A 115,343-nucleotide genomic window follows, 5' to 3' on the forward strand; every position below is an offset into this window, starting at 1 on the left:
CCACACCCACGAATCATGTCAACCCGAGGCCACAACCAGACTCAAACCACCAACCCGACCAACCAAACAAACCCGCCGGCCGCGCTGACTCGCATCAATCTACACACACCCCACCACACACGCAAAACCCCAGGAAAAAGCCGCTTTACCGGAAACCGACGACGCCGCTTCACGTCTTTTTACTCAACCACCCGATCCGGGAAGCGGCGACCCGTCGGAAAAATGAAACCCGTGCCCCACCGGTTTCCGGTGCGGCACGGGAGTCGCGTGAGTGAGGTGAATGACCGGTTAAGCGGTGCCCGCGAAGTGGGCACCCGCGAAGTTCTTCTTTCCCCGGCGGAGGACGAGCCAGCTCCCGTGGAGGAGATCCTGCTCGGTGGGCTGCCACTCCTCGTCCGAAATCCGGACGTTGTTCGCGTAGGCCCCTCCTTCCTTGACGGCACGGCGGGCCGCTCCCCTGGACTCCGCGAGTCCGGTGGCGACGAGGAGATCGATGATCGTACGCGGTTCCCCCGCGGCAACTTCCGCGACCGCGGTCTCGGAGACCGCCCCCTCGAGCGTGCGCTCGTCGAGGTCGGCGAGTTCGGCGCGCCCGAACAATGCCCGCGCCGCCAGTTCGACGGCCTCGGTCGCGTCGGCTCCGTGGACGAGGGTCGTCATCTCGCGGGCGAGTCGGCGCTGGGCCTCGCGCTTGTGCGGACGTTCGCCCACCTCGACCTCGAGGGCGTCGAGTTCCTCCTTGTCGAGGAACGTGAACCAGCGAAGGAACTTGATCACATCGGCGTCATTGGTGTTGAAGAAGTACTGGTACCAGCTGTAGGGGCTGGTCATCTCGGGATCCAGCCACAGCTTCCCACCGCCGGTGGACTTACCGAACTTGTTGCCCTCGCTGTCGGTGACCAGGGGAACGGTCAACGCGTGGACGGTGACGCCGTTGACGCGACGGTTGAGGTCGACCCCGGAGACGATGTTTCCCCACTGGTCCCCGCCGCCGATCTGCAGGACACATCCGTGACTGCGGTTGAGCTGCACGTAGTCGTTGGCCTGCAGGAGCATGTAGGAGAACTCGGTGTAGGAGATGCCGTCCGAGTCGAGACGCCGCTTGACCGTGTCGCGGTTCAGCATGGTGTTCAGGGAGAAGTGCTTGCCCACGTCCCGGAGGAAATCGATGACGCTCAGGTTCTTGGTCCACTCGGAGTTGTTGACCATGACCGCGGCGTTGTCGCCCTCGAAGTCGACGAAACGGGCGAGCTGGTTCTGGATACGCCCGAGGTTTTCCGCCACCGCCTCCTCGGTGAGCATGGAGCGCTCTCCGACGTCGCGGGGATCGCCGATCATGCCCGTGGCACCACCTGCGAGGGCGACGGGACGGTGGCCGGCCCGCTGGAAACGGCGCAGGAGAAGAAGCGGGACGAGGTGACCGGCGTGGAGGGAGGGGCCGGTCGGATCGAAGCCACAGTAGAGGGAGATCGGGGAACGGGTTTCCTCGCGGAGTTTGTCGAGGTCGGTGGACTGGTTGATCAGGCCACGCCAACTCAGTTCGTCAATGATGTTCATCGTCAGTTCCTCATTCGTTGAAAGACTGCTCGGAAGGGTGTGGGGTCAGTCGGCGGACGGCCAGGAGACTGCCTCGTCGATCAGGAGCACGGGGATGTCGTCATCTATGCGATAGGCGAGACCGAGCCTCCGGTTGACGAGCACCTGGTCGTCCTCGAGATACTCCAGTGGCCCCTTGTCCCTCGGACACGCGAGCACATCAAGCAACTGTGGATCGATACTCATGCCCACCGATCTTACCCGGCGCACAACCGGCCGGCCCCTGCACCCCGGTGAGTTCTCCGGACCGGGCTGACCGGGCCGCGGTACCACACCACGGGCGACGACCAGACGGATGGGAACCGGCACCGGGTGAGGTCGATGAGGGTCGGGCGACCGAGAAACAGGCAGCTCCAAGGATGAGCGGCGACTTCCGGCAGGTCACCGTGTTCCCCGGGGGAGGTGAGACAATCGGCTCCACGACCGCGCCGATGCGACACCGGGACGGTCCCGCGGGCAATGCTCCGGGACCGACCCCACCGACAGTCAGCTGGGGACTAAACTCGGCGCTCATGTCACGCCTCGTATCCCGACTCGACCAGTTCCCCGAAACCATCTTCGCCACGATGACCAACCTCGCCGTCGAGAAGGACGCGGTGAATCTCGGTCAGGGTTTTCCGGATGAGGACGGGCCTCAGTCAATGCTCGACGAGGCCGTCCGCCAGATTCGCACCGGGAACAACCAGTATCCTCCCGGACGCGGTTTCGCCGGACTGCGCGCCGCGGTCGCCACGGACCGGAATGAGAGTTACGGCCACAGCCTTGACCCGGATACCGAGGTACTGATCACCGTCGGTGCCACGGAGGCCATTTCAGCGACGGTCCTCGCCCTGGTGGAGCCGGGAAGCGAGGTGATCGTCATCGAACCCTATTACGACGCATATGCCGCAGCGGTCGCGCTCGCGGGTGCGGAGCTCGTACCCGTCCCGCTGATCCTCGATTCCGCATCAGATTCGGGATGGAGCCTGGACCACGACGCATTGGGCGCAGCGGTGAGTTCCACTACCTCGATGATCATCATCAACACTCCGCACAATCCGACCGGGCACGTCTTCGGGGATCAGGATCTGGAGACCATCGCTGATCTGGCACGACGAAACGACCTGGTGGTTCTGTCCGACGAGGTCTACGAGAAGCTGCTCTACGACGGTCGCAGGCACTCCCCGATCGCACTGCTACCCGGGATGAGGGAACGCACCGTGACGGTCTCGTCCGCGGCCAAGTGCCTGAATATCACCGGGTGGAAGACCGGCTGGGCGATGTCCACACCAGAGCTTATCGACGCGGTGACGAAGGCGAAGCAGTTCCTGACCTTCGTCGGGGTCGGTCATGTCCAGCCGGCGGTGGCCCACGCTCTGGTCAACGAGCGAGCCTGGATCGCGGATCTCCGGGACGACATGCAGCGACGCCGGGATCTGCTCATGGACGGGCTCGACCGTGCCGGGTTCGATGTCAAGGCCTGCGCCGGGGGCTATTTCGTCATCGCGGACGCCACACCGTTCGGTGTCACCGATGCCGCGGAATTCTGCACGGGAGACCTCATCGACCGCGGCGTGGTGGGGATCCCGGTGTCCGCGTTCGCCACGAGCGGGAACGCCGGGCACCTAGAGCCACTGGTCCGCTTCGCGTTCTGCAAGCGTGAGGAGCTCATCCGGGACGCCATCGCACGCCTCGCCTGACGTGGACGACGATGCCCGGCTGGCTCCGTCCGCCCCGTCAACCTAGCCGCGGACCGGGGTCTGCGCCCAGGTGCGGAACTCCGCGGACCGGTCCGCGACCCGGCCGCGCTGTTCGGCGACGCGGACACCGGCGGTGCCGCCACGGGTCGCGCGCGAAGCGACGGCACCCTCCACGGTGAGAACCTCCCGGACCTCGGGGGTGAGACGCGGATCGACACCGGAGAGTTCGTCGTCGGTCAGTTCGTCCAGGCCGACACCGCGGGACTCGGCGATCCGGACGCAGGCTCCGGACGCCTCGTGGGCCTCACGGAACGGAACCCCTTGGCGGACCATCCACTCGGCCAGGTCGGTTGCGAGGGTGAACCCCGCGGGAGCCAGCTCCGCCATCCGCTCCGGGTGGAACGTGAGGGTGGAGACGAGACCCGTCATCGCCGGCAGCAGGAGATTGAGCTGCGCGACGGAGTCGACGATGGGCTCCTTGTCCTCCTGCAGGTCACGGTTGTAGGCGAGCGGCTGCGCCTTGAGCGTCGCCATCAGTCCGGTGAGGTTACCGATGAGACGACCGGTCTTGCCCCGGGTCAGCTCGGCGACGTCCGGGTTCTTCTTCTGCGGCATGATCGACGAGCCGGTGGACCAGGCGTCGTCGAGCGTGACGTAGCCGTACTCGGGGGTGCACCAGTAGATGATCTCCTCCGCCAACCGGGACATGTCGACGGAGATCTGCGCGAGCACGAACGCCGTCTCGGAGGCGAAATCGCGGGAGGAGGTGCCGTCGATGGAGTTGTCCGCCGCCGAGTCGAAGCCGAGTTCCTCGGCGATCACCTCGGGGTTGAGGGTGAGGGAGGACCCGGCGAGGGCACCGGAGCCGTAGGGCGAGACCGCGAGACGCTTGTCCAGGTCCCGGATGCGGTCGACGTCGCGGAGCAGGGGCTGCGCGTGGGCGAGCAGCTGGTGGGCGAGGAGCACGGGCTGTGCGGCCTGCGAGTGTGTCTTGCCCGGCATGATGGCGTCAGGGTGCACCTCGGCCTGGCCCACGAGAGCGTCGACGAGATCGGTGACGCCGAGGGCGATGTCCCGGACGGCGTCCCGGACCCACATGCGGAACAGCGTCGCAACCTGGTCGTTGCGCGAACGACCGGCACGGAGCCGTCCGCCGACCTCCGGGCCGACGATGTCGATGAGTCCCCGTTCCATGGCACCGTGAACGTCTTCGTCGGTGGGCTCGGGGCCGAACTCACCGGAGGCGACCTTCTCCCCCAGCTCGTCGAGGCCGACGAGCATCGTCTCCAGATCGGCGTCCGACAGGAGGCCCGCGGAGTTCAGGACCTTCGCGTGGGCCTTGCTGGCCAGCACGTCATAGGGGGCGAGCACCCAGTCGAAGTGGGTGGACACGCTCAGTGCGAACATCGCCTCGGACGGACCTCCGGAGAAACGGCCGCCCCAGAGGGCACCCTCGTTTGTCTTGTGCTGTTCCACGGTTATCGTCGGCTCCTTCGGGAGTGGCTTACTTCTTCGGTTCTCTTCTGGTGTGCTGCGTCGTCGCGCGGTGGCGCACGGAGTCATCGGTCACGGCGAAAACCCCTCCACCGATGGCGCCGTGCCCGGTTCGGGTGACGTCATCGGTGGAAGGGCGCGTGCATGACCGTGGATTCTACTTGCCGGCCTCACGGTCGCGGCGGCAGGCGATCTTCGAGGAAAGGCCGTGCAGCTCGACGAAGCCACGGGCGAGGGTCTGATCGAAGGTGTCGCCCGTGTCGTAGGTGGCGAGGTTGAAGTCGTAGAGGCTCGACTCGGAGCGGCGACCGTTGACGGTCACCCGGCCTCCGTGCAGGACCACCCGGATGTCACCGGTGACGTTCTCCTGGGTGGACTCGATGAAGGCGTCGAGAGAGCGCTTCAGCGGGGCGAACCAGAGACCGTCGTAGACCTCCTCGGACCAGCGGGCGTCGATGAGCCGCTTGTAGCGGGCGAGTTCCCGCTCGACGGTGACGTCCTCGAGGGCCTGGTGGGCGGTGATGAGGACCGTCGCACCGGGAGCCTCGTAGACCTCGCGGGACTTGATGCCGACGAGCCGGTCCTCCACCATGTCGAGCCGGCCGACGCCCTGGGCTCCACCACGGCGGTTCAGTTCCTCGATGGCCTCCAGGACGGAGATCTTCCTACCGTCGATGGCGACCGGGACACCGTTCTCGAAGGAGATGATGAGTTCGTCGGGCGCGTTGCCCATCGCCGGATCCTCGGTGTAGGCGTAGAGATCCTTCGTCGGCGGGTTCCAGAGATCCTCGAGGAAGCCGGTCTCGACGGCACGGCCCCAGACGTTCTGGTCGATGGAGAACGGCGACTTGGTGGACTGTTCGATCGGGAGGTTGATCTCCTCGGCGAAGGCGATCGCCTTGTCCCGGGTCCAGGCGAAGTCCCGTGCGGGGGCGATGATCTTCAGGTCGGGGTTCATGTCGGCGAAGCCGACCTCGAAACGGACCTGGTCGTTGCCCTTACCGGTGCAGCCGTGGGCGACGTGGGTTCCGCCGTGCTCCTCGGCGGCCTCGACGAGGTGCTTGACGATCAGCGGGCGGGAGATCGCGGAGACTAGCGGGTACTGCTTCATGTACATGCCGTTGGCCTTGATGGTCGGCAGGCAGTACTCCTCGGCGAACTCGTCCTTGGCGTCGACGACGACCGCCTCCACGGCGCCGCAGTCGAGGGCACGCTGACGCACGCTCTCCATGTCCTCGCCGCCCTGGCCGAGGTCGAGTGCCACGGCCACGACCTCACCGCCGGTCATCTTGGCCAGGTACGGGATGGCCACCGAGGTGTCGAGGCCGCCTGAATAGGCGAGAACTACGCGATCAGTCATGTCTTCTCCTTGAGAGGTGCTTCATCGTTCATATTTCGGGTTCTACCAGCGGCAATCACGATGCCTCCGGGTAACTCATGTGTGCACCACACACTAACAGTGCGGATGGTGCGGGTGCAGCAGGTGCCGGTGCGTGAAAACCGGACGCCGCTGCCCGACAACCGCAACTCTAGATGGTTTATTCATTCAAATGCAAATTATGCATACTCTGTCCGTTCCGTTGCCTTATGCGACGGGGCAACACGAGTTGTGGTGCACCGTCGGCGGACTGTCGGCCGGCGTACCCCACCCGCGGGGAACGCACCACGCGCGCCGCGGTGATGTCCGGGGCGTCTGCGGGAAACGGAGACCGGGGACTTCGCCGTCCACACACGGGATCGCCCGGAGGGACGGGCCGCCCTTCACCTATTCCGCACGGATCGACGTCCGCCGGAATGTCGGTTCCGAACCCCGGATCCCGCACCCGGGACACGCCGGCAGGGTCAGCGTCGCTCGAACATCTCGCCGAGCTGCTTGCCCGTGAGGGGTTCGCGGGCGATGACGAAGATCGTGTCGTCCCCCGCGATGCAGCCCACGACCTCGTCCATCTGGACGCGGTCGATGAAGCTCGCCAGGTACTGGGCGGCACCCGGCGGGGTGCGCAGCACGGCGGTGTTCCCAGAGGCGTCGACGCTCACGAGGAGATCATCGAGCATCCGGCGGAGCTTCTCCGCCGGCCCCCGCATCTGCTCCGTGAGCGGTGCCTCAGCGGGGCCGATGGTGTAGAACGCCCGTCCTCCGTCGGGCCGGACCTTCTTCGCACCGAGCTCATCGAGATCACGGGACAGTGTCGCCTGGGTGATGTCAATGCCCTCGTCGAGCAACAACTCGGAGAGCTGGACCTGGGAGGATACCCGGTACTTCTCCAGGATCTCCACGATCCGCCCCTGTCTCGCGGCGCGGGTCACCGGTGCGGGCCGACTCATCGTGCCGCACCGCCGGGCTGGTGCTCCAGCAGCCACACCATCAGGGCCTTCTGGGCGTGCAGGCGGTTCTCCGCCTCGTCGAACACCACGGACTGCGGTCCGTCGATGACCTCGGCGGTGACCTCATTTCCCCGGTAGGCGGGCAGACAGTGGAGGAAGATCGCGTCGGCGGCGGCCCGGGCCATCACGGCGTCATCGACCTGGTAGGGGCGGAACACCGCGACGCGGTCGATGCCGTCGTTCTCCTGCCCCATGGACACCCAGGTGTCCGTGATGACGATGTCCGCACCGTCCACCCCGTCGAGACTGTCGGTGACGGTGATCCGGGCACCGGTCTCCTCCCCGATGGCGCGTGCACGATCGACGAAGCACTCATCGGGCTGGAAGCCCTCGGGCGCGACGATCGTCATGTTCACCCCGGCCGTCGCGAAACCGATCAGGTAGGAGTTCGCCATGTTGTTGGCCCCGTCCCCGATGTACACGGCGCTCCTGCCGCGGATACCGGCGGGCCCCTGTTCGGGCGCGAGTTTCTCGATGCAGGTCTGGAGGTCCGCGAGGATCTGGCACGGGTGCAGGTCGTCGGAGAGCCCGTTGACGATCGGGACCGTCGCGGTCTCCGCCATGGCGAGCAGGCTGTCGTGGGCGTAGGTGCGCCACACGATCATGGAGACGAATCTGGAGAGCACCGCTCCGGTGTCCTGGTAGGTCTCCCCCTTCCCCATCTGCGTCTTGTCGGCCACGGCGACGATGGCGTTACCGCCGAGCGCGGCGATACCGGCGTCGAAGGAGAAGCGGGTGCGGGTCGAGGTCTTGTCGAAGAGCACGGCGACGGACTGCGGACCGGCCAGCGGCTTGCGTGAGTACGGGTCGGCCTTGAGCTCGGCGGCGAGGGTGAGGACCTCCGCCTGCTCGGCCGGGGTGAGGTCATCGTCGGCGAGGAAGTGCCGGACGTTCGGTGTGGTGGTCATGTGTCTCCTACCCTTCGTTGTTCTGCGTGGCTGTCCGGGCCTGTGCCCGGGTCTCGGCGAGAACGGCGCCGATGCGCCGTGCCGCGTCGTCGAGCTGCTCCGTGGTGATCACAAGCGGCGGGGTGATGCGGATGACGCTGTCCGACGGGGCGTTGAGGATCAGCCCGTGCCCGAGTCCGACCGTGACCGCCTTCTTCGCCACCGGTTCGTCGAGGACGAGGCCCAGCATGAGGCCGCGTCCCCGGACCTCGTCGACACCGTCGACGGCCTTCATCGCAGCCGTGAAGTGTTCCCCCTTGGCACGGACATCGGCGATGAAGTCCTCGTCGATCGTGTCCAGTACCGCTAGTGCCGCGGCACAGGCGACGGGGTTTCCACCGAAGGTCGTGCCGTGACTGCCCACGCCGAACAGGGATGCCGCACGGCCGTGGGCGAGGCAGGCCCCGATGGGCAGTCCCGCGCCCAGCCCCTTGGCCATGGTGACGACATCGGGCAGGATGCCCTCGTGGGCGTGGGCGAAGAAGTCCCCGGTCCGGCCGACACCCGTCTGCACCTCGTCGACGATGAACAGGATGCCGTGCTCGTCGCAGAGTTCCCGCACCGCGGCGAGATAGCCGTCCGGGGCGGGGATCACGCCCGTCTCGCCCTGGATCGGTTCGAGGATGATCGCCGCGGTGTCCGTCGGGTTAACGCCGACGAGCTTCCGCAGGTAGTCGATGTCCCCGTAGGGGAAGAACTCCACGCCTCCGGGAAGGGGTTCGAAGGCAGTGCGCTTGTCCGGCTGACCGGTCAGCGCCAGCGATCCCATGGTCCGGCCGTGGAATCCGTGCTCCGCCGCCAGCACCCGCCGCTTCCCGGTCAGTCGGGCGAGCTTGAAGGCGGCCTCGTTCGCCTCGGCGCCGGAGTTGCAGAAGAACACGCGGGTCGACTCCGCGACCACCGCGTCACCGTGTGCGAAACGTTCCTTGAGCTTCTCCGCCACCTCGACCACCGGCCGGGACGCGAAGAGGTTGGACACGTGGGCGAACCGGCGGATCTGCTGTTCGACGGCCCCGATCACGGCCGGGTGCGCGTGTCCGAGGGAGTTCACCGCGATACCGGCGAGCAGGTCGAGGTAGACGGTCCCGTCGGCGGCGGTGACCTCCGCACCGTCACCCGAGACGAGATCGAGCGCAGGGGCGTAGGTGTTCATCAGCGCACCGGGCCACCGGCCGAGGGCGTCGTAGTTGTCCGTCCGGGGTTGATTCATGGCTTGACCTTCTGGAATTCGGTGGGGGCTGGGTAGTCGTCGCGGTCGTAGGTGTCCGGCAGGACCATTGTGCCGATTCCGCCCTCGGTCAGCAGCTCGAGGAGCACGGAGTGCGCGACGCGACCGTCGATTACGTGGGCGGCGTGGACGCCCTGGCGGACCGCGTTGAGGCAGGACTCCATCTTGGGGATCATGCCGGCGTCGAGCGACGGGAGGAGGTCGGAGAGGTCGCCGACGGAGATCTTGCTGACCATCGATGAGGTGTCGGGCCAGTCGGTGTAGAGACCCGGGACGTTGGTCAGGATGATCAGGCGTTCCGCCCCGATGGCGCTGGCGAGCGCCCCCGCGGCGGTGTCTGCGTTGATGTTGTGGACCTGCCCCTCCTCGTCCGGGGCGATCGTGGAGACCACCGGGATCCGGCCGGCGTCGATGATGTCCATGAGTGAGGAGGCGTCGACGTGGGTGATGTCACCGACAAGACCGATGTCGGTGAGTTCGCCTCCGACCTCGACGAGGCGGCGCTCCGCGGTGAACAGTCCGGCGTCCTCACCCGAGCAGCCGACCGCGTAGGGGCCGTGGCAGTTGATCAGGCCGACGAGATCCCGGCCGACCTGACCGAACAGCACCATGCGGACGATCTCCATCACCTCGGGGGTGGTGACCCGGAATCCGCCGCGGAACTCCCCCTCCATACCGAGCTTCTGCAGCATGGCGTTGATCTGCGGGCCGCCACCGTGGACGACGACGGGTTTCGCGCCGACGGTCCGGAGAAAGACCATGTCGGCGGCGAAGGCCGCGCGGAGCTCCTCATCGACCATGGCGTTTCCGCCGTACTTGACCACGACGATCTTGTCGCGGAAGTGTTTGAGCCAGGGCAGCGCCTCGGCGAGCACGTTGGCCCGTACCTCGGGTGTGATGTCCTTCAGCATGTCGTTCATGTCTCGTCCCGGTTTCTGGGGTCTCGTGGAGGGGTCTCGGTGCCGGTGGGCGGAGACCTTCTAGGTGGAGTACGCGGAGTTGATCTCGACGTAGGCGTGGGACAGGTCGGTGGTGCGCAGTGTCGCGGTGCCGGGGCCGCCGGTCCCGAGATCCACGGTGACGTCGATGTCGCGACCGGAGAGATCGACGTCACGGGCGCCGGGCGCACCACACGAATCAAGGCAGACAGGTTGACCGTTGAAGTGGACGGAGATGTGTTCGGGGTCCATGTCGGCGTCCGCCATGCCGACGGCGGCGAGCACTCTGCCCCAGTTGGGATCCGAGCCGAACATCGCGCACTTGAACAGCGGATCGCGGCAGAGGGTGCGGGCCGCGTTGGCGGCCTGGGTGTCGTCCGTGGTGCCGGTGACGGTGACGGCGACGCGCTTGGTGACGCCCTCCGCATCCGACTGGAGCTGCTTGGACAGGTCCGTGCACACCCGCAGGACAACCTCGTTGAGATCCTCCTGCTCCGGCGTGACTCCGGAGGCCCCGGAAGCCAGGAGGATGACGGTGTCGTTGGTGGAGGTCGAGCCATCGATGTCCAGGCAGTCGAACGTCACCGCGGTCGCGGCGCGCAGTGCGGTGTCGGCCATCTCGGGGGTGACCGCCGCGTCGGTGGTCAGGCAGACGAGCATCGTCGCAAGAGAGGGAGCCATCATGCCCACACCCTTGGCCATTCCGCCGACCGTGTATCCGGCACCGTGGGCGACCGACTCCTTGACGATGGTGTCGGTGGTCATGATCGCCTCGGCGGCGGCCCGACCGTTGTCACCGTCGTTCACTGTGAGTCCATCGACGAGTTTGGCCACGCCGGCGAGCACGACGCCCATCGGCAGCGGTTCCCCGATGAGCCCGGTGGAGCAGGCCGCGACGTCCCCCGGTTCGACCCCCAGCGACTCCGCGACGCGTTCGATCGTCGCCGTCGCGTCGGCTTCTCCCCTGGATCCGTTGCAGGCGTTGGCGTTGCCGGAGTTGTAGACGACGGCCTTGAGGCGACCGTCGGCGATGTTGGCGCGGCTGATCTTCACCGGTGCGGCGACGATCCGGTTCCGGGTGAACAGGGCCGCCGCCGTGAGGTCGGGGCCCTCGTTGACGACGAGGGCCATGTCGGGTTTACCCGACGCCTTGATTCCGGCGGTCGTGGCGGCGGCTGCGAAGCCCTCGGGGGCGGTGATTCCGGTGTCAGACATTGGGTACTTCCTGGACGTTGGTGATCGGTGGGATGACGGTACGGCTGCGGCGGATCAGGGTGCCACCCCGCATCGGGACAGTCCCGCGGTCTCGTCCAGCCCGAGCGCGAGGTTCATGCACTGGACCGCGGCCCCGGCGGTGCCCTTGGTCAGGTTGTCGATGGCGCTGGTGACCAGCAGGCGACCCGCATCATCGTCGACCTCGACCTGGACCTGGCACATGTTCGAGCCCAGCACGTTCTGTGTCTGGGGCTGGGTCCCCTCCGGCAGCAGCTGGACGAAGGGCTCGTCGGCGTAGGCGTCCCGGTAGGCGGCACGTGCGTCCGCGGCCGTGCCCCCCTCGGCCAGCGGGGCTGACGCCGTGGTGAGGATACCGCGGGGAAGTGGTGCGAGGACCGGGGTGAAGGACACCGTGACCGGGGACTGACTGTGAAGGCGGAGATTCCGTGCGATCTCCGGGGTGTGCCGGTGCCTTCCGGCGGTGTTGTAGGCCTTCAGCGATCCCATGGTCTCGCTGCCGAGCAGTCCGACGGAGGCCTTCTTTCCGCCGCCGGAGACGCCGGTGACGGAGACGATCGCGACGTCTGGGATGATGAGGCCGGCGGCGACCGCCGGGAGCAGGGCCAGCGTGGCTCCGGTGGGGAAACAACCGGGCACGGCGACGCGCTTCGTTCCCCGCAACAGCTCCCTGTTCCCCGGCATCTCCGGGATACCGTAGGGCCAGGTGCCCGCATGTTTCGACCCGTACCACCGTTCCCAGTCGCCGGCGTCGTCGAGCCGGAAGTCGGCGGCGCAGTCGATCACCACGACGTCGGGACCGAGCTGGTCGGCGATCGCCGCGGAGTGTCCGTGGGGCAGGCCGAGGAACACGACGTCGTGTCCGGCCAGTTCGTCGGCGGTCGTCGGTGCGATGACCCGGTCCGCGAGCTCGGGAAGGTGGGGCATGAGCTCGCCGACGGTGCTCCCGGCGGTGGAGGCACCGGTCAACGCTCCGATCCGCAGCCCGCCGTTCCGGTATTCGGGATGTCCGAGGAGGATCCTCAGAATTTCTCCTCCGGCGTATCCGCTGGCACCTGCGACTGCAACTGTGACTGACATGGATGCCACAATATCATTTATGCGCTCTTATGCAAATTATGCATCGGCAGCGGTGTCCGTCACCTCCGTTCCCCCCGCATAGGACGGAGTCGCTCCCCTGCGGCGTGGCGAACCCTAGAATCGGCGGTAGCAGCTCCGCATAAGCTTCGGTATCAACCTGTACCACTCCGCACCGGCGATACCACTCACCCGGAGGAAACCATGTTCACTTCAAGACGCTCCACCGGCAGACTCCCCCGACTCGCACTGTCCGCCGTACTGGCTGCGGGAACCCTCACCGCGTGTGGGGGAGATCCGTCCCCCGAGCCGCCGGCCCGCACCGAAGTGTCACCGGCACCGAGCCACCGGGCCGCGGACACGATCGAGGCTCCGGTCCGCCAGCCGACCGAGGATGAACTCCGGTGGAGATCCCGGATTCCCGACGGTGAGTACGTCACCGCGGTCTGTCAGGGGTACGGCGACCTCCAGTTCACCAATTTCAAGGCCGAGGAAGGGATCGCCCCGGAAGTGATCGCGGGCGACCTCAGGCGGGCCATCGCATCATTCCGGACGGCCACCTCGACCCTGCCGGAACCGGCGAACGAGGTCATCGCCCGCTCCGGCGACGACCTCGCATCGAGATTCGACCGCATCGAGCCGATGGTCTCCCCGGACGCGTCTCCGGCACAGATGTCGGACGCCCTCCCACTCCTCACCGGCCACCCGGAGATAAAGGGCATCTACTACGACTTCAGCACGGAGGTGGGTAATCTGCCACCGGAACAGGACGCCGCAGCCAGACGGATCCCGGCCTGCTCCCACGTCTTCCGGGACTACGACAAGGTTCTGGACGACCGCGTCGTGCTGCCCCTCGCGGATGCCGCGGTGAGACTGCAACAAGCCAGGGACGGCTGGACCATCGCCATGGAGGAGGCCGGCATGCTGCCGAAAGATCTGTCGGCCGAACCCGTCACCGATTACCCGACAGCGGAAGGGGAACCGCTCATCCCCATCCTGCCGCCGAATCCCGACGAACTGGGGCCGCCCAAGGAGTACTTCTTCGCTCTCGCCGACAGGGACCCGGAGAAGTGGCGTGCGATATCCGATTCCATGATCGAGGGAGCGGACATCCTGGAAACCTGGGAGAACACCGCGACGGACCCGATCGAGTTCGACGCGGCACAGGAGGTGGTCGTCTACCGGGAGAACCTGAAGTACGCCCTCTACGACGCCGCTGCGGCGCTGAGCGAAGCCGCGGACCGGGCGGACGGGATCCTCGACGATACCGGCACGGATCTCTCCGGAAAGCTGGACGCGCTCACGGCGTTCGACGATGACGTCGACGCCCATATCAGGAACGTGGAACTGATGGCCAGGATGCTGCTCAAGCTGACGCTCGAAAAAGCCGGCCTCATGACACAGGAGGCGGTGGAAAGCGCGGTCCAGCTACAGAGCAGGGAGGACGTGGGGCAGAAGATTCTCGAGGATTTCGACGAGGACCTGAGGAAGATTCTCTGAATCGGTGCCCTGGCCGGCGACACCACAACCGGCGGCCGGGGCGTTCTCAGGAGGCCGGAACCCCCGCCGCGACGGCCTCCGAGTTCGCGGTTCCCCGTGTCTTCTCCGGTCGTTCGAGCGCCATGTCGCCGGGACGGATCCAGCCGGCCCGTCTCATTGCCTCGGAGATCAGGAGCGTCACCAGTGCGGGACCGACGATGTTCAGTCCGAGGATCATCAGCGTGAGGGACACCGCACCGTGGTCGGGTGACATGACGCTCCAGGTCATGAGCTGGCCGACGAGGCCCGAAGTCCCCATGCCCGACCCGGCCGGGTTGTTCTCCATCGCGAACACGGTCGTGGCGATCGGCCCCAGGATCGCAGAGGCGATGATGGGCGGCAGCCAGATCACCGGACGCCGGACGATGTTCGGCATCTGGAGCATCGAGGTGCCCAGCCCCTGGGACACCAGACCCGCCCAGCGGTTCTCCCGCCAGCTGGCGACAGCGAAGCCGACCATCTGGCAGCAGCAGCCCACGGTGGCGGCACCCGCCGCCAGCCCCGACAATCCGAGGATGATGCCGAGGGCCGCCGACGAGATCGGCAGGGTCAGGCAGATGCCCATTATCACGGCGACGAGGATGCCCATCAGGAACGGCTGCCGCTGGGCGGACCAGTTGATCATCTCCCCCAGCGCCGTCATGAACTCCGAGATCGTCGGGCCGATGAGCAGGCCGACCGCCGAACCCGAGCAGATGGTCACCAGCGGGGTGACGAGGATGTCGACGGGCGTCCGCCCGGACACGAACAACCCGCACTCGACCGCGATGAACGCGGCGATGAACGCTCCGAGGGGCTCTCCCGGTCCCAGGAGCTGGAACGACAGACCGTCGACGACCCCTCCCCCGAGAATCTTGCCGGCGTGGGCACCGACCATGCCCGCGACGCCGGTACCGGCGATGACGAAGGTCGACGCCGAGAGCCGGTGGGCGACACCGATGCCGATACCGAATCCGGTCAGCACCGAGGCCACGGAACCGGTGACGACGAGGAACTCGCCGATGGTCCCCGGAACGTAGCGGCCCAGCTGGACCATGATCGTTCCCACGATGAGGGTGGCGAACAACCCGAAGGCCATGCCGGTCAGTGCATCAATGAAGAACAGGGACGCCCATCTGCGTATCAGTCGGTTCACAGAAGGTGACTTTAGTGAGTTCGGTGTAAAACCGGAACTATCCGGACACCGGACAAGTTTGCCATCACCCCTGACACATACCCCCACACCGGTCGAGAAGGCGGCCCGGCCCCATCGCGGGGGCCGGGCCGTCGGAACAGGTGCGGATCAGGCGCGGATTGTGGCGCCGTGCTCCCGCCCCGCCGCGTCGGCCGCGGCGAGCCGCGCCGCCGAGCACTCGTCGTCGGTCAGCGTACGGTCGGTGGCCCGGAACCGTAGCGCGAACGCCAGCGACTTCCGGTTCTCGCCGAGGCTCTCCGAGCGGTAGACATCGAAGAGCTCGACGCTCTCGATCAGCTCTCCCGCAGCCGACAGCAGGGTCCGGCGCACATCCTCCGCCGGAACGTCCTCGTCGACGACGAGCGCGATGTCCTGCATCAGCGCCGGGAACGGGGACAGCACCGGCGCCGGTGTCGAGGGCGCGAACGGCAGTGCCGTGACGTCCAGCTCCATCGCGCACGTGCGCGCGGGCAGGCCCGCACGCTCCAGGATCTGCGGGTGCAGCTCCCCGGCGTACCCGACGACGGTACCGTCGACACTCAACGCGGCGCACCTACCGGGGTGCCACGGCAGCTGTTCGGCGGCCGAGACCTCGAGCTCGACATCGGCCGCTCGGGCGACAACCCGGGCGGACTCCACCGAGTCGGCCCACGTGTAGGCGCGGGCGGACCCCAGCGGGCCTGCGGCCTCGATGTCCCCGGCACCGACGGTGGCGACGTGCAGCGGCTGCGCGGGGAGCGAGGCGAGGAGTTCCCCGACAGCCTGATCCGACGGACGGCTCCGCACGTCGGGCATCGGTGACCGGTCGATCTCCCCCGCGACCGTGACCTGCTCGACCCCGTAGAGCGAGACGTCGCGCTGCCCCCTGGCGGCGTTGCGCCGGACGGCGTCCAGCATGTTCGGCAGCAGGGTCGTGCCGAGTACGGATCGGTCGGCCTCGAGCGGGTTGAGCACCGCGACGGTCCGCCGCCTGGGATCGTCCGCGTCGAGCCCCCAGACGTCGAAGACGTCGGCCTCGGTGAACGGACTCGGGAGGATCTCGGTGTAACCGTTGTACGCGAGGGCGTGACCGATCGCGCGGCGGCGCCGCTGTGCGGGTGTCAGGCCGCGGCCGGCCGGGGCGGTGGGGACGACGGAGGGAATGTCCTCCAGCCCCTCAAGGCGCAGCACCTCCTCCACCAGGTCCGCGTCCATCGTGATGTCGGGGCGCCACGTCGGGGGTGTGACCGTGAGGACGTCACCGTCACGGTCGACGACACATCCGACCTCCTCGAGACGGGAGATGACGGTGTCGTGGCTGATGTCCATCCCAGCGATACGCGCGGGGCGGTTGACGTCCATCCGTACCGTCGGCATGGCGGGGACGTCACCGACCAGGGTCCGCCGGGAGTCCACGGTGCCTCCGGCGATCCGGGCCAGCAGATGGGCCGCGACGTCGAGCGCGATCTCGACGAGAGCGGGATCGACCCCCCGCTCGAATCGGCGCGAGGCCTCACTGGACAACCGGTGTCTGCGGGAGGTCCGGGCGACGGTGATCGGATCCCAGTTCGCGGCCTCCAGGTAGACGTCGGAGGTGTCGTCGCTGATCTCGGAGGAGGCTCCGCCCATGACACCCGCCAGCGAGAGCACACCCGATCCGTCAGCGATGACGACATCCTCGGGGTCGAGGGTGCGCGTCACGTCATCGAGGGTGTCGAGCTTCTCCCCCTTCTCCGCGCGGCGCACGACGAGCGTGTCTCCGGTGATCCGGGCCACGTCGAAGGCGTGCATCGGCTGTCCGAACAGCATCATCACGTAGTTCGTGACATCGGTGGCGGCATTCACCGGACGCTGGCCGCAGAGCATCAGCTCCCGCTGCATCCACAGGGGCGACTCGGCTCCGGCAGCGGTTCCCGTCACCCGGCGGAGTCCGAACCGGACGGCCTTCGTCTCCGGACGCACATCGACGGTCAGTAGTTCACCGTCGGGCGTGGGCACCGAGACGTCGATGCCCGCCACACCCGGCTCGTGCGCCGGATCCTTGAACGTTAGGCCGAAGGCGCTCGCTATCTCGCGGGCCAACCCCCGCGCGGAAAGTGCGTAGCCACGGTCCGGCGTCACGTTGACGTCGAACACCGTGTCATCCAGTCCCATGACGGCGCGCGCATCGGAACCGAGCTCGTGGTCAACGTCGTCGGGGAGGGTGATGATGCCCTTGTTCTGCTGGGTGGTGAGCCCGAGTTCAGCGGCGGAACAGATCATGCCTGCGGACATCCGCCCGTAGGTCTCGCGCGCGGCGATCTCGAAGTTCCCCGGAAGCACGCATCCGGGAAGGGACACGACGACGTGGTCTCCCTCGCTGAAATTGCGGGCGCCGCAGACGATCGACTGCAGTTCCCCGGTCCCGTTGGCGTCGCCCACGTTGACGTGGCAGTGCCTGATCGGCTTCTTGAATCCGGTGAGCTCCTCGATCGACTCGACCCGTCCGATGACCAGTGGACCGGTGGTTTCCGGGATCGCGGAGAAGCCTTCGGTCTCGAAACCGACGCGGACGAAGCCGCTGTCGAGTTCGGTGTCGGTGACCGACCAGTCCGACCGGGTTCCGTCGGCGGAACGCAGCAGCCGGGTGACCCAGTTCTTGGCGATGAGCATGTGGGGGATTCTCCTGGGGTTGAAGACGATGGTGAGAGGGAACGGAAACGGTGACGCGGCTAGACCTGCACGCCGAACGGTTGGGTGAAGCGGATATCGCCCTCGACCATGTCACGCATGTCGGACAGTCCGTTGCGGAACTGGAGGGTGCGCTCGAGCCCCATTCCGAAGGCGAATCCGGTGAACTCGTCCGGATCGATACCGGCGGCGCGCAGAACGTTGGGGTTGACCATGCCGCAGCCACCCCACTCGATCCAGCCTGCGCCGCCCTTCTTGTTGGGGAACCAGACATCGACCTCGGCTGAAGGCTCCGTGAAGGGGAAGTAGTTCGCGCGCATCCGCGTGCGGGTGTCGGGACCGAAGAGGGTCCGGGCGAGGTGGTCGAGCGTCCCACGGAGGTGCGCCATGGTCAGGCCGCGATCGACGGCCAGTCCCTCGATCTGGTGGAACACGGGGGTGTGCGTCGCGTCGAGCTCATCGGTGCGGAACACTCGGCCCGGGCAGGCGATGTAGATCGGTACCTCGCGGGAAAGCATGGTCCGCATCTGCACCGGTGAGGTGTGCGTCCGCAGCACCCGGGAGGAGCCCTCGGGTGCGATGTGGAAGGTGTCCTGCAGGGTGCGGGCGGGATGGTCGGGCAGGAAATTCAGGGAGTCGAAATTGAAGTACTCGGCCTCCACCTCGGGGCCGTCCGCGATCTCCCAGCCCATGCCCACGAAGATGTCGGCGATCTGTTCGCTCAGGGTCGTGATCGGGTGCATCGCACCCGGCTGGGTCCGCCCGGTGGGAAGCGTCACGTCGACACGTTCGGCGACGAGCACCTCGGCGTTGCGCTTCTCCTCAAGTCGGGTCTTCGCTTCGGCGAACGCCTTCTCCACGCGCCCACGGGCCATGTTGACGAGCCGCCCCGCGTCCTTGCGCTGCTCCTTCGGAATCGATCCGAGTGAACGACGTGCCTGGGGAATGGGCGCGTCGTCACCGAGATGGGAGCGCCGGATGACGGCGAGTTCCTCGAGTGAGTCGGCCGCGGCGAAAGCCGCGAGTGCCTCCTCCGCCGCTTGATTGAGGCTGGCTTCGGTCAGCTGGCTGTCAGTCACCGGGGCTCTGACTCCTTCTGGGTCTCGGTTGGGTCGATCGGTTATTCGGTGGGTGGGATGCGGCCGCGGTGTTTCCGGCGCCGCCCACCCACGGGTCTCCCCGGATCATCCGGGTCACCGTGCTCTGCAGGATCTTACCCGTTCGAGTGACGGGGACCGTGTCACGGGGATCCGTGGTGCTTTTCTCAGGGGCGGTGCTGCGCCCGTGCCGACGCGTAGAGGCAGATCGCCGCCGCGGTCGCCAGGTTCAGCGACTCGGCTCGCCCCCGGATCGGGATGTGGATACGGTGATCGGCGTTCTCGAGCAGATCCTCGGGTAGTCCGTGTGCCTCGTTACCGAAGAGCCACGCGGTGGAACCAGCGAGGACCGGGTCCGCGTCGTCGAGGCTGAGTTCACCGTCCGCCGCTGTGGCGATGACCGTGAGACCGCGTTCCCGCAGCCTTCCGATGACATCGGTGTGCTCGTGGTGCCGCACCACGGGCAGGTGGAACAGTGATCCGGCTGAGGCCCGAGCGGATTTCCCGTTCTGTGGGTCGACGGTGTCCCCGGTGAAAATCACCGAATCGGCGCCGACGGCGTCGGCGACACGAATCACGGTTCCCGCATTGCCCGGCTCGGATGTCTCGACCGGGACGGCCACGAGACGGGGGTTCGCGGTGAGCGCCTCATCCAGTCCCGTCAGTACGGGCCGGCACACCGCCACGAGACCTGCCGGGGTGACGGTCTCCGACAACTGCCGTCCCGCCTTGTCCGTGACCGGATGGATGTAGACCCCGGCGGAGGCCGCGGTGTTGAGCAGCGCGGCGAACCGGCCCGCAGCGGACTCGGTGACGAAGATGTCGGTGGCCGTTCCGCGGCCGACGGCGGCCTCGACACAGTTGATCCCCTCGACGAGGAACAGCCCGGCCTTCCGCCGTCCGGCACTGCGGTGGAGTTTGACGGCCGAGACGACACGGGGGGTGCGTTCCGTCGCTGGTTCGGAGAAATCGAGGTGCATGGGATCCAACCTAGCAGCGGCACCGGCGTACTCCTGCCACCGGGGACGGGCCGAAACCACCTCCGAACGTGAAAAACCGCCCCTGCCTCCGTTTCGGGAGGAGGGACGGCTTGGGGAACAACCACTGAGTGTTCCGGTGAACAGACCTAGGCGGCCTTCGGGGCGTTGACGTCCTCGGGGAGGGCGGCCTTCGCGGCCTCGCAGATCGCGGAGAATGCACCAAAGTCGTTGACGGCGAGCTCGGCGAGGATCTTGCGGTCGACCTCGATCTCAGCGAGCCGCAGGCCCTGGATGAGGCGGTTGTAGGTGATGCCATTCATCCGGGCAGCGGCGTTGATGCGCTGGATCCACAGGCGGCGAAACTGGCCCTTGCGTGCGCGACGATCGCGGTACGCGTAGGTCATCGAGTGGAGCATCTGCTCCTTGGCCTTGCGGTACAGGCGCGAGCGCTGTCCACGGTAGCCCTTGGCGGAATTGAGGATGACGCGACGCTTCTTCTTGGCGTTCACTGACCGCTTGACACGTGCCACGGTAAAACTTCCTTACGAATCTTGGGGGTTAGTTACTTTGGAGGGGGACGCAGACCGCCGGTACCGGCGGCCCGACGTCACGCCCGGCCGAGGAGACGCTTGACGCGCTTGGTGTCGGCCTTCGAGACGTCCGTGGTGCCCTTCAGGCGACGGGTCCGGGTGGAGGGCTTTCCCTCGAGGAGGTGGCGACGGTTGGCCTTCTCGCGGCGCAGCTTGCCGGAGCCGGAGACCTTGATTCGCTTTGCGGTGCCCTTGTGGGTCTTCTGCTTCATGAGTGATGTCCTTAAAAAGCTAGTGTGTTTACTTCTTGCCCTTGCGGAGCGGCCCGATGACCATCGTCATGTTGCGGCCGTCCTGCTTCGGCTTGGTCTCGACGACACCGTACTCGGCGACGTCCTGTGCCAGTCGATCCAGCAGCCGGTAACCGAGCTCCGGCCGGGACTGCTCGCGGCCACGGAACATGATGGTCACCTTGACCTTGGAACCCTTTTCAAGGAACCGGACCACATTACCCTTCTTCGTCTCGTAATCGTGGTCGTCGATCTTGGGACGAAGCTTCTGCTCCTTGACAACAGTCTGCTGCTGGTTCTTCCGGGACTCGCGTGCCTTCTGCGCGGCCTCGTACTTGAACTTGCCGTAGTCCATGATCTTGCAGACCGGGGGCTTTGCGTTGGGCGCGACCTCGACCAGATCCAGGTCCGCGTCATACGCGAGCTTTCGGGCGTCGTCGATGCGGACGATGCCGACCTGCTCGCCACCGGGTCCGACAAGACGGACCTCAGGGACTCGAATTCGCTCATTGATGCGAGCTTCAGCGCTGATGTGTACTCCTAGGGTTGCAGTGAATAATGCGTGATACCGCACCGCAACCTGAATGTCCCCTTCCATCACGCCGAACCCGGAGAAACGAAAACCCGCTGCCGACACATTGAGTGACGACGGCGGGAGATCCGGGCACGAGTTCGACCAATCACGGAAACCACTCGGAACTGCAGCCGATGGAGACTGAGCTCCACGGCACGGCTGCACCGAATGGACCCGGAGGATCGAAACTACGCGGCAACCAATGTCCAACCTGACGGTGATGCCAGGCGGCGTATGGTGGGAGGGACCTCCACTTTGCGGCCCTGTGCACTTTCCGGCGAATCCGTCATTCCCTCCACACAAGCCGTGAAAAGAGCCATGAAATCATGGCTTCGGGGACTGGAACCGGACCGTCCCGGGACTGCATCCGCAGCTCCGACAGGCCCAGACCATCCCCGATCGTTACGGAGAATGTGTGAAAGTCCAACGGACACACTAGAGAAGCCCACACTGGGCGGTAGTGCCACGAACTTTATCACGGTCGGCGCGACACCTCAAATCATCCGAGCTCATGTCGCCCCGGTGTCCCCGGAGCGTGCTCGCTCAGGGGGCCACATAGACGACAGCGTTGTCCCCTCCCCGACATTCCCAGGCTCCCGCTCCCTTCGGGGTGCATCGCATCCGGTACTTCTGGCCGGTCACCGGGGATACCGCCGAGATTGTCCGGGACGCGTTTCCCCCCTGCCCGGCGATCTGACGCCCGACATTCATCGCGAAACCACAACTGGTCACGTCGGTTCCCGAATAGACCCCGAATTGACCTGATTCTCCACACCCCCGGGAACCATCCGGCACGGAGAACTCCGGTTTCGCTCGGGTCGTCTTGCTGGTGGCGCTCGTCGTCGATTCCGTGGTCCGGGTTTTCGTCTCCGATGTCGACGAGGTCGACTCCCGCGAACCGGTGGTGGTCGGCGTCCGAGTCGCCTCGGTGGCATCCGGTTCCGTCGTCAAGGTGACGACCGTGGTGTCGACCACGACCGGCTCCCCGCCGGGCGGGACGGTATCCGTGTTTCCGGACCTGCCCCACCCCAGGACGGTGAAACCGAGGGCGACCACCGACAGCACAGCAATGATGATCACGAGAAGAAAGCCGATCACCACCCCGGTCATCTTCCGGCGTCCACCGTTTTCCCCGGATCCCGGCTGCGTCGCGGTGATCCGCTGTGAGGTCCGTGCGGCCGACGCCGACGATCCGACGGGGGGCATCTGCTGGGTCGGGGTCGGATCCGAACTGGCGCTGGACCACCCGGCGCCTGCGGACGCATCATGCGCGAACACATCACTCTCCGGTGGAACATCCGTCCGCGGATCCTCCCGACCACGGCCCTGCCCGGACGCCGCGGATCCGTGGTCGTCGGGGGTATTCCGTCCGTTCGCTTCAGTCACCGGTGAACCTCATTCGTTGGATGCCGACGCGAGAAACCCGGAGGACCCGGGTTTCCGGAACGACGGCTCAATTCGTCACAGTGCCAAGAATAGTGCGAAACTGCCCGCATTCATCCCCCGCCCCGCCGCAACTCGGGTCCCGGACATGCACCCTCGTGCGGATTGCCTGGCCCGTTGTGTTCGGCCTACCCCGGGTGACGAAGTTGTTTACGGGGGTCACAAACCCACTCATTGGGCCTAAGATCTGGACTATGTCAACGGATCCGACCTCCCGCAAACAGCTAGAGGAAGCCCTCCACAGCCTCAATGCCCTGGAAAAGGCTGTGTCCGAAGCCCGATTGAAGGTCAATCGGGCTTTGGAGGACGACGCCGCCTCCGCTTCTGATGCCGTGCCGGCGGACACTCAGGCTCCGGATACCCGGGAAAGCGATCAGCACGACGACCATCCACCGGCTGCGGTGGAGATCACGCGGTCGCCGGATCCCGAGGAAGCTCCGGACGATATCAACCAGCCTCCTGCGCAATCCTCCGACTCCACGGACAGGCACGCGGCGTCAGATCACCCGACCCCGAAGCCGTCGCAGCCACCGGCACAACAGAGTTTCCGATCGTGGCCGCCGGTCCCCCCACGACCACAGGGCGCACAACCACAACCCGCCGGCGGGCCCCCACGCCAACGCCGACCACGACCGTTACCGCCCGGCACACCTCCACGCCCCCGCGGCGCACAACCGTGGCCCCCCAACCCCCAACGACCACAGGGCGCACAACCACAACCCACCGCCGCGCCCACACGCCCACGGGGACCACAACCACCGCTCCCCGGCACACCGCAACGACAACCGGGAGCCCCCGCAGGGCCCCATGTCGGATTCAACGGCGTTCCACTCCCGGGATCCGTACTCCTCGAACCGTGGTGGCGCTCCGAGAACGCGGTCATCCGTTTCCTGGCCATCGGCGGCGCGCTGATTACCCTGGCAGGTGTGGCGCTGCTGGTCGTTCTCGCGGTCCAGAGCGGGATCCTCGGACCGGTCGGCAGAGTGGCTCTCGCCTACATTCTGGCCGCACTGTTCGCCGCAGGCTCCGTCGTCGTCAACAACCGCTTCGACGAGCGGATCAGCAACACCACGACGGTCGTCAGCGCATTTCTGATCACGGCACTTCTCACGGCCATGACGACGACGGCATTCGTCGTGTTCCACTATTACTGGTTGCCGAATTGGGCCGGATCGATACTCTGCATGGTGTTCCTCGGATTCTCCCTCTATGCCCTCCGTCAGTGGCGGATGGTGCACACGGGGATCGCGGTCGGAATCCTCGGAACCGTGTTCATGGTTCTCTGGCATGCGTTTCAGATGACCCTGTATCTCGACCTCGGGACAACCGGGACGTCCGCGACGAGTTGGACCGTGCCCGCGGCGATGCCCGCGTTGATGCTGCTCATCTCCACTTTCGGTCGCGGCTGTCCCGGTTCCCGACAAACGGCGTCGTACCTGCTTATCACCGGCGCGGCCTCCGGCCGCATCCTGTTCAGCGGGAACAGCTTCGTATCGGACGTCGACTACGCACTGACTACGCTCATCGCTGTGCTGTTCGTGGTCGTGGTCGTGGTCGATCGTGTCCCGACTTCGGCCGGATCGGAAAAGCTGGCCGCTGTCTGGGCACCGATCGCCGCGCTGTTCATAGCAGCGTGCAGCCCGAGAATTCTGTTTGTGTCCGGCACGACGCCCTACATCCCCTGGATCCTCCTCATCGCACTCATCACGTTGGTCGTCATCGGATACACCATCAGGAGAAGGACGCAAGCGGACGATGGTCTTTCTCCGGCGGCATTCGTCGCTCCGACACTGGTCACGGTTGGTGCGACAACCATTCCACTGAGCTTCTTCCTGATCGACCTGACACTGTTGGCATCGGCGACATCCTGGTCGGCGGCTGGAATCGTGACATATGACCGGACTGTATTCCTCGCCGTCACCCTGGCTGCTGTCGTCGCTCTGCCCAGGCTGCAGTCCGGAAACACCCCCTGGATCACATGGATAGCGTCGACCCTCCTATTCACGGTGGCCACGGGCCAGGCCGTATTCGGCCGCAACGTCGATCTCCTTCTCCGTCCGGAACGGATGATCGAGGGACTCCTTCTCATCCTCATCGTCGTGACCGCCCTGTTGAGCCGGGCGAATTTCGACGATATGCCGCCCGCGGGCCGCGTTCTGATCGCTCTTTCGGGGCTCCACCTGTCGGCGGTGGGCGTGGTGTCGGTCGCCACGTACGTCGGGAAAATGGTGAACCAGGTTGATCTCGGTTTCTTCGTCGGGCATGCGGCGGTGTCGATCCTCTGGATCGGCCTCGCAGCCTACGTGCTCCTCGCTAATAACGGGCTCAGCGCACAGGCATCCCTGAGTTCCGGAGCCCTGCTCGCCGTAGCCGGAGTCGTCAAGCTCATTTTCATCGATCTCAGCACGATCGGCGGGATGATGCGGGTCGTGGCGTTCCTGGTCTCCGGCACGGCTCTCCTGGTGATAGCCGCTCTCCGCGCCAGACGAGACCAGTCCGCCGCGAAGCCCGCGGACAACGGTGAACCCTCCCCCTCACCCGTTACCGGGGACAGTTCCCCGGAATCGGAAGGACCCACACACGGGACGACCGCGAGCCCGCGGCCTCCGGACAACGGGGAGTGAGGGCCGGTCCCGCTGCCCGTCCGGGGTACCCGTTGCTCAGGTGAGCAACGGGCGGAGGAACTGACCGGTGTACGACGTCGACACCCGGGCGACCTCCTCCGGGGTGCCTTCAGCGACGACACGCCCACCGCCGGCACCTCCCTCGGGACCCATGTCAACGATCCAGTCCGCGGCCTTGATCACGTCAAGATTGTGCTCGATGATCAGGACACTGTTGCCCTTGTCCACGAGTCCCTGGATCACCAGCATGAGCTTGCGGATGTCCTCGAAGTGCAGGCCTGTGGTCGGTTCGTCGAGGATGTAGACCGTCCGGCCGTTGGAACGCTTCTGCAATTCACTGGCGAGCTTCACCCTCTGCGCCTCACCACCGGAAAGCGTCGTCGCGGACTGCCCGAGGCGCACGTATCCGAGCCCGACATCAACCAGTGTGTTCAGGTACCGGTGGATCGAGGTGATCGGCCGGAAGAACTCCGCGGCCTCACTGATCGGCATGTCGAGCACCTCGGCGATTGACTTGCCCTTGTACTTGACCTCCAGGGTCTCACGGTTGTACCGGGCTCCCTCACACACCTCGCACGGGACGTACACGTCCGGGAGGAAGTTCATCTCGATCTTCAGGGTTCCGTCACCACGACACGCCTCACAGCGTCCCCCCTTGACGTTGAAGGAGAAGCGGCCGGGCTTGTATCCGCGGACCTTGGCCTCGTTGGTTTCGGCGAACAGGGTGCGGATCTTGTCGAATACACCTGTGTAGGTAGCGGGATTCGATCGCGGGGTCCGGCCGATCGGCGACTGATCGACCTGCACGAGCTTGTCCAGGTGCTCGATCCCGTCGACCCGCCGGGCTTTGCCGGGTACCTGGCGTGCCTTGTTCAGCCGGTTCGCCAGAACCCTGGCGAGAATCTGGTTGATCAGGGTGGACTTGCCCGAACCCGACACACCGGTGACGCAGCACAGTACGCCGAGCGGCAGATTCACGTCGACGTTGTCGAGGTTGTTCTCCCGCGCGCCGACGACGGTGAGCATCCGGTCGCGGTCTATCGGTCGGCGTTCGTCCGGAACCCCGAGGACCCGTTCGCCGGAGAGGTACTGCCCGGTGAGGGAGTCGGGACAGTTCCGGATGCCGTCGGGTTCACCCTGGTAGACGATCTCGCCGCCGTACTCCCCCGCACGGGGACCGATGTCGACCAGCCAGTCCGCCGCATTGATCGTGTCCTCGTCGTGTTCGACGACGATGAGGGTGTTGCCGATGTCCCGGAGGTGTTCGAGCGTCGTGATCAACCGTTGGTTGTCCCGTTGATGGAGACCGATCGACGGTTCATCGAGGACGTAGAGGACGCCCGCAAGACCGGAACCAATCTGGGTGGCCAACCGGATCCGCTGCGCCTCGCCGCCGGAAAGCGTACCGGCCGCGCGGTTGAGCGACAGATAATTCAGGCCCACGTCCAGCAGGAACTTCAGGCGCGCCTGAATCTCCCTCAGCACGGCCCCGGCGATCATCTGCTCGCGCTTTCCGAGGGTGAGTGTGTCGAGGAACTCGGCCGCATCGGCGACCGACAGCTGGGTGAGTCCCGCGATGGACTGTTCGCCGTGGCTCTCCGACGCCAACCTGACCGCCAGGATCTCGGGCTTGAGGCGGGTCCCGGAGCACGTCGGGCACGGGACCTCGCGCATGTAGGAGAGGATCCGGTCCTTCTGGCTGTCGGAATCCGTCTGGTCCAGCTTGCGCTGGAGATACGGGAGCACGCCCTCGAAGGGGGCGGTGAAGTTGCGGATCCGGCCGTAGCGGTTCTTATAGCGGACGCTGACCTGGTGTTTGCTGCCGTGCAGGACGGCCCTGCGCTGTGCCGCGGTCAGTTCGTTGAACGGCGTGTTCTCGCTGAAGTCCATCGCCTGGGCGAGCCCGGTGAGGAGTTTTCCGAAGTACTTGGTGTTGAAGCCCGTGCTCCACGGCTGGATCGCCTCGATCAGGGGGGCGTCCCCGTCGGGTATGACGAGATCGATGTCGACCTCGAGCTTCGTGCCCAGTCCGTCACAGGCGGGGCAGGCACCGTACGGGGAGTTGAAGGAGAAACTGCGGGGTTCGAGTTCATCGACGCCGAGCGGATGTCCGTTGGGGCAGGCCATCTTCTCGGAGAATCGACGGGTCCGGTTCTCGTCCTCGTCGTCCAGTCCGACGAAGTCGAGGATGACGACCCCGTCGGCGAGGCCGAGGGCCGTCTCCACGGAGTCGGTGAGGCGCTGTTTCTGGCTCGACTTGACCTGCAGGCGGTCGACGACGACCTCGATATCGTGTTTGACCTGTTTCTCCAGCTTCGGAGGATCAGAGAGCTGGTGCACCTCACCGTCGACGCGGACCCGCGAATACCCCTGTGCCGCGAGGTCCGCGAACAGGTCGACGAACTCGCCCTTCCTGGTCCGGACGACCGGCGCGAGGACCTGGAACTTCAGGCCCTGCTCCATGTCGAGAACCTGATCGACGATCTGTTGCGGCGTCTGCCGCTCGATCACCGCGTCACATTCGGGACAGTGGGCGGTTCCGGCGCGGGCGTAGAGCAGACGGAGGTAGTCGTAGACCTCGGTGATCGTGCCGACGGTGGAGCGCGGGTTCCGGTTCGTCGACTTCTGATCGATGGACACGGCCGGGGAGAGACCTTCAATGAAGTCCACATCGGGTTTATCCATCTGCCCGAGGAACTGCCGGGCGTAACTGGACAGTGACTCCACGTAGCGCCGCTGGCCCTCGGCGAAGATGGTGTCGAAGGCCAGGGAGGATTTCCCGGAGCCCGACAGACCGGTGAACACGACCATGGTGTCCCGGGGAAGGTCGATGTCGACCCCTTTGAGATTGTGCTCGCGCGCTCCGCGCACGATGAGCCGATCAGCCACTGGCTTCGGTACCTTCCGTTGGACATGTTGAGGGCAAACAGTATCGAACATATCAACGACTGCATGGTTTAGCTACTCTGGTCAGCATGTCCCACGAAGTCACCTTGCGCTCCCTTTCCGTGTCCGAGATGGACAACAACTGCTACTTCCTCATCGCCGGCGACCGCGCCCTGCTCATCGACGCGGCGGATGACGCCGACCGCCTGATCGGATTCGCGGCCGAACACGGCGCGAAGATCACCGGAGTCGTGACCACCCACCGCCACTGGGACCATGTCCGGGCGCTACCCGACGTCATCGGGAAGACTGGTGCCACGCACTACTCGTCGTCACTCGATGCCCCGGCCCTTCCCGCCGATGTCGACGTCGAGCTCGAGAACGGAGGGACGCTCGAGTGGGAGGACATGAGCTTCCCGGTCGTGGTGCTCCGGGGCCACACCCCGGGTGGTCTCTGTGTGGAGGCGACCATCGACGGCACGACGCACCTGTTCGTCGGAGACAGTCTCTTCCCCGGTGGGGTAGGAAAGACGAACGGCGACGGCGACTTCCGCAGACTCCTGTGTGATGTCTCGAGCCGTGTCTTCGACGTCTACCCGGATGACACCGTCATCCATCCGGGCCACGGCAAGGGCACGACCGTCGGAGCCGAACGCCCGAAGCTGCGGGAGTGGAGCGAACGTGGCTGGTAATCGGCAATCTCGAAAAAAATTTGAAAATGCAAAAATCCATTTGGATAATCTCCAAGGGATTTGCTGGTGGTGCAAAAGTACCGCAGATTCACTTGAACATAGACACAAGAAAACTGATCTAAATCGCTTCACCCGAGATGGAATACAACCAGAATGGGTCGGCAACGGAAAATCTGAGATTATACGCGGACCCAACAGCAAATCAGAGGCCGTGCGGTTCGGCCGGGTGTTGTGTCAAACATGCAACAACAAACGAAGTCAAGATTTTGATAAGGCATACGATAAGTTCAGCAATGCGCTGGTTGAATCGATGGACAGTTGGTGGCATCGGGATTCGGTAGATTTAATTCATATCTACGGAACAACTTGGAAACAGGACTCACTCAATCTAGCGCGCTACTATATAAAGAATTTCGGCTGCTTAATGGCCGATCTCGGCATATCACCACCTCAAACGATGCGCGACTTCCTAAATGGTAGCGAAGCAATGGACAACGTCGCTTTACTGCTTGTTAAAAGTGAATCGCATTACCTAGCACACCGCTACCTACTTCAAACCTTAGGCGATAACTATTCGCTATTTAGGACACCTTCCACAGTTTGGACATCTTCTGAAGATAAGCGTGTGATAGGATACACAAGCAGCTCACTAATTGGATACGTCGGCGTGCAAATCTTATGGCACCCAGCATGCAACTACCCGAACTTCACAACATGCAGCTCGTCACCACCACTACATGTCTTGGAAACAACTAATAAGTCACGTATTTTGATTGCAAAAGCGGCGGTGAGGTCAAAATTTGCCAAATTTTCATCTTTTTTTAGTTCTTAATTCCACCATAGCCTCGACACCATGAAAACCTCTGGACAGGCCCTCAATTAACATCCGTAAACCCTAGCAGGGGTTGGCAAGTTTTCTATATAATTCTGGAATTAATAGGGTACTTGAGAGATTTTCACAAGTTTTTTACCATGCCCATACGCTCAAGGGCTTCACGATATTTTTCTGTTAGTTTCCCTCACCAAGGATGAGCACTACCGCTGCAACAAGGGTGCGGTCGAGTGGGGCTCTATACGCGAAAGCTGTACACTGGAGCACTCTGGGGCACACAGTCCTCAATCCTCCTGTGTGGTAAATAACCTCGGGACTATCCGAGAGCAAACACCAACCCTGTACGCAACCAAGGAGCCTAGTAACCCATGATCCGCAAGCTCGCCCGACCGATGCTCGCTTCCGTGTACATCGCGGACGGCGTCGACACCCTCGCCAACACCGAGGCACACGTGGAAGGCACCGAGTCGGTCATCGACCGGCTGCGTACCGTTCTGCCGCGGCAGTACGCCGCATTCGTGCCCACCGATCCCGAGCTCGTCGCCCGGGGACTCGGTGCCACCAAGGTCGGCGCAGGCAGCATGCTGGCGCTCGGCAAGTTCCCGCGCCTGTCCGCCCTGACCCTCGCGATCGCCTCCATCCCGACCATCCTCGCCCGCCACGCCTTCTGGGAAGCGGATGACAGCCAGGAGAAGAGCGCCCGACGTTCCGGTTTCCTCACCTCGATCGCCCTTCTCGGTGGGCTGTTCATCACCACCGCCGACACCCAGGGCAAGCCCGGCATCGCCTGGCGTACGAAGCACGCCGCCAAGGTGACCAACAAGAAGGTCCAGAAGGCGCTGCCGACGAAGTCCGAGACCGAGAAGTTCGCCGAGAGCGCCTCCGAGCAGGCCTCCGCACTCGCCGAGTCGACCCGTGGATTCTTCGGTGAAGCCACCGAGAAGGCTTCGGAGTACATCGAGGCCGCACAGGAGTACTTCGAGGACAACAAGGACGACTGGCTGAAGGCCGCGGAGTCCAACGCCGAGACCGCCAGGAAGCGGGCCGTCAAGCTCGCCAGCCAGGCACAGGAGCGAGCGGATGAGGCCCGGAAGAACGCCTCCAAGAATGCCGCGAAGTACCAGAAGCAGGCTGACAAGGCGGCCAAGAAGGCCAAGAAGAAGTGGGGCAAGAAGCTGGACATCTGATCCGGTTCCGAACCCGACGCCCCGCCCTCCGGAATTCCGGTCGGCGGGGCGTCGCATGTCCGCCGACCGGGAACGGAGATGGACCCTCCGGTCCCGCGTCACTAGAGTTGTCCCCTACCGTTCCTTGACCGGTTTGTTTTCATCCAGCGCCCCGAGCGGAGCCCCGCGACGGGACATCGAGAGCCTCCCCAGGAGTGTCAGTCGTGCAGAACCGCCCCCTCCCCCCGTACCAGGAAGAACACGGGGACCCGGAGATCGCAGCCGAGCAGGAGTACACGGACATGCTCTTCGCCCGGCTCGACACGGAGGTCGCACAGTCCAATGAGCGGCTGCGGGAGGTGATGAAGCGGGTCGACGCCGCGAATCCCGATGCAGAGGCCCTCGTCCAGCGCGAAACCGAGTACCACGCCCTCAACGCCCGGTTGGACCGGTTGAATCTCGCCCAGCTCGGGCTCGTCTTCGGCCGGATCGATGTGGCCGATCCGGCGGCGGAGAATCCGGTCCCCGGCAGACCCGGTCTGGACCGCCGCTACATCGGCCGGATGGGGCTCGATGCCCGGGAAGATGGTTACCGCACCCTGCTGCTCGACTGGCGAGCCCCCATGGCCCGCCCGTTCTATCTGGCCACCACCGCACAACCCGAAGGGGTGACGGTCCGGCGCCACATCCGTACCAGTGGCAGGACCGTGACCGGCGTGGACGATGAACGGCTCTCGGTCTCGCCCACGGACGGGCCCGCTTCCGGCACACGGAGCGGGGTCGGTAGCGAGTCCGCCCTCCTGTCCGTGCTGACTGCACCCCGTACGGGCCACATGGCCGACATCGTCGAGACCATTCAGCGGGAACAGGACGAGATCATCAGGGACCGTACCCGCGGTGTGATGGTCGTGGAGGGCGGTCCCGGGACCGGCAAGACAGCTGTGGCCCTCCACAGGGTGGCGTGGCTGCTCTACACCTGGCGGGAACAGTTGGCGGCCACCGGTGTCCTCATCATCGGCCCGAACCGGACCTTCCTGGACTACATCTCCCGCGTGCTCCCGGAGTTGGGCGAGACCGGGGTCGTGCTCTCCACCATCGGTGAGCTGTACCCGGGGGTGACCCCGACGGCCACGGATTCACTGCTCACCCGGGAGATCAAGGGTTCGGAGGAGATGGTGGCCATCCTCGCCGAGGCGGTCAAGGCACACCAGACACTCCCCGATGCACCCGTGGTACTGAAGGTGGAGGGAATCGAACTCACGCTCACCCCGGCGATGGTGAAGAAGTCCAGGACCAGGGCCCGACGGTCCCGCCGTCCGCACAATCTCGCGCAGCCGGTGTTCCGGGATCATCTCATCGCGCAGCTGGCGGAGCAGCTCGCGGAGAGGATCGGTTCCGACCCCCTCGGTGGGCGTAACCTCCTGGGTGGAGGTGACATCGCCCAGCTGCACGAGGACCTCGAGGATGAGCGGGCGGTGGTCGACGCCGTGGATTCCTACTGGCCGCTCCTCGACCCCGAATCCGTGCTGGACGGTCTGCTCACCGACGAGTCCGCGATCGCGGTCGCCGCCGCCGACTACGATGACGAAACCCGCCGGGCACTGTTCCGGGAGGCCGGTTCGCCGTGGACCGCATCCGACGCAGCGCTCCTGGACGAACTCGCGGAACGCCTGGGGATGCCCGACCCCGATGCGACCCGGGAAGCCGCCGAACGGAAATGGCGGGAACAGGTCGAGGACGCACAGGATGCACTCGACATCCTGAGTTCCTCGCAGTCATCGGATCTGGACGACGGCTTTGAGGCGGAGATCCTCTCCGCCCATGACGTCATCGATGCGGAGACCCTTGCCGAACGACAGCGGATCCGGGACACACGGACGACGGCGGAGCGCGCCCGGATGGACCACACCTGGGCCTATGGGCACGTCATCGTCGACGAAGCGCAGGAACTGTCGCCGATGGAGTGGCGGATGGTGATGCGCCGGTGTCCCTCCCGGTGGATGACCCTCGTCGGCGACACGGCGCAGACCGGCTCACCGGCCGGTGTCGATTCGTGGACGGAGACGCTCTCGCCGTACGTGCACAGCCGGTTTCACCGGCACGAGCTGACGGTGAACTACAGGACTCCCCGGGACATCGCCGATGTGGCGGACACGCTGCTTCCCATGATCGCTCCCGGGCACACCCCGGCGACCGCGATCCGGGACTCCGGCTGGGGTGTGAGGTTCCTGTCGGCCGGGACCGATCCCGCGACGGTCACCCGGGAGTTGGCGGACCGGGATCCCGAACGAACCTCGGTCATCATCGCCCCCGATGACAGGCAGGTTCCGGGAAGTGTCACCGTCGCCGGTATCAAGGGCCTCGAGTTCGATCACGTCATCATCCTGGACCCGACGGGCATCGTGGAACAGTCGCCCCAGGGCTGGCAGGACCTCTACGTCGCCTACACCCGCGCCACCCAGTCGCTGACGGTGATCGGGCGGCCGCCCCACGACTGCACCGTCATGGGGTGACCGCCCGGGCGGAGAGGAAATCCGTCAGTTGACGGTGTGCACGATCATGACGTCGCACTGCGACTGACGGGCGACGTCGGCGGGGACCGAACCCAGCAGACGACCCGTGAGCGAGTTGATGCCGCGGTTTCCGACGACGAGCAGATCGGCACCGTGCTCGTTGACGATCGCCATCAATGCCTCCACCGGGGTGCCGGGCTTGATGGCGGTCTCCACCTTCGCGCACCCGATCTTCCGGGCCGCCTCGGCTGCGGTGTCGAGGTTGCGTTGAGCCGGATCGTCGCCGAGAACGGTGACGGAATCCTTGCGCAGCGTCTTCGACGCCTGCTCCTCGGACTCGTAGTACGCACAACCGACGATCAGAGTGGCGTCGAAGGCTGCGGCGATCGCCGCGGCCCGCTCGACCGCCAGCATCGACGACTTCGAGCCGTCCGTTCCGACGACGATCTTGGTGTAGTCACTCATGGTGAACCTTCCGGTGGGGTATCAGTGGGTCACGCCCTGGCCGGACGGGTCCACGGCAGTCCGCGGCCCGACCGAAACCGAGGTCTTTCTTTCCGTCCATTGTAGGCAAAAGAGCGCTGGCCCCGTGGAAAGCACCACCGCCGGCGGGCCGGGGAATCAGATTCCTGCCTCCTTCATGCCGCGCAGCTCCTTCTTCAGGTCCGCGATCTCGTCCCGGAGGCGTCCGGCGAGCTCGAACTTCAACTCGCGGGCGGCGGCCGACATCTGCGCCGTCAGATCGTCGATGAGGGTCTGCACCTCCTGGCGGGGCATGGAAGAGATGTCGGGCCTGTCGACGAGCGCGGCGTCGCCCGTCGCCGATGCCCGCTCCTCACCGTCGTCACCGGCGTTCTCGTACACCTGGTCCAGGATGTCGGCGATCTTCTTGCGCAACGGCTGCGGATCGACGCCGTGAGCCTCGTTGTACGCGATCTGTTTCTCCCGGCGCCGTTCCGTCTCGTCGATCGCCCGTTGCATGGATTCGGTGATGCTGTCGGCGTACATATGCACCTCGCCCGCGACGTTACGGGCGGCGCGCCCGATGGTCTGGATCAGTGATGTCGTGGAACGCAGGAAGCCCTGTTTATCGGCGTCGAGTATGGCCACGAGCGACACCTCGGGCAGGTCGAGTCCCTCCCGCAGGAGGTTGATTCCCACGAGCACGTCGTACTCACCCAGCCGGAGCTGGCGCAGCAGCTCCACCCGTTGCAGGGTGTCGATGTCGCTGTGCAGGTACCGCACGCGGATGCCGTGTTCGAGCAGGTAATCGGTGAGATCCTCCGCCATCCGTTTCGTCAGGGTGGTCACGAGCACACGTTCCTGCTTCGCGGTCCGCTGGTTGACCTCGTCGATGAGATCATCGATCTGCCCCTTCGTCGGTTTTACGACGATCTTCGGATCGACCAGGCCGGTCGGCCGGATCACCTGCTCGACAAACTCGCCGCCGGAGGCCGTCAGCTCGTAGGTGCCGGGGGTGGCGGACATGTAGACGCACTGGCCCTTGCGCGCGTCGAATTCCTCCCAGGTCAACGGCCGGTTGTCCAGGGCGCTGGGGAGCCGGAAACCGAAATCGACCAGGTTGCGTTTCCGGGACATGTCGCCCTCGAACATGCCGCCGATCTGCGGCACGGTCACGTGGGACTCGTCGATGATGGTGAGGAAGTCCTCCGGGAAGTAGTCGATCAGGGTGGCCGGTGCGGATCCCGCGGCGCGCCCGTCGATGTGCCTCGAGTAGTTCTCGATACCGGAACAGAACCCGACCTGCTCGATCATCTCGAGATCGTATTCGGTCCGCATCCGCAGCCGCTGCGCCTCCAGCAGCTTGCCGCGGTTCTCCAGGTCGGCGAGCCGGTCGGCGAGTTCCTCCTTGATCGCGGCGACGGCCTTCTCCATCCGCTCGGGTCCCGCGACGTAGTGCGTCGCCGGGAAGATCCGCAGCTCCTCCACGTTACGGACCACGTCGCCCGTCAGCGGATGGATGTAGTACAGGGCGTCGACCTCATCGCCGAAGAACTCTACCCGCACGGCGAGCTCCTCGTAGGCGGGGATGATGTCGACGGTGTCCCCCTTCGCCCGGAACGTCCCGCGGGTGAACGCGACGTCGTTGCGCGCGTACTGGATGTCGACCAGCAGCCGCAGGAACCGGTCCCGGTCGATCTCATCCCCCACCTTCAGGACCACGGACCGGTCCAGGTAGCTCTGCGGGGTGCCCAGGCCGTAGATGCACGAAACCGAACTCACCACGACGACGTCACGCCGGGACAGCAGCGCCGACGTCGCGGAGTGCCGGAGGCGCTCGACGTCCTCGTTGATCGAGGAGTCCTTCTCGATGTAGGTGTCGGTCTGCGCGATGTACGCCTCGGGCTGGTAGTAGTCGTAGTAGCTGACGAAGTACTCGACGGCGTTGTTCGGCAGCAGCTGCCGCAACTCGTTGGCCAGCTGCGCCGCCAGTGTCTTGTTCGGCGCCATCACCAGCGTCGGGCGCTGAACCTGCTCGATCAACCAGGCCGCGGTCGCCGACTTACCTGTACCCGTGGCACCCAGGAGCACGACGTCGCGTTCCCCCTTCTCCAGACGCTCCGTCAGGGCGGCGATAGCGGCGGGCTGGTCGCCAGCGGGTTTGTAGTCGGAGATAACCTCGAACGTGGCGGCGGTACGTTCGATCTCACCGACGGGCCGGTGCTCCGAGTGGGAGAGGACAGGTTGTTCAGCAGCAAAAGCCATGGCCACGAGTTTACCCGCCCGGTAACCCCACCCCGACCGCGCGTGGCCACCGAGACGACCAGCGCCGGCGATTGGCGGGGCGTGTCACCGCACGCTAGCGTGTGAGCATGAGTGAAGCACAGGGTGGAAGTCGATTCGGGTGGCATCTAGCCCCGCTCGCGGTCATCGCGGCGACGGGCCCGTTCCTTCTGATCGCCACCGCACCACCCGCCGAGGCGGCCGGTGGCCCCTGCGTCAACAACCACCGGCAGCAGCCGCTGGCCGGGAAGGGCGCCGGTCTTCCCGGATTCCTCACCTCCGCCGGTTCCTCGGGGTCTTCGGAGGCGGGGCCCACCGAAGCTCGGGAACCGGATACCGACGGCAAACCACCGTGGATGAAGGGCCGGCCGGGGCAGCTGCCCATCATCCGGGGGCACACCGAGGCACTGCACCTCATAACCGGGCCCGGATCCCCCGGCCGGACCGACCACGCATTCGGTATCGCGGGAACGGATCTAGGTGTCTCCATGATGGATGCCGACGGGCGGCTCATGCTGATCTTCGGCGACACGATGGCCTGCGACGGGTCCCCCGGCAGCTGGCGTTCCAACACGATCGTGCGGACCCGGGACCTCGATTACAGCGACGGGCTTGAGATCGAGGAGGCTCTCACACGTGACGGATGGTCGGAGCGCGGCCGTGCCGTGGAGTTCATCCGTTCCCTCAAGAATCCGGGCCGGGAGCACACGGTCATCCCGACCGCCGCGATCACCGTGGACGGGATCCATTACGTGGATTACATGTCGGTCCGTTCGTGGGGCGCTCCCGGTCAGTGGCGGACGAACTACGCGGGCACGGTGCGTTCCAGCGACGGAGTGAATTGGGAACTGATCAGCGAGTCACTCCGCACCAACGAACGTTCCTCCACGCTGACCCGGGTGCGCGACCTGCCCCGGTACAAGGAGGGGAACGAGAAGCTGCAGATGTCGGCGTTCCTCGAACACGACGGGTACGTGTACCGGTTCAGCACCCCGTCGGGACGCGACGGATCCGCGATCCTCGGACGCGTCCCTGTGGCCGACTTCCCCGACGAGGACGCGTTCACCTACTTCGACGGCGGGGACTGGTTCTCCCCCGGTGACGGCGGTTCGGATTCCGCCGGGCGCGACCTCGACGCTGCCGTGGCGGTCCTCGACGCCCTGGTCTCGGAACTCTCCGTCTCTTGGAACGAGCACCTCGGGAAATTCCTCGCGCTCTACACGACAGGTGACGGTCTCGTGCTCCGGACCGCCGACGAGCCCACGGGGCCGTGGACCCCGGAACGCATGGTGGTGGACACCGGTACCGTCGGTGATCTGTACGGTGGTTTCATCCTTCCGGGTGCCTCCGGACGTGACCTCTACTTCGTCGCGACGACCTGGAGCAACTACAACGTCCTGCTCATGCGTACCGATCTGGATGAGCTTTTCGAGCTGACCCCGACCGAGCCTACGGTCGACGGTAACCGGACCTCCCGGACGGATCCGAGACCCGCCGCCGGCCCGGGCTACGATCCTTCCGATGATGACGGCCTCGAGGTCGTCGGAGTGGTCGACTACCGCGATCAGTGAGCTCAGCGCCGTCGCTCCGCGTCGATGATCGGGGCGACGATGCTACGGACCTGGGGTTCGAGCGCCGTCAGTGGACCGTTGTTGTCGATGATGATGTCAGCTCCGTTCCGGCGTTCCTCGTCGTCGATCTGTGCCGCCATCCGGCGCCGGGCGTCCGCGGGGTCGATACCGCGGTGCTCCGCGAGCCGCCGCACCCGCTCTTCTCGGTCGACGTCAACGACGATGACGGTGTCGAATTTCTCCGCCTGTCCCGTTTCGAAGAGGAGCGGCATGTCATAGACCCCCGCAACGGCGCCGTTCCGCTCCGCATGATCCAGACGTCGGCTGGCTTCGCTGATGATCCTGGGATGCATGATGGCGTTGAGTCTCCGGGTGGCGGACTCGTCACTGAATGCCCGCTCCGCCAGGAGCTTCCGGTCGAGGCGCCCGTCTGTCAGGAGTATGTCGGATCCGAACTCGCGGGCCAGCTCCTCGAGGGCGGGCTGTCCCGGTTCCACGATGTGGCGGGCGATTTCGTCGGCGTCGATGACGGTCACGCCGTCGAGGTCAGCAAGCGCCGCGGCGACCGTCGATTTGCCGCTGCCGATTCCACCGGTTAATCCGATTCTCAACATATTCCAAGAGTCTATCTGTGTCACTGCTTCGGGCCGTAGGCGGGCTGTCCGGCGGGAGCCGAGGCCCATCCTCCGGACACGCGGAGAGCCCCCGGCCGTTGTCCCGGCGGGGGCTCTCCGATGGTGGTGCAGGACCGGTCGGACCGGTCGGTGTTTCCGCTACTTGGCGGTCACGGTGATGATCGTCGTGGTCGCATCGGCGGAGTCCGCGATGTGGCCCTCCACGGAAGCGAACTTCCGGTGGTTCTGGACGACGACCGGGGTGATGATCGGCTTGCCCGCCGCAGCGATGACCTCGGGATCGAAGGTGATCAGCGGGTCACCGGCGCGAACGCGCTGCTTCTTCTCGACGTGCGAGGTGAAGCCCTTGCCCTCGAGCTCGACGGTGTCGAGGCCGATGTGGACGAGCAGTTCGATGCCGTTGTCGAGGCGGATGCCGACAGCGTGCGGGAACAGGGCCAGGATCTGCCCGTCACCCGGGGCTGTCACGGTGGTCGAGCTCGGCATGACGGCGACGCCCTTACCGACGTTCCCGCCGGAGAACATCGGGTCCGGAACCTCGCTCAGGGGGACGACACGGCCGGCCAGCGGAGCGGTGATGGTGGTCACCGCGCCGGGGCGCAGAGCGGTCTTCTCGGTGGTGGCCGGTGCCGGAGCTTCGGCGACCGCGACGGAGCCCGCAGCACCCGAAGTGGCGGCGGTACCCGTGGTGGCTGAGGTGGCAGCGGCATCCTCGATGTCGGCCTCCGCAGCGAGATTGCGCTCGTACTCCGCGGACGCCTCGCGGGCGCTGATCTTCTCCTCCTCGGAGCGGTAGTCGAAGAGCACCACCAGGAAGAAGGAGGTGAAGAAGGCGACGGCGATGCCGGCCACGTAGAGGCCGACGGAGTTGAAGGCCGGGATGGTCAGCAGCGAGGTGAACACGAAGGCGTTCGCGGTGACGGGGTCGACCGCGGGGATGATCATGGGCACGAGCCCCATGACGAGGCCACCGGCGAAACAGCCCGGCAGCAGTCTCAGGTAGGACTTCTTGAACCGGAGCATAACACCGTAGAGCGAGGGCTCGGAGATACCACCGAGCAGACCCGCCATCATGCCACCCAGGGAGACCTGGCGCATCTGGCGGTCACGCTCCCTCATGGCGACGAACATGACACCGGTGACGGTACCGAAGCAGGCGAAGTTCCAGGCACCCATGGGACCCTGGATGATGTCGTAGCCCAGGGTCGCGATGTTCTGGATCATGATGGCGTTCAGCGGCCAGTGCAGACCCAACGGCACGAGGAAGGGGTACAGCATCGGGATGATGATGGCGAGGATCAGGGGCGAGAACTCATTGACTGAGTTCAGCAGGTTCGAGATGCCGTTGCCGATACCGATGCCGAAGGGACCGAAGACGAAGGCCGTGGCCGGGATCATGATCAGCAGGGAGAAGAACGGCACGAAGACCATGTGCACGGCGGAGGGGATGATCTTCTTCAGACCCTTCTCCACCCAGAACAGGCCGATCGCCGCGATCAACGGGGGGAACACCTGACCGGAGTAGCCGTTCAGGACCATCGGCAGGCCGAACACGGTGACCGTGTCGCCCGCCTCACCCAATCCGATGAAGGACGGGGTGAGGAGTGCGCAGGGAATGGCCGCGCCCACCCACTCGTTGGCACCGAGCTTCCGGGCCGCACACGCACCGACCATGACCGGCAGGAAGTAGAACACCGACTGCCACATCGCGTGCATGAATATGAAGGTGGAGTCCGTGGGCTCACGGAAGTCCTGGATATCGAACGTGTCGAAGAGCACCAGGAGCGTGATGATCAGCGACGCACCGAGCAGGGCCCAGAGGACCGGACGGAAGGTGTCGGAGAGGAACTCGAAGCAGTAGTCGACCCACGAGTACTTGCCACGGACACCGTCATACTGCTTCTTGCCGTTGGCGGGCTTGTTGCCCTCGCCCATACCCGGCTGGGTGATGAGCTCCTGGTAGTAGTCCGCGACGCCACCGCCCATGACGACCTGCAGGCCGGTCGTACCCTGCGGCACGACTCCGAGAACGTCGGGATTGGAATCCAGCGCCTTCTGATCAGCCTTGGACTGATCGTGGAGCTGGAAACGCAGCCGGGTTGCGCAGTGGGTGAGGTTGGCGACGTTTTCCGCGCCACCCACCTTCTCCAGGATGAACTGTGATGTCGTCATCGTTTTAGACGCCATGTACGAACCTTTCTTACATCACCACCGCACGGTGCACGGGGTGAATCCTCATCCGGTTCAGGCTTGTTCCTGACCGGCTCAACCGCGGCCATGTAACCGGTGAATCCGATAGAGACACATAAAAATGCATTGATCCCTACCTGTGATACCCCTGGGAGACGGTGATGTGTTTGCACAGGATTGCCCGTGTAATGCAACAGTGATCGGGGTCATACATGCCCGAGCTTGCGGCGAGTTGCCACAATCATATGTTCATTGCCGTGGTTGCTCCAACTTCCAAATGTCCGGAACTAGCGGGATTGCGCCCGTTTGCCACCTGTATAAGCACCATTTCGCCCGCTGGGAACACAAATACAAGCGAAGGGTCAGCCATTTGTAAGCTGCATCACATTATAGCGGATGTCCGCCCGATTACACCAATGGCGGATGAACATGTGCGGAACTCTCAGCTATGCGGCGGTGACCTCAGGCCGGTGATCCACGGCCTGAGGTGACCCTCGTCTTCCCCCCCCGGGAGTCCACCGATCCCCTCCTCCCGCCACACCGACGGGCAGGTCCTCCCGGCGTCCCCGGAACCGTGAATGGAGAAGTGCCCCGCACCATGAATGGTGCGGGGCACTTCGGTCCGACTCCGCTCCGGATGCCTCAGGAAGAGACCGCCCGGGGCAGCTGCGGAAGGTGGAGCCTAGTTGCCGGCCAGCTTCTCGCGCAGAGCGGCGAGCTGCTCGTCGGAGGCGAGGGAGCCACCGGTGGTCTCCGGTTCGCCGGCGGCGGCGGCCGGTGCGGCGTCAGAGGACTCGGAGGAGTAGTTGGTCGCGCCGGCGACGGTGGCCTCCTCGGCGGCGGCACGGTGACGCTCGATCTGAGCGGTGTGCAGCTGGAAGCGACGCTCGGACTCCGCGTAGCGGGCCTCCCAGGCCTGACGCTGCTCGTCGAAGCCGTCGAGCCACTCGTTCGTCTCCGGGTCGAAGCCCTCGGGGAAGATGTAGTTGCCCTGCTCGTCGTAGGAGTCGGCCATGCCGTACTTCGACGGGTCGAACTCCTCGGTGTAGTCCTCGTCGGCCTGCTTCAGGGACAGGGAGATACGACGACGCTCGAGGTCGATGTCGATGACCTTGACCATGGCCTCTTCACCGACGGTGACGACCTGGTCCGGGACCTCGACGTGGCGCTCAGCCAGCTCGGAGATGTGGACGAGACCCTCGATGCCCTCTTCGACGCGGACGAACGCACCGAAGGGAACCAGCTTGGTGACCTTGCCCGGGACGATCTGACCGACCGCGTGGGTGCGGGCGAAGACGCGCCACGGATCCTCCATGGTGGCCTTCAGCGACAGGGAGACACGCTCACGGTCCAGGTCGACGTCGAGAACCTCGACGGTGACCTCGTCACCGACGGTGACGACCTCAGACGGGTGATCGATGTGCTTCCAGGAGAGCTCGGAGACGTGGACGAGTCCGTCGACACCGCCGAGATCGACGAAGGCGCCGAAGTTGACGATCGAGGAGACGACACCCTTGCGGACCTGGCCCTTCTGCAGCTGGTGCAGGAACTCGGAGCGGACCTCGGACTGGGTCTGCTCGAGCCATGCACGGCGGGACAGCACGACGTTGTTGCGGTGCTTGTCCAGCTCGATGATCTTGGCCTCGATCTCCTGGCCGATGTACGGGTCCAGGTCACGGACGCGCCGCATCTCGACGAGGGAGGCGGGAAGGAAGCCACGGAGGCCGATGTCCAGGATGAGACCTCCCTTTACGACCTCGATGACGGTACCGGTGACGGGCTCGTCCTTCTCCTTGAGCGCCTCGATGGCACCCCAGGCACGCTCGTACTGTGCGCGCTTCTTGGACAGGATCAGGCGACCCTCCTTGTCCTCCTTGGTGAGGACAAGCGCGTCGATCTCGTCGCCGACAGCGACGACCTCGCCCGGGTCGACATCGTGCTTGATGGACAGCTCACGGGAGGGGATGACACCTTCCGTCTTGTAACCGATGTCGAGCAGAACCTCGTCGCGATCGACCTTGACGACGGTACCTTCGACGATGTCGCCGTCGTTGAAGTACTTGATGGTGGCGTCGACTGCAGCGAGGAAGTCCTCAGCGGAGCCGATGTCGTTGACGGCAACCTGAGGGGCGTTGTTGGTGGGCATATGTTTGAGTGCTCCGAAATGGATAGGAATCGAAAGTGGACAGGGAATGTGTGCCATCCCGTCTCCCCCACGTGAACCGCGAAGATTCACCTTAATTGGGAACCGGCCGGAGTGCGGCGGGAGAGAAGCCGGAGCGCAAGCTCCGGAGGGACCCGTAACGACGTTTCCCGATGCCACCCTCCTATTGTGAGCGGCATCTTGTCGCCTTTACAGACACACGAGACCAACAATAACCGGGATTCGATGTTCGGGCAACCGGAACACCTACCATGGCGGAATGAGTGATTTTGACCCACAGCCCCCGAACCTCCCGGCCGCTCGAAGCGTGAGTGGAGATCCCCTCGACTCCGCACTCGTCACTGACGCGGAGTCAGCCGCGGCGAACCGCGCGTGGTGGGACTCCGACGCCGCCTCCTACCACCGGGAGCACGCGACGTATCTGGGTGCGGGTTCCCCCGTCGGCGAGTTCCACTGGTGCCCGGAGATGCTCCACGAACGGGACGCCAGGCTTCTCGGTGATGTCCGCTCCGCCGCGGTCCTGGAGATCGGGTGCGGTTCGGCACCGTGCTCGCGTTGGCTGGCGGCGGACGGCGTCGGCTTCATCACCGCCTTCGACCTCTCCCGGGGAATGCTCGACCGGGCGGACAGCCCGCGTGTCGGGCGCCACGGCGTGGCCCTGGTCCAGGCGGACGCGATGCATCTACCGTACCGGGACGCGTCCTTCGACGTGGCGTTCAGCGCCTTCGGTGCGATCCCGTTCGTCTCCGACAGCGCCGGGCTCATGCGGGAGGTCTCCCGCGTTCTCGTTCCCGGTGGCCGGTTCGTGTTCGCGGTCAACCATCCGATGCGGTGGATCTTCCCCGATGACCCCGGCGAGGAGGGGTTGACCGCCTACATCAGCTACTTCGACCGGTCGGGTTACGTCGAGCGGGATCCGGAGACCCGGGAGGTCACCTACGCGGAACAGCACCGGACGATCGGCGACCGGATCCGGGAGCTGGTCGGGGCCGGCTTCGTTCTGGACGATCTGATCGAGCCGGAGTGGCCCGACGACCTCACCGATAACTGGGGACAGTGGTCACCGCTACGGGGGAAACTCTTCCCGGGGACGGCGATCTTCGTCTCCCACCTGCCGGACTGACCACGGGGACCGGTCAGTGTGCCGCCGCGTCCCAGTTCTCCCCGGCCCCGGCAGAGACCTCGAGCGGAACGTCGAGTGTGATCGCCCCGTCCATCTCGCGCTCCAGGATCCCACGGACCTGATCGAGCTCCCCGGCCGCGATCTCGACGACGAGTTCGTCGTGCACCTGGAGAAGCACTCTGCTGCGGACGCCGGCGGCGCGGAGGGCGGCGTCGACACGCAGCATCGCCACCTTGATGATGTCCGCGGCGGTCCCCTGGATCGGGGCGTTGAGCGCGGCGCGTTCCGCGTTCTCCCGCGCCACCCGGTTCGTCGACGACAGTTCGGGCAGATAGCGTCGGCGCCCGAAGAGCGTGGCCGTGTAACCGTCCTGGCGGGCGGTGTCCACGACCGTGTCGAGGTACCGCTTCACCCCGCCGAAGCGCTCGAAGTAGTTGCCCATGATGTGCTTCGCCTCGCCGGCCGAGATGTCCAGCTGCTGCGACAGACCGAAGGCGCTCAACCCGTAGACGAGCCCGTAGGACATCGCCTTGACACGGCGCCGGAGTTCCGGGGTGACCTGGTCGACGGGTACGTCGAACACCCGGGAGCCGACGAAGTTGTGCAGGTCCTCCCCCTCCCGGTATGCCTGGATCAGCCCCGCGTCGCCGGAGAGGTGGGCCATCACGCGCATCTCGATCTGGGAGTAGTCGGCGGTGAGCAACGTACCGTAGCCGTCGCCGACCACGAACGCGCTGCGGATCTGACGACCGGCCGGGGTACGCACCGGAATGTTCTGCAGGTTCGGATCAGTGGAGCTCAACCGCCCGGTGGAGGTCACGGTCTGGTTGAACGTCGTGTGGATGCGCCCGTCATCCGCGACGGCCTTGATCAGCCCGTCGAGGGTGGTCTTCATCTTCTGGTACTCACGGTGCGCCAGAAGATGATCGAGGAACGGGTGCGGGTGTTTGACCGCGAGCGACTCGATCTCCTTCGCCGCGGTCGAGTAGCCGGTCTTGGTCTTCTTCGTCTTCGGCATGTCGAGGGTGTCGAAGAGAACCACCTGCAGCTGCTTGGGGCTGGAGAGGTTCAGGGTATCGTCCCCGGCGATCTCACGCGCAGCGGTTTCCTCCGCCTCGACCTTCGCGATGAACTCGTCCCGCTGTTGCTCCAGATTGCGGGTGTCCACCGCGATACCGGCGTGCTCCATCCGTGCGAGAATCGGGATCAGGGGCAGTTCCAGCTCCCGGTAGAGCGCGAAGGAATCGATCTCCTCCAGGGCCGCGGTGAGTGCCGCGGTGAGATCGGCGATTGCCTCGGCCTCGGCGATGAGACCGGTGTGGTCCGCGTGCACATCCAGCAGGGAGAGCTGCCCGGAACCGTTCCCGGAATCAGCACCGTCGAGCTGACGCTGCAGATGACGTTGCAGTACGTCCCCGAGGGCGTAGGTGCGCTGACCGGGGCGCAGCAGGTATGCGGCGATGGCGGTGTCGTGCGCGATGCCCGCCAGCTCCATGTTCCGACCCGCGAACATGTGCCAGGCGGACTTCGCCCCGTGCAGGTACTTCGGGGCCGCCGAGCTGACCCACTCGGCGAGTGCCTTCTCCTCCGCGGGGTTCAGGTCCGCGACCTCGACGACGAGGGCGTGACGTTCGGCGTCGACGAACGCCACGGCCTCGATGTCCCCGGCCCCGGGGGTCGCGGTACCGGCGACGGCGACGGCGAGTCCTCCCTCGGCGCGGGCGGGCAGCCAGGTGTCGAGGCTCTCCACGTCCACGGTCAGCTCCGGACGTTGTTCGGTGGGTGATGCGGCTTCGGTCGCCACGCCGTCGTGCTCGACGGCACCGAGGATCCGCTCCCGGAGGTTCGTACCGAACTGCAGCTCATCGAACTTCTCCGCGAGCGCGGTCACGTTCGCGGGCGTCAGTTCCAGCTGATCGGGGGCGTGAGGCAAGTCCATGTCCTTGACCATCTCGGTCAGTTCCCGATTCATGCGTACCTGATCGAGACGTTCCCGGAAATTGTCCCCGGCTTTGCCCTTGATATCGTCGGCGTGCGCCAACAGTTCATCCAGGCTGCCGTACTGCTTGATCCATTTGGTCGCGGTCTTCTCCCCCACCCCGGGAATGTTGGGCAGGTTGTCGCTCGGGTCACCGCGGAGGGCGGCGAAGTCCGGGTACTGAGCGGGTGTGAGACCGTACTTCTCCTCCACCGCGGCGGGCGTGAATCGGTGCAGGTTCGACACACCGCGCATCGGGTAGAGCACCGTCGTCGTGTCGTTGACCAGCTGGAAGGAATCGCGGTCCCCGGTCACGATCGAGGTCTCGAAGCCGAGCGGTTTGGCTGCTACGGACAGGGTGGCGATGATGTCGTCGGCCTCGAAGTTCTCCTTCTCGATGGTGACGATACCGAGGGTCTCCATGACCTCCTTGATCAGTCCGACCTGCCCCTTGAACTCCTCCGGGGTGGCGTCCCGCTGCGCCTTGTAGGCGGGGAACTTCTCGCTCCGGAACGTCTGCCGGCCCACGTCGAAGGCGACGGCCACGTGGGTGGGCTTCTCCTCTTTGAGGAGGTTCGCCAGCATGGAGATGAATCCGTACACCGCGTTGGTGTGCTGGCCGCCGGTGGTGGAGAAGTTCTCGGCGGGCAGGGCGAAGAACGCGCGGAAAGCCATCGAGTGTCCGTCGATGAGCATCAGTCGCTTCACGCCTTGGGGCTTTTCTGCAGAGTCACTCACGGGATACGAGTGTACTGGGTGACGGATGCCCCCAGAGGGCCCGTCACGTCCCCTGCCCCGGCCTCCGGCGGCTGATTGGACGGGGCCGGCGGTCCCGTTGTGGGCCTTCGTCCCCCTTCAGGTATCATCGTCACGCACGCCCCCGTAGCCCAATTGGCAGAGGCAACGGATTCAAAACCCGTCCAGTGTGAGTTCGAGTCTCACCGGGGGCACCATGGGCCGGAAAAGCCGGGAGGATCTCCCGGGATCCGACAAACGCCCGGGTGACGACAGTCACGCCGCGCGCCGGGAAGACCCACGCGTCCGCCACAGCACGATGACCGTCCCGGCCAGTCCGGCGACCACGAGGATCACACCGCTGATCATCGACGACCACCGCTCGGGCCACGGGAGCAACTGCGGGGGCGAGAGCATGTGGAGAAGCTGAGGCTCCGCCACCGCCCCGACCGGCACGAGGAGCCTGGCCGCGATACCGGTCCGTCCCCCGCGCGCGACGAGCAGTCCGGACATGCCGAGCGGCACACACAGCAGCACACCGGCGTAGAACCACACCAGGTTGTCGCGCCAGATCGTGTCGGGGTAGATCCCCGCCATCCGGCCGAAGCCGTAGTGGATGACCAGGGTGAGCTCCGCCGCGACGCCCCCGCCAAGAGCGGAGGGGAAAGGCCGCCGAAGCCGGTAACCTGCGAACACGGCGACGGCGGCCCAGACTGTTCCGCTATTCAACAGCTTGCTGACGGTTTTCCGTACCACCGAATAGGCGTTCAGCTGACCGCTCAGTTCAGCGGTGGACGTCCAGTTCGACACGGCGGACAGGACCCCCACGACGAGGCACACAGTGACAATCTGGCGGACACCCCGCCAGAGAACCGGTTTCCCCGATCCGGCGTTCCGGAGCCGAGACCCGCGGCCGTCCCGTTTCATGCCGGTCAGCATACCGGGCAGGGTACGCTCGCGCCTTCGTCCGGAACCACGCACCGGCCCTCTCACCGCGCAGCTCCCAGCGTCCACCGTGGAGACCGGTCCCGAGCCATCCCCGGACCGTGCTGACCGCCGAATCCCGGGAAGTTCCGGGCGCTGTTGAGCAGCGCTGACCGGGTGGGCGGACCGACGGATCCCCGTGACCGACCCGTGCTCCCGTCCTCATCGCGCCCCGGTGCTTCCCCACCCCCAGACGTCCGGAGCAGAAACTTCCCCGAAGGTCGTCCGTGTCAGTCCTCGGCCGGCCGGTGGACCCGGTCGGAGCGTGTGCTCCGCAGCGGAGCCTCCGTTGATGGCCTCGGCGGGTGGAATCCGCCCGTGGTCCGCACGCCATCCGTCGCCCTGGTGCGTGCGCCGTCGCCGTGGGTGACGGATACACCGTGGACGGATCGACCACATCTTAAGTCGACGACGGGACCGCCGCCCCGGAGGATGGGGTGGCGGTCCCGGTCGCGGATACTCAGCCCTTGGTGGCGACGATCTCGTCCGGCATCGCGGGAAGATCGACCGAGACCGGGTCGGTGCCGCCGATCAGCGCCACGGCGTGGAGCTTCCCTGCCGCGGGATCCGTGACGTAGGCGCGGTTTCCGGCGACGGCGAGTGCGGGGCGCGGCTCCTGCCACTCGTCCGGCTCCTCCCAGGGATCGACGACGTCGATGGTCCGGATCTCCGTGGCGGTCCCGGGATCGATGAGGTGGAGCTTTCCGTCGGTCCCGAGAACGACAGCGGTGCCGTCTTCCGTCATGGCCAGTGAGCGGAAGGTGTAGGAGGTCCCGAGTTCGACCAACCGGAGGTCACCCGTCTCGACGTCGATGATGCTGACCCTGGTGGGATGCTCACGGCGTTCCTCCTCCGCAGCCTTCTGGTCGGACTTGTAGTCCCCGAGAACGAAGCGTGAGGCTCCGTTTCCGACCTGGGTGGCGATCCGTCCGTAGGGATCCGGGGCAGTGGCCTTGACGGTCTGGCCGCCACGGTGGATGAGCGCGCCGTCGGTGCAGCCGACCACGACAGCTCCGTTCCCGGCTTCAGCCGCCCCGTGCGCACCGGGACACTGTTCGAACCGCTTGAGCTCCGAACCGGATGCGTCGTACTCGGCGATGCCGATCCGTTTGGCCTCGGCATCGGCGACGGTTGCGACGTAGGTGCCGTCCTCACCACGGACGGCGATCCCGTGGTGGGGCGGCAGCGTGAACTGCTCCGAGACGGTCATGGTCCCGAGCTCGACGTCGGTGACCTTTCCCGTCTTGTCGTCGAAGAGAACGGCGTGCCCGCTTCCTCCGACGACATGCCCGGGCTTGACGGCGTCGACCGTGAACTGGAGCAGGGAGGGGTCGCCCGCGAAGTGGTGGGAGTGATCGCCGTGGCTCTGTGTGTAGGAGCCGATGTCGAGGACCCGGAACCCGTCGGACGTGGAGACGAAGATGTGCCGGCCGTCTCCGGCGCGGTTGAGCCGCAGGTATCCGTCCGCGGGCAGGTCATCGATGACCGATGGCGCCGTTCCCGCACCCGGGTCTCCGGCGTCCAGGACGAGGATCCCGCCCTCGTGAGCCACGGCGATCCGGGGCTGGGCCCGACGGGACTCGACGAGCTCACCCTCCTCTCCTTCGCGTTGTTCCGTTTCCGTCGCCGACGGGGTCGTCGCACCGGAGGTTGGCGGTGTCGTCCCGCCTGAGGACGACGGGATTTCCTCGGTGGCGGGGTCCGCGCCGCACGCCCCGAGAAGGAGGGTGGAGGCGGCGAGAACCCCGATCAGGGTTCGGTTCTTGATGGTGGATGTCATGAGAACCATTAAACGGTAACGGTTTTCATTGTCAAGTTGAGTAGTGAAACGCGGTTTCCCGCACCCGACCGATTCTCGCCCCGGACACAGGAGGGACCGTCGCTCGCGGAACAGACGGGAAACGCGTGTAATCTTTCCCCGGACACCGGAGCCCGGTCAGTCGAAACGTTCGCACCCGAAGGAAAACAGGAGCCATGAGCCAGTCCCCCTCACCAGCACGCACCCGTACGGGCATCGGCGAAATCCTGCTCAACGTGATCCGCGGCGGACTCATCGCCCTCGCGGAACTCGTACCCGGCATCTCGGGCGGGACCATCGCCCTCGTCGTCGGCGTCTACGAGCGCGCCCTCGACGCGGGCAACGATCTCATCACTCTCGCGAAATCGCTCCTCACCGACCGCCCAAACATCCGGAGGAACGCACGTTCGGTCGACTGGGGGCTCATCATCCCGGTCGGGGTGGGAATGCTGCTCACGGTGTTCGCGCTCGCCGGAGTCATGAAGGACTTCGTCGAGAACCAGCCCCAGATCTCCCGGTCGCTGTTCCTCGGCATGGTCACAGCCTCCATCATGGTTCCCCTCAAAATGGTGGACCGGACAGACCTGAGGAAGCGGGGCGCCGTCGCCGGAACCCTGTTCGTCGTCGCCGCCGTCACCACCTTCGTGCTCACCGGCTTCACCGCGGCCGAGAACACCTCCCCGGCGCTCCCCCTCATCTTCGTCGCCGCGGCGTTCGCGGTCTGCGCACTGGTCCTGCCCGGAGTGTCCGGTTCGTTCCTTCTCCTGGCACTCGGACTGTACGGTTTCATCCTCGGCGCGGTGCACGACCGGGACCTCACGGTGATCACGGTCTTCGTCGCGGGAGCCGGCACGGGAATCATCCTGTTCATCCGCCTGCTCGGATACCTCATGCACCACCACCGCACCCTGACCCTGGTCACGATGGCGGGTCTGATGCTCGGGTCCCTGCGCGCACTGTGGCCGTGGCAGACCGCGGACGCAGACCTGCTCGCTCCCTCCGGCAACGTCGGTATATCCGCCCTGTTCATCGTGATCGGAGCCGGGGCTGTCGTGGGCACGCTCCTGGCCGAGCGGATGACACAGCACCGCAACCGTCAGGTCAAGGCCCTCCACGACCTCAACTGATCCGGAAGCGCGACCGACAGGCCCCGGAAGGCGGACCGGGCAACTAAAGCAATTGTTAACCGTGGGTTAGAATCGCTTCATGCTTTTCCATTTCCCCCGTACCGGTAGCACCCGGAGCCGCCTCGCCGTCACGCTGACCGCCTCGGCTCTGGCACTCACCGCCTGCGTGACCAACGAAGAGACCGGCCACCCCGACGGGTGGGAGGAACTCGACATCGCCACGGTCCCCGAGATCGCAGCCATGGTGCCCCCGGCGATCGCGGCGGACGGCACGATCACGATCGGGACGAATGTCCCCTACGCCCCCGCCGAATTCAAGGACTCGGCCGGCGTCATCATCGGTTTCGACATCGATCTCGCCCGCGCCGTCGCACAGGTGATGGGCCTCGAGCTCGAGGTGGCGGACCAGGACTTCTCGCTCATTCTCCCCTCGGTGAGTGCGGGAACCGTGGATTTCGGAGCATCGAGCTTCACCGACAACGAGGAAAGGCGACAGAGCTACGACTTCGTCGATTACCTCTACGCCGGTATCCAGTGGTCAGCCCAGACCGGAGACCCGGTGGATCCGGACAACGCCTGCGGACTGACCGTCTCCGTCCAACGGAACACCGTCAGCGAGACCGACGACATCAACCCCAAGTCCGAGGCGTGCGTCGAAGCGGGCATGGAACCGATCACGAAACTCGCCTACGACTCCGCAGACGGCGCGGCCACCGCGCTGGTCCTCGGGCGGGCGGACGCCATGTCGAGTGACTCCCCGGTCGCCGACTTCGCGGTAGCACGCGCGGACGGGAAGATCGAGACCACCGGCGACCTCTTCGACGCGGCTCCCTTCGGCTGGCCCGTACCGAAACAGTCCTCGCTCGGCCCCGCCCTCGCCGCTGCGCTCCAGCACCTGGTGGAAACCGGGGACTACGAACGCATACTCGGCTTCTGGGGGATAGAGCACGGCCTCATCGAGACCGCACAGATAAACGGAGAGCCTTACCGGCCCTGAGCGACACATCCCTCATCCCCACCCGACCGACATTCTCACAGACACAGAGGATCCCCATGCCACACACCACCGCCACGGCGCCGAAACCCATCGAGGCGAAGCAACTGCGCCATCCGGGCCGCTGGATCGCCTCGGCACTCCTGCTGCTCATCGCCGTCGGAGTGATCTACTCGGTCGCCACCAACGAGGCATTCTCCTGGGACGTCTACCGCAGCTACGTCTTCGACACCCGGATCCTCACCGCGGCCGGACGTACGATCCTCCTGACGATTCTCGCCATGATCATCGGTGTCGTACTCGGTGCCATCATGGCGGTGCTCCGGATGTCGCCGAACCCGGTCATGCGGTCCGTGTCGTGGCTATACCTCTGGATCTTCCGGGGCACCCCGGTGTACGTGCAGCTCGTGTTCTGGGGGCTGCTGTCCACCCTTTACCAGACCATCAGCGTCGGTGTCGCCGAGATCGATGTGCAGGTGCTCCTGCAGAACACCTTCTTTCTCGCGGTCATCGGCCTCGGCCTCAACGAGTCCGCGTACATGGCGGAGATCGTGCGCGCGGGCATCCAGGCGGTTCCGGAGGGACAGACCGAGGCGTCCAAGGCACTCGGGATGAGCTGGTGGCAGACCATCCGCCGCACCATCCTCCCGCAGGCCATGCGCATCATCATCCCCCCGACCGGCAACGAGCTGATCTCCATGCTCAAGACCACCTCGCTCGTGGTCGCGGTGCCCTACTCACTCGAATTGTTCGGCCGGTCGATGGACATCGCCAACAGCCTCTTCCAACCCGTTCCGATGCTGATGGTCGCCGCGACCTGGTATCTGGTGATCACCTCGGTCCTCATGGTCGGCCAGTACTACCTCGAACGCCACTTCGCCCGCGGCTCGTCGCGCGAACTGTCCTCACGTCAGCTCGCCGCACTAGCCGACGCCGAGGGTGTCCCGCCCAGCAACATCACCGTCTCCCCGACCACGAAGTAGGACTACTCACATGACTGACCTCATGATCGACGCGCAACAGGTGTGCAAGAGCTTCGGACAGCTCCAGGTGCTCAAGGGCATCGATCTCCAGGTGCCCCGGGGATCCGTCACGTGCCTGATCGGGCCCTCCGGCTCCGGTAAATCGACGATGCTGCGCTGTGTAAACCACCTCGAGAAGTTCAACGCGGGACGTCTCTACGTCGACGGTGAACTGATCGGTTACCGGGAACGCGACGGAATCCTCCACGAGATCTCCGAGAAGGAGGCCGCCCGACAGCGCGCGGACATCGGCATGGTGTTCCAGAGCTTCAATCTCTTCCCCCACCGGACCGTCATCGAGAACATCGTCGAGGCCCCGATCCAGGTCAAGCGTGTCCCCGCGGACAAGGCCCGGAAGAAGGCCCTCGAACTGCTCGACCAAGTGGGGCTCGTCCACAAGGCCGACGCCTACCCGGTCCAGCTGTCCGGTGGCCAGCAGCAGCGCGTCGCCATCGCCCGTGCGGTCGCGATGGATCCGAAACTGATGCTCTTCGACGAGCCGACCTCCGCGCTCGACCCCGAACTTGTCGGAGAGGTTCTCGGCGTGATGAAACAGCTCGCCGCCGACGGCATGACCATGCTCGTAGTCACCCACGAGATGGGGTTCGCCCGCGAGGTCGCCGATCAGGTCGCGTTCATGGACGCCGGTGTCGTCGTAGAGACCGGACGTCCCGCCCAGGTGATCTCCGCGCCCCAGCACGAACGCACGCAGGCCTTCCTCTCCTCACTCCTCTGATCATCCGGGACCACGTTCGGAGCTGGGCGGGGCCGGGCGACGGGGATGAGGGGATCACGGTACCCCACCGTGTCACCCTGTTCCCGGTCGTCATCGGACACTCCACCGATCGACCTACACACCCCGAACACGAGGGAACCGGTTTCCCGCAACGGTGTCCGGCGTCGACGATTCCAGGAGCTCCGCCAGATCCCGGCGGCTCGGCGGTGAATCTCCGGAGGCCGGCACGGAAGACCTCGTTTCAATCCGGTCAGGCTGCCGATCATCCTTGGGGGACCTCCCGCCAGCCTGCCCCCGGACACCCCCACCGAAAAAGAATTCGTTTTTCAGTCGTTCTGTCCCGGACGGGTGGGAATCACTGTCCGTGGGACCGACCGCCCAGACGCTCCTGGAGCACCTTCTCTACGTGATCCGGCTCGGTTACCGTTGCAGAACAGACCGATCGGCATCCGTGATTCTCCTGCATGGCGCCATCGTATCCGCACGTTCCCGCGATCACTGCCGTGCAGACGTCAGGAGCCGAGGGAGGTGACGCCCTGGATGATCGCGGTGATCCCACCGAGCCCGGCGACGGTCAACGCGATCCGTCGGGCGGTCTCCCTGGGGATGAACCGCGACAGCATGGTCCCACCGAAGATCCCGACGAGCATCCCGACGAAGGCAACCGGCCACATCACCGGCGGCACGGCGGTCACCGAGCTGGCACCGAGGAGGATCTTCAGTATGAAGGACAAACCACCCGAAATCACGAACAACGGCTGCAGGGTCGCGGCGAGCATCTGGTGCTCCCACCGCGCCGCCTGCGCGTAAACGGTGATTGCCGGCCCCGCGGCGCCCGCGAGGGTATTCATGAACCCGCCGATTACACCGGCGGTGAACAGGCTGCCGTTGCCGGAGACATGCGGTATGTGCCGCCGTCCGCCGAGGACAACCGCGAGGGCTATGAGCAGGAGCGCACCGACGATGATCTGCAACGGTGCCGCATTGATCGCACGGATGAGGAACACACCCGGGAAAGCCCCCAGGAGAAGAGGAATCGCGAGGAGCCGCACCTTCCGCCAGTCGACATAGTGCCGCACCGTCCACGTGGTCAGCGCCGCATTCACGGCGGCCAGGGCGTTGACCACCAGAACGCCGTCCGCGGGGCCCAGGAGTATCGCCAGAACAGGGACGACGAGGAGGCCGAATCCCATGCCCGATATGCGCTGCAGACAGGACCCCAGGATGACGATGATCACCGTGATCGAGACGGTGGCGAGGACACTCATGCGGGGAATGGTACAGCCGCGGCCGGGATTCACCGTGTCGGCCCCGAATTGGGCGACTCCGGCCGTAATTCTGCCGGTCCGGCACCACCGGAAACTGTGCGGATACAGGCATACCGTTCCGACAGAGGGGTACAGCGGGGGTGCCACTCGGAGGTCAACCGTCCTAGTCCGGTCCAGCCTCCAGCGACCACGGCACACCGGCGGCACCGAACCAGTACCGCCGAATGCCCGACGAGTTCGGGCGGGTCAGTGCCCGGTGGGAGCTGCGGAGAACTTCGCACGGATCGCCGTGGCGACGTTAGGCGGGAGGATCCCCGACACATCCCCGCCGTGCCGTGCCACTTCCTTGCACAGCGTGGATGAGATGTACCCGTACTTCGGGTCCGTGAGAAGGAAGAACGTGTCCACCCCCGACAGTCGCCGGTTGATCTGTGCCATCGGCAGCTCGTACTCGTAGTCGATCCCGGAGCGCAGACCCTTGACCAGGGCAGTCACCCCGTTCTGTGTGGTGTAATCGACCAGCAGCCCCGACCAGGTGTCCACGGCTATCCCCGGAATCCCGGAGACGGCCTCCTCGATGAGGTGTACCCGCTCGTCCATGGTGAACAGCCCCTGCTTCTTCGGGTTGACCGTGACCAGCACCGTGACCTCGCCGAACTGGTCGGCGGCTCGGCGGAAGATGTCGAGATGGCCCATGGTGACGGGATCGAAGGACCCCGGGCAGACGACCCTCACCGTGCCTCCCCCGTCTCATCCGCTCCATCGCCGGATGCGTGCACACCAGCAGCATTTGCGCCCACGTCTCCGGCCAGATCAGCGTGGAACACCGCCATATCCATCCGGGCGCGACCGTAGGTCCGTTTCTTCAGCTTCTGCGTCGTGGGTACGTAGCAGGCGGGCCACGCCGTCTCCGGGGACTCGATGTGTCGTTCGACGACGACGGCGGCTCCATCCGCGAGTGCGGGAACCAGCGCGGTCAGCATCTCGGTCACCGCCTCATCCGCGAGTTCGTAGGGCGGATCGGCGAGAACCATGTCGAAATGCCCCCGGGGTGCTCCGGCGACGTAGACGGAGGCCTTCATCTCTGCGACGGTGACGTTCGGGTGTCCGACCACCGTGACGTTGTGCCGGATGGTGTCCGCCGCGGTGCGGTTGTTCTCGACGAGGACGACCTCCTCCGCTCCGCGCGAGGCGGCCTCGAGCCCCAGCGCGCCGGAGCCCGCGAACAGATCCAGTACCCGTTTTCCGACGAACCCGAACCTGACCTGCAGGGATGAGAACAGTCCCTCCCTGGCCCGGTCACTGGTGGGGCGGGTGCCCGCCGGCGGCACCTTGATCTTCCGTCCCCGGGCGTCGCCGGAAATGATGCGGGTCAGGCCCATGTCAGTTCTCCTCCAGTTCGAGTAGTACGTCACCGCCGGTTACGTCAGCGAAGTCGGGGAACCTCCGCCCCCGGACGACTCCCGGCCCCGGGGCGATGACGGGGGCCTCGAGCTTGACCGTCTCGACGACGGCGACGGGGTGCCCGGTGTCCACGTGTTCACCGTCCGCGACTGTGTAGCGGACTATTCCGGCGAACGGAGCACAGATTCTCATGGCGTTCAGCCTATCGCACCGACGGAGTGGGACGGACGCGTGACCGGAAGCCGTCGCGCGGGCCGGGATCAGCCCCTGAACGGGGGCGCTACACCTAGTAGATCCGCTGCGCCCAGGCCCCGGATGGAGCAGAATCGCAAGCAGACGGTTCGTCGTCGGTCCCGTCAACTTCATCCATGTCTGCCGCGTCGACAACGGCGGGGAGCCCGAGGAGAGACCATGTCCCCAGAACGACCACCGAACGATCGCTCCGGCTCCGCGGGTGGTCCCTATCCCGGGCACGGACAGGGGGCCCCGTACCCCCGCATTCCAGGAGACACGCCCGGCACCGGTTTCGGCGGGCCCGGCCGGAGTCCCACCGGCAACACCCCACCCGGCCCACCCCCCGGTTTCTATCCCCCTGCACCGGGCCGAGGTGCTCCCCAGGGTCCACCTCCCGGATACTTCCCGCCGGGCGCTCCCCAGGGCCCGCACCAGGGACCGCCCCCCGGGTCTCCTCCCGCCGGTCCCGCCGGGTGGGGTACGGGACAACCCTCCACACCTCAACCCCGGCGAGACGGACAGAACCATTCCGCAGACAGGGAACGGAAACCGTTCTTCCGTCGGTTCGGGATGTTCTTCGCCGGTTTCGTGGCGGGTCTCATGACCTGGGCGGTCGGTCTCGGTGTCTCCTCCTATATGGTCGACCGCGACATGGAGAATGCGGAGCGGACACTGTATCTCCAGGACGGTCCCAGCGTCGGTCCCGGTAAACACGAGGTCGGCGTCGACGCCGAAAGGAGCTGGTACTGGTCCCCGGGCGGCGACTCCTGCACCTGGCGCGTACTTGACGCACGGGGGAAGGTGCTCTCAGAAAAGAGTGACTGGGTCAATGAGATGGCGGACCTCCTCGATCCGAAGGCCGCCGTCTTCGAGTCCCTGGGATGCGGCGACTGGCGGCCCGTCTCATTCCCAAACGAGGTCCTGATGGGACCGGACGCGCCCCGGGTGAAACCGGTCCCGGCGGGAAGCACCCCGGGAATCTCGCTCTGACCTGCCGGGGCGGCCGGGGGCTCACCGCACGTCGGTCGATCCCCCCGCCGAACGTGGTGCCGGGACCCCTCCGGACCGTCTGATCACCTACCCCGAAAAAGGTGGTGGTGATCATTCCCACACCAGCCCTCAACCGCTTTCGAATCGGTGCAAAAATCCCTTTCTGCCTGGGTCTACCCGGTGGGGTTCCCTACCGGGGCTACCTGATCGCCCCCATGAGCGGCGGATTCCGGTGCACCCAGCCAACTAACAGGCGTAGCGTCGAAAATGTTGACGCGATGAGCTCTCCAAGGAGCCTGACGCCACCCCCGAATCTTCAGGGGGACAGAAGGCCAGTCGAACGCGATGGGATATTCGACCGCTGCACACCAGTCTGATGGGGCTCGTTCGCGTGAGTGAACCTGAAACCTGGATTCCCCAGTTGACACCCCGTCTTGGAAAGGTCTGAAACAACCGTGACCACATTCGCTCCAACCCCCACCGACACCGACTCCCCCTGGGAAGGGTTCGAGTCCGGCCCCTGGTGCGATCACATCGACGTCCGCGATTTCGTGCAACGGAACTACTCCCCCTACACCGGGGATGCGGCATTCCTCTCCGGTCCGACCGCCAAGACCCTGCGGGTCTGGGACACGCTGGAGAAGGACTACCTCGCGGAGGAACGCAAGCGCCGGGTGTACGACGTAGACACCCACACTCCCGCTGACGTCGACGCCTTCCCGGCCGGCTACATCTCCGACGATGACGATGTCGTCGTCGGCCTGCAGACGGACGTTCCGCTCAAGCGGGCGATGATGCCCAACGGCGGCTGGCGGATGGTGGAGCAGGCGATCCGCGAAGCGGGCAAGGAACCCGACGAGCGGGTCAAGGAGATATTCACCCGCTACCGCAAGACACACAACGACGCCGTGTTCGAGATCTACACCCCGCGCATCCGTGCGGCCCGGTCCTCGCACATCGTCACCGGACTCCCGGACGCCTACGGACGCGGCCGCATCATCGGTGACTACCGCCGCGTAGCGCTCTACGGCGTCGACCGGCTCATCGAGGACAAGGAGGCCGCGAAGCACGCCGTCGGCTCGAACCCGTTCAGTGAGCACTGGTGCCGCTACCGCGAGGAGCACTCCGAACAGATCAAGGCACTGAAGAAGCTGAAGAAGATGGCCGCGGACTACGGCTTCGACATCTCCCGGCCCGCCGCGACCGCGCAGGAGGCCGTGCAGTGGACCTACTTCGGCTACCTCGCCTCTGTGAAGAGCCAGGACGGTGCCGCGATGTCCTTCGGTCGACTGTCCCCGTTCTTCGACATCTACTTCGAGCGTGACCTCGCCGCGGGCCGGATCACCGAGGAGGACGCGCAGGAGATCATCGACCAGCTGGTCCTGAAGCTGCGGATCGTCCGGTTCCTGCGGACCATCGACTACGACCAGATCTTCTCCGGTGACCCCTACTGGGCCACCTGGTCCGACGCCGGCTTCGGCGAGGACGGCCGACCGCTGGTCACCAAGACCGCGTTCCGCCTGTTGCAGACCCTGCGCAATCTCGGCCCGGCACCGGAGCCGAACATCACGGTGTTCTGGGATCCGGCACTGCCCGAGGGGTACAAGGAGTTCTGCGCGGCGATCTCCATCGAGACCTCCTCGATTCAGTACGAGTCCGACGAGCAGATCCGCAGCCACTGGGGCGACGACGCCGCCATCGCCTGCTGCGTCTCCCCCATGGCCGTCGGCAAGCAGATGCAGTTCTTCGGCGCCCGCGTCAACGCGGCCAAGGCCCTGCTCTACGCCATGAACGGCGGACGCGACGAGGTCTCCGGTAAGCAGGTCGTCGAGGGCTTCGCCCCCGTCGAGGGCGACGGGCCGCTCGATTTCGACGAGGTCTGGCACAAGTACGAGGACATGCTGGACTGGGTGATCGGCACCTACGTCGAGGCCCTGAACATCATCCACTACTGCCACGACCGCTACGCCTACGAGGCAGTGGAGATGGCGCTGCACGACTCAGACATCCAGCGCACGATGGGCTGCGGCATCGCCGGTCTGTCCATCGTCGCGGACTCGCTCTCCGCGATCCGGTACGCGAAGGTCTACCCCGTCCGCGACGAGACCGGGCTGATCGTCGACTACCGCACCGAGGGTGAGTTCCCGATCTACGGCAACGACGACGACCGGGCCGACGACATCGCCGCGACGATCGTGCACACCGTCATGGCGAAGATCAAGGAGATCCCGATGTACCGGGACGCCATCCCGACCCAGTCGGTGCTGACGATCACCTCGAACGTCGTGTACGGCAAGGCGACGGGTTCCTTCCCCTCCGGACACAAGGCCGGTACTCCGTTCTCCCCGGGCGCGAACCCGGAGAACGCCCTCGACTCGCACGGCATGGTCGCCTCGATGCTGTCGGTGGGCAAGCTCGACTACAACGACGCCCTGGACGGCATTTCCCTGACCAACACCATCACGCCCTCCGGTCTCGGTCGGACCCCCGATGAGCGGATCCGGAATCTCGTTGGCGTCCTCGACGCCGGATTCATCATCGACGACAACGACTGACCCACCAAACCTCCCATCCACCACCATCCAAAGGAGAACCACACATGTCATCCCTCTCTTTCGACGAGCGCCTCGCCGACATGAAGTCCAACCGGGCCGCAACGCACTCCGGTTCCGGTCTCTACCACGCCAACATCAACGTCCTCGACCGCTCGACCCTCGAGGACGCGGTGGAGAACCCCGACAAGTACCCGAACCTCACCGTCCGGGTGTCCGGGTACGCCGTGAACTTCGTGAAGCTGACGAAGGAACAGCAGCTCGACGTCATCTCCCGGACGTTCCATGAGGGCGCCTGACATCACCGCCCGCTGAGGCACGGAAGTACCGAAAAGGAGCACCACCATGTCCGACGGGATCAACTCCCCCGTCGTCGTCGCCCCCTCCGAGGGGCCGAGGATACGGGGAACCGCCGAGGGCATCGGTGGTGCCCACTCCGTACTGCCCGACGACACCGAGGGCCGCAGCAAGCTGTTCGCGGCCCGGCGCACGGGTGATGTCGGCCTGGTCCACTCCTGGGAGCTGGTGACGGCGGTCGACGGTCCGGGAACCCGGATGACGCTGTTCCTCTCCGGCTGCCCGTTGCGGTGCCAGTACTGCCACAATCCGGACACGATGGAGATGCGGACCGGCACCCTGGAGACCGCCGAGGACATCATCGCCAAGGTGAAGCGCTACCGGGCGGTGTTCCGGGCCTCCGGCGGCGGACTGACCATCTCCGGTGGCGAACCGCTGTTCCAGATCGCGTTCGCCCGGCGGGTGTTCACCGCCTGTCACGACGCCGGGATCCACGTCGCCGTGGACACCTCCGGATACCTCGGTTCGCGGTTGACCGACTCCGACCTCGACTCGATCGATCTGTTCCTCCTCGACGTGAAGTCGGGGGACCCGGACACCTACCGCCACGTGACCGGCCGCGAGCTGCAGCCCACCATCGACTTCGGTGACCGCCTCGCGGCACACGGAAAGAAGATCTGGATCCGGTTCGTTCTCGTCCCCGGGCTCACCGACGACCCCGACAACGTGGGCAAGGTGTGCGACATCGTCTCCCGGTGGAAGGACTCCGTGGAGCGCGTCGAGGTGCTGCCGTTCCACAACATGGGCCGGGACAAGTGGCACGAACTCGGCATGCACTACAACCTGGAGGACACGAAGCCACCGTCCCCCGAGGCGACGGAGGCCGTCCGGGACCGGTTCCGCGCACTCGGATTCACCGTCCACTGAACGGCCCAGCGCGACAATCACCGGGATCAGGCTATCTTCCTCCCCTCCCCGCCGGGTACAGGCCGGGCGGCGCGCCCGAGCATTCCCCGCCCGGCCGTCAGGTGCCGGCGGGAAAACCCGAACATCCGGACCGGGGCACATCGAACACGTCAGGTCTTGTCGATGAATTCCTGTTCCTCGACCTCGACGTCACTGACCAACTGCTCCGCGAGCCTGCGGTTCCTGTTCACGAGTTCCACCGCATCCCGCGAGGCCCGCTCGATCATCGGGGCGTCATCGATCAGGTCGAGCAACCGGACGTGGCGGCGGCCACCGGACTGTGCGGTACCGAGGACGTCCCCCTCCTGGCGGGAGCGCAGATCCAGCTCCGCGAGCCGGAAGCCATCCGTCGTCGCGGCGATCGCGCTGATCCTCGCGAAGGAATCGGTGTCCTCCGGTTGGTCGGTGTGCAGGAGGCAGAGTGAGGCGTGCCCGCCACGGCCCACCCGCCCACGCAGCTGGTGCAGCTGACTGACACCGAAGTTGTCGGCCTCACGGATGTACATCACGGTGGCGTTGGGCACGTCGATGCCGACCTCGATGACGGTGGTGGACACGAGGACGTCGATTCCGCCTGCGGCGAAGTCGGACATCACCCGGTCCTTGTCCTCGGGGTGCATCCGGCCGTGGAGCAGCCCCACGGTGAGCTCGGGGAAGATCTCCCCCTGCAGCATCTCAAAGGTCTCGGTGACCCCTCCCTCACCGTCGATGCGTGGGCAGACGACGAACGCCTGACGACCCGCCGCCACCTCCTCGCGGATGCGTTCCCACGCCCGGTTGACCCAGGCGGGCTTCGCTCCGGGGACGACGGAACTGCTGATCGGGCGGCGGCCCCCGGGAAGCTCGCGGAGGGTGGAGACCCTGAGGTCACCGAACGCCGTCATCGCGATGGTGCGGGGAATCGGGGTCGCGGTCATCACCAGCAGGTGCGGGGTCATGCCGTCGCGCCCGGCGCTGCGCAACCGGTCGCGCTGTTCGACGCCGAAGCGGTGCTGCTCGTCCACGACGACCAGGCCCAGATCGAAGAACTCGACTCCGTCCTGGATCAAGGCATGGGTGCCGACGACGATGTCCGTCTGTCCGGACACGGTGTCGAGCAGGGCCTGTCGGCGCCGTGCGACGGTCATCGACCCGGTCAGAACCGTCACCGTCGCCGGCACACCGGCAGCCATGAGGCTCGCCGTGATGCTGCGGGCGTGCTGGACGGCGAGCACCTCGGTGGGGGCGAGGAGAGCGCACTGCCTGCCGGAGTCGATGGCCTGGAGCATGGCGAGCAGCGCGACGATCGTCTTGCCGGAGCCGACCTCCCCCTGAAGCAGCCTGCTCATCGGCTGCCGTTCGGCGAGTTCCCGGGAGATCTCCTCGTTGACCTCCCGCTGCCCGGCGGTGAGGGGGAACGGGAGGTTCGCGAGCATCGTCGCCTTCTGCCCGTCCGTGAGGTCCGGGCAACCGGGTGCGATGCGGGTGGCGGCATCGGCGCGGCGCAGCGCCATGACGAGCGCCAACGACAGTGCCTCGTTGTACTTCAGACGCTCGATGAACGGCTCGGGTCCGCGGGCGTCGGGTTGGTGGATGCCCCGGATCGCCTCGTCGAACCCGACCAAGCCGTCGGGCACCACATCGAGTGGTTCGGGTATCTCGGACGTCTGGGTGAGCACGACGTTCACAGCGCCGAGCAGCGCCCAACTGGTGACCCCTTTCTTACCCGGGTAGACGGCGAGGTACTCGAGCTGGGAAAGCAGCTCCTCGAGTTCCTCCGGGGATCCGAAGTCACCGAGGGTACGCAGCGATCCCGTGGCGAACTGTCTCCGCCCGGGTTCGGGAAGGATGACGTACGCGGGGTGGGAGATCTCCGCCTGACCCCGGTAGATACGGAGCTTCCCGGAAAACATCGCCCGGACACCGGCCTTGAGTTGTCTCGCCGGGAGTCTGGCCTGGAAGAAGGTCGCGGACAGGGTGCCTGTGCCGTCACTGATCGTGATACGGTGCATCTGCTTCCCGGTGGACGTGTGGCCGGTCCTGGCCGAGATCACCGTACCGACGCAGGTGACCGTGTCTCCCGGCTCCGCGGCATCGACGTTGACCCCGGCACCGTGGTGCGACCAGGCGCGCGGAAAGTGCAGGAGAAGCTCGTCGACGGTGATGTACCCGAATGCCTTCTCCAGTGCGGCGGCGTTCTTCTTCGGGATCAGATCGTCGATTCTCCGGGTGTCTCGCCAACCGAGCATGGGTGCTACTCCACCCCGATCTCGGCGAGATGCGCGAGCCCCTCGGCCGGATAGACCATCACCTCGATCTCGGCACCGCGCTCCACCGCGCTGTTGACACCGGGTAGCTGATCGGTGAACCTGGCGAGATCGATCTCTGCCGCGGCTTCGTCGGTGAGGAGCAGCGTGACCAGTTCTCCACCCCGTCCGAGCAACCGGGTGCAGGCCTGTTCGAGTGCGGTCTGGAGATCATCGGCGACGAGGAGAACTCCGGTACCGCTGGTGACGAGAATGTCCCCACGGGAACACGGGCCGGCCAGGGTGAGCGCGGCTTTCTCCGCTCGTTGCAGGATGGCGGTACGCATGGAGCCCGCAGCCTCCGCCATGGCGTAGGAATCAACCGCCACGGGTTGCTCCGGATCGTGGACCGCGAGCGCGGCGATGCCGCTGACGAGCCGCGCGGTGGGCAGGATCGTCATGGTGCGGTCCGCGGCATGGGCGGCGAGTTCCGCCGACACCATCTCCCTGCGGGTGAGCAGGCCGTTCGGGAGCAGAATGACCTCGCCGATACCGCGGCTGCGCAGTTCCGCGAGAATCCTGGAGACCGTGTCGGTGGCGTCGTCACCGGGTGAACCCGGGGTGATGACTATCGCACCGGCCTGCCGGTACAGTTCCGCGAGCGGGCCGTCGGGTGCGAGTGCCATGACCGCACGGTGGAGGGTTTCAACCTGTGGACTCTCCGGCAGCACCTCCAGACGGAGATCGCTCACCTCACCTGCCCGGTACAGCTCCTCGATCACGGGACCGGGAACGCTGCTGTGGATGTGGACGGTGGCGGCACGGGCGGGACCGTCCGGATCGGTGTCGGCGGGTGCGAGGATGAGGCTGTCGCCCATCTCCGCCAAGGTCGCGCGGAGCGACCCGAGGGTGTTCCCGCCGCTCAACCGGATGAAACACATGATCTCGAGCTCCCGGTGCCGTCCGTGCCGACCGTCGCAGACGGCGTTGTCGACCGTGACGGGGTGGGCCGAAAGAGGGGCACCAAAGGAATCGATCACGCCATCCTCTCTGGCGATTCCCTCGATCTCATCGAGCAGCGACTGGAGCAGAACGACGAGTCCCGCTCCACCGGCGTCCACGACACCCGCCGACCGGAGCACCTCCAGTTGGGAGGGGGTCTTCATCAGGGCGGTGCGGGCCGCGTCCACGGCGGCGACGGCCGTCTCCCGGAGGCCCCGCCCGGCCTGCGCCGCGGCGACGGCGGTTGCCCGGAGGACGGTCACGACGGTGCCCTCTACCGGTTCCGTGATGGCGCGGTCGACCAGGCGCACGGCAATTGCGAGGGAGTTCTTCAGGCACTCCCCGTCAATGTTCCCGCTCGCGGCGGCCTGGGCGATACCGCTGATGACCTGGCTGAGCACCACACCCGAGTTGCCCCGGGCGCCGCGCACGGATCCTGCGGCCAGCGCGGCTGCGACGGCGTGCGCGCTCTCCTTCTCAACCTCGTCAAGCCTGGTGGCCTCGGCGAGTGCGGCCTCCATCGTGAAGGTCATGTTCGATCCCGTGTCCGCATCCGGGACGGGAAAGACATTCAGCCCGTTGATCTCCTCCCTGCGGGTGGACAGCGCCTCCACCGCCCGTTCCGCCCACGAAAGGAGGGCGGTTCCGTCGAGGGATACGTCTGGGGCCATGGTCGACAAGTCTACAGACGCCAGTCCACGGGCTGCGCACCCTGGGAGGTGAGGATCTCGTTGGCACGGCTGAATGGACGGGATCCGAAGAATCCCCGGTGTGCGGAGAGCGGGGACGGGTGCGGGGAGCAGATGCACGGCGTGTCGCCGAGGAACCGCTGCGTGTTCTGGGCGTCGCGACCCCACAGGATCGCGACGAGTGGCCGGTTCCGCTCGGCGAGTGCGGTGATCGCCGCTTCGGTGATCTCCTCCCAGCCCTTCCCGCGGTGGGACGCCGCAGCACCGGGACGCACCGTGAGAACCCGGTTGAACAGGGCGACACCCTGCTTCGACCAGGGGGTGAGGTCACCGTCGACCGGCATGGGGAATCCGAGGTCCTCGGAGTACTCCCGGAAGATGTTGGCCAGTGACTTGGGCAGGGGACGGACCCCGGGTTGGGTGGAGAAGGACAGCCCCATCGCGTGTCCCTGTGTCGGATACGGATCCTGTCCGACGATGAGGACCTTGACCTCGTCGAAGGGATAGGTGAATGCCCTCAGTACGTCGGTCCCGGCGGGGAGATAGCCGCGGCCCGCCGCGTTCTCCGCGCGGAGGAAGTCACCCATCCGGTGGATGGCCGGCGCCACCGGTTCAAGCACCCTCCGCCAGCCTTCCTCGACGGGGAGGGCCGTGGTGCGGTCCTCGGACATCTGCACGGGGTTGTCTGTGTCACTCATGGTGTCTCCGAGTCTAGGATGCCGCCGCCCGACCCGGGAAAACTGTCCCAACCGGCGCTGTGGACGGGGGGCACCGAATCGACGGTGACGGTGGCACCTGCCCTGCGGCGGTGGACCGCTCCGATCACGCGGAACCCGCTGGGGGCGTCCTTCGATGTCGTGCCTATGAGGGTGTGGTCCTCTCCACCGGTGAGGACCCAGGTCCAGGGGTCGACTCCCAGGAGTTTCCCGGCTGCGGTGAGGAGTTCGTCGGGTGCGATGGCGAGGTCCGCCAGGTCGATGCCGACCTGGCTGCGCCGGGCGATGGTACCGAGGTCGGTGATGAGTCCGTCCGAGTTGTCGGTCATCGATGAAGCGCCGGCGGCCCGGGCGATGACTCCCCTGCCCGGATCGACGGTGGGGGCGAGGTGTGCGTCGACGAGACCGGAGAACTCCGCGGGCACCTGTTCCCGCCCGTACCTCTGCAGGAGCGCGAGTCCGGCCGCTGAATAGCCGATGCGTCCCGAGGCGACCACAGCCTGGCCCGGCCGGGCGGCATCCAGGGTGAGTGCGGGCAGGCTTCCGCCGAGATGACCGATGGCGCTGACGCTCACCACGACGTGCTCTCCCCCGGTGAGATCCCCTCCGGCGAGGTCGGCGCTGTAGGCGGAGACGCGGTCCCCGACTCCGCGGGCGAGTTCGGTGATGAAATCGACGGGGGTGTGCCCCGGTGTGGAGAGCGCGAGGACGACGGCCACGGGTCGGGCCCCCATCGCCTCGATGTCGGCGAAGTTCTGCACGACGGCCTTGTGCCCGATTTCGGCGGCCCGGGACCAGTCGAGACGGAAGTGCCGTCCCTCGACGAGCATGTCGGTGGTGACCACGGTCCGGGTGTTGGGGTTCGGCAGTGGGAGTACCGCCGCGTCGTCGCCGTTACGGTGGGAGGGGGCCGCGTCGAGGATCGCCCGGATCGTGGCGCGTTCCCCGATCTCGGCGACGGTCGGACCGGTGTATCGGGCGGGAAATTCGGTGGCCACGGCGTCGATCACTCTTTTTCGGTGGAGGGGTACGGGCAGGAGTGCACATTACCCGGCGACTAGGATGGGGTTCCATGACCACCGAGCATTCCACCCCATTTAAGCGCGTTCCGTTGTACATAGCCCTGGGGCTCTCAGTGGCACTGGTGATCGCCACCCTGATCGGGGCGAAGATCGTCTACCGGAAGGCTGCGTTGCAGCCCGTCTCCATGTCCACCATCGATTCCCCGGACGCGGACTCCCCGGGGTGCTCGCGGTTCCTCGACGCACTCCCCCGGGAACTCGCGGGGCATCCCAGGGCCGAGCTCACCGACCCAGCTCCCGCGGGTGCGGCCGCGTGGCGGTCGAACTCCGTCAGCAGGATCACCCTGCGGTGCGGTGTCTCGCTCCCACTGCAGTACACGACGCTGTCCGAGACGACGGACGTCGACGGTACGGACTGGATCCGGGTGGACGACGCGACCACGGGTTCGAGTCTCCGGACGTGGTTCGCCGTGAACCGGACTCCGGTGGTGGCTGTGACGGCCGATGACCGAGCGCTGGATGGCGCCGGGGCCCCGGTGGCGGAACTCTCCGGAGCGCTCGACACCCTGGACCGCACCGACCCCGCCCCCGCTCCGGCCCCGCTCTCCGAACTCGGGCGGGGAACCTCCGATCAGGGCTGCGACAAGCTGCTCCCCTCTCTGCCGGAGAAACTCAGCGGTGCCGCCGGGTACATCCGTATCGAGGACGACCGGATCAGTGCAGCCGGTCTGCCCGCCGGTTCGGCTGCGTGGACCGCACCCGGTGCGGAACCCGTCGTCCTCCGGTGCGGGGTCGCCGAGGCCCCTTCCTACGAACCCGGCGTTCAGGTGCAGCAGGTCAACGACATCGCCTGGTACCGGGACACCACGCTCGCCAACGGCACCACCGCCGGAACCTGGTATGCACTGGGCCGGACGGCGAACGTCGCGGTGTCCATGCCGCAGGCGGCGGGGAACACCGCGATCGTCGGCCTCGGTGACGCGATCTCCCGGAACATCCCCGGGGCTCCCGGTGCCCGGTAGCGGCGGTCCCTCCTGCTTCACCCGTCCCGATCAGTCCCAGGAAGGACCACGATGACCATCCTCCGCAGCGCGAAACCGGACCTGCCGGGTTTCGACCGCGTCGCCGGCGTGTACTCCGACCCGGACTGGTGCAGGTTAGTCGATTCGGAGGATCCCGCCGTGGAACCCGCGTATCTCTCCGACGGACAGGGTGCCTTCCTCGTTGCCCACCACTGCCCCACGGCGCGGCCACCACACCACCCCGCGGGTCTGGTCCTGGGTGGATGCACCGGCAGAGCCTCACGGCTCCTCCTCGATGACGGGGTGCCGGAGGCGCGGCTGTCAGCTCTGATTGATTCGGCGGTCGATCTGTTTCCACAGTCGCGTGGTGCCTGGACGTGGCCCTGCCTCAGCGGAGATGATTCCCGGCGCCTGATCCGCGCACTCGGCTACGACGCCTCCCATCTGCGTCTCGCCGGCGCGGACTGCACGGTATCCGTCTCCGACGGCGGTATCGAGGCGCACATCGCCGCGGCGCTCCAGTCCCGCGAGCGCCGCGAGGACGTTCGCGGAGAACTCGCCGCATTCGCCCGGGGGACGGTGCGGATCACCGCTGCCCCAGCCACGTCCGCTGACTGCCCCTCCCCCGCCGTTCTCGGCCCCCTGCTCGGATCGGTGCAGCGGGCCAACGGGTACTCCGTCACCGATGCACGGGCGATCGATCTGTTGGAACGCCGGCGCCGGTTCCTGGCCGATTCGTCGACGGTATTCACCGCCACGGAAGCCACCGGAGAGATAGTCGGATTCAGTGTGCTCCGGAAGGTCGGGGACGCGGCGACCGTAGACGTGGTGGGCCTCCGCGACCCGTCCCGGGACGCCGTCGCGGGTCCGCTCTACGCGCACCTCGCACTCTGGGAGCCGCTGGCGTGGTGCGCCGAACCGAACCGTGGCGTCGTGACACTGCACCTCGGGATGCAGGCGTTCGAGGCGAAGACCAGGCGGGGCGCCGCGATGCGCTCCCTGTGGACCGTCACCGCACCCGCACGAAAGGACTAGCGGACTGACCGGGTGTCTGTCAGCGCAGCGCGCGGGCGACGAGAATGTCCAGCAGCTCGCCGTAGGCGACGCCGGACGCGGCGAGTACCTGCGGATACATGGAGATCGGGGTGAACCCGGGAAGCGTGTTCACCTCGTTGATCACCGGACCGGACGGTGTGGCGAAGAAATCGACCCGGGCGAGCCCGTCTGCGTTGACGGCGCGGAACGCGGCGACGGCCATCCGGCGGATCTCCTCCGTCGTCGGCTCATCCAGTGGAGCCGGGATCTGCGGGGTGACGGCGTCATCGAGGTACTTCGTGTCGAAGCCGTAGAATCCCTCGTCTCCGGAATCGGTGCCCTGGAGTTGCGCCGGGACCGAGGCGAACAGCCGACCGTCCGGGTACTGCAGGACACCGACCTCGACCTCGGGGCCGGTGATCTGGGATTCGACGATGACCTTGTCGTCCTCGGAGAACGCGGTGTCGAGGGCGGCCGGGAAGTCCGACCAGTCGGTCACCCGGGACACTCCGATGGAGGATCCGCCCTGCGCGGGTTTCACGAAGACGGGCAGACCCAGGCGTTCGCGCTCGGCGGAGTCGAGGTCCCTGTGCTCCCGGAGGATGATCTCCGGGGCGACCGCGAGACCCGCCGCCGCGAGCAGCTTCTTCGTGTACTCCTTGTCCATGCAGCACGCTGACGCCAGGACGCCGCAGCCCACGTACGGCACTCCGGAGAGCTCGAACATCCCCTGGACGGTGCCGTCCTCGCCGAACCGGCCGTGCAATGCGGGGAAAACCACGTCCACCTCGGCGTGCACCTGCCCGGCACGGGCCCCGTCCAGCACGATGAGCCTTCCCCGGGAGTCCGGATCGAGGGAGAGCCGGAGGCGCTCGCGGAGCCGCACCTCCGGCAGGGTGCGCCCGGAAATTGTGAGCGCCCGGGGATCGGGTTCACCGACGGTCCACACGCCCTCGCGCGTTATTCCGACCGGTACGATCTCGTAGCGCTCGGGGTCGAGGTGGGACATGATCGCGCCGCCGGTCACACATGACACGGAGTGCTCGGAGCTGCGGCCCCCGTAGACGACCGCGACGCGGATGCGGCGGTCGGATCCGGGGGTGCCCCCTACTGGGGCGGTACTGGGTTCAACGGGTGAAGTCACGACCGTCATCGTACCGAGCGTCCCCGCCAGGTGTCCTGTCCCGTACTATTCCGCCTTCTTCGAGCGCCCCATGAGCGCCCGGATCATCGTGTCCACGTCCATTCCGCCGTGACACACTCCGACGACGGCCTGGGTGATCGGCATCTCGACGCCATGTTCTCGGGCGAGCTGCCAGACGGACTGAGACGAGATGACGCCCTCCGCGACCTGGCCGTGGGTCGCCCGGGCCGCGTCCTCGAGAGAATCTCCGCGGCCGAGGCATTTTCCGAAGGACCGGTTCCGGGAGAGGGGCGATGAGCAGGTCGCGATGAGGTCGCCGATGCCGGCGAGACCCGCGAAGGTGCGGGCGTCGGCCCCGAGGGCCTCCCCGAGTCGGGAGATCTCCGCCAGCCCCCGGGTCATCAGCGACGCCAGGGAGTTCTCCCCCAGCCCCTTGCCGGTCGCCATACCGCAGGCCAGCGCGATGACGTTCTTGCACGCGCCGCCGATCTCACAGCCGATCACGTCGTCGTTGGTGTACGGGCGGAAGTAGGGTGCCGCGAGTGCCGCCTGGACCGCTTTCGCCCGCTTCTCGTCGGTGCACGCTATGACCGTCGCCGCGGGTTGTTCCAGGGCGATCTCGCGGGCGAGGTTCGGCCCGGACAGGACCGCGATACGGTCCGGATCAACCCCGGCCACCTCGGCGATCACCTCCGTCATCCGGAGGTGGGTGCCCCGCTCGATGCCCTTGGCCAGGCTCAGGAGGGTCGCGTCCTCCGGAATGAGGTCCCGCCATTCGGACAGGTTCTCCCGGAGCGTCTGACTTGGGACCGCGAGGACGACGATGTCGGCGTCCTGCAGCGCCTTCGCTGGCTCGGATGTCGCCCGGATCTCCCGGGGGAGAACCAGCCCGGGTAGGTAGTCGGTGTTCTCGCGGCTGATCTGGATGGTGCGGGCGACCTCGCTGCGGCGGGCCCAGAGTGTGACCGCGCTCCCGGCGTCGGCGAAGACCTTGGCGAGGGTGGTGCCCCACGAACCGGCACCCATGACTGCGACTCTGACCATGATCGTTCTCCTCGTCCTCGGTGTCCGGTGCGGCGGACCCCTCCGCCGGCGGTTCCCAGAAAACACTCACCCGATTCTAACGCGTGCGGTCGCTTCGCCACCGTGGGGACATCCGGGAGTCCTTCTGCGGACGGCACGTGGTTTTCGCTTTGCGGCAGGGAACTGACCTGGTCCGACGATCGCATGACCTAATTCGCACCGATGCTACAGCCGGAGGTACGGATTTCGTCGGAACGGATAGAGCACACCAAGAGGGTAGCGGGGGACTGAAAATTCCGCCGATGAGCCCGTCTGTGGGAACGCCCCCACCACCAATCGTTGCAGTTGTTCTCGGTTTCACGATTAAGTAAGTCCCTATAAATTGAGCCGAGCCAGGGTTAAGGTTAGAACAACGAAGGGGCTGAGCCTCTCTGAAGCATGAACATCCCGGTTCGGTCCGAAACCCCACCGGCCCGAGAATGAAACCCGAAGAAAAACGTGTCACCCGAGACCATTTTCAATGGAACGCACTCCAGGATCAACTGTCTCACCCGGCGGATTCTCTCGCCCCCCGAATGCAGGCACTGACCGGTCAGAAGGTTTGCAGGCACCATCGAGAACCCCACAGAACAACCAGAATTCGTCCCCGACAGAACACCTCCTCGGCGCACAGCGCCCGGAAGAGCGGCTGACCCATGGAACTCCCCCACACAGATCGGGAAGTGACCGAGTTGACCGTCTTCAGCTCCGGCGGAGCGGCTTAGATGAATCCCGATCTTGCCCGCCTGGCGCGGACGAACAATGCTCAACGGGTTAATTCGACCAAAAATCAAGTAACATTTCCGTACGAGAAATTGCTCGAAAAGGTTCCGGATCACCATGATGTCATTTTGCTCCCAATACAGCGCGGAGAGCAGAACCGTACGCAACGGGAAAATCTGACCACCACATGGGGCCCACATTGGGCTTCGCGAGATCGGGAGGGAATACAGCCCCCCCATCAGAGGAAGGCACTACGCACCGTAAGGTTGCGTGCCACCAACGACAGTATAGAATCAATGGCGCCGCCGTTTTGAATGCGGCGTTACATGCACATGCAGCTGCAGCGACTGAGGTGGCCAACGTTATCCACGTCGTACCCGGAGTGATCAGGTACCAGTTCCCCGTGACGGCGACTCCCTCCAAAGTCTGATGCGAACCCCAAAAACCGGCGGTCAAATTGTTCTGGCGCACCTCGAGTTCTTCTGGCACATCTGGAAATCAAAACGCTCAAGGGCCTGAACTTGCCGGACCTATCCCGCAGATCCCGAATGTAGGACGGAGGGACTGCATCGACGATTTCTCGCCGTTCCCCAAAGATGCAGACCTAAGAACTCTCGGAGAAATTGGCAACATGTCATCACCTCAAACAATATCTCAAGACGTCATAAGAAACTCGACCCTCATCACCCCATGGACGTTTCGATCACCAATTAAAGATGAATACAGAATCGATAAGGCTGCGAAGACACGGGTGACATGTGATGAGTGATCAGGATGCGCCGATGATCAAAATGGAATCATCGACAAGATTCGAAGCGATAATTAGATCTGCGAATATTCAATCCAGGTTCATTTCAATTGGCAGATCCATCATCGCTGTCACACAATTGATCTTCATTCTCTCCGTCTCGCAAGAGATACGATTCGCGGAAGTTGGTCCGCAACCGTTCGGACCGCGCTGTCAAAGTTGGAGTCAGGCCGGTTTGTACTGCGTGGTCGGTAACGAAAATTTGGGCCTTGCTGACGTGATGATTGCGTTTGGGCTGATCCTGGTCATAATCGGTTTCTATCCGCGGTGGACCGGATTTTTGCATCTCTACATCACCTACACGATATCGATTGCAGTCACTCTCCCGGACGGTGGAGAATCTGTAGCTCTCATTTTTGTTGGCCTGCTTGCGGTTGTGAGTTTGAGTGACAACAGGCGCAATTGCTACCTCGCAAACCTTGACATGGATCGCATTCCGGCCCCCTTAGAGGGAATCAGTCGGACTGCGATCATTTTCGGCCGAGTTCTGTTGTGTTTCCTTTACGCCGGCGCTGCACTTATCAAGCTCGGTGTTGCCGACTGGAACAGTGAAACTGCACTCTACCATGCCACGAATAATACTACATTTGGTGACTGGTACCAGCTTCTTGAAACATCTGGAACTTCCGAGCATGGCTGGCTTTCAGCGGTGGCTACCTGGACGCCTGTAGTACTGGCATTTTTAATCTCGATCAATGCTATCGGCACCGCTAATATGCGGCGCTTCGCATTCACCTTAGTTGTTGTCCTGCATGGCGGAAATTTCCTTAGTACGGGCCTTGCCAGTTTCGACCTGATCATGATCGGCTGCTTCCTAAGCGTAATTACACCACCTAATCGCTACACGCATGTCTCGATCCTCTCCACATCGACAGATTCCGCCGCCCTGGATAATTTCGTGGCAGTCAAGGCGGACATTCGTCCGAACCCTTTCATTTCCCTTTTCGGATTCCATCAGGCGTTCACTCGCCCCGTGGTGTGCTGCGGTGGGGTGGCCACGCAGGGCCGTTGGGGAGGTGACCTGGCTCTGGTCAAGATCGGCGAACCAATAGTCGTACGGATGCGTTACAAGCTGACGAACAAACTACTCGGCCACAGTACAGAGGTACTGGTTCATGACGAGAGCGATAGAATTCGTGCACGTCTGGGCCCACTGAACGGGTCCCCGTTCAAAGTTGAGGTCATCTCCGACGGGCGCCCGGATCCCGGGTAGTTTCAACCTACCGATTGCCCGGCGGGAGACGGCTGCAGCAAGCGCTTCGCCGCATGATTGAACTCGGAAGCCTCATTCTCGGCTCCAGGGAAGATGGGATGAAGTCGTCATTCGAACAGCAGAGGGGCGGAAAAGCCCTCTTGATTGTCTAGTCTTTCCGTGTTTCTCAGGATAACTGCTTTCGTCGGTGTCCTCCCGGTGGATAGAGGCCCCCAAGCTTGAGTGATCCTGAAACTACGTTGGATGTAAATACATCTGCTGTCCCACCAACTGCGCATGGTAGCTGGGACTCTCATTTCTTTATTTAGCCAGGCGCACACGAAAAGACCGCACCATCGCTGAACTGGTCCCCCGAGCGGCACGATTCTGACGGAAAAATAGCATATGAGCTGTGCCTGCGAGCGACCCATCGACCGGGAGCCCACCGGGGACCAGGCGCACACGAAAGGAGCCTCGAACACGGTAAACGGTGTGGTCCGCGCGGGTATGATGGAAGTTTTCCCGTCGGAAGAGGGGATCGCCTCTGGTGGCGGTTTTTCTGGGCGGTTCTGCCTTTCTGCGTGTCGTTTTGTTCCAGTACACCTTGTGACGTCCCCCGATTTCACCCACGGGCCGCTCCAGGATGGACAATGATGGGGACAGCACCCCGTCAAACCAGCCAAGGAGAGTGGAAACCAGATGGCAAAGAAATCGAGCGAGTCCGACAAGGACCGCAGTAATGCGCTGAACGTCACGGGGCGTTTCCAGTCCATTCCCGCCCACCCCGCCGGCGAGTTCCGTAGGTGTACTCTCGCGGCCGGCGCCGTGCTGTGGCGCGGCGAGCTCACCGATCCGGAGAGCGTCGAGGTAGCGGTCATCCACCGTCCGCGCTACGACGACTGGTCCCTGGCCAAGGGCAAGGTGGATCCCGGCGAGTCCCTGCCACAGACCGCCGCCCGCGAGATCCTCGAGGAGACCGGCTACGAGGTCCGCCTGGGCAAGTTGCTCGGCCGCGTGGCGTACCCGGTCGCCGACCGCACCAAGGCCGTCTACTACTTCACCGGCAAGGTCATGCACGGTGAGTTCACCGCGAACGACGAGGTGGATGAGATCCGGTGGCTCCCCCTGTCGGAGGCCCGCGAACTGCTGAGTTACGACGTCGACCGCCAGGTGCTCGACAAGGCGGCCAAGCGGCTGGCGGTCCCGGTGGACACCCGTCTGCTCCTGGTCCGCCACGCCCACGCCTTCGCGCGCCGCACCTGGTCCGGCAACGATGACGTCCGCCCGCTGGACAAGAAGGGACGTCGCCAGGCGACGGCACTGACGGAGCTGCTCACGCCCTACCGGCCCGACCGAATCTACTCTGCAAAACCTGACCGCTGCGTCGCCACGGCGGAGCCCCTCGCAGCACACCTCGGCCTCGACATCGAGTCCGACGTGCTGCTGGGCGATGAGGGGTGGACCACCGCGATGAAGGACTCGAAGAAACGCTTCGGCGAGATCATCTCCGGCGGTGGGACTCCCGTCGTGATCTCGCAGGGACTCACGATCCCCGATGTGATCGCCTGGTTGTCGGCCGAGGGACGTCTCCCCCTGCACGAACCCGAGGCGAAGAAGGCGTCGGTGTGGGTGCTCACCTTCACAACCGACGGCGAGCTCACCGGGGCGGACTACCTCGTTAGCCCCCTGCCCGTGAAGTAGCACGCACGGACCTGGGGTGCGGTGGGACGGCAGATCCACCATCCCCGTAAATTCCCTTCCCAATCCAGGCGGTGAGGAGCCCTTCATGGATATCGGTCTCAAGATCAAACAGTCACTCGCGTCTTACTTCGGGGTGCTCCATCCCGGGATCGACCGCCCGACGCGGCTGACCGGAACGACACTGGCGGCTGCCGTTCTCCTGGCCGCCTGCACCCTGTACGGAGTCTGGATCTCCACTCCGGAGCGGTATCGCGTCGAGGTGATCCAGTGCATCGTCATCGTCGCCCTGATCGTCGGCATTCAACGCTTCGCGCAGATGATGGACGATGACGATTTCACGTACCTCTGAACCACGAACGCACGGAGATCCGGAGTCCCGTATCAGCCCTGGCGGGTCACCGGTTTGAACGTCGGCCGCGCGGCCTCGTGGCGGCTGATCGCGGGCTCGTCCCGCAGGGTCAGTCCGATGTCGTCCAGGCCCTCGAGCAACCGCCAGCGGGTGTAGTCGTCGACGGTGAAGGGCAGGACGTGGGATCCGGCTGTCACGGTGCGTTCGATGAGATCCACGGTGAGTTCCATGCCGGGGTCGGCGTCCATCAGTTTCCACAGCATGTCGATGTCGGTCTGTTCCATCTGCGCGGCGAGCAGCCCGGACTTGCCGGCGTTTCCCCGGAAGATGTCGGCGAAGCGCGAGGAGAACACGACCCGGAACCCGTAGTCGATGAGCGCCCACACGGCGTGCTCGCGGGAGGAACCCGTCCCGAAGTCGGAGCCCGCGACGAGGATCGAACCGTCACGGAACGCGTCCTGGTTGAGGACGAACTCGGGGTCCCTGCGCCAGCTCTCGAACAGCGCGTCCTCGAATCCGGTACGGGTGACCCGTTTCAGGTAGACGGCAGGCAGGATCTGGTCGGTGTCGACGTTCGAGCGTTTCAGCGGGACGCCGATCCCGGTGAATTCGGTGAACTTCTCCATTGTTTTCCTCTCTTCGCCGCTCAGACGCCCGCGAGTGCGGGAACCGGGTCAAGGTCGGAGGGCGCGGCGAGATGCCCGAGTACCGCCGTCGCCGCGGCCACCTGTGGTGACACGAGGTGGGTGCGTCCACCGGGTCCCTGGCGTCCCTCGAAGTTGCGGTTCGAGGTCGAGGCCGCCCGTTCACCCGGTTCCAGCTTGTCCGGGTTCATCGCCAGACACATGGAGCAGCCGGGCTGGCGCCAGTCGGCACCGGCGGCACGGATTATGGAGTCGAGCCCCTCCGCCTCCGCCTGGGCGCGGACCACGGCGGATCCGGGGACGACGAGCATGCGGACGCCGTCGGCGACACGGCGGCCGTCCAGGACCGCCGCAACCGCCCGGATGTCCTCGATCCGGCCGTTGGTGCAGGATCCGACGAACACGGTGTCGACGGTGATCTCCCGCAGCGGCGTGCCGGGCACGAGGTCCATGTAGGACAGCGCCTTCTCCGCCGCGATGCGTTCAGTCTCGTCGGTGAAGTCCTCCGGGTACGGGACACGGCCGTCGAGCGGCAGCCCCTGGCCCGGGTTGGTGCCCCAGGTGACGTACGGCGTGAGTGCGGAACCGTCGATCTCTACGACGGTGTCGAACTCGGCGCCGTCATCGGTGCGGAGGCTGCGCCAGTAGTCGACGGCGGCGTCCCAGTCCGCACCGGTCGGGGTGTGCCGCCGGCCCTTCAGATATTCGAAGGTGACGTCGTCGGGGGCGATCATGCCGGCCCGGGCACCGGCCTCGATGGACATGTTGCACACCGTCATGCGTGCCTCCATCGAGAGTTTCCCGATGGCTTCTCCGCGGTACTCGATGATGTGCCCCTGCCCACCCCCGGTACCGATCTGCGCGATGATCGCGAGGATGAGGTCCTTTGCGGTCACGTCGTCCGGCAGCGTCCCGGAGACGTTGACGGCCATGGTCTTGAAGGGCCTCAGTGAGAGCGTCTGCGTCGCCATGACGTGTTCGACCTCGGAGGTGCCGATGCCGAAGGCGATGGCGCCGAATGCGCCGTGGGTTGCTGTGTGGCTGTCGCCGCAGACGACGGTCATTCCCGGCTGGGTGAGCCCCAGCTGCGGACCTGCGACATGCACAATGCCCTGCTCCGCGGTTCCCATGGGGAAGATGGGGACTCCGAACTCCTCGCAGTTCCTCCGCAGGGTGTCCACCTGGGTCCGGGATATGAGATCCTCGATCTCGATCACAGCGCCGGTGGTGATCCCGGAGGTGGGCACGTTGTGGTCCTCGGTGGCCAGTGTGAGATCCGGCCTACGGAGCCGCCGTCCGGCGAGCCTGAGGCCGTCGAAGGCCTGCGGGGACGTCACCTCGTGCAACAGATGCAGGTCGATGTACACCAGGTCTGGGTCGTCGCCCTCCCCCTTGGCGACGATGTGATCCGCCCAGACCTTCTCCGCGAGGGTGCGGGGTCCGTCTGCTGCGACGCCGGCGGCGGCAACATCGTTCGGACCGGTCATGTCGGAGCACCTCCGTGTGTTGACTTTTGCGGGAGCCGGAGGGGGAGATGGCTGTTCTTCCCCTCGCTTTCCCACAACATGGGATGTTAATATCAGAATATGGGACAGTATAGCTCACCGGACGTCAGCGAAGGAAGCGGAATCAAGGTCCTCGACCGCGCCGTGCTCATCCTCTCCACGGTCGCCGAACAACCCCGTTCACTGGCGGAACTCTGTGAGTCGACCGGACTCCCCCGCGCCACCGCGCACCGACTCGCAACCGCCCTCGAGGTGCACAGCATGCTGACCCGCACCGGCGACGGCAGATGGTGCATCGGACGCACCCTCACAACCCTCGGAGCGAACGCCTCCGACAAACTCATCGACGCTGCACGCCCCGTGATGAGCGCACTCATGGAGACCACCGGTGAATCCGTCCAACTGTACCGGCTGACGGGAACGACCCGCACCTGCATCGCCTCCCTCGAGCCCCCGTCGGGCCTGCAGAACACCGTCCCCGTCGGTTCCCGCATGTCCCTCACCGCCGGATCGGCGGCCCGGGTATTCATGGCGTACGCTTCCCCGCAGCTCCGGGGCGTCATCCTGCCCGACGCCGCCTTCAGCACCGATGATCTCGAACGGGTCCGCCGTCTCGGCTACGCGGAATCCGTAAGCGAGCGCGAGGCGGGTCTCGCCTCACTCAGCGCCCCGGTGTTCGAGGACGCCGCCATGGTCGCGGCCCTGTCGATCTCCGGGCCAGCGGAACGTCTGCGCCCCCATCCCGGCCAGAAGTGGGGCGTGGAACTCGGCCGCGCGGCACGCGAACTGTCCGCGATGCTCTAGGCATCCCGAAACACGAAAAAGCCCGGACCTTAACGGTCCGGGCTTTTCCTTTTTGTACCCCGTACGGGATTTGAACCCGTGTTACCGCCGTGAGAGGGCGGCGTCCTAGGCCCCTAGACGAACGGGGCATGCCTTGTGGACTCGCATTACTCTAGGCGACCACCAAAGCAGTGACAAATCACCTGCACAGAGAACCTTTTCCACAATCCACCGTGGCACCCACCCCCTACGGGTCAGACGACATCGCCGACACCCACGCGACCTCCGGCAGCAATCCTTTTGCATAACCGAGATGACATTGCTAAATTATGTTCATCATTCCATTAGGGTCGACTCACACAAGGAGCCCGATGACCGTCTCCGCACACACATCCCCGCCATCGATCATTCTCGACGTACGCGATCTGCACTGTGATCGCGGTGGCACCGAGATACTCAAGGGGGTTGATCTGACCATCCCCGCCGGTGGAATCCTCGCGGTACTCGGTGCCAACGGCGCAGGAAAGACCACCCTGATCAACGTCCTGAGCACACTCATTCCGTTCACCTCCGGTTCGGTGAGCATCGCCGGCCACGACCTGGGATCCGACCCGACCGGGGTCCGCAACTCCATCTCCCTCACCGGCCAGTTCGCCGCGGTGGACCAGGAACTGACCGGGACGGAGAACCTCGTGTTCTTCGGGCGCCTCGCAGGTCTGTCCCGCAGGACGGCCCACGACCGTGCAGCGGAACTGCTGGATGAGTTCAACCTCAGTGATGCCGCAGACAAACGCCTGTCGGACTATTCGGGCGGAATGCGGCGTCGACTCGACATCGCCGCATCACTCGTCGTTCCACCCGCACTCCTATTCCTCGATGAACCCTCGACCGGACTCGACCCGGAATCACGTGAGGCGTTGTGGACACAGATCCTCGACCTCCGCGACCACGGGATGTCGATCCTGCTGACCACCCAGTATCTCGAGGAGGCGGACCGGCTGGCAGACCGGGTCGCGGTTCTCAGAGACGGTCGGATCATCGCCGTGGACACACCGCAGAACCTCAAGTCCGAGTACGGCCGCCACCGGTGCTCGGTGTCCTTCCCGGATCACGCCTCAGCCGTCGCCGCGGGGGAACTCATCACCGCCCGTGGATACACCGCCCGGGACAATGATCTCGTCGTGGATGACAGCGGCGTCGTGGAGCTTCTCGTCCGTTCAGGTTTCACCGAGCTCAATCCCCTTCTGCAGGCTATCGATTCAGCCGGTATCACCATCACCGACGTCGGGATGACCCCACCTTCCCTGGACGACGTCTACTTCGCGCTCGCCCGCGACGGAATGCTGGCTCCACAGGGGCCGGACGGCGAAGGGGACGGCGAACGATGAACACACTCACCGCTCTGTGGACGAGGGGTGTCCTGCGCTTTCTCCGCAACCGCGCGGCGATGACCTCCGCTCTGTTCATCCCCGGTATCTTTCTCGTCTGCTTCTACAGCGTGTTCTCCGATGCGACGGCCATCTTCGGCATCGACTACGCAACCTTCCTCTATCCCGCGGCCATGATGCAGGTGATCGTGTTCGCTGCCGGTGGTTCCGCGCTCGACGTCGCACTGGACCGGGAGAACGGAATCCACTCACGTCTGGCGACGATGTCCGTCAGTCCGGGCCAGATCGTGACGGGACGCCTGCTGACCGACACCACCCGCGTCATCGTCTCCGGGGGCGTGGCCACACTCATCGCGTTTCTCCTCGGCGCACGCATCGACGACGGCGCGTGGCGGATCGGTGTGGTTCTCCTCGTGTTCCTTCTGCTCACACTGACGTTCTGCGCGGGCTTCTGCGGGCTCAGCCTCCTCGGTCGGAATCCGACGTCCACGGCACTGTTGATCCAGTCCGTGGTCATGCCCTTCATCCTCTTCTCGACGGCGTTCATCCCCGCGGAGGCCCTGTCCTCCACCGTCCGACCGATCATCACCCACATGCCACTGTCACCGATACTCGACACCGTCCGCGCGGTCATGTCCGGGTCCGAGATGGACCGGGGAACGACCATTGAGGCCGCGGTCTGGCTGATCATCCTCACGGTTGTCGCGGTCGTCGGTTTCTCCACCGCATTCTCCAGGGAGCACAAGTGACCCAGTCCATCCTCGCGCCAGCCGCCACACACGCCCGACGACTCTTCCTCGGTTGGCGGCGCAACCCGTCCGCCGTCATCAACACCCTCGGGACCCCGATCCTGATGACGCTGATCACCCGGGCCATGTTCGGTGATCTCATCCGGGCCGTCCACCCGAAGGGTGAACTCGACCTCCTGCCGCTGACCGTCATGATGGTCTTCGCGGTGGAGTTCATGCTCACGATCTCGACATCAGCGGAGATGATCCGGGAAAAGCGCCTCGGCCTGACCGCACGGTTCGCCACCACCCCGTCCGGGATCCGCTCGTACATCGCCGGAAACCTGCTCTTCATCCTGTTCCGGATGATCCTCGGCGGCCTGCTCGTCGTCGCGGTCGCCGTCCCCTGTGGACTTCGGATACACACGATCACAGCCGGGGTGTGGCTGGCGGCGTTCATCGTCCTCGCCGGACTCACTGCCGGAGCACTGTCCGTACTGATCGGATCCGCATTCCAGACCCCGGAATCAGCGATGGTGATCGCACCGTTGGTGATGATCCTCCAGTTCTTCAACGAGGGTCTGATGCCCGCGAACAGGTTCGTTGCGGCGGTCCAGCCCCTGGCGGTGAATTCCCCGGTGAGCCATGCGGTCCGCACGGCGACCGGGCTGAACGACGGTACCGGTGTCGGGGACTCGCTCACCTTCAGTCTCCTCTGGTTCGGCGGACTTCTTCTGGTGTTCGCTTGGGGGGCGCTGCGGGCATCCAGGCGAAGTCTCTGACAGCAGATCCCCTTCCCCCTGAACGTGGTGGGGACCTGCCCCCCCCTGACAGACCGCGTCGGTAGCCTCGGCACCATGTCTACATACCCCTTCGAACAGTTCCTCTGGATCACGTACATCTTCGTGGCCGTCCCGTCGGCCGTGTGGGGCGCGATTCTCGCGGTCCTCGCATGGAGGTTCCCCAATGATCGTTCCGCGTCCGGACAGGGGCTGTGGCTGACCGGGCTCATCGGTTTCGTCTTCGGCGTTCTGGCGGCCATCGGCTGGTTGAGCTGGTCGGCGGACAGCCGCGGACAGTTCGTGGCGCCGGGATTCCCGCCGCCCGACGACTTCCCTTCCTGGCAGATCGCGGCCTGCGCCCTCACGGTCGGTGTTCTGTGGTTTTTGGCGGCCCGGTTGTCCGCGTGGCGGAAGCTCGGCGGGTTCAGCGCCGCGATCGGGGTGACCGCGGGGCTTGTCACCGCGTTCTGCATCGATGCCGCGACGGACGTCACGGGCCAATCGGGAATCGGTGCCGTGTTCCTCGGCGCCGGCGCCGGTGTTTCGCTGGCGTTCTGCGCCGGCATCCGGGCTACCTTTCTGGGCAGGTCGCGGGATACCTCAGCGTAGCGTCAGATTTGCCGGATCAGCGTAGTTCGACGATCTTCTCCGCGTCGCCGAGCCGGTCCCCGAGCCCCACGAGAACGAGGAACACGGCTCCGAGGAGGAACGACAGGCCGACCCACATTCGGTGGAACCTCGGTCCGCAGAGTCCGGCGAACCATGCGCCGAGAAACGCACCCAGCGTGTTGAACAGGATGTCGGTGACGTCGGAGTGCCCGAGCGCAAAAATGTACTGCAGTATCTCGATGCTCAGGCTCACCGCCGCACCCACGAGAGTCACCCTGCGGAGCGGTTTCGACCCCGATCCGACGATGATGTACAGCAGCACGCCGAGGGGAACGAAGAACGCGACGTTGCCTATTCCGTCGAACAACGGCGCGAACCAGCTCGATCCCCGGAAAGCCTCCGCGAGGGGCACGAGTTCCAGGGACCGGGTACGTTGATTCTCCGGGCGCCACAGGTGACCGATGACAAAGAATGCCTTGAGCATGGTCAGTGCGATCATCACCCCGCTGTAGACGAACAACGCTCCGAAAGCCGCCTGCCGACGTGCTGCGACCATGTGGCGGTTCCCCTCTTTCGACCCCGGACGGTTGAGGTCCCAGAATACCACCGGGGCTGGTGGGCCAGGCGTCCACGATGGGGAACCGACAGCGAAAGGCCGGTGGGCTCCCCTGGAGGAGAACCCGCCGGCCTCAGAAAACCTGCACTACCACATGCGGCGAATCATGATCACATGGCTAGCTTGGGCCACTCTTCAGCGGTGATCCGGGTGACGACCTCGAAGCTGTCGCCCTCGGGCTTCACGATGTAGGTGGTGCCCTGCGGCTCCGGGTAGATACCCGTTGCGGCGTCGAAGACATCGTCATGGCCGACGATGACGTTGTTCATGCCCTCAGCGGGCATGGTCTCGAGCATCGGGGTCATGTTGTCCTTCATGATCTTGAGCTGCTCCGCCGTGTACTCCTCGGCGGGCTGGAAGTTCAGCTTCGAGTTCTTCTCGTAGCGGCCGAATGCGAGTTCAGCGGTGTTGTACGCACGGCAGTACTCGCTGGAGACGACCTCGCCGACCGGGATCTCGAGCTTCTTGAAGGCTTCGCCGATCTCCTTGGCCTGCTTCTTGCCGAGGTCATCGAGCTGACGCTGAGTCGAGCAGTCATCGAGCTTCATGTTCGGATCAGCCTGGTCGGCGTAATCCTTGGCGGTGTGGCCGTGGCGGATGAAGATGACATAGCCACCGTCCTTGAGGTCCTTGACGATCTCCTCCGGGGCGACCACGTTCTCGAACTTGGCCTGCTCTTCGGAGTCATCGTCGTCGCTCTCGGCCTTCGTACTGCTCATGGTCGAGGACTCGTCGGAAGCGGTCTCCGACGAGGCGGACGAAGCCGAGCTCATTTCCTCGGTGGTCTCGTCCGCGGAGTCGGAGCTGCAGCCCGACAGTGAGCCGGCAACGACCATGATGCTGGCGGTTGTGACGAGACTGAGTCGACGAATTCTGGAAATCTTCATGCTTTTCTGCTCCTTGATTTGGTGAATGCTCATTTAGCCTAACCTATCCTCTTTGCCTCAGCACAGGTCCAGACGGGAATGATGGGAGGAAGAACGAAACCGGACTCTCCGAAACGAGAGATTTTCCATCGGTCCACACAATCGAAGGAAGGGCGGGAAAGCACCGCCACTCAGCTGTTATGCTACATTTTTCAGCCCATCACAAACCCGGGGCACCGCCTGTCGGTACTATACATGTGATATGCATCACCTTTTCTCGTCGATGTCTCATCCCCCACCATTCGATCCGTCATCCGGGACCCGAAAACGCGGGAAATACACCCCGTCCGGCGGGCCGGCGTCAGCGACCTACGCGAAGCTCCGACACAGCGAACCACCCGAGGAATCCGACGACGATCACGAGCACCGCCGCCGCCAGCACCGGCATCCCGGACATCGCCGCCACCGGTCCGGACACGGGCCCACCGAACTCGGCCGCGCGACGTTCATGGTGGGGTCGCTGCGCCCCTGCGCCCGGACACGCATCCCGGCGGGGACGACATCGACGAGGAGCGCGGAGGATCCGACGAGCACAGCCGACCAGCCGAGCCCGAGCAGGGTGAGCGCGATGACCACCATGACGGTCTCGCCGTCGCCGATGATGAGCAGTACGCAGCAACCGGCGATCATGGCGTAGCCGGCCACCACGGTGGGGAGTCTGCCGAAGCGGTCCGCGGTGAAGCCGAGCAGTGGCGCCAGGGCGTACATGCCTGCGACATGGAGGCTGGTCGTCACTCCGATCAGGGTGAGAGCCACACCGTGTTCGTGCATGTGGACCGCGGTGACGACCACCGACACCGGCCCAGGCCCGGATACCCGTGAGGCAGGTGGTTAATGCTCCGGCTGCGGTCGCTGCGTGCCTGCGCCGGAATGGATGAGCACCGGGTCCGGCCGCAGGGCGACCTGAAGTACCGACACGGCGAACAGTCGGGCGGAGATGGTGATCACATGGGCCCCGGAATGCGATGCCAGGGCCAGCGACCACCCCGACATCCCGCTCGGCTCGAAGAGGTTGAGTTCGGTCACCGCACCAACGGTGGTCGCCCAGACCACCAGAGAAATCACGATCTCGCGTCACCGCGGAAACGGAGACGTCGGTGGCGGCGAACCGACTCTGGAGGTTCACCGCCGTCACCGAACCGAAGAGAACGAAACCCATGAGCAGTAGCGGCAGGGAGATCCTCTGGGCCGCCGGAACCGCGCAACCGGCGCCGCTGTGCCGATGAGCAGGCCGGTTATCACGGAGAACCGTCGTTCCCTGGACACCACGAGCCGGCCGAGGGGTACCGCGAAAGCGGCGGCACCCAGGGTGGTGCAGGTCGCCGCGATGCCATCCCCTGCCGTGCCCGCCATGCCGGCGGCGAGCAGGCCACCCATCGAGTAGGGGATCCCGCTCGCGAGCCCGGCCGTAACCTGGGCCGTCATCAGTGCGCCGAGAACCCGGCGGCGGTAGCCGGGCGAGAGGCGGTCACCGGGAGAATTCGAAGTCATGATATGAGACTCCCGCATCCCCAGAGCGGTCATCTCCTTCCGGTGACTGAACGTCACGCCCCGGATACGCAGCGAAGCAGCCTGCCATCACCGCTGCCTGAACAACCGGAACCTGCCGCGATGTCCACGCGCCCGCTATGGCGCACGGCCGAGATACCGGCAGACCCACCACCCCACACCAGCGATCCACGGCATCCGGGAACACGAAAGAACCCCACACCTCGTGAGGTGTGGGGTTCATTTCATTCTTGTACCCCGTACGGGATTTGAACCCGTGCTACCGCCGTGAGAGGGCGGCGTCCTAGGCCGCTAGACGAACGGGGCATAAAGGACGCGGATTTATCCGCTGCTGGCCTACCAGGACTCGAACCTAGAACGACGGTACCAGAAACCGCTGTGTTGCCAATTACACCATAGGCCATCGTCTCACGCGCAGGCCGTGCGATTCTCACCGCCCCGCCGCGCTGTGCAACGAGGAACACTATAACCTCATTGTCCGATCGCGGACAAATCAGCAGGTAGCCGGCTGTTCCTCCCGGCCGACCACCCGGCACCCCACCCGCGGACTACTGTGCGGCGGGCGCGACGGGGGTGATCGCACGAGCGGCACGCAGCCGCGCCAGGGTGGAATCCTTCCCGAGGAGCTCCATGGACTCGAACAGCGGCGGCGAGACCTGGCGCCCGGACACCGCGACCCGCAGCGGCGTGAACGCCTTGCGCGGTTTGAGTCCGAGCTCCTCGATCAGGGCCTTCTGCAGCGCCTCCTCGATGGCCGGGGTCCGCCAGTCCTCGACGGCGTCGAGTGCGCTGATGGCGGCGTCGAGCGGAGCGACCGCGTCGTCCTTGAGGTTCTTCCGGGCAGCCTTCTCGTCCAGCTCGAGGTCGTCGTCGGAGACCACGAGGAACTCGAGCAGGTCCCAGGCGTCGCCGAGGGTCTTGATGCGGGTCTGCACCTGCTCAGCGGCGAAGGCGAACTTGTCCGCCGGGTAGTCTGCCGGGAATCCCTTGTACTCCTCCAGGTAGCTGCGCAGCCGGTCCCGGAAGTCCTCCGGGTCGAGCAGCCGGATGTGGTCGGCGTTGATGGCCTCCAGCTTCTTCTGGTCGAAGCGGGCCGGGTTGGCGAGGACGTCGGTGACGTCGAAGTTGGCGATGAGGTCATCGATGCCGAAGATGTCCCGGTCCCTGGACAGCGACCAGCCGAGCAGGGCGAGGTAGTTGAGCATCCCTTCAGGGATGATCCCCGCGTCCCGGTGGTTGAAGAGGTTGGACTGCGGATCACGCTTGGACAGCTTCTTGTTGCCCTCCCCCATCACGAAGGGCAGGTGGCCGAACTCGGGCGTCCGTTCCGCGACACCGATGCGCTCGAGGGCGGCGTAGAGGGCGAGCTGACGCGGCGTGGAGGGCAGCAGGTCCTCGCCGCGCAGGACGTGGGTGATCCCCATGAGCGCGTCATCGACGGGGTTGACCAGCGTGTAGAGGGGCGCTCCGTTGGAGCGGGCGACGACGAAGTCCGGCTGGGTCGATCCCTTGAACTCGATCTCGCCGCGGACCAGGTCGTTCCAGGACCAGTCCTGATCGGGCATCCGCAGCCGCCAGACGGGTTTGCGGCCCTCGGCCTCGAACGCGGCGATCTGCTCCCCGGTGAGGTCCCGGTCGTAGTTGTCGTAGCCGAGCTTCGGGTCGCGGCCCGCCGCACGGTGACGCTCCTCGACCTCCTCGGCGGTGGAGTACGCCGGGTAGATCTCACCGGCCTCCTTCAGCTTCTCCAGCACGTCGAGGTAGATGTCCATCCGCTGACTCTGCCGGTAGGGCTCGTGGGGACCGCCGACGACGACCCCCTCGTCCCAACCGAGTCCGAGCCACTCGAGGGAGTCGATGATCGCCTGGTACGACTCCTCCGAGTCGCGGGCGGCATCGGTGTCCTCGATGCGGAAGATCAGTTTTCCGCCGGTGTGTCGGGCGTGCGCCCAGTTGAACAGGGCGGTGCGGACCATACCGACGTGCGGGGTCCCGGTGGGCGATGGGCAGAAGCGAACGCGTACATCAGACATGGTTCCCCATGGTAGTCCAGAGGCGTCCGGGCTCCCCGGTAGACTGTTTCCCCATGCCCAACTCCCGTCCGGTGACCGCCCCAGACTTCCTCCTCTCCCGGGCCCACGGCTCGGTGCGCACCCAGGGCAGCCGCGACACCTTCGACGATCCGTGGGATGCCGTCTCCGCGCTCCGCGCCGGCCGCCACGACATGATCGTCGGTGCCCTCCCCTTCGACCCCGAGGCACCGTGCGCACTGACAGTTCCCGAGTCGACCATCCGCTCGGACTCGCCGCTGGAGCCCCACGCCCACTACCGGTTCGGACCGGGCAGCGAACTGAGCGCCCGACTGGTCGGGGTCGACCCGGACGAGAGAACGCACCTGTCCCGGGTGTCGGCCGCGGTGCGCACGATCAGCCGCACGCCCCTGCAGAAGGTCGTGCTCGCGCGCGCGGTCGACATCGCCTTCGATCCCCCGGTCGATCCACTCCTGGTGGCGGCCCGGCTCATCGACCACTCAGCGAACCGGGACGGTTTCATCGCCGATCTCTCGCCGGCCGGCGGTCGATTCACCGGCCGGATGCTCGTCGGATCCTCACCGGAGGTGCTCGTCCGCAGGCACGGCTCCACGGTGAGCGCCTATCCCCTGGCGGGATCCGCGGCGCGTCTCGCGGACCGGGACCGCGACAGCCTGGCCGGGCAGCAGCTGCGGTCGTCGAGGAAGGATCTCGAGGAGCACCGTTTCGTGGTGGACGCGATCACCGCCGCACTGACGCCGCTGTGTTCCTCGCTCTCTGTTCCCGCGCACCCCGAACTCACCCGGACGAACGAGATGTGGCACCTCGCCACCCCGATCACGGGCGAGCTGAAGGATGAGCGCACGACCGCGCTGGAGCTCGCGCTCGCCGTGCACCCGACACCGGCGATCTGTGGGACGCCGGAGGAGGCCGCGCGCGCGGTCATCGATTCCGCGGAGACGGACCGCGGATTCTATGCCGGTGCCGTCGGGTGGTGTGACTCCACCGGCGACGGTGAGTACATGGTCGCGATCCGGTGCGCGGAGGTCTCCGCCGACGGGGCGACGGCTCGCGCGTGGGCCGGCGGCGGAATCGTCGGTGACTCCGATCCGCGGGCTGAGCTCGAGGAGACCACGGCGAAGCTGCGGACGGTGCTCCGGGCGCTCGGGATCAGCTGAGGGTCCGCCGTGCCCTGAGCACCTGGTCGGGATTGTCCGTGTGTGCGTGTCCGCCGGGAGCGGTTCCGGCCTCGTCGACGGTGAAACAGCAGTCCGACAGAAGCTCCGCGATCTCCGGCGGGCGGAGCAGATCCGACACATCGACACCCAACCGGGCGGCCTGCTTCGAGGCGTCGGTGTGGTGCACGACGATCAGCGTCCCTCCGGGTGCGACGAGCGCGAGGAGATCGTCGAGATCGCCGGTACCGCGCCGCAGCGGCACGTAGAAACAGGTCACCAGGTCGAACACCCGGCCGGCCACCGCCCGCATGCCGCCGGTGATCACCTCCACCTCAACGCCCGCGGCCGCCGCGGCTCCGGCGGCGCGGCGGGTGGCGGTGGACACGACGTCGACACCGGTGACCCGCCACCCGTGCTCGGCGAGCCAGACGCAGTCCGCGCCCTCGCCGCAGCCGACGTCGAGCGCCGTCCCCGGGCGCAGCCCGGCGGCGAGATGGGTCAGGGCGTAGTTCGGGCGGCCGCTCCAGCGGCGGGCCCGACCGGCGTAGAGGTGTTCCTCACCCGAGTTGGCGTTGGGGTGGTCGGCCATTCGTGGATCCTTCTCAGCTTGGCGCGGGCAGCTTCTTGCGCAGCTGCACGACGGGTACGTACACGGCGATCGCCACCGCGGCGTCGACGACGTTGACGATGAACCGGCTCAGGGAGTCGTCGGTGAACCCGGACCAGGTCACCGCGGTGAGCATCAGCATCACGAGGATTACCAGAACAGGTGTCCGCATACCGCGGTGCGGGAAGTGCATCTCGACGCAGATCCCGGAGAACACTGCCGCCAACACGGCGACCACGAGAAAGACCAGGTCCAGGCCGGAGAAGGAGGCCGTACCATCGCCGCCGAAGAACGGGGCGAAGGCTCCGGCGTACCAGAAGATCGGGGCGAGGCTGATCACGAGCGCCTGCCAGTCCGACAGCCGGAGACCCGGGAAGAATCGACGTTGAGTTTCGGTCATAACCGTCAAGAATAACGGGGACGGGAAGACCCCGCCCCCTTCATGAGGGGCGGGGTCGTGAGGACAGTGGGTCAGGCCCGTTCGACGGGATTTCCGAGTCGGCCTATGCCGGGGATCTCGATCTCGATGAAGTCGCCCGGCTCCATCGGCGCGGTACCGGCCGGGGAACCGGTGCAGATCACGTCGCCGGGTAGAAGCGTGATGGACGCGGTGATGAACTCGATGATCTCACCGATGTTCATGATCATCTGGTTGGAGTTGGAGTCCTGCTTGGTCTCCGCCGAACCGTCACGGGTGAGGTGCGCCTTGATCGGCAGGTTGGTGGTGTCGATGGAGTCGAGGTCCGTCTCCATCCAGGGGCCGAGCGGGCAGAAGGTGTCGATGCCCTTGGCACGGGCCCACTGTCCGTCAGCGAACTGGAGATCGCGGGAGGACACGTCGTTGACGATGGTGAATCCGCGGATCACGGACTTCCAGTCGTCCGCACTGATGTTCTTGCAGGGCTTGCCGACGACGAGGGCGAGCTCGCCCTCGAACTCGACGTTGGTGGCGAACTCTGGGATCCGGATGGCCGCGCCCGGCCCGATCACCGCGGTGTTCGGCTTGATGAACAGGGTCGGCGGCAGTGATTCCGCGGACTTCTTGAACACCTCGGCGACGTGGTCGGCGTAGTTGCGGCCGATGGCCACGACCTTCGACGGAAGCGAGGGGGCCAGCAGACGAACCTCCTTCAGGGGCCACTGGCGGCCGGTAAAGGAGGGCTCGGTGAATGGGGTGCCCTCGATCTCGCGGCACACCGTAGCATCGCCGTCGCCCTCCACGACAGCGAAGCACAGACCATCAGGGGTGGCAATTCGTCCAAAACGCATGCGGACGATTCTAGCGTCACGGACAACGGGGGGAGACATCGGGGCCGCATCTGTGCTGTCCACGGTTCCCCGGGCCCGCGACAACGGATCACCGGACCCGTGACATATGACAGTGTCCGTACGGTGCGACGTACCGTTTAGTGGGTGCATGAATGGAACGGATCCGTGCACCACCCAGACTGTCCCCCACCCACCGGAGGCCACCCCCGTGACGACAACAGATGAACGTGTCCGATCGAACGCGATCACCGCCGCGCCGGCACTGCTGACGCTCATACCGGGCGTCGTCTACGGTCCGGAGTATCGCCCGTACACGCTCAGTCCCTGGATCCTCCATCCCTGCGTCATCGCGCTCCTGGTGGCTTACGGCGGGTTGTTCCTCTGGCTGTTCCACCGCGGCGAACGCCGTCTCGCACTCCGCCGGCGGTTGTGGGGCGCGGGAGGACTGGCGGCCATCGCCGGACTGATGCTGCCGCTGAACCCGGATACGTCGGCGGCGGGATTCTTCCTCTCCGCGCTCTGGCTCGTCTGTTCCTGTCCGTGGCGTGTCTGGTTGCCTGGCTGGGCCCTCTTCGTCGTTCTCGAGATCGTCGCCCAGTTTTTGGGCGTCGGGATGGGGATTATCTTTCTCTACCCCGGTGCGCCGCTCATCCTCATCATCGGGGCCATCCGGGTGTTCACGGGAAGGCAGCGCCGGGGAAGCCTGGAGATCGCGGGAGCGGTGACCTCCGAACGCTCCAGATTGGCGCTCGACATCCACGACACGGTGGGGCAGACACTGACCGCCGCGGTAGTGAAACTGCAGGTCGCCGGGCAGCTCTTCGATTCCGCGTCCTCGAATGGAGAGAGCGCGGATGACCTCGGTGCTCGCGCCCGCAGGGAGATGGATGAATCGGAGGAACTCGTCCGCCGCGCACTGACGGAGCTGCGGGCGCTCATCAGTGATCTCCACGATTCCGGTCTCGCCCGGGAACTCGATCACGCGGAAGACATCCTCACCGCCGCCGGAATCACCCCGGTGATCCCCCGGCGCGGTGTGGAGCTGGTCCCGGAGTCGTTGAGCCCCGTGATGGGGTGGGTCGTGCGGGAGGCCGTGACCAACGTGGTCCGGCATTCCGGTGCGGATGAATGCCGGATCCGGGTTGAGCCGGACCGGATCATCGTCACGGACGACGGGCGGGGGCCCGGTGCGACGGATGCCCCCGGCACCGGGACAGCGTCGATGACGAAACGTGTCCGGCAGTCCGGTGGGACACTGCGGATCACCGCAACCGAACCAACCGGAACCCGCGTCGAGGCACGGTGGTCATGACCGGGCGGATACGGATCATCATCGCCGACGATCAGGCACTCGTCCGGGGCGCGGTCGCCGCGCTGCTGTCCCTGCAGGCCGACATCGAGGTCGTCGCCGAATGCGCGGACGGCGCCGAAACCGTTGACGCCGCGCGACGTCTGGAACCCCACGTGTGCCTGCTCGACATCGAGATGCCCGGCATGGACGGACTCACCGCGACGCAGGCGATCCGTGCGCTCCCGAACCCGCCGAAGGTACTCATCGTCACCACCTTCGGGCGGATCGGGTACCTGAAGCGGGCTCTCGACGCCGGTGCCTCCGGGTTCACCGTGAAGACGGCACCCGCGGGCGAACTCGCGGCGGCGGTCCGCCGGGTCCACCGGGGGCTCCGGGCGATCGACCCCGTGCTCGCCCGGGAGTCACTGTCCTCCGGAACCAATCCCCTGACCGCACGCGAGTGCGACGTCCTCCGACTGAGCCTGACCGGAAACACCATCGCGGGAATCGCCGGACATCTGGGGCTTTCCCCCGGTACCGTGCGCAACCACATCAGTCACGCGATAGCGAAAACCCACGCCGTCACCCGGACAGAAGCCGCCGTCACCGCCCGCGAACACGGCTGGATCTAGTTCCGCACCCGATCAACGGGCCATGACATCTGTCACCTCCAGGTGGTGACATTCCAGGGATCCGGAACACCCGGCGCGCGGACGACACTGGGGCCATGAGAAGCACAGACCCCACCACACCAGTCATCTCGGTCTCCGGAGTGACGAGGACCTTCGGATCGGGCGACCGCACGGTCCGGGCCGTCGACGACGTCACCCTGGAGATCAACGCCGGCGAGATCGTCGCCCTGCTCGGCCCCAACGGCGCGGGCAAGACGACCCTCATCGACATGATCTGCGGGTTCTCCACGCCCGGGGGCGGATCCATCCGGGTGTTCGGACAACAGCCGTCCGCGGTCACCGGCAGCGGGAGGATCGCCTGCGTCCCCCAGTCGGGCGGGCTCAATCCCTATCTGACGGTGCAGAGGACCCTGCTGCTCATTGCCGCCGCCCAGGGCGTGGAGACGGGGCGCGTCAACGAGGTCGCCGAACGGACGGGGATCACCGGGCTGATGAAGCGCCGGGTGAAGAACTGCTCGGGCGGGGAACAGCAGCGCATCAAGTTCGCGGTCTCCCTGATCGCGGATCCCGACCTGATCATCCTCGACGAGCCGACCACGGGCATGGACGCCGGTGCCCGGCGCGAGTTCTGGGCAGCGATCTCCCGGGACGCGGACGCCGGTCGGACGATCATCTTCGCCACGCACTACCTCGCCGAGGCGGAGGAACACGCCGAACGGATCGTGGTGATGGCACACGGGGCGATCATCTCCGACGGATCGGTGCGCGATCTCCTGGGTACCCGGGCACGGACGGTGACGATCGCGGGTGTGCCCCCGGAGGACACGGCCCGCGCGTGCACCGGTCTGGACGCCCGGGTGGACGGCGACCGCATCACCGTCATACCCGGCCACTCCGATGAACTCGCCCGCCGGCTCCTCCGGATCCCGGACGCCCGGGACCTGATCATCCACCAGCCGTCCCTCGAACAGGTCTTCCTCGAGCTCACCGCCGAGCCCACGGCGCATCCGGCGGCTGCGGGCGTCGACACGCACAGCACTCACTGAAAGGCAGCCGACCATGACAACCACCTTCCTCAACCGCCTCCTCCGCTACACCCTCACCGACATCTCCGTCATGCTCGCCGCGGTGTTCCTCCCCGTGGCGGTGTACCTGGGCGTCACCTTCGACACCGGCCAGTGGAACGTCCCGGCCGGGCCGGTCGCCAACCTGCACTTCATCGTCGCCATGTCCATCGCGCTCTACGGCACCGCGACCGTCGCCGCGAACGAGGGCGCGACGATCACGGCGGAGCGGGACACGAACTGGCTGCGGACCATCGCGCTCACCCGCCTGGGGATGAACCGCTACGTGGCCGTGAAGCTGCTCATCACGCTGGTGGTGTCCTTCGTGCCGATCCTCGCGATCGCGGCGGTCTCCCCGCTGCGTGGTGCCGAGGCCCCGGTCGGCATGTGGTTCGCGGTCGGCGCCTGCTGCCTCGTCGGCGCCGTGATCTTCGGTCTCTTCGGCCTCATGATGGGGCTCTGGTTCTCCGGGTCCACGGTCACCCGCTACATGGGGCTGATCATGATGCTGATCGCGTTCATGGGCAACCTCTTCCTGCCGCTCGAGGGAGTGCTGCTGGACATCGCGCGCTTCACCCCGATGTTCGGCCCGGGCATGCTCACCCGCTCGGTGATCTGGTATCTGAGTCCCGGCACCGGCGGCGGGGCAGACGACCAGCTGTTCCCGCTGTGGCAGCTCATCCTTAACATGGGGGTATGGACGCTCATCTTCGTCGCGCTCGCGTGGCTCGATCACCGGAGGGGACTGCGCAGGTGAGTTCCCGGTCCATGACCGGCGGGCGGGACCGGATCTCCGTCCCCGCGGCGCTGACCACCGCCCTCTGGCTGGTGTTCCTCGCACCGGCCGTCAGGGAGGCCCTCACCGGGGATCACCCGGTGTGGGTGCGGGTGGCGTCCGTGACCACCATCCTCGTCTTCGGTGCTCTCTACGTCGCCCTGTACGGGTTCCTCCTGACGAAGCGGGCATCCCCGATGACCCGGCGCCGTTCGCTCATGGGTCTGGCCGGTCTGCTCGGGCTCACGGTACTCAACTGGTTCCTCATAGGTCCCACCGCGGTCGGCATGCTCTACTACCCGGTCGCGTGGGCCGGGATCGCCCTGCCGATCCTGGTGAGTGCACCCCTGATCGGCGGGTCCGTCGTGGTGTTCTTCCTGGCCGGGATGGAGAACCCGGTGCCGATGTCCATCGGGATCGTCATCCTCGGCTGGGCGATGATCCTCACCCAGCACTACCGGTACCTCGGCCTGCGGGAGGCCGAGACGCAGAACAAGCTCGCGATCCTCACGGAGCGGGAGCGCCTCGCCCACGACATGCACGACACCGTCGGGCAGACGCTGACCGCCGTCACCGTCAAACTCCAGCTCGCCGAGCGTCTCGTCGACGCGGCACCGGAGGATGCACGCGGTGAGATCGCGGAATCCCGTGAGCTGACCCGGCGGGCGCTGAACGAGCTCCGCAGCGTCGTGGCGGGACTGCGGGAGTCGTCGCTGGACTTCGAGCTGTCCTGTGCGGCGGACATCCTCGGGGCCGCCGGTATCCGGGCCGATCTGCCCGCGGCCCCGCCGGTCGACGAGGACGTGGAGAAGCCGATGGCCTGGGTCGTCCGGGAGGCCACCACGAACGTCGTCCGCCACTCCCGGGCACGGATCTGCCGGGTCACCGTCGGACCACGCCGGCTCGTGGTCGCCGATGACGGCACCGGGTTCCGGGCCGACCCGGAGCCGGGCGGCAACGGGCTGAGCTCGATGCGGAGCCGCGTCGAATCATCCGGCGGGACATTCACCGTGGACAGCGGGGAGAACTCGGGGACGACGGTGGAGGCGACATGGCCGTGACAGACAGCATCCGCGTCCTCATCGCGGAGGATCAGGCGCTCGTTCGGGGAGCGCTCGTGGCCCTGCTCAACCTCGAGCGTGACATCGACGTCATCGCCGACTGCGGCGACGGCACCACCGCCGTCGATCTCGCCGCCCGACACCGACCCGACGTGTGCCTTCTCGACATAGAGATGCCAGTGATGGACGGGATCACCGCGACCCGGGAGATCCGCGTGCTGGATGATCCGCCACGCGTGCTGATACTCACCACCTTCGGGCGGGCCGGGTACCTGCGCCGCGCGATGGATTCCGGGGCCAGCGGCTTCATGGTGAAGGACTCCCCGGCGGAGGAACTCGCCGAGGCGATCCGACGCATCCACGCCGGGCTCACCGTGATCGACCCGGCACTCGCCCGGGACTCACTCGCGGCCGGCACCAGCCCGTTGACCGACCGTGAGGCGGAGCTACTCCGGCTGGCGCTCACCGGGGCGACGGTGGCCGACATCGCCGCAAGCGTGCACCTGACCCAGGGGACGGTGCGCAACCACCTGAGTCGCGCGATAGCCAAGACCCACACCGCCAACCGGATGGAGGCCGCCGTCACCGCGCGTGATCTGGGGTGGATCTGACGTGGACTGTTCCCCGGCGCGGGCACGTTGCGTGGCTGGCGGTCGGGGCGGTCCCGCCGGGATCAACGGTACCCACCCGGCCCCCGATGGTTTCCCGCCACAGGCGAAAGGATCATGGCTGCATGACCTTCATCGTGTCGCCCCGGGCGTTCGCCGCGAGAGCAAGATAGAGCTCCGCGCACGCCAGGGCGTCGGTGAGTGCGTTGTGGCTGCGGTAGAACGGCAACCCGTAGCGGCCGCGCACCCGAGGCAGTCGCAGGTCCTCGCCCCGGGGATAGGTTCCCATGCGTTCCATGTGGCGGCGTTCCACGGCGAAGGTGTCCACGATCGGGACGATCAGGTCGGCACCGAAGTGACGCCTGCACGCGTACCCGAGGAACCCCTGCTCCATGTGGGCGTAGTGGACGAGCATGACCCGCCCTGCGAGCGCGTCCAGCAGCCGGGCCACCGCCTCGGCCGAGTCCTCGCCCGCGGCCACCGCGTCGTCGGTCAGTCCGTGGACGGTGGCGGACTCCCCCACCGAGGCGTCCCCCTCGGTTCCGCGGAGCACGACGTGTCCGGCTCCGGCGAGGTCGATGGACCGGCCGTCGACCGGGACCCAGCCGATGGACAGCAGCCGGTCCTTTTCCGGGGTGAGCCCGGTGGTCTCCACGTCGACGGCGAGCAACGGCAACGTGTCCAACTTGTCGGAGGGAACCGGGAAACTGCTCCGGTAGAACTCCGCCAACGGGCCGGTCGCGGCGCGCATCGTGCGGGAGCGCTTGTCCAGACCGAACATCAGATGCTCCTGACCGGGTACTTCGTCGCCAGTGCGTTCTGCATGTTCTTGATGATCTGGAAGGCGTCGCGCAGGTGCTCGGAATCGAGCCTGCCCAGCGCCTTCGGGTTGATGTGGTAGTTCGGCTCCTCGCCCCGCCGGACCTGCTCCGCCTGCTGCTTGAGGGCGATGGTGTTGAGGAAGTCGAAGGCGTCGATGAGTTCCTCGGCCCCGCCCGTGGACACCGCCCCATGCCCGGCGGCGAGCTTCAGGCGAGGCCGGGTACCCACGGCGTCGATTCCGCTGGCCAGGGAGAACAGCCGCGCCATCTGGACGATCGCGGCGGTGCCGCCCTTCTTCACGTCGAGGGTGTTGGCGTACTCCCCGGAGCGGTCCACCACGAGGCCGCGGAAGAGCCCCAGCGGAGGTTCGCGGCGGGCCGCGAGCGCGCCGAGGTGCGCGTGCATCCGCTGTGCGCCCCGGGCCTGTTGGACGGCGAAGGCGTGCACCTCCTCGGCGAGTCTCTCCTCACCGTGGATGGCCCGGAAATCGAAGAAGGTCTGCGCGTGGAGCAGGGCGTCCGGCTCGGGTGCGGTGATCCAGTTGTGGAACGTGGAGATCCACGTCGAGACCGTCATCCGCCAGTCCGGGTTCATCGCCATCATGTTGCCCGGGCAGAGCACCTGACCGGCGGCGGCCAGGCCCTCGCACACGTAGGTCGCGAGATCCGCGAAGTACTGTCCGTGCTCCGCCTCGTCGAAGGAGTCGTCGAGCACCATCGCGTTGTCCTGGTCGCTCGCCAGCCCCATGCCCCGGCGCCCCTGCGAGCCGACGACGACGAAGGCGTACGGGACCGGCGGCTCGCCGAACTTCTCCTCCCCGAGCTGCAGCAGGCGCCTGGCAAGCCCGTCGGCGGCCACGGTGAGCAGCCCGGTGACCTCCTCCGAGCTGGCGCCCCGTTCGATGAACCGGACGGCCACGTCGTGGGCATTGTCGTAGACCTCCTTCAGCTCCTCCAGGGTGTTGCGCTTGGAGAGGTCCGCGGTGAGGTAGATCGGGTCGTGGCGCAGCAGCCGCATGATGTCGGAGGAGCTGACCAGCCCGACGAGGCGACCCGAATCGACGACCGGAAGATGGTGGACGCGTCGTTCGGCCATGCGGAGCATCGCCTCGAAGGCGGGCATGTCGGATGTCGCCGTCTTCGGTCCCGCCGTCATGATCTCGGTGATCGGTCCGTCCAGGTCCGTTCCCGCGGCGACTCCGCCCCGCATGTCCCGGTCGGTCACGATTCCCGCCAGGTCTCCACCGCGGGTGATGAGGAGGGACGAGACGCGGTTGTCCTCCATCGTCCGGGCGGCCTCACGGACCGAGACACCGTCCTCCACCGACACGGGTTCGGTGACCATGAAGTCACCGACGAGGGTGCTCAGCACGTCGGAGGCGGAGTCCTGCCGCAGGGACGAGGCCGCCGCGGCGATCCGGGCGGACTGGCCCGAGTAGTAGCGCTGAACCTGGGGATGCTCCTCGGCGAGTTCGATGAACGCCTGGCGCGGCAGGACGAGGAGGAGGGTGTCCTCGACGGCGATCATGTCGTACCGGGAGGCCGCGTCGTCGCCCACGAGGGTCGAGTAGCCGAAGGTCCTGCCGGCGCCCCGCCGGTCCAGGAGGATGCCGTCCGCATCGGTGATGTCCACTGCGCCGGACCGGATCACGTGGAGGGTGTCGTTGGTGTCCCCCGTCCCGACGATCGTCACCCCACGACGGACATAGCGCATGTCCATCTGCGCGGGCAGGGCGTCCAGGACCTCATCCGGCAGCTGCGCGAAGGGATCGGTGGCGGCCAGGAAGTCGCGGACCTCATCAAGTTCAACAGACATGCAGCAAGTGTATCCGGTGATCGCGGACACACGCAGTCAATTCACGTGATACACGTCTCCAATTCGGTCACAGCGGGTTCATCGAAAAGCTATCAGCGTTCACTGTGAATTCCCGGATGCACCCTGGTTTCACGCCCCTGATTTTTGTACGCTTACCGCAATCGAACTACATGCGTGGACCACAGGGGCCCACGCCTGAACCCGGCCGGCCCCCCGACCGTCAACCCGAGGTGATTCGCTTGTCCACCGTTCGCGTCCAACCGGGCACTCGTCCATACCCCATCAGGGACAACGCCCTACCCCTCGACACGATCGCCGACGATGTCCTGTGCGATGCCGCCTGCACCAACACCCCACGATTCGTCCCCCACGACGACGGGTGGGCACTCGTCCTGGCAACCACGCAGGGGGCACCCGGCCGCAGCCTTTTCGCGGACGTATCCGGAATCACCGACCGGTCGCGCCTCGAGGCCGGTCTGATGCGCCCACACCCCGAGGTCCCCAAGGTCCGTGCCTGCGTCCTGAAGGTCCCGAAGGGCTGGCGTGGAAGCGTCCGCTACCTGCCCATGGAAGGTGAGAACCCCGTCGCGCCGACCGGTGCCGCACAGCGCGCCTGGTGGAAGGACCTCATTCGCGGCGCCCTCCTCCCCGAGGGCGAGGAGATCAACCACTCGTCCGCGCCCGCGACCGTGGTCTCCGCACCGGACGCCGCGATGGACCACGCCACGGGCGAGGAGCCCGGCTGGCCCGCCCGGACAGTGAACATCGAGGCCGCCGAACCGCGGTGCATGCGGCTCGTGGAGACCGGTGGCACCGGGGTTCCGCTGGTGGTGTTCGACGGCCCGCTGTTCCACAACGCCGGAGCGATGGCCGCACTGTCCACCCTCGACGTGATCCCCTCCCACATCGCGTTCATCATCCACGGCCACGACGTCGAGTCGAGGAACCGCGATCTCGTCCGCAACGACGATTTCACGGCCGCTGTGCTCGACACCGTGGCCCGGGAGACCGGCGCACCACGGGTCGTCGTCGCGGGTTCGTCCTACGGCGGACTCGGCGCCCTCTACGCCGCCGCCACCAGACCCGAGCAGGTGGCCGGGGTCATCGCCCTGTCCACACCGTTCTCCCGCTTCGAGGACTGGGAGCTGCTGCGCAAACTCCCGGACCGGATCCGGGTCATCATCGACGGCGGCGAACTCGAGTGGCTCATGGTGCACGGCTTCGAGCACGCCGAAGACCGCCTGCGCGAACTCGGTGTGAACCACATCGCCAGGAGATTCGTCGGAGGCCACGACATCGCCTGCTGGCGGCGGCGAATGGCCGAAAACTACGCACTGATCGCCACCGACCTGGGTAAATAGATAAATTAGATTTCACTGGCACCGACCCCGGTTGGTCACGAAGAAGAATCACATCCACGCATCCCTGTTGACACTTGACATATAGGACCGGTTACCCACCACCAAAATAAACCAAACGATTCACCCGGCCATACAGGGCGGCAAAGCTAGACGATTCACCCACCGGCAAGTAGAAGTGGTTTTGCGGCCATCAAAGCCAGCCGAGCGAATCAAACCAAAATTATACTATCAATTCCCCACAAGACCCCTTAAGCCCTGCAACACCCTACCCGAGCCCCACAAGGACACAGAACTGCACATAAATACAGCAGTTCCTTAAGTATATGGTTCCCATAAGAGAATCGGTGTAGGATGAAAGCATGTCAATACTTTCTCGCTGCCTGTGGCAAACAACAATCTCGCAAGAAATAGGCGAATCACTTCTAGACGATGCTCTGATAAAAATATCACCCTGGGCGTTTGACAACAAAAACCTGGAGGAGATATTGGATACAGGCGAGTGGTCCTTTCAGCGTTTAATGTCTGGAAAATCCGCTACGAGAAGAATAGTCTGCAATCGAATCGATGAATACAACGGCGTTATCGTCAATGTCGAGGATACGGATAACAATAATGACCTCTGGGGCGTCTCTATCCGAATCCACATCGAAGAATCAACGTGCTACTTTTGGATCGATAACACACTAGAATCCAATAACCCAAATAGGTTTTTGAAACTCGGTCGACCGCGCGCAGTTTCCGATCTTCTACAACTAGGAAATTCACCATCCTTCGGGAATGGAGAAATTCTAACTTGCCCAGAAACGATCACCACGAAGAATTTTCAGCCTTTCCTTGAAAGACTTCAGAGTAACGAGCGACTACTCCCTTTGATCGCCATTACCTGCCCTTACTCGGGATTTGATCAGGGAGCCTCCACGTTTGCAGAGAAGCTCGCAACTCGGGTGACAGGATTTGCTACGGTTGCAACCATAACCCCCGAAGCGCAAGAATTCCTACGTGAATCACTTCCTGATGGATTAGGCGTGTGGGGTGGCTCGATTCGTGTATACGGGACTGGACCACTCGACGCATCATATAAGCATCGTCTTTACTCGCTCCCGGAACTGAGTGAAAGACTCGCCGACTCTATCGTCTACCGTACAGCCATGTTCTCGACCCGCCGGTACCCTCCGGAACCATTGAGGATCTTCGACAGGAAAATCACCTCAATGAGGCAAGGAGGCGAGAATGCCGAGGTAGTAAGACTACAGGAGGAAATAGACAATTTAAAGTTGGAGCTAGAGATACTCCAAGATGAATACAATGAAAGCGAAGCCGATCTAAACAGCACACGCGGAAAGCTCGAGAGGACCAGACGTCAGCTCCGGCAATATTCAGCCATCGAGGAGACTGAAAGTCCCGCAGACAATGACCCGCCAGACGAGGTCTCCGGATGGGACGAGGCAATAGAGTACTGCCAGAGGTATCTTTCCGACCGGATATCGTTACCTCTCGAGGCGATTAAAGAACGCGAAATCCTAGAGAGTACACCGACAGCAATCGCTTGGGGCAACGCCCTGTGGAGAGGCTTGTCATCACTTCATGCATACTGCGAAGATCAGGTCAACGGAAAATGCAATGGAGGCTTTTACCAATGGTGCATTTCTTCGGGGCGGTGGAACTATTCAAACAAAAAACTCGCCATGCGCGAATCAACTACAGTAAGAAACAACGACACGCTCCGTAGTGCCCGGATGTTTCCGTGTTCGAGTTCTCTGGATCCCAGCGGAAGAATACTCATGGAAGCACATCTAAAAATATCCGAAGGCGGCGGAAGCCTTGCACCCCGAGTTTATTTCTTCGATGATTCCCGAGGGCCTACCAAGAAGATCCACGTCGGGATGATCGGACCTCATTATCTCACACCGAACACGAGGAGCTAGCGCACCGAACCCTACTCACTAGCCCTATCAGGGTTTCTCCTGTCGGTATCCAGATCAGAAAAAAGATGCAGCTACACCATGGGCCCAAAGAGGCATCGGTGAGATTAGGCCCTTCTCCCTGAGATAGTCTCGTCGTCGGGCTTCGACTTCGAGAACGACGCAGGCGGTGTCTCTACCCCAGCGCCGCGACGATCCGGTCCCCCACCTCGCTGGTGATGACACCACCGGCGTCGCGGGATGTGACGTCCTCCGCGACGGCCTTCTCGATGCGTGCGGCGTTGTCCTCGTCACCCAGGTGGCGCAGGAGGAGTGCCGCGGAGAGGATCGCGGCCGACGGGTCGGCGATGCCCTTTCCGGCGATGTCCGGCGCGGAGCCGTGGACCGGTTCGAACATGGAGGGGTTGACGCCCGAGGCGTCGATGTTGCCGGAGGCGGCCAGCCCGATCCCCCCGGTGACCGCACCGGCGAGGTCGGTGAGAATGTCGCCGAAGAGGTTGTCGGTGACGATGACGTCGTAGCGGGACGGGTCGGTGACCATGTAGATGGTGGCGGCGTCGATGTGGTTGTAGTCGACGGTGACGTCCGGGTACTCGGCGGCGACGGCGTCGACGGTGCGCTGCCACAGCCCACCTGCGTGGACGAGGACGTTGGTCTTGTGCACGAGAGTCAGGTGCCCACGGCGGGCGCGGGCACGCTCGAAGGCGTCACGGACGACGCGCTCCGCGCCGAAGCGGGTGTTCTGGCTGACCTCGCTGGCCACCTCGTGCTCGGTTCCCTCGCGGAGGAGGCCGCCGTTGCCCGCGTAGAGGCCCTCGGTGCCCTCGCGGACGACGACGAAGTCGATCTCGCCCGGGTCGGCGAGCGGGCTGGCGGATCCCGGGTAGAGCTTCGCGGGCCGCAGGTTCACGTGGTGGTCGAGGGCGAAACGCATCCTGAGCAGCAGCCCGCGCTCGAGGACACCGGGCGGGACCTCACCCGGGGCGCCGACGGCGCCGAGGAGGATCGCGTCGTGCTCCCGCAGGCTGGCGAGATCGTCGTCGGTGAGGGTCTCGCCGGTGGCGAGGTAGCGGCGCGCACCGAGGTCGAAGTCGGTGGTCTCGATGTCGTCGCGTACCGCGCGGAGGACCTTGAGTGCCTCCGCCGTGACCTCCGGGCCGATTCCGTCGCCGCCGATAACCGCCAGTTTCATTTTATGAGACTCCATTCCCACATAGTGAACTTATGTGGGTGAGTCTAACACTTCCCCACCGGTCCCACAGCCCCCGTCCGGGTCCGGATCAGACCTGTCGGAGCACGGCCTTCAGCTGCGAGCCCGCACCGATGACACCGGTCCTGATCACGGCGTCAACCTGTGTGTCGCTGACGCCTGCGGCCACGGGGACACCGACGCGGGACACGAGCCACCACTCACCCGACTGCTGCACCGCACACACCGCCGCGGTCGTGGACAGGGCGTTGGCGTGGTTGCAGACGTGCAGGAGCTGTCCGGGATCCGGCTCACCGGTCGCGGGTACGCGGGCCGCGACGCGGATGACCGCCTGCTCGGGATCGGCGAGGATGATGTCGACGGGGGTTCCGTCCATCGACAGACACACGGTCTCCGTCTCCTCGTCGAAGGGAACCTCCTCCACTCCGCGCGCCGCGAACCAGCCGGTGACCCGCTCCCGGGTCAGCGGTGGGAGCTCCGGGGGCGGCGTCCGGACGACCGAGCGGCCCGGTGTCTCCGTGATCTCGGGGGCGGAGTCCGGCAGCGCCTTCGCGATCGCCTCCGCGAGTTCCCCGCCGATACGCAGCGCGGTGCCGATGAGTCCTGCCACCTGTCCCCTGGTCACCCCGTCGCCGACCGGGAACACCAGGCGGGCGGTGACGTCGAGGGGGGCGGCATCCTCGGCCGAGGTGTTCTCCCCCGGTGCGAGCACCGTCCGCAGCGGTTCCCCACCGGGCGCCGAGAGAAACACGTGCGGGGCACAGGGGGCCGAGTTCACGGCGTTCGCGGCGACGAGCGCGGTGACGTAGTCGGCCGCCGTGACGGTGCCGTTGTAGCGCAGCAGCGCGATGATCCGGGGATCATCGTTCTCCGTGTCCACATGCACGGTGAGGGTGACGGGCCCGTGGTCGACGGTGACGTCGGCTCCGGGGGCGGCGGCCCGCGGCTCGAGGCCGATGCTGCGGGCCGCGGACTGGACGAGAGCGGTGTCGGGCCGGGTGAGTTCTTTCATGGAGCGGGGAGGGTCACTTCCTCGGGTCGGTCGGGGCGGCCAGCGTTCGGCCCGGGCTGATATCTTCCCTGTCCAACCTACGCCACGGGGTGCGGGGATCGGCGAGGCGAGTACCGGCACCGTTTCCCTTTGTGCCGCAACACCGCTAGGGTGGACCTCCTGTGTGCCCGACCGGATAGCGCAACGCGCCCGATCGGGCTTTTTCTTCATCAGCGGCACCCTCCCCGGAACAACCGCGGGAGCGCCGTGCGCCCGACACGCCGACCACGCCCCAGCGTGGTGCAGCGCCGCGCTGATTCCCCATGATCCACCTGAAAGGCCCCCATGCCCCTCGAGCGCTCCGCCGTGAACGACACCCACGGAGACATCAGTGTCCCGGCCTCCTTCCGCGCCGCCTTCTCCTCCCCGCGCAGGCTGCGCATCGAGGTCCTCGCCGGCCTCGTCGTGGCACTCGCTCTCATCCCGGAGGCGATCAGCTTCTCCATCCTGGCGGGCGTCGATCCCAGGGTCGGGTTGTTCTCCTCCTTCATCATGGCCGTGACCATAGCGTTCACGGGCGGACGACCGGCGATGATCACCGCGGCGACCGGTGCGGTGGCCCTGGTCATCGCGCCACTGGTCGCGTCCCACGGACTGAATTACCTGATCGCGGCGGTGATTCTCGCCGGTGTCTTCCAGATCCTGCTCGCCGCGACGGGCGTGGCGAAGCTGATGCGTTTCATCCCCCGCTCGGTGATGGTCGGCTTCGTCAACGCACTGGCGATACTTATCTTCATGGCGCAGATACCGCACCTCTACAACGTGCCGTGGGTGGTGTACCCGCTGATGGCGGTGGCTATCGCAATCATGGTGTTCCTGCCGCGCGTGACGACGGCCGTTCCGGCGCCGCTGATCGCGATCATCGTGCTCACCGCGGTGGCGATGCTCGGTGGTCTCAGGCTTCCCGATGTCGCCGACCAGGGCGAGCTGCCCTCGAGCCTGCCGCAGTTCCTCATCCCGGACGTCCCGTTCACCCTGGAGACGTTGACGGTCATCGCGCCGTTCTCGCTCGCGATGGCGCTCGTCGGCCTGATGGAGTCGCTGATGACGGCGAAGCTCGTCGACGATCTCACCGAGACACGCTCCGACAAGACCCGTGAGGCCTGGGGCCAGGGCGCAGCGAACATCGCCTCCGGCTTCGTCGGCGGCATGGGTGGCTGCGCGATGATCGGCCAGACGATGATCAACGTCAAGGAATCCCGCGCCCGCACCCGCCTGTCCACCCTCCTCGCCGGCATCTTCCTGCTGATCCTCGTGGTCACCCTCGGCGACATCGTTGGACAGATCCCCATGGCCGCACTGGTGGCCATCATGATCATGGTCTCCGTCGGCACGTTCGACTGGCACTCCATCGCACCCCGAACCCTCACCCTCATGCCCTGGTCCGAGACCGCGGTCATGCTCGTCACCGTCGCGGCGACCCTGGCCACCCACAACCTCGCCGTCGGCGTGGTCACCGGCGTGGTCATGGCGATGGTCATGTTCGCCCGGCGGGTCGCCCACCTGACCACGGTGGAGAAGATCGCCGACGTCGACACCGACGATGACGGCCGGGTCAATCTGCGCACCTACCGTGTCGTCGGCCAGCTGTTCTTCGCCTCGTCGAACGATCTGGTCTACCAGTTCGACTACGACAACGATCCCGCCCAGGTCGTCATCGACCTCACCGACGCGGAGGTGTGGGACGCCTCGACCGTCGCCACCCTCGACGCCATCACCCGCAAGTACGCGGCGAAGGGCACGGAGGTGCAGATCATCGGCCTCGACGGCGCATCGAAGCGGCGCCTGGACAGGCTCACCGGCGAACTCGTCTGACCCGCCACGGCACCCCTGCGGCAGGCGCACCTTGTTATCCTGCCGGTGAACGGACGCCGTTTCCCCGTACGTTCACGGGGCTGACTCTTCGAGGAGCCGGATACGCACCAGCGACGACCTCGCCTCCCCCGGGACCACCACCGGCGGATTCTCCATCCGCCGCTGCCTGAACACGGCCCTGGACACCTTCCTCGCGAACACCTGGGGATGGCTCGGATACGGGATCCTCGCGATCCTGTTCCCACCGTTGTCCCTCCGACGTGAGGACGCCGGAGGGATCAGCGCGCCCGCCGAAGCAGTCATCGGAGCAGTCATCAACGGCGCAGTGTTCACGGTCCTGTTCGCGCTCGCGTTCACCTTCATCATCCGGGCCGCACTCCGCGACACCGCAGGCGACGGGGATGCCACGGGTGGGAACACCGGAAACGCCTTCCCCGTGCTCCTGCTGATCGGCGCCGCGTTTCTCATGGTCCAGGCGGCCGCGGTCCACGTCGTGGGCCTCCTGGGGCCGGAGTGGGCGCTCATCGACGGGCCGTGGTACTTCCACCTGCGGCTCACCGCCCTGATCATCGCGGTCGTGAGCGTTCTGCTGCTGCCTTTCGTACTGTTCGCCCCGTTCCTCTGCACCGCGGGCGCGCCGGTCGGTGAGTCTCTCGCACGGGGCTTCGCCATGGGCCGAGCACACTTTCTCAGAATCGTCGCACTGCTGCTCGTCTGCATCCCGGTCGTGATGGCCGGTGCGCTCGCGCTCGGGGTCGGGATCCTGGTCTCGATCCCGGTGGCGATCCTCACCGTCGCCGCCGCCTACCGGACCGTGTGCGGAGAAACGAACTCCACGGGGACGCTCGCACACCGGAGGAGAAGCGTTAAGTGACACACGTATCCCCGGTGACACTCACCGTTCCACCCGTGTGACACAACGAACAGACGATACTCCGAACACTGGACAGGGCCGGCTCCGGGGCGTCTACCACGAGATTCCCGACGAACGGCCCGTAAACTTCCGATTACGCCCGACCAAACAACATGGGGGTGTCCGTCGCCACATTCGATACCCCTTCGCATTCCGCGCTACATCAGTATCTTGGAGGTCATGAACCCTCGGAAGATCGGCGTGACAGAAGTAGCACTGCGCGATGCACACCAGTCCCTGATGGCCACCCGCATGGCCATGGAGGACATGACGGGCATCTGCGAGGACATCGACAAGGCCGGGTACTGGAGCGTTGAGTGCTGGGGCGGGGCGACGTTCGACGCCTGCATCCGCTTCCTCAACGAGGACCCCTGGGAGCGGCTGCGCACCTTCCGCAAGCTGCTGCCCAACTCGAAACTCCAGATGCTGCTCCGCGGCCAGAACCTGCTCGGCTACCGCCACTACGAGGACATGGTGGTGGACAAGTTCGTGGAACTGTCCGCGGAGAACGGCATGGACATCTTCCGCGTGTTCGACGCCCTCAACGACCCCCGCAACCTCGAGCACGCCATGGCCGCGGTGAAGAACGTCGGCAAGCACGCCCAGGGCACGATCTGCTACACCGTCTCCCCGCTGCACACCGTGGAGGGCTACGTCGAACAGGCGGGACGCCTGCTCGACATGGGCGCGGACTCCATCGCACTGAAGGACATGGCCGCGCTGCTCAAGCCGCAGCCCGCCTACGACATCATCCGCGGCATCAAGGAGACCTACGGCGAGGACACGCAGATCAACGTCCACTGCCACTCCACCACCGGCGTCACCCTGGTCACCCTGATGAAGGCCATCGAGGCCGGCGCCGACGTCGTCGACACCGCGATCTCATCGATGTCGCTCGGCCCGGGCCACAACCCCACCGAGTCCCTCGTCGAGATGCTCGAGGGCACCGACTACACCACCGGCCTCGACATGGAGCGGCTCATCACGATCCGCGACCACTTCAGGGAGGTCCGCCCCAAGTACGCCGAGTTCGAGTCGAAGACGCTGGTGGACACCAACATCTTCCTCTCCCAGATCCCCGGCGGCATGCTGTCCAACATGGAGTCCCAACTCAAGGCACAGGGCGCGGGCGACCGCATCGACGAGGTCATGCGGGAGGTCCCCGTGGTCCGCAAGGACGCCGGATACCCGCCGCTGGTGACTCCGAGCTCCCAGATCGTCGGCACGCAGGCCGTGTTCAACGTGCTCATGGGCCGGTACAAGGTCCTGACCGCCGAGTTCGCCGACCTGATGCTCGGCTACTACGGCGAGTGCATCGGTGAGCGCAACCCGGAGCTCATCGAGCAGGCCAAGGGCCAGACCAAGAAGGAACCCATCACCTGCCGCCCGGCGGACCTCCTCGACCCCGAGTGGGACGAACTCGTCGAGCAGGCCGCGGCCCTCGAGGGGGCCGACGGCTCCGACGAGGACGTGATGACCAACGCCCTGTTCCCCGGCGTCGCCCCCGGATTCTTCACCACCCGCGACGAGGGCCCGAAGTCCGTCGGCAAGACGAAGGAACAGCTCGAGGCCGAGAAGCAGGCCGCCAAGGAGGGCTCCTCCGCCGTCCGCGAACCGATCACCTACCGGGTCTCCGTCGGCGGCCGAAGCCAGACCGTCCGCGTCGAACCCGCGTAGAACTCTCCCCTCATCCCCCTGCACCACCCCAGCACGAAGGAGCACGATAGTCCGATGGCGCAAGACAACATGGACGCCCGCCTGACCGAACTCGCCGAACGTCGGGCGAAGGTCTTCGCCGGCGGCGGAGAGAAGAAGATCGAGGCCCAGCACGAACGCGGCAAGCTCTCCGCCCGCGAACGCGTCGACCTGCTCATCGACGAAGGCACCTTCCAGGAGACCGGCGCCTTCACCACCCACCGCTCCACCCACTTCGGACTGGACAAGGCGACCCTACCCGCCGACGGCGTGGTCACCGGATCCGGCGCCGTCTACGGCCGCCCGATCCACGTCGCCTCCCAGGACTTCACCGTCATGGGCGGCTCCGCCGGTGAGGAACAGTCCAACAAGGTCGCCGCGATGATGCAGGCCTCCGCCACCACCGGCACCCCCTTCGTCCTGATCAACGACTCCGGCGGAGCGCGCGTCCAGGAGGGCATCGGCTCGCTCTCCGGATACGGGAAGGTGTTCTACAACAACGTCCTGCTGTCCGGCCTCGTGCCGCAGATCTCCATCATCGCCGGCCCCTGCGCCGGCGGCGCGGCCTATTCCCCCGCGCTGACGGACTTCGTCATCCAGACCCGCAAGGCCAACATGTTCATCACCGGCCCCGGAGTCATCAAGACCGTCACCGGCGAGGACGTCACCGCCGAGTTCCTCGGCGGCGCCGATTCGCACATGTCCAAGGCCGGCAACATCGACTTCATCGCCGAGGACGACGAGCAGGCCATCCTCATCACGCAGAAACTGCTGAGCTTCCTGCCGCAGAACAACACCGAGGAACCACCGCTGGTCAACCCCGACGAAATCGTCGAAGCCGACCCAGCCCTCCGCGACATCGTCCCCGTCGACGGCCGCCGCGGCTACGACGTCCGCGACGTCATCGGGCGTCTCGTCGACCACGGTGACTTCCTCGAGGTACAGGCCGGTTTCGCCCGTTCGTTGGTCGTCGGTTTCGGCCGCATGATCGGCCGCACCGTCGGGTTCATCGCCAACCAGCCCAGCGTCATGTCCGGCGTGCTCGACATCGACTCCTCCGACAAGGCCTGCAAGTTCATCCGCTTCTGCAACGCCTTCAACATCCCCCTGGTCACCCTCGTCGACGTCCCCGGCTTCATGCCCGGCGTCTCCCAGGAACACGGCGGCATCATCCGCCACGGCGCCAAGGTCCTCTACGCCTACTCCGCCGCCAGCGTCCCCAAGATCACCATCGTCCTGCGCAAGGCCTACGGTGGCGCCTACGTCGCGATGTGCTCCAAGGACCTCGGCGCGGACAAGGTCTTCGCCTGGCCCACCGCCGAAATCGCGGTCATGGGTGCCGAAGGCGCCGTCAACGTCGTCTTCCGCCGCGAGATCGCCGCAGCCGACGACCCCGAGGCACGCCGTGCGGAACTCGTCCAGGAATACAAGGACACCTTCTCCTCGCCGTACATGGCAGCCAGCCGCGGGCTGGTCGACGAGATCATCGACCCCGCCGACACCCGCCGGGAGATCGCCCACGCCCTCGAACTGCTGGCCAACAAGCGGGTACACCGGCCCGCGAAGAAGCACGGCCTCGGACCGGTGTAAACCACATACCCCACGAGCACAGCGCCCCGAACAACCCCGAACCCAGCCCACAGGAGAACACAGTGAGCGGCACAACCCCGAACCCAGCCCACAGGAGAACACAGTGAGCGGCACCACCCCGAACCCCGCCGACCGGAACGACCTCGAAGCACGACTCAAGGTCACCGAGGACACGCTCAAAACCATGAGCAGGCGGATCGACCAACTCGAACGGGAACTCGACGAACTGCGGCGCCGCTCCGACGTCGAGATCCCCGACGACATCCTCATGGCGATCTCCGCCGCGGTGTCCGCCTACCTGGGTAACTCCGGCAAGGTCCGTGCCGTCCGTTTCCACCGGCACCGCACCTGGGCACAGCAAGGGCGCCGCGCGGCCCAGATCCACCACCGCACCCAGATGTAACCCGACCGACCACACCCCACCCGGGCGCACCGAAACCCGCGCCGCCGAAACCCAGCTGATCGCCCCAAAGGAGCACACCGCACATGAAACTCAAGGTCACCGTCAACGGCGTCGCCTACTCCGTCGATGTGGAGGTCGAGGAGGAGCAGCGGACCCTCGGTCCCGTGATTTCCATGGGCTCGAGCCCCGTCAACACCCCGGCGGCGCCGACCACCGCATCCGTCCAGGGCGTGTCCTCGAACGCGGTCGTCGCTCCCCTGGCAGGCAGCGTGTCCAAGGTCCTGATCAACGAGGGCGACACCATCGAGCAGGGCCAGGTTCTCCTCGTCCTCGAGGCCATGAAGATGGAAACCGAGATCACCGCACCCGCAGGCGGAACCGTCGCCTCCCTCCCCGTCAGCGTCGGCGAATCCGTGCAGGGTGGACAGGTCCTGGTGGAGATCGGTTAGGTTGGTTCAGGGTGAGGTGTTGAGCTAGAGAGTGCCTCCAAAATGGGGGACCCCGGTCAGACTCGCACAGCGGATGACCGCGGCGCGGTAGGTGATGGCGAGTTTGCCGTAGCGGCTGGTCGAGCCTCGCAGCTGTTTGGCTGGGGCGAAGGATCGTTCGACGACATTTCGCCCCTATAAAGGTCAGCGTCGAACTTCAGGGGCTGGCCGCCGCTGCTGCTTCGACGTGCCCGAGCAGCGATCGTGTCGCTCTTCTCGGAGATGATAGTGGCGATGTTCCGCCTACGGAACTAGCGACAGATGGTGCCGGATGAGTACGCCTTGTCGCTGACCACCGCGTCCGGGCAGGTGCGAGGCCGGCCCCGCCCGTGGCGGGGAATGTAGCTGGCCGGTACCTACTCCAGCTTGGCACCGTCGTTGGGTTGCGCGCCGGTGACCACGTTCGCGGATAGCCGGCCTCGCCCGTCGACGTCGCGGTGGAACTTGGTCGTCAGTCCACCACGCGACCGGCCAATGCCGTGACCCGCAGATTCACACTCCGCGACTGGCCGGTTCTTGTGATTCGGACGAGCCCCCTGTGTCCTGCTCAGGGCGCGTTGTGTTCGTGCCATATCGATGGGCGCGACCGAGCCGTTCCGGTCGTTCATCCCGGCCGCATCCACATCAGCGAAAATCGTGTGCAGACCCGGTACCAGGTGCGGTCCTCGGTGCAGCGAACATGGGCCTTCCACACCGTCTGCCACGGGCCGAACTCCTCCCGAGGCAGGTCACGCAACGGAAACACCACCCGGTAGCGGTAGATGATCCCTTCGACGACCTTGCGATAGTCCCGAAGCAGATATCCCTGCCGCCCAGCGTTGGAGGGAAAAAAGGGGCATCGATCCGTTTCCACTGCTCATCGATGAACTCGCAAAACCTCGACTCTGGACGCCCCCTACGGCCACGGTCTCAAGAATCATCGCTCAGCTATAGGATACACGCCCTAGTTGACGTTGAACTAAGAGGGTAGGGCGGAGTGAAATTCATCCCTCCAACGCAAACTCAATCTTGTTCAAATATGTCTTTCGTGACAGAGTCCCAAACTTACATCGCTAGGCGTGTGATTACTGGGATAATTACTGAGAAAACGCGAATCGATACCAAGGATCCTTATACTGCCCACCTCCCGTTTATCGCCGCGTGTTGCGCAAACTCGAGATCGCTACATTGGCGCGACAGCCGGTTAGTTCCAGATAACTTTTCACTCGCACGCCATCGGAAAAACGATCAACGCATCCTCGAAAATCCTCCTCAGTCCACAGCACAGACGCGCTGCCAATGTAGCAACTAATTAAATGTGAAAGTTGAGTAGGGCGCAAACTTCTCAAAACAACCAACACATTTCGTAGACACAGGGAGAAAGTACCAACCACTACAGAGAAAGAGTACTAGTGATTCAGTGCAGACCTATATTTGTCCCGAATTTCATATATAAGATCCTCAAGATACATCACGTCCGCCTTTTTATATTTCAGCGTCTGATCCAAGTCACGGACGTAAACATCGTTATCGTAGCGAGACAGTTTACCAATAGCTTCAACGCGGAATACCAGAAGCTTCTGCCCATAAAGAGTCACCATCTCCAAGTTAGATAAGATCTTCGACTTCAGGGGCTCTGAAATTGGCTCCTTATGAAGGTCATCTCGAACCATATGAAGGTAGGCTTCCGAGTCAATGGCCTTACCACTTAAATTAAACTCGCGGTCTAAGCCGACGACGTAATTCTCAGAAATGAGAGGCGCCTTAACTCCATCAAGGCTATTAATCTTATCCGCGTCCCTCTTTGTATCCGCAACTCCTACGATAAGATACCCAGCATTCAAATCATAGCCGGATGGACCCAGGTTTGCTATCGCAACTAAAGTCTTTGCAATTTTATCGAGCTTAACACGCTTCCGACCGGGAGAGAGATCGTACATTCCCTGCTTAAACTCAATACGTCCATTTTCGCACGGAAGCGCCAAAATCCCCTCAAGGGTTTTAGATTGATATATCTCCGAAACGCGATCCTTTGCAATTGGCGTAACCGATCCCTTAAGGCGCTGCTGGACGATTTTGAACATTTCACCGCGCCCTTTCTCCCCCTTCTTAGATGAAGGCATGTTGGCACCAAAAACGCCTAGAAGCTGATCAAGTGCTTCTTTGGAGTTTTCTTCGCTAATCTCCTTCTCGACACGGTCGCTAGACCTGAAACAAAGTTCGTAAATAGCAACCAGAAGAACTGCGAAAGCAGAAGGGAATTTATTGCTATTTACCTTCTTCTTTGACGGGTCGTAATAGAGATGACGTTGAAGCTTGATATTAGGTATGTTTTTACACATCTGGTCAACTTGAGCGAAACAAAAAATAATCTGCTTCTTCAAGGTTTCAGCGCCAATTCTATGAAGCTCACTCAGGACAACATTCTGAAGCTCCGATCCTTCACTATAGAGCTCGTCTAGAACTTTTCGATCGGTTGAAAGCAAAACGTCCTTAGTATTCAGGATTGAGCCGAGAATATCTGCGATTACTTTTTCATCTTCACTGGACCTCAAATCAACAGAATTGAGTATTCCCTTCTGAACCCAGAATGTATCAGATGCGTTAACCGAATACCCCATCTTCGCTTTTCGGCTTTCAACTGAATAGTTTTTAACCTCGCCCAGCAAAATCGTTCCCAACTTTTCTGGGTTATACGTTATACTTGGCATTTCTCCAAGATTTATTCCATTCTCACCCAAATCGTTCCGTAAGTATGTAGCAAGATCACGAACCAAATTTGCTAGATCGTTATCAACACCAGCCTGTCGGCGCTCCTGGTTACTAAGCCGACGACCGTAACTATTAATCCTGCGGAAAACTTCTTTTACATCTTCCTCAGATGCAGATGCCACGATCGATGCTTGCAGTGTATACGCCAGAAAACGATTCGATTGGGAAGAAGCTGCCAAAGCACTTGGGTCTTGGATAACATTTACGCCACTCTGCTCGATATGTTCTCTTGCGGCAGGATAATTATCAACGTTAAAATAGTTACCTCGACCATCTGTCGACCGTTGTTCAAGATATGAAAATATCGCGTCAAGTCGCTGCATACCGTCGATTATTTCATAAACTTGAGATCCAGTATCGTTTAGAATTATACCCGGTATTGGATACCCGTTGTATATTGACTCTATTAGTTCTGATTTCTCTTCCGGCGTCCACACCAATTTTCTTTGATAACGCCGATTCACCCGGAACTTCCCATCAAGATAGAGTGTAAAAAGCGTTGCGATTGGGAATGGCTGCGATCTTAGCTCAAGCTGTCTTTGAATTTCATTCTCCGACGGTTCAGAAATGGGGTTTGCCGATTTCACGATTCACTTCCTAACTTTTTTAAAAAACTACAGTTACTACCAGTATGTGAACCACACACGATATTTTAAACTTGAAATAGGCCTCCGAACTAGGTAAACTTAATCTCCTTCAAGTTTTCCCTTTATGTAAATTAAAGGATCCGCCTCTCTGATTCTTCCACATTTCGTAACCGAGACGGTAACAATCGTATGATCGCCTCCTTTGTACCACGAATCTACCACCCCAAGGAACCATGCAACAGCACCTGAGATAAAGGGCACACCAATCTCGCCTCGGCGCTCGATCTCCACCCCCGCGAAGCGGTTCTCCACATGTCGGGCGAATTGTACCGCCAGCTCAAGCTGATCAGAAGCGAGCACGGAGATCCCGACCTCACGGCCGACAGCCAGGTGCGGCAATGACTTGGACTTGTTCTCGATACACACGACCACCATTGCCGGCTCCAGGGACAGTGACGCAAAGGCACTGACGGTCAGCCCGATGTCCATTCCCTCCGAATGGCTGGTCACCACCGTCACCCCGGAGGGGAACGATCCAACAGCGGTGCGTAGTTCGAGGCCCGATACCGTTTCAGTCATGTTCACCTACTCTACCCCCTGATTTCCGGGCCCGAAGAGCACGGAAACTGGTTCAGTCGACGAAGAACGGGCAACCGTCGGGAGCTTCGGAGGAGTACGGTTCCCCGGCGTCGACGATGCAGACACCGGACACAAAGACAACCGCCACCCCATCTGCCCCCCATCAAGGGGAAGATACGGGCGAGGTGGCGGTAGTTTGAACGACCGGGCTATCAGGCCCCGAAGTCCACCTGGAAGGCGGTTGCGTCGAGGTCAGCGCTGATGGCTTCGACGACCTTCTCGGGGACCTCGGCGTCGACGCGGAGGATCAGTGTGGCGCCCTTGCCGGAGGCGTCCTGCGACAGGGCCGCGGCGGCGATGTTGATACCCTCGGCACCGAGGTGGGTGCCGACCTTGCCCAGTGCGCCGGGCTGGTCCGTGTAGTGGAGGAACAGGTTGCGGCCCTCGGCGCGCATGTCGAGTCCACGGCCGTTGAGGCGCACGATCTTCTCGACGCGGTCGAGACCGGCGAGGGTACCGACGACGGTGGCGGTGGAGCCGTCGGAGGCGATGGCCTTGACCTCGACG

Annotated in this window: 98 protein-coding genes and 4 tRNA genes (1 of these 102 running past the window's edge); 43 read left to right on the forward strand and 59 right to left on the reverse strand. The window is 65.1% G+C overall.

The window, feature by feature from the left end; translation table 11 throughout:
- Positions 1-288: 288 nt before the first annotated feature.
- Together tyrS and JDV75_RS00090 are read right to left on the reverse strand one after the other, a co-directional pair.
- On the reverse strand, positions 289-1,563 hold the full coding sequence (gene tyrS, locus JDV75_RS00085; RefSeq protein ID WP_198737636.1) for a tyrosine--tRNA ligase: 1,275 nt from the start codon (positions 1,561-1,563) through the stop codon (positions 289-291).
- Positions 1,564-1,602: 39 nt separating this feature from the next.
- A complete protein-coding gene (locus JDV75_RS00090; RefSeq protein ID WP_198737239.1) occupies positions 1,603-1,782 on the reverse strand; it encodes a Trm112 family protein in 180 nt (59 codons plus the stop codon).
- A 326-nt stretch (positions 1,783-2,108) separates the two neighbouring features.
- On the opposite strand from JDV75_RS00090, the gene JDV75_RS00095 reads away from it, so the two are divergent.
- Positions 2,109-3,275: a pyridoxal phosphate-dependent aminotransferase gene (locus tag JDV75_RS00095; RefSeq protein WP_198737240.1), complete on the forward strand. Its 1,167-nt coding sequence runs from the start codon at positions 2,109-2,111 to the stop codon at positions 3,273-3,275.
- Positions 3,276-3,317: 42 nt separating this feature from the next.
- Here the strand turns inward: JDV75_RS00095 and argH are convergent, their stop codons facing one another.
- From argH to argC, 8 genes are all read right to left on the reverse strand, one after another.
- Positions 3,318-4,751 carry an argininosuccinate lyase gene (gene argH / locus JDV75_RS00100; protein ID WP_198737241.1) on the reverse strand — a complete coding sequence of 478 codons (1,434 nt, stop codon included), beginning with the start codon at positions 4,749-4,751 and terminating at the stop codon, positions 3,318-3,320.
- A gap of 175 nt (positions 4,752-4,926) precedes the next feature.
- Complete coding sequence (locus JDV75_RS00105; protein WP_198737242.1) at positions 4,927-6,129, reverse strand: argininosuccinate synthase; 1,203 nt, start codon at positions 6,127-6,129, stop codon at positions 4,927-4,929.
- A 482-nt stretch (positions 6,130-6,611) separates the two neighbouring features.
- Positions 6,612-7,094 (reverse strand): arginine repressor, encoded by a 483-nt coding sequence (locus JDV75_RS00110; RefSeq protein ID WP_198737243.1) that lies wholly within the window; start codon positions 7,092-7,094, stop codon positions 6,612-6,614.
- Entirely contained in the window at positions 7,091-8,062 is a 972-nt protein-coding gene (argF, locus tag JDV75_RS00115) for an ornithine carbamoyltransferase (RefSeq protein ID WP_198737244.1), read from the reverse strand. Before argF ends, JDV75_RS00110 begins: the two co-directional genes overlap by 4 nt.
- 7 nt (positions 8,063-8,069) lie before the next feature.
- Positions 8,070-9,311: an acetylornithine transaminase gene (locus JDV75_RS00120; protein ID WP_198737245.1), complete on the reverse strand. Its 1,242-nt coding sequence runs from the start codon at positions 9,309-9,311 to the stop codon at positions 8,070-8,072.
- On the reverse strand, positions 9,308-10,249 hold the full coding sequence (argB, locus tag JDV75_RS00125) for an acetylglutamate kinase (RefSeq protein WP_198737246.1): 942 nt from the start codon (positions 10,247-10,249) through the stop codon (positions 9,308-9,310). The genes JDV75_RS00120 and argB overlap by 4 nt, the downstream gene beginning before the upstream one ends.
- A 60-nt stretch (positions 10,250-10,309) precedes the next feature.
- Complete coding sequence (gene argJ, locus JDV75_RS00130) at positions 10,310-11,482, reverse strand: bifunctional glutamate N-acetyltransferase/amino-acid acetyltransferase ArgJ (RefSeq protein WP_198737247.1); 1,173 nt, start codon at positions 11,480-11,482, stop codon at positions 10,310-10,312.
- Positions 11,483-11,536: 54 nt separating this feature from the next.
- The gene (gene argC / locus JDV75_RS00135) at positions 11,537-12,580 is read right to left on the reverse strand and encodes an N-acetyl-gamma-glutamyl-phosphate reductase (RefSeq protein ID WP_198737248.1); all 1,044 of its coding nucleotides are present in this window, start codon (positions 12,578-12,580) and stop codon (positions 11,537-11,539) included.
- A 201-nt stretch (positions 12,581-12,781) separates the two neighbouring features.
- On the opposite strand from argC, the gene JDV75_RS00140 reads away from it, so the two are divergent.
- Positions 12,782-14,077 (forward strand): hypothetical protein, encoded by a 1,296-nt coding sequence (locus JDV75_RS00140; RefSeq protein ID WP_198737249.1) that lies wholly within the window; start codon positions 12,782-12,784, stop codon positions 14,075-14,077.
- A gap of 46 nt (positions 14,078-14,123) precedes the next feature.
- Here the strand turns inward: JDV75_RS00140 and JDV75_RS00145 are convergent, their stop codons facing one another.
- The 8 genes from JDV75_RS00145 to JDV75_RS00180 form a co-directional block, all read right to left on the reverse strand.
- Positions 14,124-15,251 (reverse strand): PTS sugar transporter subunit IIC, encoded by a 1,128-nt coding sequence (locus JDV75_RS00145; protein WP_198737250.1) that lies wholly within the window; start codon positions 15,249-15,251, stop codon positions 14,124-14,126.
- A gap of 147 nt (positions 15,252-15,398) precedes the next feature.
- Positions 15,399-17,921, reverse strand: a complete 2,523-nt coding sequence (gene pheT, locus JDV75_RS00150) for a phenylalanine--tRNA ligase subunit beta (protein WP_198737251.1) — start codon at positions 17,919-17,921, stop codon at positions 15,399-15,401.
- Positions 17,922-17,980: 59 nt separating this feature from the next.
- A complete protein-coding gene (pheS, locus tag JDV75_RS00155) occupies positions 17,981-19,018 on the reverse strand; it encodes a phenylalanine--tRNA ligase subunit alpha (protein WP_198737252.1) in 1,038 nt (345 codons plus the stop codon).
- A gap of 185 nt (positions 19,019-19,203) precedes the next feature.
- Entirely contained in the window at positions 19,204-20,016 is an 813-nt protein-coding gene (locus JDV75_RS00160) for a TrmH family RNA methyltransferase (RefSeq protein ID WP_198737253.1), read from the reverse strand.
- Positions 20,017-20,162: 146 nt separating this feature from the next.
- Positions 20,163-20,546 carry a 50S ribosomal protein L20 gene (gene rplT / locus JDV75_RS00165; RefSeq protein ID WP_198737254.1) on the reverse strand — a complete coding sequence of 128 codons (384 nt, stop codon included), beginning with the start codon at positions 20,544-20,546 and terminating at the stop codon, positions 20,163-20,165.
- A gap of 77 nt (positions 20,547-20,623) precedes the next feature.
- Complete coding sequence (gene rpmI / locus JDV75_RS00170) at positions 20,624-20,818, reverse strand: 50S ribosomal protein L35 (protein ID WP_198735771.1); 195 nt, start codon at positions 20,816-20,818, stop codon at positions 20,624-20,626.
- Positions 20,819-20,846: 28 nt separating this feature from the next.
- Positions 20,847-21,434 carry a translation initiation factor IF-3 gene (gene infC, locus JDV75_RS00175; protein ID WP_198737255.1) on the reverse strand — a complete coding sequence of 196 codons (588 nt, stop codon included), beginning with the start codon at positions 21,432-21,434 and terminating at the stop codon, positions 20,847-20,849.
- 519 nt (positions 21,435-21,953) lie between these two features.
- Entirely contained in the window at positions 21,954-22,796 is an 843-nt protein-coding gene (locus JDV75_RS00180) for a hypothetical protein (RefSeq protein WP_198737256.1), read from the reverse strand.
- A gap of 983 nt (positions 22,797-23,779) precedes the next feature.
- On the opposite strand from JDV75_RS00180, the gene JDV75_RS00185 reads away from it, so the two are divergent.
- Positions 23,780-25,477, forward strand: coding sequence for a DUF2339 domain-containing protein (locus JDV75_RS00185; RefSeq protein WP_198737257.1), 1,698 nt, complete (start codon positions 23,780-23,782; stop codon positions 25,475-25,477).
- Between the two features lie 36 nt (positions 25,478-25,513).
- Here the strand turns inward: JDV75_RS00185 and uvrA are convergent, their stop codons facing one another.
- Positions 25,514-28,366 carry an excinuclease ABC subunit UvrA gene (gene uvrA, locus JDV75_RS00190; RefSeq protein ID WP_198737258.1) on the reverse strand — a complete coding sequence of 951 codons (2,853 nt, stop codon included), beginning with the start codon at positions 28,364-28,366 and terminating at the stop codon, positions 25,514-25,516.
- A gap of 86 nt (positions 28,367-28,452) precedes the next feature.
- Here uvrA and JDV75_RS00195 point away from each other — a divergent pair, with 86 nt between their 5' ends.
- From JDV75_RS00195 to JDV75_RS00210, 4 genes are all read left to right on the forward strand, one after another.
- Positions 28,453-29,055, forward strand: a complete 603-nt coding sequence (locus JDV75_RS00195) for an MBL fold metallo-hydrolase (protein ID WP_198737259.1) — start codon at positions 28,453-28,455, stop codon at positions 29,053-29,055.
- The gene (locus JDV75_RS00200) at positions 29,045-29,887 is read left to right on the forward strand and encodes a hypothetical protein (protein WP_198737260.1); all 843 of its coding nucleotides are present in this window, start codon (positions 29,045-29,047) and stop codon (positions 29,885-29,887) included. The genes JDV75_RS00195 and JDV75_RS00200 overlap by 11 nt, the downstream gene beginning before the upstream one ends.
- A gap of 368 nt (positions 29,888-30,255) precedes the next feature.
- On the forward strand, positions 30,256-31,074 hold the full coding sequence (locus tag JDV75_RS00205) for a DoxX family protein (protein WP_198737261.1): 819 nt from the start codon (positions 30,256-30,258) through the stop codon (positions 31,072-31,074).
- Positions 31,075-31,355: 281 nt separating this feature from the next.
- Positions 31,356-33,566 (forward strand): HelD family protein, encoded by a 2,211-nt coding sequence (locus tag JDV75_RS00210; RefSeq protein ID WP_198737637.1) that lies wholly within the window; start codon positions 31,356-31,358, stop codon positions 33,564-33,566.
- A gap of 24 nt (positions 33,567-33,590) precedes the next feature.
- Here the strand turns inward: JDV75_RS00210 and JDV75_RS00215 are convergent, their stop codons facing one another.
- Together JDV75_RS00215 and uvrB are read right to left on the reverse strand one after the other, a co-directional pair.
- On the reverse strand, positions 33,591-34,031 hold the full coding sequence (locus tag JDV75_RS00215; RefSeq protein WP_198737262.1) for a universal stress protein: 441 nt from the start codon (positions 34,029-34,031) through the stop codon (positions 33,591-33,593).
- Between the two features lie 156 nt (positions 34,032-34,187).
- Positions 34,188-36,293: an excinuclease ABC subunit UvrB gene (gene uvrB / locus JDV75_RS00220; protein WP_198737263.1), complete on the reverse strand. Its 2,106-nt coding sequence runs from the start codon at positions 36,291-36,293 to the stop codon at positions 34,188-34,190.
- A 107-nt stretch (positions 36,294-36,400) separates the two neighbouring features.
- Between uvrB and JDV75_RS00225 the strand changes: the two genes are divergently transcribed.
- Positions 36,401-37,882 (forward strand): DUF4185 domain-containing protein, encoded by a 1,482-nt coding sequence (locus JDV75_RS00225; RefSeq protein WP_232958040.1) that lies wholly within the window; start codon positions 36,401-36,403, stop codon positions 37,880-37,882.
- Between the two features lie 2 nt (positions 37,883-37,884).
- Here JDV75_RS00225 and coaE read toward each other — a convergent pair whose 3' ends face one another.
- The 3 genes from coaE to rpsA form a co-directional block, all read right to left on the reverse strand.
- Complete coding sequence (gene coaE / locus JDV75_RS00230) at positions 37,885-38,496, reverse strand: dephospho-CoA kinase (protein ID WP_198737264.1); 612 nt, start codon at positions 38,494-38,496, stop codon at positions 37,885-37,887.
- A gap of 159 nt (positions 38,497-38,655) precedes the next feature.
- A complete protein-coding gene (locus JDV75_RS00235; protein ID WP_198737265.1) occupies positions 38,656-40,704 on the reverse strand; it encodes a glucose PTS transporter subunit IIA in 2,049 nt (682 codons plus the stop codon).
- A 685-nt stretch (positions 40,705-41,389) separates the two neighbouring features.
- Positions 41,390-42,853: a 30S ribosomal protein S1 gene (gene rpsA, locus JDV75_RS00240; RefSeq protein ID WP_198737266.1), complete on the reverse strand. Its 1,464-nt coding sequence runs from the start codon at positions 42,851-42,853 to the stop codon at positions 41,390-41,392.
- 277 nt (positions 42,854-43,130) lie between these two features.
- On the opposite strand from rpsA, the gene JDV75_RS00245 reads away from it, so the two are divergent.
- Positions 43,131-43,994, forward strand: coding sequence for a class I SAM-dependent methyltransferase (locus JDV75_RS00245; protein ID WP_198737267.1), 864 nt, complete (start codon positions 43,131-43,133; stop codon positions 43,992-43,994).
- 13 nt (positions 43,995-44,007) lie between these two features.
- Here the strand turns inward: JDV75_RS00245 and polA are convergent, their stop codons facing one another.
- Complete coding sequence (gene polA / locus JDV75_RS00250; RefSeq protein ID WP_198737639.1) at positions 44,008-46,668, reverse strand: DNA polymerase I; 2,661 nt, start codon at positions 46,666-46,668, stop codon at positions 44,008-44,010.
- Positions 46,669-46,848: 180 nt separating this feature from the next.
- On the opposite strand from polA, the gene JDV75_RS00255 reads away from it, so the two are divergent.
- Positions 46,849-46,925 (forward strand) — tRNA-Leu (locus JDV75_RS00255).
- Between the two features lie 58 nt (positions 46,926-46,983).
- Here the strand turns inward: JDV75_RS00255 and JDV75_RS00260 are convergent.
- Together JDV75_RS00260 and JDV75_RS00265 are read right to left on the reverse strand one after the other, a co-directional pair.
- On the reverse strand, positions 46,984-47,634 hold the full coding sequence (locus tag JDV75_RS00260) for a hypothetical protein (RefSeq protein ID WP_198737268.1): 651 nt from the start codon (positions 47,632-47,634) through the stop codon (positions 46,984-46,986).
- Between the two features lie 517 nt (positions 47,635-48,151).
- Positions 48,152-49,471, reverse strand: coding sequence for a hypothetical protein (locus tag JDV75_RS00265; protein WP_198737269.1), 1,320 nt, complete (start codon positions 49,469-49,471; stop codon positions 48,152-48,154).
- 194 nt (positions 49,472-49,665) lie between these two features.
- Between JDV75_RS00265 and JDV75_RS00270 the strand changes: the two genes are divergently transcribed.
- The 4 genes from JDV75_RS00270 (at position 49,666) to JDV75_RS00285 (ending at position 53,368) form a co-directional block, all read left to right on the forward strand.
- Positions 49,666-50,616: a DUF368 domain-containing protein gene (locus JDV75_RS00270; protein WP_198737270.1), complete on the forward strand. Its 951-nt coding sequence runs from the start codon at positions 49,666-49,668 to the stop codon at positions 50,614-50,616.
- 79 nt (positions 50,617-50,695) lie between these two features.
- Positions 50,696-51,613 (forward strand): ABC transporter substrate-binding protein, encoded by a 918-nt coding sequence (locus tag JDV75_RS00275; RefSeq protein ID WP_198737271.1) that lies wholly within the window; start codon positions 50,696-50,698, stop codon positions 51,611-51,613.
- Positions 51,614-51,669: 56 nt separating this feature from the next.
- Complete coding sequence (locus tag JDV75_RS00280; protein ID WP_198737272.1) at positions 51,670-52,593, forward strand: amino acid ABC transporter permease; 924 nt, start codon at positions 51,670-51,672, stop codon at positions 52,591-52,593.
- Between the two features lie 10 nt (positions 52,594-52,603).
- Complete coding sequence (locus JDV75_RS00285) at positions 52,604-53,368, forward strand: amino acid ABC transporter ATP-binding protein (protein ID WP_272490506.1); 765 nt, start codon at positions 52,604-52,606, stop codon at positions 53,366-53,368.
- A gap of 512 nt (positions 53,369-53,880) precedes the next feature.
- On the opposite strand, the gene JDV75_RS00290 is transcribed toward JDV75_RS00285, so the two are convergent.
- From JDV75_RS00290 to JDV75_RS00305, 4 genes are all read right to left on the reverse strand, one after another.
- Entirely contained in the window at positions 53,881-54,636 is a 756-nt protein-coding gene (locus JDV75_RS00290; protein WP_198737273.1) for a sulfite exporter TauE/SafE family protein, read from the reverse strand.
- 246 nt (positions 54,637-54,882) lie between these two features.
- The gene (gene coaD / locus JDV75_RS00295) at positions 54,883-55,371 is read right to left on the reverse strand and encodes a pantetheine-phosphate adenylyltransferase (protein WP_198737274.1); all 489 of its coding nucleotides are present in this window, start codon (positions 55,369-55,371) and stop codon (positions 54,883-54,885) included.
- Complete coding sequence (rsmD, locus tag JDV75_RS00300) at positions 55,368-56,012, reverse strand: 16S rRNA (guanine(966)-N(2))-methyltransferase RsmD (RefSeq protein WP_198737641.1); 645 nt, start codon at positions 56,010-56,012, stop codon at positions 55,368-55,370. Before rsmD ends, coaD begins: the two co-directional genes overlap by 4 nt.
- Positions 56,013-56,019: 7 nt before the next feature.
- Positions 56,020-56,232, reverse strand: a complete 213-nt coding sequence (locus JDV75_RS00305; RefSeq protein WP_198737275.1) for an acyl-CoA carboxylase biotin carboxyl carrier protein subunit — start codon at positions 56,230-56,232, stop codon at positions 56,020-56,022.
- 642 nt (positions 56,233-56,874) lie between these two features.
- On the opposite strand from JDV75_RS00305, the gene JDV75_RS00310 reads away from it, so the two are divergent.
- The 4 genes from JDV75_RS00310 (at position 56,875) to pflA (ending at position 61,040) form a co-directional block, all read left to right on the forward strand.
- Entirely contained in the window at positions 56,875-57,264 is a 390-nt protein-coding gene (locus JDV75_RS00310; protein WP_198737276.1) for a hypothetical protein, read from the forward strand.
- A gap of 455 nt (positions 57,265-57,719) precedes the next feature.
- Entirely contained in the window at positions 57,720-59,819 is a 2,100-nt protein-coding gene (locus JDV75_RS00315) for a pyruvate formate lyase family protein (RefSeq protein ID WP_198737277.1), read from the forward strand.
- A gap of 44 nt (positions 59,820-59,863) precedes the next feature.
- Positions 59,864-60,115, forward strand: a complete 252-nt coding sequence (gene grcA2 / locus JDV75_RS12065; protein WP_198737278.1) for an autonomous glycyl radical cofactor GrcA2 — start codon at positions 59,864-59,866, stop codon at positions 60,113-60,115.
- Between the two features lie 46 nt (positions 60,116-60,161).
- Complete coding sequence (gene pflA, locus JDV75_RS00325) at positions 60,162-61,040, forward strand: pyruvate formate-lyase-activating protein (protein ID WP_198737279.1); 879 nt, start codon at positions 60,162-60,164, stop codon at positions 61,038-61,040.
- Positions 61,041-61,189: 149 nt separating this feature from the next.
- On the opposite strand, the gene JDV75_RS00330 is transcribed toward pflA, so the two are convergent.
- Genes JDV75_RS00330 through JDV75_RS00345 form a run of 4 tightly spaced genes read right to left on the reverse strand, consistent with a single transcriptional unit; the run spans position 61,190 to position 66,709 of the window.
- Entirely contained in the window at positions 61,190-63,307 is a 2,118-nt protein-coding gene (locus tag JDV75_RS00330; RefSeq protein WP_198737280.1) for an ATP-dependent DNA helicase RecG, read from the reverse strand.
- 5 nt (positions 63,308-63,312) lie between these two features.
- On the reverse strand, positions 63,313-64,977 hold the full coding sequence (locus JDV75_RS00335; RefSeq protein WP_198737281.1) for a DAK2 domain-containing protein: 1,665 nt from the start codon (positions 64,975-64,977) through the stop codon (positions 63,313-63,315).
- Between the two features lie 11 nt (positions 64,978-64,988).
- Positions 64,989-65,693 carry a uracil-DNA glycosylase gene (locus tag JDV75_RS00340; protein ID WP_198737282.1) on the reverse strand — a complete coding sequence of 235 codons (705 nt, stop codon included), beginning with the start codon at positions 65,691-65,693 and terminating at the stop codon, positions 64,989-64,991.
- Positions 65,690-66,709 (reverse strand): thiamine-phosphate kinase, encoded by a 1,020-nt coding sequence (locus tag JDV75_RS00345; RefSeq protein WP_198737283.1) that lies wholly within the window; start codon positions 66,707-66,709, stop codon positions 65,690-65,692. Before JDV75_RS00345 ends, JDV75_RS00340 begins: the two co-directional genes overlap by 4 nt.
- A 74-nt stretch (positions 66,710-66,783) precedes the next feature.
- Between JDV75_RS00345 and JDV75_RS00350 the strand changes: the two genes are divergently transcribed.
- The gene (locus JDV75_RS00350) at positions 66,784-67,755 is read left to right on the forward strand and encodes a DUF3515 domain-containing protein (protein WP_198737284.1); all 972 of its coding nucleotides are present in this window, start codon (positions 66,784-66,786) and stop codon (positions 67,753-67,755) included.
- Between the two features lie 51 nt (positions 67,756-67,806).
- Positions 67,807-68,790, forward strand: coding sequence for a hypothetical protein (locus JDV75_RS00355; RefSeq protein ID WP_198737285.1), 984 nt, complete (start codon positions 67,807-67,809; stop codon positions 68,788-68,790).
- A 19-nt stretch (positions 68,791-68,809) separates the two neighbouring features.
- Here JDV75_RS00355 and JDV75_RS00360 read toward each other — a convergent pair whose 3' ends face one another.
- Positions 68,810-69,934, reverse strand: coding sequence for a D-alanine--D-alanine ligase family protein (locus JDV75_RS00360; RefSeq protein WP_248097093.1), 1,125 nt, complete (start codon positions 69,932-69,934; stop codon positions 68,810-68,812).
- A 45-nt stretch (positions 69,935-69,979) separates the two neighbouring features.
- Positions 69,980-70,978, reverse strand: a complete 999-nt coding sequence (locus tag JDV75_RS00365) for an NAD(P)H-dependent glycerol-3-phosphate dehydrogenase (protein WP_198737287.1) — start codon at positions 70,976-70,978, stop codon at positions 69,980-69,982.
- 1,502 nt (positions 70,979-72,480) lie between these two features.
- On the opposite strand from JDV75_RS00365, the gene JDV75_RS00370 reads away from it, so the two are divergent.
- The 3 genes from JDV75_RS00370 to JDV75_RS00380 all read left to right on the forward strand — a co-directional run bounded on the left by JDV75_RS00370 (position 72,481) and on the right by JDV75_RS00380 (position 75,769).
- Positions 72,481-73,740: a hypothetical protein gene (locus tag JDV75_RS00370; protein ID WP_198737288.1), complete on the forward strand. Its 1,260-nt coding sequence runs from the start codon at positions 72,481-72,483 to the stop codon at positions 73,738-73,740.
- Between the two features lie 678 nt (positions 73,741-74,418).
- Positions 74,419-75,420, forward strand: a complete 1,002-nt coding sequence (locus JDV75_RS00375; RefSeq protein ID WP_198737289.1) for an NUDIX hydrolase — start codon at positions 74,419-74,421, stop codon at positions 75,418-75,420.
- A gap of 85 nt (positions 75,421-75,505) precedes the next feature.
- Complete coding sequence (locus tag JDV75_RS00380) at positions 75,506-75,769, forward strand: hypothetical protein (protein ID WP_198737290.1); 264 nt, start codon at positions 75,506-75,508, stop codon at positions 75,767-75,769.
- A gap of 32 nt (positions 75,770-75,801) precedes the next feature.
- Here the strand turns inward: JDV75_RS00380 and leuD are convergent, their stop codons facing one another.
- Positions 75,802-76,395, reverse strand: a complete 594-nt coding sequence (leuD, locus tag JDV75_RS00385; RefSeq protein WP_198737291.1) for a 3-isopropylmalate dehydratase small subunit — start codon at positions 76,393-76,395, stop codon at positions 75,802-75,804.
- Between the two features lie 20 nt (positions 76,396-76,415).
- Entirely contained in the window at positions 76,416-77,900 is a 1,485-nt protein-coding gene (gene leuC, locus JDV75_RS00390; RefSeq protein ID WP_198737292.1) for a 3-isopropylmalate dehydratase large subunit, read from the reverse strand.
- A 99-nt stretch (positions 77,901-77,999) separates the two neighbouring features.
- Here leuC and JDV75_RS00395 point away from each other — a divergent pair, with 99 nt between their 5' ends.
- Entirely contained in the window at positions 78,000-78,722 is a 723-nt protein-coding gene (locus JDV75_RS00395; protein ID WP_198737293.1) for an IclR family transcriptional regulator, read from the forward strand.
- 55 nt (positions 78,723-78,777) lie between these two features.
- On the opposite strand, the gene JDV75_RS00400 is transcribed toward JDV75_RS00395, so the two are convergent.
- Positions 78,778-78,850, reverse strand: a tRNA-Glu gene (locus JDV75_RS00400).
- A 222-nt stretch (positions 78,851-79,072) separates the two neighbouring features.
- Here JDV75_RS00400 and JDV75_RS00405 point away from each other — a divergent pair.
- The 4 genes from JDV75_RS00405 (at position 79,073) to JDV75_RS00420 (ending at position 82,208) form a co-directional block, all read left to right on the forward strand.
- Positions 79,073-80,089: an ATP-binding cassette domain-containing protein gene (locus JDV75_RS00405; RefSeq protein ID WP_198737294.1), complete on the forward strand. Its 1,017-nt coding sequence runs from the start codon at positions 79,073-79,075 to the stop codon at positions 80,087-80,089.
- Complete coding sequence (locus JDV75_RS00410; RefSeq protein ID WP_198737295.1) at positions 80,086-80,838, forward strand: ABC transporter permease; 753 nt, start codon at positions 80,086-80,088, stop codon at positions 80,836-80,838. The genes JDV75_RS00405 and JDV75_RS00410 overlap by 4 nt, the downstream gene beginning before the upstream one ends.
- Complete coding sequence (locus tag JDV75_RS00415) at positions 80,835-81,599, forward strand: ABC transporter permease (protein ID WP_198737296.1); 765 nt, start codon at positions 80,835-80,837, stop codon at positions 81,597-81,599. Before JDV75_RS00410 ends, JDV75_RS00415 begins: the two co-directional genes overlap by 4 nt.
- A 75-nt stretch (positions 81,600-81,674) precedes the next feature.
- A complete protein-coding gene (locus JDV75_RS00420; RefSeq protein ID WP_198737297.1) occupies positions 81,675-82,208 on the forward strand; it encodes a hypothetical protein in 534 nt (177 codons plus the stop codon).
- A 16-nt stretch (positions 82,209-82,224) separates the two neighbouring features.
- Here the strand turns inward: JDV75_RS00420 and JDV75_RS00425 are convergent, their stop codons facing one another.
- The 8 genes from JDV75_RS00425 to gltX form a co-directional block, all read right to left on the reverse strand.
- Positions 82,225-82,764 carry a VanZ family protein gene (locus tag JDV75_RS00425; protein ID WP_198737298.1) on the reverse strand — a complete coding sequence of 180 codons (540 nt, stop codon included), beginning with the start codon at positions 82,762-82,764 and terminating at the stop codon, positions 82,225-82,227.
- 170 nt (positions 82,765-82,934) lie between these two features.
- Positions 82,935-83,711, reverse strand: coding sequence for a histidine phosphatase family protein (locus JDV75_RS00430; RefSeq protein ID WP_198737299.1), 777 nt, complete (start codon positions 83,709-83,711; stop codon positions 82,935-82,937).
- Between the two features lie 396 nt (positions 83,712-84,107).
- Positions 84,108-84,485 (reverse strand): MFS transporter, encoded by a 378-nt coding sequence (locus JDV75_RS00435; protein ID WP_336244262.1) that lies wholly within the window; start codon positions 84,483-84,485, stop codon positions 84,108-84,110.
- Between the two features lie 96 nt (positions 84,486-84,581).
- Positions 84,582-84,776, reverse strand: coding sequence for a hypothetical protein (locus tag JDV75_RS00440; RefSeq protein WP_198737301.1), 195 nt, complete (start codon positions 84,774-84,776; stop codon positions 84,582-84,584).
- Between the two features lie 105 nt (positions 84,777-84,881).
- A complete protein-coding gene (locus JDV75_RS00445) occupies positions 84,882-85,241 on the reverse strand; it encodes a hypothetical protein (protein ID WP_198737302.1) in 360 nt (119 codons plus the stop codon).
- Between the two features lie 251 nt (positions 85,242-85,492).
- Positions 85,493-85,565, reverse strand: a tRNA-Glu gene (locus JDV75_RS00450).
- A gap of 25 nt (positions 85,566-85,590) precedes the next feature.
- Positions 85,591-85,662: transfer RNA gene (locus JDV75_RS00455), tRNA-Gln, on the reverse strand.
- A gap of 145 nt (positions 85,663-85,807) precedes the next feature.
- The gene (gene gltX, locus JDV75_RS00460; RefSeq protein ID WP_198737303.1) at positions 85,808-87,292 is read right to left on the reverse strand and encodes a glutamate--tRNA ligase; all 1,485 of its coding nucleotides are present in this window, start codon (positions 87,290-87,292) and stop codon (positions 85,808-85,810) included.
- A 53-nt stretch (positions 87,293-87,345) separates the two neighbouring features.
- Between gltX and JDV75_RS00465 the strand changes: the two genes are divergently transcribed.
- Entirely contained in the window at positions 87,346-88,467 is a 1,122-nt protein-coding gene (locus tag JDV75_RS00465; RefSeq protein ID WP_198737304.1) for an isochorismate synthase, read from the forward strand.
- Here the strand turns inward: JDV75_RS00465 and JDV75_RS00470 are convergent.
- The 3 genes from JDV75_RS00470 to JDV75_RS00480 form a co-directional block, all read right to left on the reverse strand.
- Positions 88,460-89,056: a class I SAM-dependent methyltransferase gene (locus tag JDV75_RS00470; protein ID WP_198737305.1), complete on the reverse strand. Its 597-nt coding sequence runs from the start codon at positions 89,054-89,056 to the stop codon at positions 88,460-88,462. The two genes, JDV75_RS00465 and JDV75_RS00470, sit on opposite strands and share 8 nt — an antisense overlap.
- 13 nt (positions 89,057-89,069) lie before the next feature.
- Positions 89,070-89,474: a hypothetical protein gene (locus JDV75_RS00475; RefSeq protein WP_198737306.1), complete on the reverse strand. Its 405-nt coding sequence runs from the start codon at positions 89,472-89,474 to the stop codon at positions 89,070-89,072.
- A gap of 71 nt (positions 89,475-89,545) precedes the next feature.
- Positions 89,546-90,343, reverse strand: a complete 798-nt coding sequence (locus JDV75_RS00480; RefSeq protein WP_198737307.1) for a fumarylacetoacetate hydrolase family protein — start codon at positions 90,341-90,343, stop codon at positions 89,546-89,548.
- A gap of 208 nt (positions 90,344-90,551) precedes the next feature.
- On the opposite strand from JDV75_RS00480, the gene JDV75_RS12165 reads away from it, so the two are divergent.
- The 6 genes from JDV75_RS12165 (at position 90,552) to JDV75_RS00510 (ending at position 95,777) form a co-directional block, all read left to right on the forward strand.
- Complete coding sequence (locus JDV75_RS12165) at positions 90,552-91,655, forward strand: histidine kinase (RefSeq protein ID WP_198737308.1); 1,104 nt, start codon at positions 90,552-90,554, stop codon at positions 91,653-91,655.
- Positions 91,652-92,266, forward strand: a complete 615-nt coding sequence (locus tag JDV75_RS00490; RefSeq protein ID WP_198737309.1) for a response regulator transcription factor — start codon at positions 91,652-91,654, stop codon at positions 92,264-92,266. The genes JDV75_RS12165 and JDV75_RS00490 overlap by 4 nt, the downstream gene beginning before the upstream one ends.
- A gap of 95 nt (positions 92,267-92,361) precedes the next feature.
- The gene (locus tag JDV75_RS00495; RefSeq protein WP_198737310.1) at positions 92,362-93,312 is read left to right on the forward strand and encodes an ABC transporter ATP-binding protein; all 951 of its coding nucleotides are present in this window, start codon (positions 92,362-92,364) and stop codon (positions 93,310-93,312) included.
- Between the two features lie 13 nt (positions 93,313-93,325).
- Complete coding sequence (locus JDV75_RS00500) at positions 93,326-94,087, forward strand: ABC transporter permease (protein WP_198737311.1); 762 nt, start codon at positions 93,326-93,328, stop codon at positions 94,085-94,087.
- Positions 94,084-95,166 carry a histidine kinase gene (locus JDV75_RS12170; protein WP_198737312.1) on the forward strand — a complete coding sequence of 361 codons (1,083 nt, stop codon included), beginning with the start codon at positions 94,084-94,086 and terminating at the stop codon, positions 95,164-95,166. Before JDV75_RS00500 ends, JDV75_RS12170 begins: the two co-directional genes overlap by 4 nt.
- The gene (locus tag JDV75_RS00510; protein WP_198737313.1) at positions 95,157-95,777 is read left to right on the forward strand and encodes a response regulator transcription factor; all 621 of its coding nucleotides are present in this window, start codon (positions 95,157-95,159) and stop codon (positions 95,775-95,777) included. The genes JDV75_RS12170 and JDV75_RS00510 overlap by 10 nt, the downstream gene beginning before the upstream one ends.
- A 112-nt stretch (positions 95,778-95,889) precedes the next feature.
- Here JDV75_RS00510 and JDV75_RS00515 read toward each other — a convergent pair whose 3' ends face one another.
- Positions 95,890-96,555, reverse strand: coding sequence for an exonuclease domain-containing protein (locus JDV75_RS00515; protein ID WP_198737314.1), 666 nt, complete (start codon positions 96,553-96,555; stop codon positions 95,890-95,892).
- Positions 96,555-98,411 (reverse strand): DUF294 nucleotidyltransferase-like domain-containing protein, encoded by a 1,857-nt coding sequence (locus tag JDV75_RS00520; RefSeq protein ID WP_198737315.1) that lies wholly within the window; start codon positions 98,409-98,411, stop codon positions 96,555-96,557. Before JDV75_RS00520 ends, JDV75_RS00515 begins: the two co-directional genes overlap by 1 nt.
- Positions 98,412-98,650: 239 nt before the next feature.
- On the opposite strand from JDV75_RS00520, the gene JDV75_RS00525 reads away from it, so the two are divergent.
- Positions 98,651-99,772, forward strand: coding sequence for an alpha/beta fold hydrolase (locus JDV75_RS00525; RefSeq protein WP_198737316.1), 1,122 nt, complete (start codon positions 98,651-98,653; stop codon positions 99,770-99,772).
- 359 nt (positions 99,773-100,131) lie between these two features.
- Positions 100,132-101,697: a hypothetical protein gene (locus JDV75_RS00530; protein ID WP_198737317.1), complete on the forward strand. Its 1,566-nt coding sequence runs from the start codon at positions 100,132-100,134 to the stop codon at positions 101,695-101,697.
- Positions 101,698-101,869: 172 nt separating this feature from the next.
- Here the strand turns inward: JDV75_RS00530 and JDV75_RS00535 are convergent, their stop codons facing one another.
- On the reverse strand, positions 101,870-102,886 hold the full coding sequence (locus JDV75_RS00535) for a 3-isopropylmalate dehydrogenase (RefSeq protein ID WP_198737318.1): 1,017 nt from the start codon (positions 102,884-102,886) through the stop codon (positions 101,870-101,872).
- Between the two features lie 88 nt (positions 102,887-102,974).
- Complete coding sequence (locus tag JDV75_RS00540; protein ID WP_198737319.1) at positions 102,975-103,916, reverse strand: YbjN domain-containing protein; 942 nt, start codon at positions 103,914-103,916, stop codon at positions 102,975-102,977.
- A gap of 324 nt (positions 103,917-104,240) precedes the next feature.
- Here JDV75_RS00540 and JDV75_RS00545 point away from each other — a divergent pair, with 324 nt between their 5' ends.
- The 6 genes from JDV75_RS00545 to JDV75_RS00570 all read left to right on the forward strand — a co-directional run bounded on the left by JDV75_RS00545 (position 104,241) and on the right by JDV75_RS00570 (position 110,820).
- A complete protein-coding gene (locus JDV75_RS00545) occupies positions 104,241-105,770 on the forward strand; it encodes a SulP family inorganic anion transporter (RefSeq protein ID WP_198737320.1) in 1,530 nt (509 codons plus the stop codon).
- Positions 105,771-106,017: 247 nt separating this feature from the next.
- Positions 106,018-106,644: a hypothetical protein gene (locus JDV75_RS00550; RefSeq protein ID WP_198737321.1), complete on the forward strand. Its 627-nt coding sequence runs from the start codon at positions 106,018-106,020 to the stop codon at positions 106,642-106,644.
- Positions 106,645-106,863: 219 nt separating this feature from the next.
- Positions 106,864-108,360 carry a methylmalonyl-CoA carboxytransferase subunit 5S gene (locus JDV75_RS00555; protein WP_198737322.1) on the forward strand — a complete coding sequence of 499 codons (1,497 nt, stop codon included), beginning with the start codon at positions 106,864-106,866 and terminating at the stop codon, positions 108,358-108,360.
- Between the two features lie 54 nt (positions 108,361-108,414).
- On the forward strand, positions 108,415-109,968 hold the full coding sequence (locus JDV75_RS00560; RefSeq protein WP_198737323.1) for an acyl-CoA carboxylase subunit beta: 1,554 nt from the start codon (positions 108,415-108,417) through the stop codon (positions 109,966-109,968).
- 184 nt (positions 109,969-110,152) lie between these two features.
- Positions 110,153-110,371 carry a hypothetical protein gene (locus tag JDV75_RS00565; protein WP_198737642.1) on the forward strand — a complete coding sequence of 73 codons (219 nt, stop codon included), beginning with the start codon at positions 110,153-110,155 and terminating at the stop codon, positions 110,369-110,371.
- Positions 110,372-110,454: 83 nt separating this feature from the next.
- Positions 110,455-110,820: a biotin/lipoyl-containing protein gene (locus tag JDV75_RS00570; protein ID WP_198737324.1), complete on the forward strand. Its 366-nt coding sequence runs from the start codon at positions 110,455-110,457 to the stop codon at positions 110,818-110,820.
- 643 nt (positions 110,821-111,463) lie between these two features.
- Here the strand turns inward: JDV75_RS00570 and JDV75_RS12275 are convergent.
- From JDV75_RS12275 to serA, 4 genes are all read right to left on the reverse strand, one after another.
- Positions 111,464-111,712, reverse strand: a complete 249-nt coding sequence (locus tag JDV75_RS12275; RefSeq protein WP_198737325.1) for a transposase — start codon at positions 111,710-111,712, stop codon at positions 111,464-111,466.
- Positions 111,713-112,247: 535 nt separating this feature from the next.
- Entirely contained in the window at positions 112,248-114,197 is a 1,950-nt protein-coding gene (locus tag JDV75_RS12175; protein WP_198737326.1) for a GmrSD restriction endonuclease domain-containing protein, read from the reverse strand.
- 99 nt (positions 114,198-114,296) lie between these two features.
- Positions 114,297-114,776: a flavin reductase family protein gene (locus JDV75_RS00590; RefSeq protein ID WP_198737327.1), complete on the reverse strand. Its 480-nt coding sequence runs from the start codon at positions 114,774-114,776 to the stop codon at positions 114,297-114,299.
- A 212-nt stretch (positions 114,777-114,988) separates the two neighbouring features.
- Positions 114,989-115,343, reverse strand: the 3' end of a protein-coding gene (gene serA / locus JDV75_RS00595; protein WP_198737328.1) for a phosphoglycerate dehydrogenase. It continues 1,241 nt past the right edge of the window; 355 of the gene's 1,596 nt are visible here — the last part of the coding sequence; the start codon falls outside the window, past its right edge; its stop codon occupies positions 114,989-114,991.

The sequence above is a fragment of the Corynebacterium meridianum genome, from assembly GCF_016342265.1.
Lineage (GTDB): Bacteria > Actinomycetota > Actinomycetes > Mycobacteriales > Mycobacteriaceae > Corynebacterium > Corynebacterium meridianum.

Coding starts and splice junctions, on each gene's coding strand:
- JDV75_RS00225 (WP_232958040.1), top strand. CDS start 36,401: ATGAGTGAAGCACAGGGTGGAAGTCGATTCGGGTGGCATCTAGCCCCG.
- JDV75_RS00395 (WP_198737293.1), top strand. CDS start 78,000: ATGGGACAGTATAGCTCACCGGACGTCAGCGAAGGAAGCGGAATCAAG.
- JDV75_RS00235 (WP_198737265.1), bottom strand. CDS start 40,704: ATGGCGTCTAAAACGATGACGACATCACAGTTCATCCTGGAGAAGGTG.
- JDV75_RS00410 (WP_198737295.1), top strand. CDS start 80,086: ATGAACACACTCACCGCTCTGTGGACGAGGGGTGTCCTGCGCTTTCTC.
- JDV75_RS00420 (WP_198737297.1), top strand. CDS start 81,675: ATGTCTACATACCCCTTCGAACAGTTCCTCTGGATCACGTACATCTTC.
- JDV75_RS00205 (WP_198737261.1), top strand. CDS start 30,256: ATGATCCGCAAGCTCGCCCGACCGATGCTCGCTTCCGTGTACATCGCG.
- JDV75_RS00465 (WP_198737304.1), top strand. CDS start 87,346: ATGCCCAACTCCCGTCCGGTGACCGCCCCAGACTTCCTCCTCTCCCGG.
- JDV75_RS00305 (WP_198737275.1), bottom strand. CDS start 56,232: ATGAGAATCTGTGCTCCGTTCGCCGGAATAGTCCGCTACACAGTCGCG.
- JDV75_RS00160 (WP_198737253.1), bottom strand. CDS start 20,016: ATGCACCTCGATTTCTCCGAACCAGCGACGGAACGCACCCCCCGTGTC.
- JDV75_RS00245 (WP_198737267.1), top strand. CDS start 43,131: ATGAGTGATTTTGACCCACAGCCCCCGAACCTCCCGGCCGCTCGAAGC.
- JDV75_RS00330 (WP_198737280.1), bottom strand. CDS start 63,307: ATGCTCGGTTGGCGAGACACCCGGAGAATCGACGATCTGATCCCGAAG.
- uvrB (WP_198737263.1), bottom strand. CDS start 36,293: ATGGCTTTTGCTGCTGAACAACCTGTCCTCTCCCACTCGGAGCACCGG.
- leuD (WP_198737291.1), bottom strand. CDS start 76,395: ATGGAGAAGTTCACCGAATTCACCGGGATCGGCGTCCCGCTGAAACGC.
- argC (WP_198737248.1), bottom strand. CDS start 12,580: ATGTCAGTCACAGTTGCAGTCGCAGGTGCCAGCGGATACGCCGGAGGA.
- JDV75_RS00430 (WP_198737299.1), bottom strand. CDS start 83,711: ATGAAGATTTCCAGAATTCGTCGACTCAGTCTCGTCACAACCGCCAGC.
- JDV75_RS00110 (WP_198737243.1), bottom strand. CDS start 7,094: ATGAGTCGGCCCGCACCGGTGACCCGCGCCGCGAGACAGGGGCGGATC.
- pheT (WP_198737251.1), bottom strand. CDS start 17,921: ATGCTCATCGCCAAGAACTGGGTCACCCGGCTGCTGCGTTCCGCCGAC.
- leuC (WP_198737292.1), bottom strand. CDS start 77,900: ATGACCGGTCCGAACGATGTTGCCGCCGCCGGCGTCGCAGCAGACGGA.
- JDV75_RS00210 (WP_198737637.1), top strand. CDS start 31,356: ATGCTCTTCGCCCGGCTCGACACGGAGGTCGCACAGTCCAATGAGCGG.
- JDV75_RS00560 (WP_198737323.1), top strand. CDS start 108,415: ATGGCGCAAGACAACATGGACGCCCGCCTGACCGAACTCGCCGAACGT.
- JDV75_RS00260 (WP_198737268.1), bottom strand. CDS start 47,634: ATGAAACGGGACGGCCGCGGGTCTCGGCTCCGGAACGCCGGATCGGGG.
- JDV75_RS00285 (WP_272490506.1), top strand. CDS start 52,604: ATGACTGACCTCATGATCGACGCGCAACAGGTGTGCAAGAGCTTCGGA.
- JDV75_RS00365 (WP_198737287.1), bottom strand. CDS start 70,978: ATGGTCAGAGTCGCAGTCATGGGTGCCGGTTCGTGGGGCACCACCCTC.
- JDV75_RS00475 (WP_198737306.1), bottom strand. CDS start 89,474: ATGACCGAAACTCAACGTCGATTCTTCCCGGGTCTCCGGCTGTCGGAC.
- gltX (WP_198737303.1), bottom strand. CDS start 87,292: ATGTCTGATGTACGCGTTCGCTTCTGCCCATCGCCCACCGGGACCCCG.
- JDV75_RS00570 (WP_198737324.1), top strand. CDS start 110,455: ATGAAACTCAAGGTCACCGTCAACGGCGTCGCCTACTCCGTCGATGTG.
- JDV75_RS00470 (WP_198737305.1), bottom strand. CDS start 89,056: ATGGCCGACCACCCCAACGCCAACTCGGGTGAGGAACACCTCTACGCC.
- pflA (WP_198737279.1), top strand. CDS start 60,162: ATGTCCGACGGGATCAACTCCCCCGTCGTCGTCGCCCCCTCCGAGGGG.
- argB (WP_198737246.1), bottom strand. CDS start 10,249: ATGAACGACATGCTGAAGGACATCACACCCGAGGTACGGGCCAACGTG.
- JDV75_RS00515 (WP_198737314.1), bottom strand. CDS start 96,555: ATGTTCGGTCTGGACAAGCGCTCCCGCACGATGCGCGCCGCGACCGGC.
- JDV75_RS00335 (WP_198737281.1), bottom strand. CDS start 64,977: ATGGCCCCAGACGTATCCCTCGACGGAACCGCCCTCCTTTCGTGGGCG.
- rpmI (WP_198735771.1), bottom strand. CDS start 20,818: ATGAAGCAGAAGACCCACAAGGGCACCGCAAAGCGAATCAAGGTCTCC.
- JDV75_RS00445 (WP_198737302.1), bottom strand. CDS start 85,241: ATGACTTCGAATTCTCCCGGTGACCGCCTCTCGCCCGGCTACCGCCGC.
- JDV75_RS00480 (WP_198737307.1), bottom strand. CDS start 90,343: ATGCGTTTTGGACGAATTGCCACCCCTGATGGTCTGTGCTTCGCTGTC.
- JDV75_RS00590 (WP_198737327.1), bottom strand. CDS start 114,776: ATGACTGAAACGGTATCGGGCCTCGAACTACGCACCGCTGTTGGATCG.
- JDV75_RS00280 (WP_198737272.1), top strand. CDS start 51,670: ATGCCACACACCACCGCCACGGCGCCGAAACCCATCGAGGCGAAGCAA.
- JDV75_RS00375 (WP_198737289.1), top strand. CDS start 74,419: ATGGCAAAGAAATCGAGCGAGTCCGACAAGGACCGCAGTAATGCGCTG.
- JDV75_RS00275 (WP_198737271.1), top strand. CDS start 50,696: ATGCTTTTCCATTTCCCCCGTACCGGTAGCACCCGGAGCCGCCTCGCC.
- JDV75_RS00490 (WP_198737309.1), top strand. CDS start 91,652: ATGACCGGGCGGATACGGATCATCATCGCCGACGATCAGGCACTCGTC.
- JDV75_RS00545 (WP_198737320.1), top strand. CDS start 104,241: ATGCCCCTCGAGCGCTCCGCCGTGAACGACACCCACGGAGACATCAGT.
- JDV75_RS00195 (WP_198737259.1), top strand. CDS start 28,453: ATGTCCCACGAAGTCACCTTGCGCTCCCTTTCCGTGTCCGAGATGGAC.
- JDV75_RS00380 (WP_198737290.1), top strand. CDS start 75,506: ATGGATATCGGTCTCAAGATCAAACAGTCACTCGCGTCTTACTTCGGG.
- JDV75_RS00140 (WP_198737249.1), top strand. CDS start 12,782: ATGTTCACTTCAAGACGCTCCACCGGCAGACTCCCCCGACTCGCACTG.
- JDV75_RS00495 (WP_198737310.1), top strand. CDS start 92,362: ATGAGAAGCACAGACCCCACCACACCAGTCATCTCGGTCTCCGGAGTG.
- JDV75_RS00520 (WP_198737315.1), bottom strand. CDS start 98,411: ATGTCTGTTGAACTTGATGAGGTCCGCGACTTCCTGGCCGCCACCGAT.
- JDV75_RS00265 (WP_198737269.1), bottom strand. CDS start 49,471: ATGACATCCACCATCAAGAACCGAACCCTGATCGGGGTTCTCGCCGCC.
- JDV75_RS00500 (WP_198737311.1), top strand. CDS start 93,326: ATGACAACCACCTTCCTCAACCGCCTCCTCCGCTACACCCTCACCGAC.
- rpsA (WP_198737266.1), bottom strand. CDS start 42,853: ATGCCCACCAACAACGCCCCTCAGGTTGCCGTCAACGACATCGGCTCC.
- JDV75_RS00510 (WP_198737313.1), top strand. CDS start 95,157: ATGGCCGTGACAGACAGCATCCGCGTCCTCATCGCGGAGGATCAGGCG.
- JDV75_RS00535 (WP_198737318.1), bottom strand. CDS start 102,886: ATGAAACTGGCGGTTATCGGCGGCGACGGAATCGGCCCGGAGGTCACG.
- grcA2 (WP_198737278.1), top strand. CDS start 59,864: ATGTCATCCCTCTCTTTCGACGAGCGCCTCGCCGACATGAAGTCCAAC.
- infC (WP_198737255.1), bottom strand. CDS start 21,434: ATGGAAGGGGACATTCAGGTTGCGGTGCGGTATCACGCATTATTCACT.
- JDV75_RS00540 (WP_198737319.1), bottom strand. CDS start 103,916: ATGAAAGAACTCACCCGGCCCGACACCGCTCTCGTCCAGTCCGCGGCC.
- argJ (WP_198737247.1), bottom strand. CDS start 11,482: ATGTCTGACACCGGAATCACCGCCCCCGAGGGCTTCGCAGCCGCCGCC.
- JDV75_RS00105 (WP_198737242.1), bottom strand. CDS start 6,129: ATGACTGATCGCGTAGTTCTCGCCTATTCAGGCGGCCTCGACACCTCG.
- JDV75_RS00215 (WP_198737262.1), bottom strand. CDS start 34,031: ATGAGTGACTACACCAAGATCGTCGTCGGAACGGACGGCTCGAAGTCG.
- JDV75_RS00405 (WP_198737294.1), top strand. CDS start 79,073: ATGACCGTCTCCGCACACACATCCCCGCCATCGATCATTCTCGACGTA.
- JDV75_RS00270 (WP_198737270.1), top strand. CDS start 49,666: ATGAGCCAGTCCCCCTCACCAGCACGCACCCGTACGGGCATCGGCGAA.
- JDV75_RS00340 (WP_198737282.1), bottom strand. CDS start 65,693: ATGAGTGACACAGACAACCCCGTGCAGATGTCCGAGGACCGCACCACG.
- JDV75_RS00095 (WP_198737240.1), top strand. CDS start 2,109: ATGTCACGCCTCGTATCCCGACTCGACCAGTTCCCCGAAACCATCTTC.
- polA (WP_198737639.1), bottom strand. CDS start 46,668: ATGCTCATCGACGGACACTCGATGGCTTTCCGCGCGTTCTTCGCCCTG.
- argF (WP_198737244.1), bottom strand. CDS start 8,062: ATGACCACCACACCGAACGTCCGGCACTTCCTCGCCGACGATGACCTC.
- JDV75_RS00555 (WP_198737322.1), top strand. CDS start 106,864: ATGAACCCTCGGAAGATCGGCGTGACAGAAGTAGCACTGCGCGATGCA.
- JDV75_RS00370 (WP_198737288.1), top strand. CDS start 72,481: ATGAGTGATCAGGATGCGCCGATGATCAAAATGGAATCATCGACAAGA.
- JDV75_RS00425 (WP_198737298.1), bottom strand. CDS start 82,764: ATGGTCGCAGCACGTCGGCAGGCGGCTTTCGGAGCGTTGTTCGTCTAC.
- JDV75_RS00565 (WP_198737642.1), top strand. CDS start 110,153: ATGAGCAGGCGGATCGACCAACTCGAACGGGAACTCGACGAACTGCGG.
- coaE (WP_198737264.1), bottom strand. CDS start 38,496: ATGTTGAGAATCGGATTAACCGGTGGAATCGGCAGCGGCAAATCGACG.
- JDV75_RS00120 (WP_198737245.1), bottom strand. CDS start 9,311: ATGAATCAACCCCGGACGGACAACTACGACGCCCTCGGCCGGTGGCCC.
- JDV75_RS00090 (WP_198737239.1), bottom strand. CDS start 1,782: ATGAGTATCGATCCACAGTTGCTTGATGTGCTCGCGTGTCCGAGGGAC.
- JDV75_RS00310 (WP_198737276.1), top strand. CDS start 56,875: ATGACCTGGGCGGTCGGTCTCGGTGTCTCCTCCTATATGGTCGACCGC.
- JDV75_RS00350 (WP_198737284.1), top strand. CDS start 66,784: ATGACCACCGAGCATTCCACCCCATTTAAGCGCGTTCCGTTGTACATA.
- JDV75_RS00530 (WP_198737317.1), top strand. CDS start 100,132: ATGTCAATACTTTCTCGCTGCCTGTGGCAAACAACAATCTCGCAAGAA.
- JDV75_RS00290 (WP_198737273.1), bottom strand. CDS start 54,636: ATGAGTGTCCTCGCCACCGTCTCGATCACGGTGATCATCGTCATCCTG.
- JDV75_RS00355 (WP_198737285.1), top strand. CDS start 67,807: ATGACCATCCTCCGCAGCGCGAAACCGGACCTGCCGGGTTTCGACCGC.